General features: G+C 61.1%; 104 protein-coding genes, 1 tRNA gene and 1 pseudogene (2 of these 106 running past the window's edge). 42 read left to right on the top strand and 64 right to left on the bottom strand.

Annotated elements, in window-relative coordinates; translation table 11 throughout:
- Positions 1–214: the end of an alpha/beta fold hydrolase gene (locus AAIL67_RS15990; protein ID WP_343484359.1), read on the top strand. It extends 647 nt beyond the left edge of the window; only the last 214 of its 861 coding nucleotides appear in the window; its start codon lies off the left edge, out of view; its stop codon occupies positions 212–214.
- A 319-nt stretch (positions 215–533) separates the two neighbouring features.
- Here AAIL67_RS15990 and AAIL67_RS15985 read toward each other — a convergent pair whose 3' ends face one another.
- The gene (locus AAIL67_RS15985) at positions 534–1502 is read right to left on the bottom strand and encodes a LysR family transcriptional regulator (RefSeq protein WP_343484358.1); all 969 of its coding nucleotides are present in this window, start codon (positions 1500–1502) and stop codon (positions 534–536) included.
- A 127-nt stretch (positions 1503–1629) separates the two neighbouring features.
- Between AAIL67_RS15985 and AAIL67_RS15980 the strand changes: the two genes are divergently transcribed.
- Complete coding sequence (locus tag AAIL67_RS15980) at positions 1630–3204, top strand: MFS transporter (RefSeq protein ID WP_063665263.1); 1575 nt, start codon at positions 1630–1632, stop codon at positions 3202–3204.
- 19 nt (positions 3205–3223) lie between these two features.
- Here AAIL67_RS15980 and AAIL67_RS15975 read toward each other — a convergent pair.
- Positions 3224–3496, bottom strand: a pseudogene (locus AAIL67_RS15975) (IS5/IS1182 family transposase); the annotation flags it as partial.
- Between the two features lie 327 nt (positions 3497–3823).
- Between AAIL67_RS15975 and AAIL67_RS15970 the strand changes: the two are divergent.
- Together AAIL67_RS15970 and AAIL67_RS15965 are read left to right on the top strand one after the other, a co-directional pair.
- A complete protein-coding gene (locus tag AAIL67_RS15970; protein WP_231905962.1) occupies positions 3824–4729 on the top strand; it encodes a 3-hydroxyacyl-CoA dehydrogenase NAD-binding domain-containing protein in 906 nt (301 codons plus the stop codon).
- A 12-nt stretch (positions 4730–4741) separates the two neighbouring features.
- Entirely contained in the window at positions 4742–5557 is an 816-nt protein-coding gene (locus AAIL67_RS15965; protein WP_082877454.1) for a 3-keto-5-aminohexanoate cleavage protein, read from the top strand.
- 8 nt (positions 5558–5565) lie between these two features.
- Here the strand turns inward: AAIL67_RS15965 and AAIL67_RS15960 are convergent, their stop codons facing one another.
- Entirely contained in the window at positions 5566–6252 is a 687-nt protein-coding gene (locus tag AAIL67_RS15960) for a GntR family transcriptional regulator (RefSeq protein ID WP_063665266.1), read from the bottom strand.
- A 6-nt stretch (positions 6253–6258) separates the two neighbouring features.
- Positions 6259–8016 carry an IlvD/Edd family dehydratase gene (locus AAIL67_RS15955; RefSeq protein WP_063665267.1) on the bottom strand — a complete coding sequence of 586 codons (1758 nt, stop codon included), beginning with the start codon at positions 8014–8016 and terminating at the stop codon, positions 6259–6261.
- A 111-nt stretch (positions 8017–8127) separates the two neighbouring features.
- Here AAIL67_RS15955 and AAIL67_RS15950 point away from each other — a divergent pair, with 111 nt between their 5' ends.
- The 11 genes from AAIL67_RS15950 (at position 8128) to AAIL67_RS15900 (ending at position 19646) form a co-directional block, all read left to right on the top strand.
- Positions 8128–9141 (top strand): tripartite tricarboxylate transporter substrate binding protein, encoded by a 1014-nt coding sequence (locus tag AAIL67_RS15950; RefSeq protein WP_063665268.1) that lies wholly within the window; start codon positions 8128–8130, stop codon positions 9139–9141.
- A 53-nt stretch (positions 9142–9194) separates the two neighbouring features.
- Positions 9195–10112, top strand: a complete 918-nt coding sequence (locus tag AAIL67_RS15945; protein WP_224648814.1) for a LysR family transcriptional regulator — start codon at positions 9195–9197, stop codon at positions 10110–10112.
- 176 nt (positions 10113–10288) lie between these two features.
- The gene (gene rpoH / locus AAIL67_RS15940; protein WP_034404796.1) at positions 10289–11233 is read left to right on the top strand and encodes an RNA polymerase sigma factor RpoH; all 945 of its coding nucleotides are present in this window, start codon (positions 10289–10291) and stop codon (positions 11231–11233) included.
- 141 nt (positions 11234–11374) lie between these two features.
- The gene (locus tag AAIL67_RS15935) at positions 11375–12373 is read left to right on the top strand and encodes a tripartite tricarboxylate transporter substrate binding protein (RefSeq protein ID WP_034353799.1); all 999 of its coding nucleotides are present in this window, start codon (positions 11375–11377) and stop codon (positions 12371–12373) included.
- 248 nt (positions 12374–12621) lie between these two features.
- Positions 12622–13365, top strand: coding sequence for a sterol desaturase family protein (locus tag AAIL67_RS15930; RefSeq protein ID WP_034353802.1), 744 nt, complete (start codon positions 12622–12624; stop codon positions 13363–13365).
- Positions 13366–14298, top strand: a complete 933-nt coding sequence (locus AAIL67_RS15925; protein ID WP_063665271.1) for a fatty acid desaturase — start codon at positions 13366–13368, stop codon at positions 14296–14298.
- A gap of 17 nt (positions 14299–14315) precedes the next feature.
- On the top strand, positions 14316–16250 hold the full coding sequence (locus tag AAIL67_RS15920) for a StlD/DarB family beta-ketosynthase (protein ID WP_063665272.1): 1935 nt from the start codon (positions 14316–14318) through the stop codon (positions 16248–16250).
- 31 nt (positions 16251–16281) lie between these two features.
- The gene (locus AAIL67_RS15915) at positions 16282–17220 is read left to right on the top strand and encodes a hypothetical protein (protein WP_034353812.1); all 939 of its coding nucleotides are present in this window, start codon (positions 16282–16284) and stop codon (positions 17218–17220) included.
- Positions 17221–17223: 3 nt separating this feature from the next.
- Complete coding sequence (locus tag AAIL67_RS15910) at positions 17224–17865, top strand: DUF4375 domain-containing protein (RefSeq protein WP_034353815.1); 642 nt, start codon at positions 17224–17226, stop codon at positions 17863–17865.
- Positions 17862–18452 carry an immunity 22 family protein gene (locus AAIL67_RS15905; protein WP_253232907.1) on the top strand — a complete coding sequence of 197 codons (591 nt, stop codon included), beginning with the start codon at positions 17862–17864 and terminating at the stop codon, positions 18450–18452. Before AAIL67_RS15910 ends, AAIL67_RS15905 begins: the two co-directional genes overlap by 4 nt.
- A 30-nt stretch (positions 18453–18482) precedes the next feature.
- Positions 18483–19646: a hypothetical protein gene (locus AAIL67_RS15900; RefSeq protein WP_253232906.1), complete on the top strand. Its 1164-nt coding sequence runs from the start codon at positions 18483–18485 to the stop codon at positions 19644–19646.
- Positions 19647–19651: 5 nt separating this feature from the next.
- On the opposite strand, the gene AAIL67_RS15895 is transcribed toward AAIL67_RS15900, so the two are convergent.
- From AAIL67_RS15895 to AAIL67_RS15875, 5 genes are all read right to left on the bottom strand, one after another.
- Positions 19652–21427 carry an EAL domain-containing protein gene (locus tag AAIL67_RS15895; RefSeq protein WP_034378111.1) on the bottom strand — a complete coding sequence of 592 codons (1776 nt, stop codon included), beginning with the start codon at positions 21425–21427 and terminating at the stop codon, positions 19652–19654.
- Between the two features lie 226 nt (positions 21428–21653).
- Positions 21654–22268, bottom strand: coding sequence for an SCO family protein (locus AAIL67_RS15890; protein WP_034353824.1), 615 nt, complete (start codon positions 22266–22268; stop codon positions 21654–21656).
- A 6-nt stretch (positions 22269–22274) separates the two neighbouring features.
- Positions 22275–23198 carry a heme o synthase gene (cyoE, locus tag AAIL67_RS15885; RefSeq protein WP_034396402.1) on the bottom strand — a complete coding sequence of 308 codons (924 nt, stop codon included), beginning with the start codon at positions 23196–23198 and terminating at the stop codon, positions 22275–22277.
- Positions 23199–23272: 74 nt separating this feature from the next.
- The gene (locus AAIL67_RS15880) at positions 23273–24019 is read right to left on the bottom strand and encodes a hypothetical protein (RefSeq protein WP_080745852.1); all 747 of its coding nucleotides are present in this window, start codon (positions 24017–24019) and stop codon (positions 23273–23275) included.
- Positions 23955–24767, bottom strand: coding sequence for an SURF1 family protein (locus AAIL67_RS15875; protein ID WP_253232903.1), 813 nt, complete (start codon positions 24765–24767; stop codon positions 23955–23957). The genes AAIL67_RS15880 and AAIL67_RS15875 overlap by 65 nt, the downstream gene beginning before the upstream one ends.
- 14 nt (positions 24768–24781) lie before the next feature.
- Between AAIL67_RS15875 and AAIL67_RS15870 the strand changes: the two genes are divergently transcribed.
- Positions 24782–25024: a twin transmembrane helix small protein gene (locus AAIL67_RS15870; protein WP_034378115.1), complete on the top strand. Its 243-nt coding sequence runs from the start codon at positions 24782–24784 to the stop codon at positions 25022–25024.
- A 130-nt stretch (positions 25025–25154) separates the two neighbouring features.
- Here AAIL67_RS15870 and AAIL67_RS15865 read toward each other — a convergent pair whose 3' ends face one another.
- The 7 genes from AAIL67_RS15865 to AAIL67_RS15835 all read right to left on the bottom strand — a co-directional run bounded on the left by AAIL67_RS15865 (position 25155) and on the right by AAIL67_RS15835 (position 31830).
- Positions 25155–26036, bottom strand: coding sequence for a cytochrome c oxidase subunit 3 (locus AAIL67_RS15865; RefSeq protein ID WP_034353834.1), 882 nt, complete (start codon positions 26034–26036; stop codon positions 25155–25157).
- An 88-nt stretch (positions 26037–26124) separates the two neighbouring features.
- Complete coding sequence (locus AAIL67_RS15860; protein WP_003071276.1) at positions 26125–26322, bottom strand: DUF2970 domain-containing protein; 198 nt, start codon at positions 26320–26322, stop codon at positions 26125–26127.
- Positions 26319–26933, bottom strand: a complete 615-nt coding sequence (locus AAIL67_RS15855; RefSeq protein ID WP_034353987.1) for a cytochrome c oxidase assembly protein — start codon at positions 26931–26933, stop codon at positions 26319–26321. Before AAIL67_RS15855 ends, AAIL67_RS15860 begins: the two co-directional genes overlap by 4 nt.
- Before the next feature lie 34 nt (positions 26934–26967).
- The gene (locus tag AAIL67_RS15850; RefSeq protein WP_211267687.1) at positions 26968–27078 is read right to left on the bottom strand and encodes a cytochrome oxidase small assembly protein; all 111 of its coding nucleotides are present in this window, start codon (positions 27076–27078) and stop codon (positions 26968–26970) included.
- 10 nt (positions 27079–27088) lie between these two features.
- Entirely contained in the window at positions 27089–28732 is a 1644-nt protein-coding gene (gene ctaD / locus AAIL67_RS15845) for a cytochrome c oxidase subunit I (RefSeq protein ID WP_034378118.1), read from the bottom strand.
- Positions 28733–28766: 34 nt separating this feature from the next.
- Positions 28767–30341, bottom strand: coding sequence for a cytochrome c oxidase subunit II (gene coxB / locus AAIL67_RS15840; RefSeq protein ID WP_343484357.1), 1575 nt, complete (start codon positions 30339–30341; stop codon positions 28767–28769).
- Positions 30342–30921: 580 nt separating this feature from the next.
- A complete protein-coding gene (locus AAIL67_RS15835) occupies positions 30922–31830 on the bottom strand; it encodes a methyltransferase domain-containing protein (protein ID WP_224648832.1) in 909 nt (302 codons plus the stop codon).
- A gap of 90 nt (positions 31831–31920) precedes the next feature.
- Here AAIL67_RS15835 and AAIL67_RS15830 point away from each other — a divergent pair, with 90 nt between their 5' ends.
- The 3 genes from AAIL67_RS15830 (at position 31921) to AAIL67_RS15820 (ending at position 33687) form a co-directional block, all read left to right on the top strand.
- The gene (locus tag AAIL67_RS15830) at positions 31921–32661 is read left to right on the top strand and encodes a ComF family protein (RefSeq protein WP_224648833.1); all 741 of its coding nucleotides are present in this window, start codon (positions 31921–31923) and stop codon (positions 32659–32661) included.
- A 70-nt stretch (positions 32662–32731) separates the two neighbouring features.
- The gene (trmL, locus tag AAIL67_RS15825) at positions 32732–33226 is read left to right on the top strand and encodes a tRNA (uridine(34)/cytosine(34)/5-carboxymethylaminomethyluridine(34)-2'-O)-methyltransferase TrmL (protein ID WP_224648834.1); all 495 of its coding nucleotides are present in this window, start codon (positions 32732–32734) and stop codon (positions 33224–33226) included.
- Positions 33227–33378: 152 nt separating this feature from the next.
- A complete protein-coding gene (locus AAIL67_RS15820; RefSeq protein ID WP_224648835.1) occupies positions 33379–33687 on the top strand; it encodes a DUF4148 domain-containing protein in 309 nt (102 codons plus the stop codon).
- Positions 33688–33790: 103 nt separating this feature from the next.
- Here the strand turns inward: AAIL67_RS15820 and AAIL67_RS15815 are convergent, their stop codons facing one another.
- Positions 33791–34255 carry a MaoC family dehydratase gene (locus AAIL67_RS15815; RefSeq protein WP_063665282.1) on the bottom strand — a complete coding sequence of 155 codons (465 nt, stop codon included), beginning with the start codon at positions 34253–34255 and terminating at the stop codon, positions 33791–33793.
- A 132-nt stretch (positions 34256–34387) separates the two neighbouring features.
- The gene (locus AAIL67_RS15810; protein ID WP_034353858.1) at positions 34388–35020 is read right to left on the bottom strand and encodes a LysE family transporter; all 633 of its coding nucleotides are present in this window, start codon (positions 35018–35020) and stop codon (positions 34388–34390) included.
- Between the two features lie 204 nt (positions 35021–35224).
- On the opposite strand from AAIL67_RS15810, the gene kefC reads away from it, so the two are divergent.
- A complete protein-coding gene (gene kefC / locus AAIL67_RS15805; protein ID WP_034378124.1) occupies positions 35225–37117 on the top strand; it encodes a glutathione-regulated potassium-efflux system protein KefC in 1893 nt (630 codons plus the stop codon).
- Positions 37118–37133: 16 nt separating this feature from the next.
- Positions 37134–37586 carry a DUF1841 family protein gene (locus tag AAIL67_RS15800; protein ID WP_034353992.1) on the top strand — a complete coding sequence of 151 codons (453 nt, stop codon included), beginning with the start codon at positions 37134–37136 and terminating at the stop codon, positions 37584–37586.
- 158 nt (positions 37587–37744) lie between these two features.
- Here the strand turns inward: AAIL67_RS15800 and AAIL67_RS15795 are convergent, their stop codons facing one another.
- Complete coding sequence (locus AAIL67_RS15795; protein WP_034363567.1) at positions 37745–38407, bottom strand: c-type cytochrome; 663 nt, start codon at positions 38405–38407, stop codon at positions 37745–37747.
- Positions 38408–38523: 116 nt separating this feature from the next.
- Between AAIL67_RS15795 and AAIL67_RS15790 the strand changes: the two genes are divergently transcribed.
- The 7 genes from AAIL67_RS15790 to AAIL67_RS15760 all read left to right on the top strand — a co-directional run bounded on the left by AAIL67_RS15790 (position 38524) and on the right by AAIL67_RS15760 (position 47924).
- Positions 38524–39366, top strand: coding sequence for a MoxR family ATPase (locus tag AAIL67_RS15790; RefSeq protein ID WP_003071243.1), 843 nt, complete (start codon positions 38524–38526; stop codon positions 39364–39366).
- A gap of 30 nt (positions 39367–39396) precedes the next feature.
- On the top strand, positions 39397–39618 hold the full coding sequence (locus AAIL67_RS15785; protein WP_224648838.1) for a hypothetical protein: 222 nt from the start codon (positions 39397–39399) through the stop codon (positions 39616–39618).
- Between the two features lie 11 nt (positions 39619–39629).
- Positions 39630–40232, top strand: a complete 603-nt coding sequence (locus AAIL67_RS15780) for a GNAT family protein (protein WP_045838625.1) — start codon at positions 39630–39632, stop codon at positions 40230–40232.
- Between the two features lie 18 nt (positions 40233–40250).
- Positions 40251–41438 (top strand): VWA domain-containing protein, encoded by a 1188-nt coding sequence (locus AAIL67_RS15775; RefSeq protein WP_003071236.1) that lies wholly within the window; start codon positions 40251–40253, stop codon positions 41436–41438.
- Between the two features lie 121 nt (positions 41439–41559).
- Positions 41560–43350: a BamA/TamA family outer membrane protein gene (locus AAIL67_RS15770; protein ID WP_343484356.1), complete on the top strand. Its 1791-nt coding sequence runs from the start codon at positions 41560–41562 to the stop codon at positions 43348–43350.
- A gap of 2 nt (positions 43351–43352) precedes the next feature.
- On the top strand, positions 43353–47591 hold the full coding sequence (locus AAIL67_RS15765; RefSeq protein ID WP_343484355.1) for a translocation/assembly module TamB domain-containing protein: 4239 nt from the start codon (positions 43353–43355) through the stop codon (positions 47589–47591).
- Between the two features lie 57 nt (positions 47592–47648).
- On the top strand, positions 47649–47924 hold the full coding sequence (locus tag AAIL67_RS15760) for a hypothetical protein (RefSeq protein ID WP_034396429.1): 276 nt from the start codon (positions 47649–47651) through the stop codon (positions 47922–47924).
- A 38-nt stretch (positions 47925–47962) separates the two neighbouring features.
- Here the strand turns inward: AAIL67_RS15760 and AAIL67_RS15755 are convergent, their stop codons facing one another.
- The gene (locus AAIL67_RS15755) at positions 47963–48238 is read right to left on the bottom strand and encodes a metal/formaldehyde-sensitive transcriptional repressor (protein WP_003075449.1); all 276 of its coding nucleotides are present in this window, start codon (positions 48236–48238) and stop codon (positions 47963–47965) included.
- 71 nt (positions 48239–48309) lie between these two features.
- Here AAIL67_RS15755 and dmeF point away from each other — a divergent pair, with 71 nt between their 5' ends.
- Positions 48310–49263, top strand: a complete 954-nt coding sequence (gene dmeF / locus AAIL67_RS15750; protein WP_253232899.1) for a CDF family Co(II)/Ni(II) efflux transporter DmeF — start codon at positions 48310–48312, stop codon at positions 49261–49263.
- Positions 49264–49314: 51 nt separating this feature from the next.
- A tRNA-Arg gene (locus AAIL67_RS15745) sits at positions 49315–49389 on the top strand.
- Positions 49390–49741: 352 nt separating this feature from the next.
- On the opposite strand, the gene AAIL67_RS15740 is transcribed toward AAIL67_RS15745, so the two are convergent.
- The 4 genes from AAIL67_RS15740 to AAIL67_RS15725 form a co-directional block, all read right to left on the bottom strand.
- Positions 49742–50362, bottom strand: a complete 621-nt coding sequence (locus AAIL67_RS15740; RefSeq protein ID WP_343484354.1) for a YdeI/OmpD-associated family protein — start codon at positions 50360–50362, stop codon at positions 49742–49744.
- Positions 50363–50514: 152 nt separating this feature from the next.
- Entirely contained in the window at positions 50515–51870 is a 1356-nt protein-coding gene (gene chrA, locus AAIL67_RS15735) for a chromate efflux transporter (RefSeq protein ID WP_063664742.1), read from the bottom strand.
- A gap of 340 nt (positions 51871–52210) precedes the next feature.
- A complete protein-coding gene (locus AAIL67_RS15730) occupies positions 52211–53494 on the bottom strand; it encodes a hypothetical protein (RefSeq protein ID WP_034378154.1) in 1284 nt (427 codons plus the stop codon).
- 77 nt (positions 53495–53571) lie between these two features.
- Positions 53572–54570 carry a tripartite tricarboxylate transporter substrate binding protein gene (locus tag AAIL67_RS15725; RefSeq protein ID WP_343484353.1) on the bottom strand — a complete coding sequence of 333 codons (999 nt, stop codon included), beginning with the start codon at positions 54568–54570 and terminating at the stop codon, positions 53572–53574.
- Between the two features lie 169 nt (positions 54571–54739).
- On the opposite strand from AAIL67_RS15725, the gene AAIL67_RS15720 reads away from it, so the two are divergent.
- The gene (locus AAIL67_RS15720; RefSeq protein WP_034353889.1) at positions 54740–55630 is read left to right on the top strand and encodes a LysR family transcriptional regulator; all 891 of its coding nucleotides are present in this window, start codon (positions 54740–54742) and stop codon (positions 55628–55630) included.
- Between the two features lie 149 nt (positions 55631–55779).
- Here the strand turns inward: AAIL67_RS15720 and AAIL67_RS15715 are convergent, their stop codons facing one another.
- From AAIL67_RS15715 to arsC, 9 genes are all read right to left on the bottom strand, one after another.
- Complete coding sequence (locus AAIL67_RS15715; RefSeq protein WP_034396439.1) at positions 55780–56085, bottom strand: MliC family protein; 306 nt, start codon at positions 56083–56085, stop codon at positions 55780–55782.
- Positions 56086–56273: 188 nt separating this feature from the next.
- The gene (locus AAIL67_RS15710) at positions 56274–57743 is read right to left on the bottom strand and encodes a GGDEF domain-containing protein (RefSeq protein WP_034378225.1); all 1470 of its coding nucleotides are present in this window, start codon (positions 57741–57743) and stop codon (positions 56274–56276) included.
- 120 nt (positions 57744–57863) lie between these two features.
- Positions 57864–58886 (bottom strand): sensor domain-containing diguanylate cyclase, encoded by a 1023-nt coding sequence (locus tag AAIL67_RS15705; RefSeq protein WP_343484352.1) that lies wholly within the window; start codon positions 58884–58886, stop codon positions 57864–57866.
- Positions 58887–59042: 156 nt separating this feature from the next.
- Positions 59043–60410, bottom strand: coding sequence for an ATP-binding protein (locus AAIL67_RS15700; protein ID WP_343484351.1), 1368 nt, complete (start codon positions 60408–60410; stop codon positions 59043–59045).
- Entirely contained in the window at positions 60407–61066 is a 660-nt protein-coding gene (locus AAIL67_RS15695; protein ID WP_034348534.1) for a response regulator transcription factor, read from the bottom strand. Before AAIL67_RS15695 ends, AAIL67_RS15700 begins: the two co-directional genes overlap by 4 nt.
- Positions 61067–61212: 146 nt before the next feature.
- Complete coding sequence (locus AAIL67_RS15690) at positions 61213–61617, bottom strand: hypothetical protein (RefSeq protein WP_063664748.1); 405 nt, start codon at positions 61615–61617, stop codon at positions 61213–61215.
- 85 nt (positions 61618–61702) lie between these two features.
- A complete protein-coding gene (locus AAIL67_RS15685) occupies positions 61703–63262 on the bottom strand; it encodes an ATP-binding cassette domain-containing protein (RefSeq protein WP_063664750.1) in 1560 nt (519 codons plus the stop codon).
- A gap of 283 nt (positions 63263–63545) precedes the next feature.
- Positions 63546–65087 (bottom strand): Do family serine endopeptidase, encoded by a 1542-nt coding sequence (locus AAIL67_RS15680; protein WP_343484350.1) that lies wholly within the window; start codon positions 65085–65087, stop codon positions 63546–63548.
- Between the two features lie 171 nt (positions 65088–65258).
- Entirely contained in the window at positions 65259–65639 is a 381-nt protein-coding gene (gene arsC, locus AAIL67_RS15675; RefSeq protein ID WP_052088129.1) for an arsenate reductase (glutaredoxin), read from the bottom strand.
- Between the two features lie 133 nt (positions 65640–65772).
- Here arsC and AAIL67_RS15670 point away from each other — a divergent pair, with 133 nt between their 5' ends.
- Positions 65773–66783 (top strand): tripartite tricarboxylate transporter substrate binding protein, encoded by a 1011-nt coding sequence (locus AAIL67_RS15670; RefSeq protein WP_034353912.1) that lies wholly within the window; start codon positions 65773–65775, stop codon positions 66781–66783.
- A gap of 18 nt (positions 66784–66801) precedes the next feature.
- On the opposite strand, the gene AAIL67_RS15665 is transcribed toward AAIL67_RS15670, so the two are convergent.
- From AAIL67_RS15665 to AAIL67_RS15625, 9 genes are all read right to left on the bottom strand, one after another.
- Positions 66802–68157, bottom strand: a complete 1356-nt coding sequence (locus AAIL67_RS15665; protein ID WP_034353916.1) for a nucleobase:cation symporter-2 family protein — start codon at positions 68155–68157, stop codon at positions 66802–66804.
- A gap of 286 nt (positions 68158–68443) precedes the next feature.
- Entirely contained in the window at positions 68444–69832 is a 1389-nt protein-coding gene (locus AAIL67_RS15660; RefSeq protein ID WP_343484349.1) for an 8-oxoguanine deaminase, read from the bottom strand.
- 103 nt (positions 69833–69935) lie between these two features.
- On the bottom strand, positions 69936–70844 hold the full coding sequence (locus AAIL67_RS15655) for a LysR family transcriptional regulator (protein ID WP_343484348.1): 909 nt from the start codon (positions 70842–70844) through the stop codon (positions 69936–69938).
- A gap of 56 nt (positions 70845–70900) precedes the next feature.
- Positions 70901–71662, bottom strand: a complete 762-nt coding sequence (locus AAIL67_RS15650) for a lysophospholipid acyltransferase family protein (protein ID WP_045838636.1) — start codon at positions 71660–71662, stop codon at positions 70901–70903.
- A gap of 187 nt (positions 71663–71849) precedes the next feature.
- Positions 71850–73142 carry a dihydroorotase gene (locus AAIL67_RS15645; protein ID WP_343484347.1) on the bottom strand — a complete coding sequence of 431 codons (1293 nt, stop codon included), beginning with the start codon at positions 73140–73142 and terminating at the stop codon, positions 71850–71852.
- A gap of 207 nt (positions 73143–73349) precedes the next feature.
- The gene (locus AAIL67_RS15640; protein ID WP_343484346.1) at positions 73350–74312 is read right to left on the bottom strand and encodes an aspartate carbamoyltransferase catalytic subunit; all 963 of its coding nucleotides are present in this window, start codon (positions 74310–74312) and stop codon (positions 73350–73352) included.
- 2 nt (positions 74313–74314) lie between these two features.
- On the bottom strand, positions 74315–74845 hold the full coding sequence (gene pyrR, locus AAIL67_RS15635) for a bifunctional pyr operon transcriptional regulator/uracil phosphoribosyltransferase PyrR (RefSeq protein ID WP_003051528.1): 531 nt from the start codon (positions 74843–74845) through the stop codon (positions 74315–74317).
- Complete coding sequence (gene ruvX / locus AAIL67_RS15630) at positions 74842–75354, bottom strand: Holliday junction resolvase RuvX (protein ID WP_343484345.1); 513 nt, start codon at positions 75352–75354, stop codon at positions 74842–74844. The genes pyrR and ruvX overlap by 4 nt, the downstream gene beginning before the upstream one ends.
- The gene (locus AAIL67_RS15625; protein WP_003051525.1) at positions 75351–75950 is read right to left on the bottom strand and encodes a YqgE/AlgH family protein; all 600 of its coding nucleotides are present in this window, start codon (positions 75948–75950) and stop codon (positions 75351–75353) included. The genes ruvX and AAIL67_RS15625 overlap by 4 nt, the downstream gene beginning before the upstream one ends.
- Positions 75951–75972: 22 nt before the next feature.
- Here AAIL67_RS15625 and AAIL67_RS15620 point away from each other — a divergent pair, with 22 nt between their 5' ends.
- Positions 75973–77463 (top strand): deoxyribodipyrimidine photo-lyase, encoded by a 1491-nt coding sequence (locus tag AAIL67_RS15620; RefSeq protein WP_343484344.1) that lies wholly within the window; start codon positions 75973–75975, stop codon positions 77461–77463.
- Positions 77464–77644: 181 nt separating this feature from the next.
- Here the strand turns inward: AAIL67_RS15620 and AAIL67_RS15615 are convergent, their stop codons facing one another.
- The 6 genes from AAIL67_RS15615 to AAIL67_RS15590 are packed head-to-tail and all read right to left on the bottom strand — an operon-like array spanning position 77645 to position 88058.
- On the bottom strand, positions 77645–84223 hold the full coding sequence (locus AAIL67_RS15615; protein ID WP_063664756.1) for an Hpt domain-containing protein: 6579 nt from the start codon (positions 84221–84223) through the stop codon (positions 77645–77647).
- A 59-nt stretch (positions 84224–84282) separates the two neighbouring features.
- Positions 84283–86526, bottom strand: a complete 2244-nt coding sequence (locus AAIL67_RS15610; protein WP_034353939.1) for a methyl-accepting chemotaxis protein — start codon at positions 86524–86526, stop codon at positions 84283–84285.
- 19 nt (positions 86527–86545) lie between these two features.
- Positions 86546–87073 carry a chemotaxis protein CheW gene (locus AAIL67_RS15605; RefSeq protein ID WP_003071161.1) on the bottom strand — a complete coding sequence of 176 codons (528 nt, stop codon included), beginning with the start codon at positions 87071–87073 and terminating at the stop codon, positions 86546–86548.
- 15 nt (positions 87074–87088) lie between these two features.
- On the bottom strand, positions 87089–87451 hold the full coding sequence (locus AAIL67_RS15600) for a response regulator (protein WP_003071159.1): 363 nt from the start codon (positions 87449–87451) through the stop codon (positions 87089–87091).
- Positions 87451–87855, bottom strand: a complete 405-nt coding sequence (locus AAIL67_RS15595) for a response regulator (protein ID WP_003071158.1) — start codon at positions 87853–87855, stop codon at positions 87451–87453. Before AAIL67_RS15595 ends, AAIL67_RS15600 begins: the two co-directional genes overlap by 1 nt.
- A 50-nt stretch (positions 87856–87905) precedes the next feature.
- Positions 87906–88058 (bottom strand): rubredoxin, encoded by a 153-nt coding sequence (locus AAIL67_RS15590; RefSeq protein ID WP_034399566.1) that lies wholly within the window; start codon positions 88056–88058, stop codon positions 87906–87908.
- A gap of 115 nt (positions 88059–88173) precedes the next feature.
- Here AAIL67_RS15590 and AAIL67_RS15585 point away from each other — a divergent pair, with 115 nt between their 5' ends.
- From AAIL67_RS15585 to AAIL67_RS15575, 3 genes are all read left to right on the top strand, one after another.
- Positions 88174–89142, top strand: a complete 969-nt coding sequence (locus tag AAIL67_RS15585) for a bifunctional hydroxymethylpyrimidine kinase/phosphomethylpyrimidine kinase (RefSeq protein ID WP_063664758.1) — start codon at positions 88174–88176, stop codon at positions 89140–89142.
- Positions 89126–90430, top strand: coding sequence for a glutamate-1-semialdehyde 2,1-aminomutase (gene hemL / locus AAIL67_RS15580; RefSeq protein ID WP_063664761.1), 1305 nt, complete (start codon positions 89126–89128; stop codon positions 90428–90430). Before AAIL67_RS15585 ends, hemL begins: the two co-directional genes overlap by 17 nt.
- Before the next feature lie 162 nt (positions 90431–90592).
- Positions 90593–92365, top strand: coding sequence for an alkaline phosphatase D family protein (locus AAIL67_RS15575; RefSeq protein WP_224648851.1), 1773 nt, complete (start codon positions 90593–90595; stop codon positions 92363–92365).
- 33 nt (positions 92366–92398) lie between these two features.
- On the opposite strand, the gene AAIL67_RS15570 is transcribed toward AAIL67_RS15575, so the two are convergent.
- From AAIL67_RS15570 to AAIL67_RS15535, 8 genes are all read right to left on the bottom strand, one after another.
- Complete coding sequence (locus AAIL67_RS15570; RefSeq protein WP_034354014.1) at positions 92399–93034, bottom strand: DNA-3-methyladenine glycosylase I; 636 nt, start codon at positions 93032–93034, stop codon at positions 92399–92401.
- 138 nt (positions 93035–93172) lie between these two features.
- Complete coding sequence (locus AAIL67_RS15565; RefSeq protein WP_343484343.1) at positions 93173–94657, bottom strand: amino acid permease; 1485 nt, start codon at positions 94655–94657, stop codon at positions 93173–93175.
- A gap of 311 nt (positions 94658–94968) precedes the next feature.
- Complete coding sequence (locus AAIL67_RS15560; RefSeq protein WP_034396527.1) at positions 94969–95664, bottom strand: hypothetical protein; 696 nt, start codon at positions 95662–95664, stop codon at positions 94969–94971.
- A 113-nt stretch (positions 95665–95777) separates the two neighbouring features.
- Positions 95778–96230, bottom strand: coding sequence for a c-type cytochrome (locus AAIL67_RS15555; RefSeq protein ID WP_034353951.1), 453 nt, complete (start codon positions 96228–96230; stop codon positions 95778–95780).
- Between the two features lie 179 nt (positions 96231–96409).
- On the bottom strand, positions 96410–98008 hold the full coding sequence (gene purH, locus AAIL67_RS15550; protein WP_034353954.1) for a bifunctional phosphoribosylaminoimidazolecarboxamide formyltransferase/IMP cyclohydrolase: 1599 nt from the start codon (positions 98006–98008) through the stop codon (positions 96410–96412).
- 87 nt (positions 98009–98095) lie between these two features.
- The gene (locus AAIL67_RS15545; protein WP_003071135.1) at positions 98096–98329 is read right to left on the bottom strand and encodes a Fis family transcriptional regulator; all 234 of its coding nucleotides are present in this window, start codon (positions 98327–98329) and stop codon (positions 98096–98098) included.
- Complete coding sequence (dusB, locus tag AAIL67_RS15540; protein WP_343484342.1) at positions 98326–99390, bottom strand: tRNA dihydrouridine synthase DusB; 1065 nt, start codon at positions 99388–99390, stop codon at positions 98326–98328. The genes AAIL67_RS15545 and dusB overlap by 4 nt, the downstream gene beginning before the upstream one ends.
- A 154-nt stretch (positions 99391–99544) precedes the next feature.
- The gene (locus AAIL67_RS15535) at positions 99545–100198 is read right to left on the bottom strand and encodes a M15 family metallopeptidase (protein WP_343484341.1); all 654 of its coding nucleotides are present in this window, start codon (positions 100196–100198) and stop codon (positions 99545–99547) included.
- 290 nt (positions 100199–100488) lie between these two features.
- Between AAIL67_RS15535 and AAIL67_RS15530 the strand changes: the two genes are divergently transcribed.
- Complete coding sequence (locus AAIL67_RS15530; protein ID WP_045838644.1) at positions 100489–101010, top strand: YqaA family protein; 522 nt, start codon at positions 100489–100491, stop codon at positions 101008–101010.
- A gap of 7 nt (positions 101011–101017) precedes the next feature.
- On the opposite strand, the gene AAIL67_RS15525 is transcribed toward AAIL67_RS15530, so the two are convergent.
- The 7 genes from AAIL67_RS15525 to AAIL67_RS15495 form a co-directional block, all read right to left on the bottom strand.
- Complete coding sequence (locus tag AAIL67_RS15525; protein WP_343484340.1) at positions 101018–101710, bottom strand: hypothetical protein; 693 nt, start codon at positions 101708–101710, stop codon at positions 101018–101020.
- Between the two features lie 260 nt (positions 101711–101970).
- Complete coding sequence (locus AAIL67_RS15520; RefSeq protein ID WP_343484339.1) at positions 101971–102960, bottom strand: tripartite tricarboxylate transporter substrate binding protein; 990 nt, start codon at positions 102958–102960, stop codon at positions 101971–101973.
- A gap of 112 nt (positions 102961–103072) precedes the next feature.
- Positions 103073–103942 (bottom strand): carboxylating nicotinate-nucleotide diphosphorylase, encoded by an 870-nt coding sequence (gene nadC, locus AAIL67_RS15515; protein WP_343484338.1) that lies wholly within the window; start codon positions 103940–103942, stop codon positions 103073–103075.
- 150 nt (positions 103943–104092) lie between these two features.
- A complete protein-coding gene (locus AAIL67_RS15510) occupies positions 104093–105031 on the bottom strand; it encodes a hypothetical protein (RefSeq protein WP_343484337.1) in 939 nt (312 codons plus the stop codon).
- Positions 105032–105077: 46 nt separating this feature from the next.
- Positions 105078–106466, bottom strand: coding sequence for a diguanylate cyclase (locus tag AAIL67_RS15505; RefSeq protein ID WP_034396484.1), 1389 nt, complete (start codon positions 106464–106466; stop codon positions 105078–105080).
- Positions 106467–107180: 714 nt separating this feature from the next.
- Complete coding sequence (locus AAIL67_RS15500) at positions 107181–107735, bottom strand: DUF3455 domain-containing protein (protein ID WP_063664798.1); 555 nt, start codon at positions 107733–107735, stop codon at positions 107181–107183.
- Positions 107736–107803: 68 nt separating this feature from the next.
- Positions 107804–108397: a ferritin-like domain-containing protein gene (locus AAIL67_RS15495; RefSeq protein WP_034353973.1), complete on the bottom strand. Its 594-nt coding sequence runs from the start codon at positions 108395–108397 to the stop codon at positions 107804–107806.
- Positions 108398–108635: 238 nt separating this feature from the next.
- On the opposite strand from AAIL67_RS15495, the gene AAIL67_RS15490 reads away from it, so the two are divergent.
- From AAIL67_RS15490 to AAIL67_RS15470, 5 genes are all read left to right on the top strand, one after another.
- Complete coding sequence (locus AAIL67_RS15490) at positions 108636–109211, top strand: sigma-70 family RNA polymerase sigma factor (protein ID WP_034384920.1); 576 nt, start codon at positions 108636–108638, stop codon at positions 109209–109211.
- A gap of 18 nt (positions 109212–109229) precedes the next feature.
- The gene (locus AAIL67_RS15485) at positions 109230–110033 is read left to right on the top strand and encodes an anti-sigma factor (RefSeq protein WP_063664801.1); all 804 of its coding nucleotides are present in this window, start codon (positions 109230–109232) and stop codon (positions 110031–110033) included.
- Between the two features lie 1261 nt (positions 110034–111294).
- Positions 111295–111678, top strand: coding sequence for a hypothetical protein (locus tag AAIL67_RS15480; RefSeq protein WP_343484336.1), 384 nt, complete (start codon positions 111295–111297; stop codon positions 111676–111678).
- A 79-nt stretch (positions 111679–111757) separates the two neighbouring features.
- On the top strand, positions 111758–112717 hold the full coding sequence (locus AAIL67_RS15475) for a catalase family peroxidase (RefSeq protein ID WP_343484335.1): 960 nt from the start codon (positions 111758–111760) through the stop codon (positions 112715–112717).
- Positions 112718–112921: 204 nt separating this feature from the next.
- On the top strand, positions 112922–113515 hold the full coding sequence (locus AAIL67_RS15470; RefSeq protein WP_063664805.1) for an HD domain-containing protein: 594 nt from the start codon (positions 112922–112924) through the stop codon (positions 113513–113515).
- 499 nt (positions 113516–114014) lie between these two features.
- On the opposite strand, the gene AAIL67_RS15465 is transcribed toward AAIL67_RS15470, so the two are convergent.
- Positions 114015–114471, bottom strand: partial view of a nitroreductase gene (locus AAIL67_RS15465; protein ID WP_343484334.1) — the 3' portion only. The gene runs 461 nt beyond the window's last position; only the last 457 of its 918 coding nucleotides appear in the window; its start codon lies off the right edge, out of view; the stop codon is at positions 114015–114017.

Below are 114471 nucleotides of genomic sequence, written 5' to 3'. Positions count from 1 at the left end.
CAGCGACTACGGCCTGCGCCTGCCGGAGGTCAAGGCCAAGACCTTGATCATCTGGGGCCGTGACGACCGCTTTGTACCCCTGGACATCGGCCTTCGCCTGCTATGGGGCATTCCCAACTCCGAGTTCCACGTGTTCAGCCAGTGCGGCCATTGGGCACAGTGGGAGCACGCCGAGGTCTTCAACAAAATGGTTCAGGACTTTCTTGCACGCTGACCGGCCAGTGAGCCAGCAAGAGGTGGGTGCAAGCCATTGAGATGAATGCCATGCAAGGACAACAGCTTAATGGCTTGTTTGGGATAAAGAGCAGGAATTCAGGTCGGCGGCCCAACCATCCCAGCCTCCAACAGGCTCCGCCGCAGACTGAGCGCAACTGGATGCGACAGCCTGATTGTCAAACGGATATTGACACCCATCAAACGAAATTCCGCGTCTCGTCGCGAGGACCACTTCGAAGCATTTCACTCACTGTGATCCTTCCGCGACTCAAACACATCCGCGTGGGTCATGCTCCGCTAGTGGGAAAACGCGGCCCTTACCGAGAACGGGTTGAATTGTCATTTTTTGCCACCGCATCATCCTCAGGATTCAGCAAAGCCGGAATCTCAGCCACCAGCGCGTCGATGGCCACCCGCAACTTGCAACGTAATTGCCGTGCCTGTGGCCAGAGTGCATGGATCTCGTAAGAGCGGGCTCGATAGGCGGGCAAGATGTGTACCAGTTCGCCACGCTTGGCATAGCTGCTCAGCAGCCAGCAAGGGACCCAGGCAATGCCATAGCCCGCCACAGCAGCAGCGGCAATGGCCTGTATATCGTCCATGCTGATCTGGGAGCGCACCTGCAGGCGGTAGTCCGAGCTGCCACCTCGCCCAGCAACTGGCGCAACATTCCACGGGGCGACGACACCCGAGTGCGAGTAACTGATGACCGCATGACCATCGAGCTCTTCCAGTTTGCCGGGCGTGCCGTGGCGTGCCAGATAGGCCGGGGAAGCGCCGATGCTGATGTGCTGTGTGCCCAGCAGGCGCGCAGACAAGGTGCCGCTGTCTTGCAGCGGGCCTATGCGTATGGCCAGGTCAAACCCCTCTTCGATCAGATCCACTGTACGGTCGCCAAACGACAGATCGATGCTCAGCTGCGGATACAGACGCGTCAGATTCAGCAGTATTGGCGCCACGCACAGCTGCCCAAAGCCTTCTGGCACGCTGACCCGCAGGCGGCCGATGGGCTCCATGCGGCCGCTGTCCAGATCCGCCTCGGCTGCATCCAGCTCCTTGAGTGCACGGGTGCAGCGCTCGTAGTAGATCTGCCCTTCCGCAGTCAGGGTCTGGGTACGCGTATTGCGCTGCAGTAGCCGCGAGCCCAGACGTGCCTCCAGCCTGGCAACGGCCTTTCCCACGGCAGAGCGCGTCACGCCAAGCCGCTTGGCAGCAGCAGTGAAGCCGCCCGCTTCCACCACCTGCACAAAGGTGGAGACTCCTTCCAGAGGGTCTTGCACAGTCATGTCGATTGGATCCTTCAGCTCCCCAATGATGGGAAATCAACGCGTAAATTTAAGAATTTTATTCCCATAGACTCGCGTTGAACGTTCTGCGCCAGAACGCAGTTTCCCTTTTCTGGAGTGCGCAACCATGTCCTCGAATGATGTTGATCTCTTGAACACCAGCAGCCTGGAGCCGGCACCGACCCGGCGCAATCGCATTGCGCTGCTATCGGTCTGTCTGGCCTCACTGATGTTCAGCCTTGAAATCTCCAGCGTGCCTGTCATCTTGCCCACGCTGGAGTCCGTTCTGCACAGTGACTTCAAAGACATTCAGTGGATCATGAATGCCTACACCATCGCCTGCGTCTCGGTGCTCATGGCCACCGGGACACTGGCAGACCGGTTTGGCCGCAAGCGGGTCTTTCTGATCTCCATAGCCCTCTTTGCGTTTTCATCGCTGCTGTGCGGCCTGGCATGGAACACACCGATGCTGATTGCCAGCCGCGTGCTTCAGGGGGCCAGCGGCGGCGCCATGGTGATCTGCCTGGTAGCCGTCCTCTCGCATCAATTTCCACAAGGCGCCGAGCGCAGCCGCGCCTTCAGCACCTGGGGAGTCATGCTCGGCATAGGCTTGGGCTTTGGCCCCCTGATTGGCGGCATGATCGTCGCCCTCTCGGACTGGCGCTGGGTGTTCTGGGTACACGTGCTGATTGCCACGCTGACTTTCTTTCTGGCCACCATCGCCGTGCACGAATCGCATGACCCCAAAGCCGGCGCGCTGGATATTGCGGGCATCGTCACGCTGTCCCTCGCAGTATTCGGCCTGACCTTCTTTGTGACGCAGGGCTCCGACACCGGTTTTGGCAGCATGTCTGCGCTGGCCGCCATGGCTGTGGGTCTGCTGAGTTTTGCGGCCTTTATGTGGGTGGAACTGCGTGCCCAGCATCCCATGTTCGACTTCTCCGTCTTTCGGGTGCGCAATTTCTCCGGTGCGCTGCTGGGCTCCATGGGCATGAACTTCAGCTTCTGGGCGTTCATCATCTACCTGCCCATCTATTTTCAGAGTGCGCTAGGTCAGGATGTCACGGCCGCCAGCGTCTCGCTGCTAGCCTACACCCTTCCCACGCTGGTGTTCCCGGTGGTTGGAGAACGCATCGCCATGCGCTATGGCCCGCGTATCGCCATTCCACTGGGGCTATTCGCCATCGGCCTTGGATTCATGCTGATGCTCGCTGGCAGCCAGTTCGCCCACAGTCACTGGCTTTACGTGCTGCCGGGCTGCATGATTGCCGGTGCAGGGCTGGGTATCACCAACACCCCGGTGACCAATACCACCACGGCAGCAGTCTCCAGCGCACGCGCCGGCATGGCGTCCGGCATCGACATGAGTGCCCGCATGATTACGCTGTCGATCAATATCGCGCTGATGGGTTTCCTGCTGGTGCACGGCGTGCAGCAGCACCTGCAAACCGCATTGCATGAACCCGTAGATGCTGCAGCGCTGCGCGAGATGGCCAACGACATTGCCTCTGGCAACCTGCAAGCCCTGTACACCCTGCAGGCAGGCGCTGACGCCGCCACTTCGCCGCAGGCACTGACAGACATTGCCCGCGAAGCGCTGGTACACAGCTTTGGCGGCGTAATGCTCTATGCCGCCATCGCCGTGTGGCTGCTGGCACTGGGCAGCTTTGTGATCTTTTCGGGTCGCAGGCCAGCCCGGTGACTTTTATGACGCTCCATGCCGATGGGCAAGAATCTGCTCGCTGATCTGCAGCTTGGTTGCCTGCATTGCCATGGACATCGATTTCCTTGCTCTATAGCCAACTGCAGGCCTCGACAAGCTCGCCGACATTGGCGGCCGTGCCACGTACTGTGTGCACCAGGCCAGGATCAGCATCCATGCCGAAGTACCACTGGTTGCCTCTCCCGCTCTGGTGCATCTCTTCACCATGCACCTTGTTTCCATTCTTGGTGAATGTCAGTGCAGCACTCCAGGTAGCGTCCACAGTGGTGCCAGTGAGCGGCATGGCTGCCCAATGCGTTGCCGCGGCAAATTCATAGCACGCTCCAAGTCGATCAAAGACTGCCGTACTTTGGCACCGCCTGCGATTGGCTGAATCGTGTCGACGGCTCCTCACGGATAGAAGAGGCACATCGCAATATATTTAAAAATCAGGATATTTATCCCAATAAATTTGTTTAACAAATTTATTGAAACCATCCAGACTTCCTCCAAGACTCATAGAACTTGGAGACATCCGTTGGAGCAAAAGATTTTCAGTGCGCCTGGGCACTTTTTCCGTCCCTCGCGTTCACATGCTGTGGTTATTGGCGGCGGAACCATGGGAGCCGATGTCGCGGTCGTTCTTTGCCGCGGAGCATGCAAAACGACTGTTGTCGAGCCCGATGCTGACCGGGCTGCCAAAGTCCCTGAACTTGTCCATCACGGCTTGACCCAACTGGATGCCGCTCCGCAGCTTGCCAAACTGTCCGTCGTATCGTCCTTGGACGATCTGGACTGGAGCTCGGTGGACCTGGTGATCGAATGCATCCCGGAGCGCCTGGACATCAAGCAGACGCTTTTCAAGCAACTCGAGCAGCGCGCCCGCAAAGATGCATTGCTGGCCAGCAATAGCTCTAGCTTCCCCATTACGGCAATTGCAGAAGGCCTAGCAACGCAGGAACGTATGCTGGGTCTGCACTTTTTCATGCCTGCGCACCTGACGCCTCTTGTCGAAGTGGTGTGCGGCGAGGCATCTCACATGGAATGTGCAGAGAACCTTCATGCTTTCATGCGCCAGTGCGGCATGGTGCCGGTGCTGGTCAAGAAGGATTTGCCAGGCTTTTTGGCGAACCGTCTTCAGCACGCGCTGGCTCGCGAAGCTTTTGCACTGATTGAAGCTGGCATTGCATCAGCCGAAGACGTGGATGCAGCCGTGCGCTTTGGCTTCGGCTTTCGCTTTCTTGCAGCGGGCCCCGTGCTTCAGCGCGACCATGCAGGTCTGGAAGTCCACTGCGCCGCTGGAGCAACGATGTATCCATCGCTCGCGGCCAACAAGGAGCCAAGCCCATGTCTTTCGCAAAGAGTGGCTGAGGGCAAATTCGGCATGAAGTCCGGAGAAGGTTTTTTCAAGTGGACTCCAGAGAGCATCGCGCAAGAGAAACAGCGCTACCAGAAGACGCTGCTGGCAGGTCTCGAACTTCTCAAGAGCGAATTGCCTTCCGTGGGCGACGCTGCCGAGCAATAAGAGGAGCGCATGATGAATACACCTCTGATCATCACCGTTGCCCCCAACGGAGCCTACAAGACCAGGGAGCAGCACCCTGAGGTTCCTCTGACTGCTGCCGATCTGGCACAGACCGCCAAGGAATGCCTGGACTCCGGTGCGTCCATGATTCATATGCATGTACGCAAGCCTGACGGCAAGCATTTGCTCGATGCCAGCGCCTACATTGAAGCCACTGCTGCAGTGCGCAAAGCAGTGGGCCAGGAACTGGTGGTTCAGGTCACCACCGAAGCAGCACAGGTCTACCAGCCATACGAGCAGATGCGGGTCGCACGCGAAACGGCTCCGGAAGCGATCTCTGTCGGCTTGCGCGAAATACTCAAACCTGAAGTTCCCGAAGCGGATATCCGGTCCTTCTTCACATGGCTCAAGCAGAGCAATGTGATGACCCAGGTCATCCTGTATGACGTGGCGGACGTGCAGGCCTGGCAGCGCCTGCTTGCAAGCGGCGTCATCCCGCAAAACAAATGGTTTCTGCTTTTTGTGCTGGGCCGCTACTCGGCGGGTCAGACCTCTTCGCCCATCGATCTGCTGCCGTTCCTGGAGGCTCACGACGATGTCTATCCATGGGCGATGTGCGCCTTCGGCCCTCAGGAAAATGCATGCGCGATGGCTGCTGCAAGCCTTGGAGGGCATGCACGCGTCGGCTTCGAGAACAACCTGTTCCTGAAGAACGGCGAGCCGGCGGCAAGCAATGCCGCCCTGGTCGCCCAGGTCTGCCAGGGGGCAGCAGCGCTGGGCCGTCCGCTAGCCACGGCTCACGATATTCGACGCCTGTTCCTGAACTGATCAGTACTTCAAGGCAGCAGCGCCTCTTGTGTCTTCAGGTAATGGTCTCTTGGAGGCACAAGATGCTCTGCCGTCAGACGGATCAGGCGCTCCCTCGACCCCTCCCCCTGCGCCAGTACCGCCAGCAACTCGTGATGCTCCTGTTGGGATTGCAGCTGACGCTCTCTGGACATCAGCGTTCCAAATCGAATCGCATGCGTTTGGCGGGCGAAATCTTCGATGGATTGCGACAAGAAAACATTGCCGCATTGAGCAAACAAAAGCCGATGAAACTCCTGGTTGGTCCGAAAAATGCCGCGCGGGTCCTGTTGCTGGATCGCTGCGTCATGCCCGGTCTGAATGCGCCTGAGCTGCTCCAGGGCATCACGGTCCAGAGGCAGCGCAATTCTGCGCATCGCCTCCAGCTCGAGCAGCTCTCTCATTTCGTAGAGATGAATGACTTCATCTCTGCTGAAAGCCTTCACCATGGAGCCAATGTTGCGCCTGCGCTCAAGCAGGCCAGCACTTTCCAGCTGAGCCAATGCGTCTCGCACCACATGGCGTTTGGCTGCAAACCGTTCCATCAGATCATCTTCGACAAGACGCACTCTGGGAGCCAAGAGGCCCAGAACAATGTCTTCCTCCAATGTCGCGGCAATCACGGATGCACCGTCCTCGGATGGACGGCGCTCCTTGGCATAAGCGCCCGTCGGCATATGAACTTAACTCCTTGGAATCGAACCCTTGCGCTGCGTCGCGGTCAAGAAATCAAAGTCTGCGCCACGATCAGCCTGCAAAACAGTTTTCTTGAACAGATGCGCGTAACCACGCTCTGCCACAGGAACTTGAACAGGCTTGGCATTCTGACGCATAGCCAGCTCTTCATCGCTGACCAGCCATTCAATACAGCGCTCGCGCACCGACAGGCGAATTCTGTCTCCGGTTTGCACCCAGGCCAAGGGGCCGCCAATCGCTGCCTCTGGCGTCACATGCAGGACGATGGTGCCGAAAGCGGTGCCGCTCATACGACCATCGGAGACACGCACCATGTCTTTCACGCCTTGAGCGGCGAGTTTCTTGGGAATGGGCAGGTAACCCGCTTCCGGCATCGCCGCTGCTTTGGGGCCGATATTTTTGAGCACCAGCACATCCTCGGCCCGCACATCAAGCTCGGGCGAGTCGATACGCGCAGCCAGATCCTCCGCATTTTCGAAGACAACGGCACGGCCCTCATGCTCCATCAGCTCGGGGTTCGCTGCGGACTGCTTGATGATGGCGCCTGCCGGGGCAAGATTGCCGTGCAGTACGGCAATGCCTCCCTGTGGATACAAGGGGGCATCCAAAGTCTTGACCACATGCTGCTTGAAGCCTGGGCCAGCCGCCTCCAGCTCCTCGCCCAGGGTGCGCCCCGTCGCGGTCAGAGCATCCAGATGCAGCAGGGGCTTGAGCTCTCGAAGCAGGGTATGCATGCCGCCGGCTGCATGAAAGTCCTCCATGTAGTGGTCGCCGGACGGCTTGAGGTCGAGCAACACGGGAGTATTGCGGCTCATGACGTCCAAAGCCTTGAGATCCAGCTCGTAGCCCAGACGACCCGCGATCGCGGCCAGATGCACGATGGCATTGGTCGAGCCGCCCATGGCCAACAACACGCGCATGGCATTTTCGAAGGCAGCAGGCGTGAGAATCTTGTCAATGCTCAGTCCTGCACGCGCCATGTGCACGGCCACCTCACCGGATCGCTCTGCAATTCGAATGCGGTCGGCAGTAACCGCTGGAGGAGTTGCACTGCCAGGAATGCCAATCCCCAGAGCCTCTGCAATGCAGGCCATCGTGCTGGCAGTGCCCGCCACCGAGCAGGTCCCGACGCTGGCGACGAGCTGATTGTTGACGTCGGAAATTTCCTCAGCATCAATTTCTTCGGCACGAAATTTTCCCCAGTAACGACGGCAATCGGTGCACGCACCCACTCTTTCGCTTCGATGCGATCCCGTGAGCATGGAGCCGGTGACCAGTTGCACTGCCGGCAGTCCGACCGAAGCAGCTCCCATCAGCTGAGCCGGCACTGTCTTGTCACACCCCCCGATCAGCACGACCGCATCCATGGGTTGCGCTCGCAGCATCTCCTCCGTATCCATGGACATGAGATTGCGCAGGTACATGCTGGTCGGCTGGGAAAAGCTCTCGTGCAGCGAGATGGTCGGGAAGTCCATGGGCAGGCCGCCTGCCATCAGGATGCCGCGCTTCACCGCCTCAATCAATTGCGGCATGTTTCCGTGACAAGGGTTGTAGGAGCTGCCTGTGTTCGAGATACCGATCACAGGTCTGTCCAGCGCCTTGTCGGTATAGCCCGCCCCCTTGATGAAGGCCTTGCGCAAAAAGAGAGAGAAACCGCGATCACCGTAGTTGGTGAGTCCTTTGGAGATGCCGCTCGATGCGGCTTCCGGATGAATCGTGGCTTGCTGGTCTGGCTTGTTCGTCATGGAAGGGTTAACCATTGTTGATGCACTGATTATTAATAATATTATTGATTAAAAGAAAAATCGAGCGCTCAAGCAAGAAAGCGCATACCTGAAAACCCTAAAGGAGACTTCATGAAACCCACAGAACCCGTCAATCCGGGCATGCGCCGCCGCAAGCTCGTTACCCTGCTTGCAACCGCCCTCGTCGCAGCCGGCGCATCGGGAGCAGCCTGTGCGCAAACTGACTACCCCACCAAACCCGTGAGGCTGGTGGTTCCCTATGCGCCGGGCGGAGCGACAGATGTCATCGGCCGCGTTCTTGCCAAGCAGCTTTCAGACGCACTCGGGCAGCAGTTCGTCGTCGACAATCGCGCCGGAGCAGGCGGTAGCCTTGGTGCAGGTCAAGTCGCCAAATCACCTGCCGATGGCTACACCTTGCTGATGGGTGCATTCACAAGCCACACCATCAATGCAGCGCTAACCCCTGCTGCGACTCCTTTTGACATCCATAAGAGCTTCTCTCATATCTCCGTCGTAGGTACCGTTCCGCTGGTATTTGTGGTCAACCCCAATGTTCAGGCGAAGTCCGTCAAGGAACTGGTAGCGCTTGCCAAGGCCAGCCCCGGCAGCGTCACGTTTGCATCCGCAGGCAATGGCTCGCCTCAGCATCTCTCGATCGAGATGTTCAAGCGTCAGACACAGGTTGAAGTCGTTCATGTGCCCTACAAAGGCAGCGGACCCGCTCTTTCCGATCTGCTCGGCGGTCAGGTCAACGCCATGATTGACACCGTTCCTGCCGCACAAAGCCAGATCAAGGCAGGCAAGCTCCGGGCCCTGGCCACAACGACCAAAGAACGCGTTGCCTCGATTCCGGACATCGCTACTGCCGTGGAAGCTGGATTTCCAGACATGCAGGTCAGCTCCATGTTTGCACTTTCGGCACCTGCAGGAACTCCAGGTGCAGTCATTCAGAAGATCAATTCAGCGCTGAAAGTGATTCTGTCCAAGCAGGATGTCAAGGACTCCATGCTCGCCCAGGGCACTATTGCTACCTACAGCACGCCGGACGAGTCGGCCAAGATCATCAACGCCGAGTACGCCAAGTGGGCCCGATTGATCAAAGACAGCGACATCAAGGCTGAATAAGCGAAGATAGCGGAGCTCCAGGACGCTGCAGCTCCGCTACCTATACTGCTGTGGTGGAAGCCAATCTATCAACCAAAGACCTGAGAGCGGTAGTAGCCCTGAGCCAGACCAAGAGCTTTGGTCAAGCCGCCCTCCTGGTTCACCTCTCCCAATCTGCGCTGTCGGCCCTGATTGCGCGTGTGGAAGCTCAGATCGGAGCAAGACTGTTTGAGCGCACCACTCGCGCTGTCGAGCTGACCGATGCGGGGCATGTTTTTATTGCCCATGCCCAGGAGATCTTGCGAGATACGCAGCGAGCCCTACGGGCCGTGACGGACACCGTCCAGCTCAGAACGGGATCGGTGACTGTTGCAGCACTTCCTTCTTTGGCCGCCTCGCTGCTGCCAAAGGTCTTTGCCGAATTCACGCGGATTCATCCCGGGGTACGCTTGTCCTTGCTTGATACCTTATCGGGCCCTGCGTTTGATCTCGTTCGTGATGGCAAGGTCGACTTTGCACTCACTGCAGCAGATCCCAAGCAAGAAGACCTCGCATATGAGCAATTGATGGAGGACCAGTTCTTTCTCATCTGTCCCGATGACCATCCTCTATCCAAGCAGGCAGGTCCCGTCGCGATCGAGAACACCTTGGACTATCCGCATGTCTCCATGCCCAGTTCTGCCAGCGTCCGCCAGTACATTGATGCGGATCTGCACTCAAAAGGGCTCTATTTCGCTCCCGTCTTTGAAGTTGACCATATTGCAACCATAGGAGCTCTGGTCAGTGCGGGCCTGGGCATCAGCGCACTGCCTGAAACAGCCGTATCGCTGTTGCAAGCTGGCCGCCTTTTGCAGATTCCTTTGTCGTCCCCCGGAATTCAACGTCCTTTGGGCATGGTGATGCGCCGCCACGCACCTCGAAGCTCGGCGGCCAAGGCATTGGAGGCGTTAATCAGAGCGAGCCTGCACAACCTGGCCTCTCATTCAAGCTAGTGCACTACAGCAGATGCCGGGAAAGAGAGAGGTCGAAGGGAATGTAAAAAATTCTCCACGAATCGACACGAGCCGCCTGCGCCGTCAAAAACCAACAAAAGCTGTGGGAACTTTGTCTTTAGCACTCTCTCTAACGGAGTGCTAATATGAAGATCATGGAAGAAAGGAAACCTGCAATGAAAACTGCCTCCGGCTCCATTGCTACTGCCTTGGCGCCCGCGAACCCCTGGGCGCTGGTACCTCCGCTGGGCAACCTGGATGCCTATATCTCGGCGGTCAATCGTATGCCAATGCTCACCCTTGAGGAAGAGCAGGATTACGCTCGCAAGCTCAAAGAACACAATGATCTGGACGCCGCCGGGCGTCTGGTGATGTCTCACCTGCGTCTGGTCGTCTCCATCTCGCGCCAGTACCTGGGTTATGGCCTGCCTCACGGCGACCTGATTCAGGAAGGCAATGTGGGACTGATGAAGGCTGTCAAACGCTTCGACCCCGATCAGGGCGTGCGTCTGGTCAGCTACGCCATGCACTGGATCAAGGCGGAAATCCACGAATACATTCTGAAGAACTGGCGCATGGTCAAGGTCGCCACGACCAAGGCCCAGCGCAAGCTGTTCTTCAATCTGCGCTCGATGAAGCATGACCTGAAGTCCGATGCCGCGATGGCCGACGATGAACTGGCCCTGCGCGAAACCCTGACCTCGAACGAAATTGACGCGGTTGCTGCAAAGCTCAACGTCAAGCGTGAGGAAGTCATCGAGATGGAAACCCGTCTGGCCGGTGGCGATGTGCTGCTGGATCCTTCTCCCAGTGATGATGGAGAACAGGCCTTCGGCCCCATCGCCTACCTGGCTGATGCCAGCCACGAGCCTACAGCCATGCTTGAATCGCGTCAGCGCGATCATCTGGCGACCGATGGTCTGGTCATGGCCCTGGAGGGCCTGGATGACCGCAGCCGCCGCATCGTTGAAGAGCGCTGGCTCAAGGTCAATGACGACGGCTCTGGCGGCATGACGCTGCATGAGCTGGCTGCCGAATACGGTGTGAGCGCCGAGCGCATTCGCCAAATCGAGGTAGCCGCCATGAAAAAGATGAAAAAAGCGCTGGCCGAGTTTGCGTAAACGCCAACTTGCGCAGCAAGGCTTAAAAAGGCTGAAATGCTGAACCTCAAACCCGGATAATTTCCGGGTTTTTTATTTGTCGAAAGACATGCTGCACTCATGGGCAGCCATCAACCATCAAGAATTCACAAGAGACCTGCCATGCCTATTCGCACTTCGCGCCTCCTGAAGAACCTGTCCCGCCGCAGCCTGGTTGCAGCAGGAGTCGCCATGGTGGCGACAGCAATGGCTCCGGCCACCATGGCAGCCGACAACTGGCCCGACAAGCCCCTGCATCTGATCGTGGGCTTCCCCGCAGGCTCCTCGCCCGATCTGACGGCCCGCGCATTGGCCGAGCCATTGGAGAAGAAGCTGGGTCAGACCATCATCGTGGAGAACCGCGTGGGGGCCGGCGGCAATATCGCCGGCGAATATGTCGCCAAGGCTGATGGCTACACCTTCAGCGTGATGATCAACGGCAATATGACCATTGCCAAGATGCTCAACCCTGCCGTGCGCTATGACCCCATCAAGGACCTGCAGCCCGTGAGCCTGATCGGCGTGGCTCCGCTGGTGCTGGTAGCCCCCGCGTCGGCCCCACAAGGCAAAGCCTTCATGGAAGCGGCCGCCAAGGCTGGCGACAAATGGAGCTATGGCTCGCCCGGTGTCGGTACCGTGGGCCATCTGGGCATGGAACTGCTCAAGAGCCGCTCGGCCATCAAGGCCGTGCACGTGCCCTATACCGGCTACCCCCAAGTGTTCAACGGCATTCAGGGCGGCGATTTGAAGCTGTCCATGCTCCCTCCGGCACTGGCAATGGCACAGATTCAGGCCGGCAAGCTGCACGGCATTGGAGTGACCTCTGCGGCACGCAGCCCGCTGGCTCCCGGCCTTCCCAGCCTCAAAGAGCTCGGCGTCAACAACTTTGATCTGGAAATCTGGAACGCCGTGGCTGCTCCCAGATCCATGCCCAAGGCCCATGTGGACAAGCTGGCAGCCGCCGTCAGCGAGATCGTGCGTACGCCCGAGATGCGCCAGAAGCTGTCCATGCAAGGCTGGCAAGCCGTGGGCAGCTCGCCCGAGGGCCTGAGCAACCGCATCCAGCAGGATGTGAAGGCGCTGGGCACCATCATTCGCGAGCAGGGAATCACGGCGCAGTAAACACGCCCCCTGAGCCGCTTTGCGGCTTCCCCCGGGGGGGACGACGGCCTCGCTGCGCGGCGGCGCTTGCTCGCTGTCACGCAGATGAAGTGCACCTGTTTCCCTCCATCCCACACGCTGAAGCGACTCCGGGTATCAACGAGAGCTACTGCGGCGTCCTTTATCATGCGCCCGACAGGCATGGGTTTACGCTATGCCGTCGGGCGCATTGTTGTATCTAGGGCAGCGCCACCGCTTTTGGAGCCTTCATGGACGCTGGTACCTGGTTCACGCAGCTCAATGCCTGGCAAGTCATGGCATTGGGCCTGGTTTTTTTCGGGGGTATTTATCTGCTGGGCGGCCTGCTCATGGCAGCACTGACAGCGGCCCTCGCGCGCGCGGGTATAGGCAGGCCGCTCGATACGCGCCCGCTCAAGCCCGATCAGCTAAAGCGTGAATGGCGCCAGTCCTTTCATTCCATACTGATCTTCGGCACAGGCATGATCGTTCCATGGGGCTTTCTGCAACTAGGCTGGGCCCAGCTCTCGCCCACCGCCAGCGCCGGGCGCATCGCTGTGGAGATCTTTGCGCTGCTGATCTGGAACGATGTGCACTTCTGGATCAACCACCGCCTGCTGCACACGCGCCGCCTGGTGCGCTATCACGGCGATCATCACCGCTCCGTGGTGACAACCCCCTGGTCCACCTACAGCTTCCACCCCATCGAGGCGCTGATGCTGGGCAACATCATCTTGCTGCCCATGCTGGTGCATGACTTTTATTTCTGGTCGCTGGCCTCGGTGCCGGTGTTGAGCCTGATCCTGAATCTGATCGGCCATTCCAACTACGATTTTTTCCCCTCAGTCCCCGACACCCATCCACTGGCCGCCAGCCGCCGTCACCATCTGCACCACGCGCGCCCGGCAGGCAACTATGGCTTTGCGCTGGCCTTCATGGACCAGCTCATGCGCACGCGGGTCGCAGACAACACCCCCAAAAGCTCCAGTCACTGAATGAGCAGGCACCCAGGCCAGCGCCGATATCCAGTCCTGCGCCACTGGCGGGACTGGCAATCCGTCTTCTACATGCTCCTGCTGCCGCTGCTCGTGTGGTGGCAATGGAGGCATGGCTTCAGCTTCATTCTCTACGTCATCGAGCTGTTTCTGACATTGGGAATAGGCGTGATTCACCACAACCACACCCATGTGCGCATGTGGTGGGGACGCTGGACCAACCGCTTCACCGATTACTGGCTGACCCTGCTTCAAGGCCACCCCACCTTTGTGTTCTGGCCCGCCCATGTGGCCAATCACCATCGATTTCGCCATGGACCGCGCGATCTGGCACGCACCTACCGGCCAGAATGGGGCGGCGATACCAATCATCTGTGGGGCTATCTGATTCACCCGGTGCAGGCGGCTTTTGTGCTGTATCCGCTGTTCTTTCGCTGGCTGAACAATCTGCACCGTCACTGGCCTGGCGCCTTTCGCTACTGCATGGGGCAATACGCGCTGTGGCTGGGAAGCTGGGGCTTCTTTCTCTGGCTGGACTGGCAAAAGGCGTTGATCTTCATCATCGTTCCCCAGTTGCACGGCCTGCACTGGCTGCTGGCTACCAACTACCTGCAGCATGCCCACGCCGATGGAAGGCCGCTGAGCAGAGCACAGCGCAATACTCCAGGTATCGAGCTGAACTACGCGCGCAACTTTGAAGGCCTGGTCAACCCCCTGCTTTTTAATATTGGCCTGCACACCGCGCACCATGAATGTCCGCATGCCCACTGGTCCGAACTGAGCGGACTGCATGAGCGAATTTACCGTCAACGGGTCACACCTGCATTGAACGAAGGTGGCCTGCTGCCTTATATGGGACGCGTGTTTGTATTGGGTCTGGTCTGGCCCGCGGCAAGAACCCAGCCGCAGATGCCGCCCGACGCTGTGAAGTAAAAACCTGTTGAGGATCTATGCCTGTTGCCTATTCCAACGTCTATCTGCAATCTGCCGGCATGTTTCTGCCTGGTGCCCCGGTGGACAATGCTGGCATGGATGCGTTTGTCGCGCCGCTGAACCGCATCTCCGAGCGCATCAAGCGCCGCATCCTGGCCGAAAACGGCATCCAGACCCGTCATTACGCCATCGATGGTGAAGGCCAGACGGTATTCAGCAACGCCCAGATGGCAGCCGGAGCCATCGAGGAGACTCTGGCCCTGGCTGGCAAAAAGCTCGGCGATATCGGCTTTCTGTCCAGCGGTTCCTCGGGGGGGGACGCGCTGATGCCCGGCTTTGCCAGCATGATTCAGGGCGAAATGGCCGCCCCGCCCATGGAAACTCTTTCTGTGCATGGGGTCTGCGCCGCCAGTGTGGGGGCCATGCAAGCCGCAGCCATGGCCGTGGAGAGCGGCGCCCATGCGCTGGCCCTGTCGGTGGCCAGCGAAATGCCCTCGCGCCTTTTCAAGCGCTCGCGCTTTGCAGCCCAGGGCTATGACACCGATTTCGACGCCCACTTTCTGCGCTGGATGCTATCCGACGGCGCGGGCGCCGTGTTGCTGGGCGGCCCCAAGGCCCTGCCCCAGGCCAACGGACTGCGCCTCAAGCTCAAGTGGACACACCAGCGCAGCTTTGCCGGCGACTACCCCGTGTGCATGCAACTGGGCATGACAGCCGATCGCGGCAAAAGCCATCTGGACTTCCCTGCCTGGAGCGATGCCGAGGCCGCAGGCGCTCTGGCACTGCGCCAGGACATTCGCCTGCTTCCGCATCTGTTCGATGTCTGCATTCACGAATATGCAGCCCTGGCCCACCAGGGCTGGGTGCCCGAGCGCGGCATTGACCACTTTCTCTGCCACTACTCGTCGGAGCGCTTCATCCCCGTTGTCGACGAGCTGCTGGGCAAGGCCCAGCTCAGCATTCCGCGCGAGCGCTGGTGGAGCAATCTGGCCTGGCGCGGCAACACGGGTGCAGCCTCCATCTTCATCATGCTGTCGGAGTTTCTGCAAAAGCAGGGCCAGAGCCTGAAAGCCGGCGACACCGTGCTCTGCTTCATCCCTGAGTCGGGCCGCTTCACCGCAGGCTATATGCTATGGGAAGTAGAGCTTGACACGCAGACACACAAAGCGATTGAGGCCAATTTCCCTCAGGAATCCGTGCACACTACGGAGCAAGCGGATGACGCGCTTCCCGATGTTTCGACCATCGCCGCGCCCCATGACCCGGCCGCTGCGCCATCGCAGCTGGCGCCGCTGCTGACAGAGCTCGCCAGCATCTGGCAGGACTACCGCAGCAATGTCTGGCGCACTCCCCTGCTCCAGCGCATGCGCACACGCCAGTTGCAGATCACCGACTATCTGCGCTGGATGAGCCACTGGATTCCCCAGGTGCGCGAAGGCAGTCTGTGGATGCGCGAAGGCGCCGCCTCGCTGACCGGTGACTACGCCACGCTGGCTTCACTGATCGACCTGCATGCAGGCGAGGAGCAGAACGACTTCAAGATTCTGCACAGCGACTATCTGAAGGCTGGCGGCACCGAGACCGACATCAACCGCCTGCGCCGCAACCCCGGCGGCGAAGCGCTCAATGCCTATCTGCACAGCCTGGCTGCCACGCCCAACCCGATCGGCCTGCTGGGCGCAATCTACATCATCGAAGGCACGGGCCAGCGCATCGTTCCCAGCCTGCTGCCCCTGCTGCGCCAGAGCCTGCCGCTGCCGCCCGATGCCTTCCGCTTTCTCGAATACCACGGTGCCAATGACGAGAACCACCTGGAGCGCTGGCTGCTGGCCGTGCAGATGGCGCTGGAGCTGGACAGCGAAGGCACGGCCCAGCAGGCCATACTGCAGACCGCACGCAACACCGCAGCCATGTACCTGATGCAGTTTCAGCATGTGCTGACCGAGCGCTAACCAGAAACAGCAAGAAGCACCGGGAGGATTCATGAAGAACGAATTCAACGACCATGTCTGGGACGAGCGCGACCCCAGTCCCTGGCTGGCGCTCTACCTCGACCAGAGCACGCCTTTGCCCGATGACGTCAAGGCCGCCTGGCTGCGCGACTGCAGCAGCAGCTCGCGCCAGTTCTTTCTGCCGGCCATGCGGCCGCTGGCGCGGCTGTCCATGATCATCATTCAGGCGCTGAAGATCTTTCTGCCCAAGCGCTGGTCGCACTCCATGCTGCTGCACCGCCTGCTGGCCTTCGGCATGAAGAAGTTTCTCTCGCCAGAGGCCAACTGGCTCATCATGCGCCACTTTCATCTGGGCTCCCAGGTACTGGCCTTCGTCGCCGCCAATGCCCCGACCAAGGTCAGCACCGCGCCATTGATGCCCATGGAAATCGACGATGTAAAGGACGAGCTGTTTCTCAAGCACGACCTCAACCTCTTCAACTTCGTGATTCGCCTGAACAAGGCACTGCGCGAGAACGGGCAGGAACTGGTACCCGTGGCCGAACCCGATTTCTCCATGATCCGCGAGCCCGATCTCAGGCTCGAAGACATGCCGCGCGGACGCTTCAACGTCATCGACCTGCAAAGCGCCATCGAGCTGTACACGCCCATCTACCAGTTGCTGCTGACCGACAACGACTTCTGGCGCGCTAGCAACTCGCTGCAGCTCGACGAAACCGTTGCCATCTACTGCGCCAAGATCCTGGCCTCGCCCGAGCATCTGGTGCTGCTCAACAACAAGCACCCCATGGTGCCGCTGTCCACCCTGTATGCCGCCTACCGTCTGGTGCTGCACGGCCTGTCCACCGAGATGCTGCACTCGCTGCTGACACGCATGGCCAACGGCGAGCACCCTGTCCCCGCGCGCGAGCTGGCCAAGATGCACCGGGCCGCCGAGACGGTGATGGATCAGACCGCCGCACAAAGCTGAACCATGAACCCACAAAGCAACCGCATCACAGGCGTTCGCATCGACGAGCAGACCATCTGGCTTGCACTAGCGGATGGACGTGAACTGGCCGAGCCCATCAAACGGCATATCCGCCTGGAAAGCGCCGCGCCCGATCAAAGGCTGCACTGGGTTCTGACCGACGAGGATCACGGCCTGAACTGGCCGGCGCTGTGGCAGCCATCTCCCGCAGGCATGGTCAGCATCTGGGACCTGGATCAGGACAGTCTCTACAACCAGGCTATGGGCGCGCTGCTCGCCGCCCAATGGGACATCACCCGGATATCTCCGGTCCAGCGTGAACTGGTGGCTCTATGGCGCATGGAAGCCGATATCAACAACGGCGGCTTTCTGCAGTTCCTGGGCAACTGGGGGCTGGCCAACCATCAGCTCACCCTGCAGGCTCTGCAGGCCATAGGCGCGCCCATCACGCGCCAGTGTCTGCAGGACATGTTTGCGGTGCTCAAGCGCTTCGAAGAGGGCCCAGAAAATGTGGACTACTCCGATCTGCCAGCACTGCTGACGGATGCCGAGCATGAGCAGTTGCAGGAGCTCGAAGAAGCCTTCTGGGACTACCCGGAGCCCCTGAACAAGCTGGTGGTCATGCACTACGGACCCGTCCAATGAAATCTGAAAACAAATCCGGCAAGACCTATTCGCTGGCATTTCGCAAGGCTCTGGTGGACGAAGCGCTGAACCGCACACCCGGCGGCGGCTTTCCGGAACTGGAAAAGCGCCACCGCCTCAAGTCCGGAACCCTGTTCGACTGGGTCGAGGAGCTGGGTCCGACACCGCCGCCCGCGCCTTTTTCCGCATTGCATTTCTGGATCGGCAATACGCCGCTGGGCGAGGCGGAGTTTGGCCGCTACTTCGACCATGCAGACAGCTACTGGGAGCTGGAAGTCGAAGATATCGAAAGCAGCAGCGAAGATGTCACGGGCTGCGGCTTCTGCCGGGATCTGGGCAGGAAGTTTCTGTTCGACGAAGACCTGCTGCTGATGATCTGGCTTCCCGAGCCTGTTCCTGTCTCTGCCTTGGTGAGCCACAGCGCTCTGGACTCCGACACATCGCTCGCGCTCATCGTGCAGGCCTGCGAGGCCCAGGGCATTCACACGGCCAACGCCATGTTTGTCTATGCCGACCCCACCGAGCCAATCACCGATCCGGACAAGCTCTACAACGGACTGAGCTACATCGGTCTTTTTGACGACTGACGCAGCTCAGACTCTTTTTTCATCTTCTTCATGCAAGACTTGATTGCCCAGATTTCGCAGCAATGGCTGCAGCTGCCGGATTGCCAGGCCGAACACAAGGACGCTGCCAGAACACGCATTACCAGCAACGTGGCAGCCGGCTTCATGGATGTCGAATTCTTTGTGCACCACGGTGGCAACGGCGCTTTCTCGGCCACCCGCTATGAGGAGGCCATGCAGTTGGACGCGGAGCATCGGCTTCATGCCTGGATCACGCTGCGCGATGCGGCCAGTGAAGTCATACACCATGAAGTCAGCTGCAACCCCGAGCGCTTTGCACAGCTGCTGCATGAATGGCGTGCAGCGCCTGATGCAGCACCGGCACAGGTCACCATCCAGGCCATGGCCCGCAGTCCATATACCGACGAGACCGAAGCCCGTGTACCTGCGATGGATCAGGATCTGAACCTCGGCATGCTGGACACGCTTGCCGATGCCGGGCCGGCGCTCGAACAGCTGCAGGCCGATGTGGCGGCCATCGACCCCGTGCGCCTGCTTCAATCCTGGCCGCGCGATGATCGCGGACGACCTGCAGCGCGCACCACCGCCATACTCGCGGCTTATGGCCCTGCCACTCGCAAGCGCCAGCCCTGCCTGATGGTTCGATCGGTCATGCAGTCGAAGATGCCCGGCTGGCAATTGCTTCTGTCGTCCGAGTTTCTCTACAACTGCCGCCATCAATGGAGCGATGCCCGCTGGCTGTGGTCGTCAGCAGAGGCCCCCAAGGATTCGGCTCTGGAGCGCAAGGCACGCAATCTGATGGCACAAGGCAAGGTCAGCGAGGCCTGCGCCCTGTATGGCATCGAGCTGCACGAACGCGTGCGAAGACTAGCAGCAGGTCAGTCATTCCAGCGCTTCTCGCCCGCGCCAGAGGCCTGGGCGCAAGAGCTGCGAGCCGCTCTTCTGCAACTGGCTCCGTGGCGTCTCACGGCAGGCCTGCAACGCATACAGGAGCACCTGATTCAGGCCAACCGCAAGCCGCCCAAGCCCGGCAGTTGGGAGCGCAAGCTGTTCTGGTTCTCGGGCCAGCGCCAACAGGCGCGTTGGGGCCCCGGAGTGCGCTTCGACGAAGATGGCAAGCCGGTGCTGGACCTGATCGTCACCGCATCCAACGAGCATTTTCCCGAGCCTGACTGGAAGCAGCAGCCACGCTAATCCCGTCAAACCACTGCCAGCCAGTCCCGCACCTGCTCGGCGGGCATGGCGCGCGAATGCAGCCAGCCCTGGAAAAACTCGCAGCCGATGTCGCGCAGCAGCTGCAGCTGATCGAGTTCTTCGACACCTTCGGCCACGACCTCCAGATCCAGCGCATGGGCCATATGCACAATGCCGCCCATCAGCCGGTCCCGACAAGGCGAGGGAAACAGAAACTCCCGCCCCAGCTTGACGCGCTGCAGCGGCAGATATTGCAGATAGGCCAATGACGAATGGCCGGTGCCGAAATCATCCAGCGCAATCGTTACTCCCAGCCGCGCTAGAGCCTGCAGCACTTCGCTCCCCTGAGCGGGATTGATCATGGCCTGGGATTCGGTTACCTCCAGCTCCAGCCATTGCGGCGGGACCTGATAGCGCTGCAGACAGCTGCTGACCTGCTCGACCAGATTCACCTGCCGCAGTTGATAGGCAGAAAGATTGACCGCTACCCGCAACGGCGTACCCGCCTTGAGCCACAAAGCGATCTGCTTGCAGGCTGCGTCGAGCACATAGTTGCCCAGAGCCACAATCTGGCCCGAGGCCTCGGCCACCGGAATAAAGCGCGCCGGACTGACATTGCCCAGCAAGGGATCATGCCAGCGCAGCAAGGCCTCCACAGCCACCACTGCGGCACTCTCGACCTTGACCTGAGGCTGGTAGTGCAGTTGCAAGCCACCATAGCTGAGCGCCATGCGCAAGCGCTCGGCCAGTTGCACGCGTTCGGCCATTTCCTTGCCCATGGCGGGTTCGAAAAACACCGCATGGCCGCGCCCCTGGCCCTTGGCGCTGTACATGGCCATATCGGCGAAGCGCATCAGGTCGTCGCCGGTCTGCGCATCGTCGGGATAAAGGGCAATGCCCACGCTGGCACCAAAATCCAGCGCCAGCCCGTCATGCTTGAAGGGGATGGAGAGCGCCGCCAGTATCTGCTCGCTCCAGAAGCGGGCCCGGGCCGCATTCTCACCCACCAGCAGCACCATGAATTCGTCGCCACCCAGGCGTGCCAGCACGCCCTCGCTGCGCAGCTGGGACTTCAGCCGCCTGGCGACCTCCCGCAGCAGCTGATCGCCTGCGGCATGGCCGTAGCCGTCATTGATGGCCTTGAAGTTGTCGAGATCAAGTTGCAGCAGGGCCAGTGCTTCGCCGTCGGCCTGCGCCAGCTTGAGTTGCTCCTGCAGCTCCTGGCCGAATTGCCAGCGATTGTTGAGGCCGGTCAAGGTGTCCTTGGTAGCCTGGAACTTCAGGCGTTGCTGCATCTGATGCAGCTCCGTCACATCGCGCACAAAGGCTATGGCCAGACCTTTGTCGTCATCGCCAAAATAGCCAAGAGCAATGTCCACCGGCACGGCATTGCCCTGCTTGCGCTGCAGCCACAGCACGCCGCCCAGCCCCATGGGCCGGCGCGATGGCTGGGCGAAGTAGCTGCGCAGGTAATGGCCATGCCCGGCCTGAAACTCGGGCGGCAGCAGCATGTCCAGCGCCTGCCCTTCGAGCTCGCCGCGCCCGTAGCCTGAAATGGCCTGCATGGCGGCATTGGCCGTCACGATGTTACCGTTGCGGTCCACCAGCAAAATGCCGTCCGGAGCGGCATCCAGCGCCTGCTGCTCACGCCGGCTCAGCATGACGGAAAGACTCACCCCCTCCTGCCAGGCCGACATGGCCAGCCGCAGCCGGCGCTGGCAATCCGCCAGCGCTGGTTCAGACACCGGTTTGAGCATTGAAGAAAAAGGGCACTCGGCCATACACGGACTCCAGATATCCACTCTGGCGTCCCTGCGTGCAGCCACTTCCCATGCTGCATCAACGGCCTACATGCCCAACTCTAGACGAGTCGGATCGAGCCTTGCCAAGTGTTTGAAGTCGCTCACTATGCGCGCGACATCGCATGCTCTCCTTGCGCTATATCAAACACCAACATGTAACAATAAATTTCAAAACCCGAGGCCAATGCCGCCGATGGCGACCGCTTCAGCCCAGCAGTGCCTTCACGTCCTGAGTCAGCAACTGCGGCCCCGCGCCGTAGCGCTCGTACACGCGCAAGCGGCCCTGGGGATCGAAAAGATAGGTACCGGCCGAATGATCGAGGGTGTAAGTTCCGTCAACCTTGCCTGGCACCTTCTTGAAGAAAATCTTGAAATCCTTGGCCACGGCAGCAATCTCCTCTACCGTACCGCTGAGCCCCACAAAGCTCTCATCGAAGTTGGCCAGATAGGCCTTGAGCACCTCAGGCGTATCACGCTCGGGGTCCAGCGACACAAACACGGCCTGCAGCTTGTCGCCATCGGCTCCCAGCGCCTGCTTGACTTCAAGCAACTCCTGCAGCGTGGTGGGGCAGACATCGGGGCACTGGGTGTAGCCGAAGAACACGGCAACCACCTTGCCCGAGAAGTCCTTGAGACTGCGTTTTTTTCCGTGGACATCGGTGAGCGGAATGTCCTTGGCGTAGTCTGCACCCGTCACATCCACGCCCTGAAACTTGGGCTTGCTATCGTCCTTGCAGCCAGTCAATGTCAATGTGGCCGCACCGGCCAGTGTTGCGGCGCCTAAAGCGCCGAGTACGCGCAGCGCACCTCGTTTATCCATGATCGGTCAGGCCAGGTAATGATCCACCAGCAGCGCGGCAAACAGCAGGCTCAGATGGATCAGGGAAAAGCGGAAGGTCTTGCGTGCCAGCGCATCCGAGTAGTTGCGCAGCAGTGCCCAACCATAACCGCAAAAGCCCAACCCCAGAATCACTGCGGCAAAAAGGTAGAGATAGCCGCTCATGCCCACCACAAAAGGCAGCAGACAGCCGGCGAACAGCACCAGGGTATAGAGAAACACCTGCAGCCGCGTGAAGGCATTGCCATGCGTGACCGGCAGCATGGGCAGACCGGCGCGGCGGTAATCCTCCACTCGGTACAGCGCCAGCGCCCAGAAATGCGGCGGCGTCCAGAGAAAGATGATGAGAAAAAGCAGCAGGGCTTCATGCCCTACCTGTCCCGTCATCGCCGCCCAGCCCAGAACGGGCGGCATGGCACCCGATGCCCCGCCGATGACAATGTTCTGCGGCGTCAGAGGTTTGAGCACCAGGGTATAGATCACTGCGTAAGCAATGAAGGTGGCCAGTGTCAGCCACAGCGTGAGAGCATTCACGGCCAGCAGCAAGATGGCGGAACCTGCGGCGCACAGCAAGGCCGAAAACAGCAGGGCCTGGGAATGCGAGAGCTCGCCGCGTGCCGTGGGCCGCCAGGCCGTGCGCTTCATGCGCGCATCGATGCTGCGCTCGACCAGGCAGTTGAAGGCCGCTGCCGCTGCCGCAACCAGCCAGATGCCTGTGCAGGCCGCCAGCATGCGCCCCCAGTCCTGCCAGCCGGGAACGCCCGGCACTGCCAGCACCATGCCGATGAAGGCGCAGAAGACGATGAGCTGCACCACCTTGGGCTTGGTCAGCGCGTGGTACTGCGCCCAGCGCGAAGCAGCAGTTCCCGCCGCCGAAGCAGCGCCTTTCAACTCCGAGATTTCTACCTGCATGCGGCCCTCCTCGCTGACCATGATTCAGATCGCAGATAGCGCTTGCGAGAGCCGGCTACCGCGGGTTTCAACAGCTATTTCTGCGCCGTTTCGGCCGTGGCTCGCCCGGCCTCATCCCATGAGGCAGAGGCGCGCAGCAGCCGCTCCAGATCGCGCTTGGCCTTGCCGGCCGTGGCTTTGTCCATGTTTGCAGGAAAGCGCATCATCCAGTGACCCTGCGGATCGACCACATACAGATGCTCGTCCAGCGCATGTCCCGCCTCGGGCTTGAGCCAGTTGCCGATGACTGCAGCGGGCACACGCAGCGTTGTGGCTTGCTCGGCAGCAGGCAGGATTTTTTCAGGCACGGGCTGCTGGTCGCTGATGAGCCAGACCCAGTCCAGCCGGTCTTTTTCACGGCCCAGGGTTTCACGCAGCTGACGCTGCAGATAGAGATGGTCCTGACAGCGCTGCCCGCAGGCTCCGGCACTGGTGCTGAGCAGCAGCCACTGGCCCTTGAGGCTGCTCAGATTCACGCTGCGGCCGTCCAGCGTCTGCCCCTGCACTTCGGGCAGGCCGGGCTGCTCGGCAATCAGCTCGCCATAGCTGCGCTGCTGCGAGGGACGCAACACGTAATAGGTGAAGTAGGAGGCCAGCACCGGCGCCGCACAGACCAGCAGCACGGCCAGCATCTTCCAGCGACCGCTTCGCGCCTGCATCTGCCTTGCCTGGCTCTGTGCGGGATCGGGCAGGCCGTGGACCGCAAAGCTCAGCGGTTCATCCCTCGGGCTGCGCTGCGCGGCGGCCGGGGTAAAAGCGTCGGACGAGTTGAAACCAGACATAGAGCAACACCACCAAGACACTGAGTCCGAACCACTGAAAGGCATAGCCGTAGTGCTTTTGCACACCGGCATTGATCTGCGGCCAGTCGCGCAGCAAACCTTCGCTGGCGCTGCCGCTTTGCACCACGCTCAGAGCCAGCAGCGGCAAGCCACCTTGCTGCGCCCACAGGGCAATGTCTGCATTCTGTCGGATGCGCGACTTTTGCTCATCAGGGTCTGCCCCTCCACGGGCCGCTTCCAGCTCCATCAGTCTGGACGGCGGTGCCTCCAGCCGGCCCTCTATGCTGACCAGGCCTGAAGGCGTCTGCACCTCGGGCAGGAGCGCGCGGTCCATGAAGTTGCGTGGTGCCCAGCCACGCTGCACGACGACGACCCTGTGCCCGTGAGGCGCACTCAGTCTGAAAGGCGTGAGCACATAGAAGCCGGCTCTGCCCTGCATCTGTCGGTTGTCGAGAAAGATGGTCTGCTCGGCCAGCCACTGGCCCTGCAGTTGCACGGGTCGATGCAGCAACGTCGCCTGTTGCGCTTGGCCGATGGATTCGGATGCCAGCGGCACTTCTGCTGCCAGCTGTGCGTTATGCCAGGGCGCCAGCGCCTGCTGGCGTGTGATGGCATCGAAAACAGCCTGCTTCTGCGCTGCCCGGCCCAGTTGCCAAAAGCCCAGCGATGCTGTGACGGCCACGCAGGCCAAGGCCGCCAGGGAGATCAGGAGAAACCGCCAGAGGTCTGGAAATCGGGAAATGCGCACCAGATAATCCGTTCATGAAATTCGTGATCATTCTCGCTTTTCTCGCCATCTTGGCGAGCCTTGGCAGTGCGCTGTTCTTCATGATGCGCAGGGGCGACGGCAGCGAAAGCTCGGCGGCCGACGACGCCGAGCGAAGCCGCAAGATGTTTCGCGCCCTGGCCCTTCGCGTGGCTTTGTCGGTTGCGCTGTTTCTCTGCGTTCTGCTGGCGGCCAAGATGGGGTGGATACAGCCCACGGGCTGGCAGCCCGGGCAATAGCCGGTTTGCCTGAGCGCTTTTGTCGCTCTCAAAATAAAAGCACCTTGCGCTTTCCATTCATTGATTTCAGCACCATTTGATGCTGAAATCAATTCAGGACTTACGCAAGGCGCTTCTGTTTTTGATGGTCTTACATCCAGTACACGAGGATGTAGAGAAAGACCCAGACCACGTCCACAAAGTGCCAGTACCAGGCCGCACCTTCGAAGCCGAAGTGGTGCTTGTCGGTAAAGTCGCCCTTCATCAGGCGGATGGTGATGAAGAACAGCATCAGCATGCCTACCAGCACGTGGAAGCCGTGAAAGCCCGTCAGCATGTAGAAGGTCGAACCGAAAACACCGGAGTTGAGCTTGAGGTTGTAGTCGTTGTAGAGATGGTGGTACTCGTAGCCCTGCACGCAGAGGAAGACAAAGCCCAGAATCACCGTCATCCACATGAAGCTGATGCAGCGCGCGCGGTTGTTGATCTGCAGCGCATGGTGGGCGATGGTCAGCGTCACGCCCGAGCTCAGCAGCAGCGCCGTGTTGATGGTAGGCAGCCAGAACGGGCCCACGGTCTTGAAGGGCTCGACAATATTCGCGGGCGACGCCGTGGCACCGGGGGCCACACTGGGCCACACGGCCTGGAAGTTGGGCCACAGCAGCTCGTTGGCCAGACTGCCCAGTGCCGGCACCGAGTGCGCGCGTGCCCACCACAGCGCAGTGAAGAAGGCTCCGAAAAACATCACCTCAGAGAAGATGAACCAGCTCATGCTCCAGCGGTAGGACAGGTCGATCTTGCGGCTGTTGAGCCCGGCCTCGCTTTCGCGCGCTGCATCGCGGAACCAGACGAACAGCACGGCCAGCCACCAGACCAGACCGACGAACAGGGAATACATTCCCCATTCGTGACCATTGATCCAGGTGCCTGCGCCCAGAATCACAAAGAACAGACCGATGGCCGCCATCACGGGATGGCTGGATTCGGCTGGCACATAGTAGTAAGGGGTTGCGCCCTGCGGGGTTGCACTCATCACTCGGCTCCTGACTCTGTTGATCGTTGTTTTGACCGACGCTCCACTATCACTTGCACTGCATTCGCCACACCTGTTTCAGCCAAGGCTAAACGACCAGGTTGACGATCCATATCAACGCTAATACCAAGGCAAAAATCGCCACCAGCCCCACGGCAATCACATGCAGCGGCGTGATGCTGGCGAAATCCTTTTCGTACTCCTTACCCTTGCGTACGCCCAGCATGGCCCAGGCGACGGCAACAATGCTGCGCCAGAATCCGGTCTTCTTGACGTCCTGAGTCATGAACTGCCTCCGGGCGTGACGACCGCAGCCGTGCTGGCATCGGGCGCTGCCGGGGTCTTGCCGCCGACCTCGAAGAATGTGTAGGACAGCGTGATGGTCTTCACATCCTTGGAGATGCGCGGATCGATGACGAAGGCCACCGGCCATTCACGCTTCTCGCCGGGCTCCAGCGTGTACTGCGAAAAGCAGAAGCACTCCAGCTTGTTGAAGAAGGCCGTGGCCTGGCGCGGTGCATAGCTGGGGATGGCCTGGGCGGCCATGCGCCGGTTCTGCACGTTCTGGAACTCATACATCACCGTGGCCAGCTCGCCGGGGTGAACCTGCACCGAACGCATGGCCGGCTTGAAGTCCCAGGGACCGCGAGCATTGGCATCGAACTCCACGGTGATGGTGCGGCTGGTGTCGATCTGGCTGTTGGGCGGAAGCTTCACGTCGCGGCCCGCCACGCCGGCGCCGGGCACCTGCTTTTCGGACAGCGACAGGATGTTGATGCCCGTCAGCTCGCAGATATGCTTGTAGATGGGTATCAGCACATAGCCAAACGCAAACATGCCCAGGGCAACGATCGCCAGCTTGCCCACCATCTTCGCGTTTTCCTTGGCTATGCTCACCTCAAGCTCCTCCACTCGTTGCCATCGGGCTGCCTCAATGCAGCCAGGCCATCTTCACCACAAAGCCGATAAAGAACACGGCAGCCGTGGAGGCCAGGATCAGCCCCAGCCTCAGGTTGTTCTTGCGTTGCTCCTGGGTCGTCATACGCGCCTCCTCAGGCTATCACCTTGGTCGCGGTTTCATCGAGCTTGGGTGGCGTCTCGAAGGTGTGGAACGGCGCCGGAGAAGGCACTTCCCATTCCAGGCCCTCGGCCGCTTCCCAGGGTTTTTGCGGTGCCTTCTCGCCATGACCGCGCATGGCGGGCCAGACGACGAACAGGAAGAAGTACACCTGCATCAGACCGAAGCCAAAGCCGCCAATGGAGGCAATCATGTTGAAGTCGGCGAACTGCATGGGGTAGTCGGCATAGCGACGCGGCATGCCGGCCAGACCCAGGAAGTGCATGGGAAAGAAGGTGATGTTGAAGAAGATCAGCGAGCCCCAGAAGTGGATGCGGCCGCGCGTCTCGGAATACATCACGCCCGTCCACTTGGGCGACCAGTAGTAATAGCCGGCAAACATGGAGAACAGCGAACCGGCCACCAGCACATAGTGGAAGTGGGCCACCACGTAATAGGTGTCCTGCAGCTGGATGTCGATGGGCGCCATGGACAGGATCAGTCCCGTGAAGCCCCCCATGGTGAACACGAAGATGAAGCCCACAGCGAACAGCATCGGGGTTTCAAAGCTCATGGAGCCGCGCCACATGGTGGCCGTCCAGTTGAACACCTTCACGGCCGTGGGCACGGAGATCAGCATGGTCGCGTACATGAAGAACAGCTGACCCGTGACCGGCATGCCGGTGGTGAACATGTGGTGGGCCCAGACGATGAAGGACAGGATGGCAATCGCCGCCACGGCATAGACCATGGAGGTGTAGCCAAACAGCTTCTTGCGGCTGAAGGCGGGCACGATCTGGCTGACGATGCCGAAGGCCGGCAAGATCATGATGTAGACCTCGGGGTGGCCGAAGAACCAGAAGATGTGCTGGTACATCACCGGATCGCCGCCGCCCGCAGGATTGAAGAAGCTGGTGCCGAAGTGGCGATCGGTCAGCGTCATGGTGATGGCGCCAGCCAGCACCGGCATCACGGCGATCAGCAGGTAGGCGGTAATCAGCCAGGTCCAGGCAAACAGCGGCATCTTCATCAGCGTCATGCCGGGCGCGCGCATGTTCAGGATGGTGACGATGATGTTGATCGCGCCCATGATGGAGCTGGCACCCATGATGTGCATGGCAAAGATGCTGGTGTCCATGGAAGGGCCCATCTGCAGCGTCAGCGGCGCATACAGCGTCCAGCCGGCCGCAGGCGCACCGCCGGGCATGAAGAACGAGCCCACCAGCATGATGCCGGCAGGAATCAGCAGCCAGAAGCTGAAGTTGTTCATGCGCGCAAACGCCATGTCGGACGCACCGATCTGCAGCGGCAGCATCCAGTTCGCGAAGCCCACGAAGGCCGGCATGATGGCGCCGAACACCATGATCAGACCGTGCATGGTGGTGAGCTGGTTGAACAGCTCGGGGTTGACGATCTGCAAACCGGGCTCGAACAGCTCGGCACGGATCAGCATGGCCAGAATGCCTCCCACCATCAGCATGGTGAAGGAGAACAGCAGGTACATCGTGCCGATGTCCTTGTGATTGGTGGCAAACAGCCAGCGGCGCCAGCCAGAGGGCATGGCGTGGTGATGGTCGTCGTGCCCATGGTCGTGACCATGGCCCTCATGGGTGTGGATGGGAGGAACTACGGCGCTCATATTCTTTTCTCCAATCGGTCTCTATACCCGGGGCTTACTTCGCGGCCGTGATGTCAACACGGCGTGCCTGCTGGTCCGCGCCTGCCGCAGCCGTGATGGTCTCGGGCTTGCGCAGCTCGATGCGGTCTCCCGCAATGCCGCTGTCCTCCAGCAGCTTGGCCACGGCCTTGGCTCGCTCCTTGGCCAGCTCCGCGTTCTTGTCGGCGTTGCCGGTGGAGTCCACAAAGCCCGACAGAGCAATCTTGCCGTCCTTGTGGGCACTCCAGTACTCGGCCGCCTTCTTCACCGCAGCCTGAGCCTTGTCGTCCAGAACGCTCTTGCCGGTCTCGAAAAAGACTTGATAAGGGCCGGCGTCGCTGGCGGCAGCGGCTGCACCTTGCGCAGGGGCGGCAGAGTCTACCGCAGGAGCTGCGGGTGCAGCACTGCCTCCGCCTTCAGGGAATTTGCCGCCACGCGCTGCCACGAACTGGGCGGGTTGCACCAGCTGACCGGTCTGGTTGCTCCAGTGGTTCTTGGCAAAGGTCACCACTGCGGCCAGTTCGGTGTCGCTTAGCTGCTTCCAGGCCGGCATGGCACCGTTGGCGCGACCTTCGAGCACGGCGTGCATCATGTCGGCCGTGGGACCCAGCACCACGGGACTGCCGTCCAGCGGCTTGATGGGACCGGCTCCCTTGCCATTGGCCTGGTGGCAGGCGGCGCAGTTGGCGGCATAGACTTTTTCGCCACGTGCCACCAGATCGGCCAGCACCCAGACCTTGTTCGGGTCATCGGCCTTGGCGGCCAGCTTCTTCTTCTCTCCGGCAACCCAGGCGGTATAGGCTTCGGCAGACAGCACCTTCACATGGATGGGCATGTAGGCATGCTCCTTGCCGCACAGCTCGGCACACTGGCCGTAGTAGTCGCCGGTCTTCTCGGCCTTGAACCAGGTATCGCGCACAAAGCCGGGAATCGCGTCCTGCTTGATGCCAAAGGCCGGCACCATGAAGGAGTGGATCACATCGTTGGCCGTGGTGATGATGCGCACCTTCTTGCCCACGGGCACGACCAGCGGGTTGTCGACCCTGAGCAGATAGTCGTTGGGCGCGTTGCTCACATCGCCGCTGTTGGACATCTGGCGCTGGGCGTTATCCAGCGTGGAAACAAAGCCCAGGCCTTCGCCCTCGCCGCTCAGATAGTCATAGCCCCATTTCCACTGATAGCCGGTGGCCTTGATGGTGAGGTCGGCATTGGTCGTGTCCTTCTGCGCCACCAGCACCTTGGTGGCGGGCAGCGCCATCAGAATCACGATGATGAAGGGAGCCACCGTCCAGGCCACTTCCACCTTGACCGATTCATGGAAGTTCGCGGCCTTGGCCCCCTGGGATTTGCGGTGCTTCCAGATGGAGTAGAACATCACCCCGAACACCGCGATAAAGATCACCGTGCAGATGATGAGCATCATCCAGTGCAACCAGTGCTGCTCCACGGCAATGCGTGTCACTGGCGGATGCAGATTGAGCTGGTTGACGGCAGGGCCTCCCGGCAGATCCTGCGCCGCATAGGCCATGGAACTACCCCACGCCGCCAAGGCCAAACTCCAGGGAACCAGCTTGGTGGAAATGTTTTTCATCGTTTTCACTTACCTCTAAGCCTCAGTTGTCCACTCGCTCACACCGCTTCGTGCCGCTGCCGGCCAGAAGGCTGTGACACTCACACTACCTCGCGAACTTCAACGCAGCATGCCCCAGAATTTGATAGCACTGTCTGCGCGCATTCACTAATGCATGTACCGGAAACCCATGCCAATCGACCTTGCGTAGGCAGGCCTGACCGGACTTGAAACTCGTACTGGCAAGCGCATCTCACGGCAAGTGCCGGACATGGCTGAAACTGGCCTGGCAGCCAAGACAGAAGGGAAGAAGATGGAACGCCCCTGCACCGCGACAACCGCCGGGCACAGGGATGCGTCAGCGCAGCAAAAGGCTGGCTTGTGGTGATGATGAAATGCGAAAACCGGCCGCTGTCGAACCCGCTGGCCAGTCCCCTTGGCAAAGCGAAACACCCGATATCTCCCCTGGCGGCTTGGGCCGCACTGTCTGGTTTCCTTCAGGCAGGAGAGAAGCCCGAAGGATTGCTGCTATCCATGAAATAACTTGGGGAAATTGTAGGCAGCTTTGTGTCGAATCAATGACCGGAAAACGACAGATGTGCTATCGCAAACCCGTGTTGCGGGGCTGCTTGAGCATGGCCTTCATGTCTTCCAGCGACACGGCGCTGTTGGCTTCCAGACGCAGCTTGGGCTGCGGTTTGTAGGCATGGCCATAAACGATCTCGAAGGTCAGCGAGAGCTGTCCATCGGGCTGCTTGTCGGCCCAGCGCTCCGCCATTTTCTGCAGCAGCCCGGCCTTCCAGCCACGGCCGCGCAGACCGGCAAAACGCCCTGGGTGCAGATTTCGGCCCAGTTCGCGCAGTTCCTGCAACAGACGCTGCGGCGTGGCAAAGGTCAGGGTGATGCGCTCCATGTCCATCACCGGCTCGGCAAAGCCGGAATGCACCAGCATGTCACCCCAGTCATGCATATCGGTAAACGTATGACCTGCCGGCCCCCAGCCCAGTTCGGCGTAGAGCCGATGCAGCTGCTGCACGGTATCCGGCCCGAGGCAGGAGAACATGACATAGCCATCGACCTTGAGTGCCTTGTGCCAGCGCTCGATCAGAGTCTGCGGATCGGCTGCCGTATGCAGCAGCATATTGGCCCAGAGCATGTCCATGCTGGCATCTGCAGGCGCCCCCATCTGCACGGCAGCCCCCTTCCAGCGCGAGAGCTGCCACCAGCGGCTGCCGAGCTTGTCCTGGGCCACGGCCTCGCGGCGGGCTACGGGTTCATGGATCGTGCATTCCGCTTGCGGATAGCGCTCGCGCAGCAGATGGTGTGCCTGCAGGCCGCCGCGAACCGGCTCCCAGTGGCACCACTTCTCAGGCGGCTTCACGATCCAGTCCAGGCGCTGCTGCATGCGACTGGCCACCTCTTCGTGCAACCAGGGGGATTCGGCCGGAGCGGCCATTTGCCAATGGTTTGCAGCTGCAGAATCAATTGTTGGAGGCAGGACGTGGGACATGGGCAGACAAAAGCAGGCAGAGAGTCGAGCAAGCGAGTCGCTCACCAACTGCCGGAGTGAAGATCAATGCGGCGCGAGTATATTGATTCCATGCCCGACCTTCATGCGACATGGCTTTCACACCTTCGCCGCCAGCAGCAGCGTTGGCTGGATGCCTTGCCCAGCCAGTGCGCAGTCTGCGGACGCTGGCCGGGGCCACGCATCTGCCGCGACTGCCAGACGCGCTGGGCTCGGCACAAGCACCGCTGCCACAGCTGTGCCCTGCCGCTGCCGGCTCTGGTCAGCCTCTGCGGCAACTGCCTCAAACAACCGCCCCGGCTCAAGCGCTGCACCGCCGCGCTGGACTATGCCTACCCCTGGCAAAACCTCATCACACGCTACAAATTTCAGGCCGATCTGGGGTTGGCGCGCAGCCTGGGCAGGCTGATGGCCAGTCACCCTGAAGTCAGGGAGCAGTTGCGGGCCTGCGATGCCTTGCTGCCCATGCCGGCCTCCGCACAGCGCGTGCGCGAGCGCGGCTTTGACCACAGCCTGTTGTTGGCACGCTCCCTCTCGGAGCAATACGACAGGCCTTTGCCCTTGCTGAGCGAAGCTGTGCAACGCCAACATCTGGAGCTGCCCCAACATGCCTCCAGCCGGGAACAAAGGCTGCGCCAGCTGCGCGGCATTTTCAGCCTCGCCCCGGCTCGGCAGGCTCTGGTGAAGGGACGGGAGATCTTGCTGCTTGACGACGTAATGACTACCGGTGCCACGCTGGATGCACTGGCAGGCTGCCTGCTGTCGGCCGGCGCGGCATCGGTCAGCGCCATCGTGCTGGCACGCACGCCTTGACCCATATTCGCCAGTCTGGAACTGCGGAGGCGGCAGCGTGGGTAACAGCCGGGCTGCACAATAGCGCCCCATGTTTCATATCGTTCTTGTGGCGCCCGAGATCCCTCCCAACACGGGCAATGTCATCCGTCTGGCCGCCAATACGGGTTGTAGCCTGCATCTGATCGAACCGCTGGGTTTTTCCATGGAAGACCGGCATATGCGTCGCGCCGGACTGGACTATCACGAGTACGCCAATGTGGCCCGCCACGCCAACTGGGACGTCTTCCTCGAAACCTGCCAGCCGCAGCGCGAGCGCATGTTTGCCATGACCACGCACAGCAGCAGCCCGGCCCATGCCATGCAGTTCAAGGCCGGCGACTGGCTGGTCTTTGGCTCTGAAAGCAAGGGCCTTCCGCCCGAGGTGCGCGCCCAGTTCCCCCACGAGCAGCGACTGCGCCTGCCCATGCTGGCCTCACAGCGCAGCCTGAACCTGTCCAACGCCGTGGCCGTGACGGTGTTCGAAGCCTGGCGCCAGCAGGATTTCGCGGGAGCTGCCCTTGCAGAGCCCAAGACGGCTCTTTAAGTTCCCGCTTATTGTCTCTATTTTCGGAACAATAAGTTGCGCGACAGGGGGTTTTTCCCGCAATTAGATCGTCCTAAAGTACGACTCATGGACTTGCAGCCGACCGACGATATCCGCCAGGACTGCAGGCCCGACGTACCAAAGGACGAATCATGAAATACGCCAACCGCTTTGCCATCGTTGCCACCCTGGCCATGTCCGCCGCCGCTGCACAGGCTGCAAGCTTTGACTTCACCGGCGATCACTACCCTCCCGAAGTTGCAAGTCAATCCACCCTGACCCGTGCCCAGGTCAATGCCCAGGTGCAGGACGCCATGGCCAAGGGCCAGCTGCAACTCGTTGGCGATGCCTATCTGCCCCTGTACCAGCAACAGCAATCCAGCAACCTCAGCCGTGAGCAAGTGCGCCAGGAAACCATTGCCGCAGGCAAGGCCGGTTTGCTGGACAACTATGGCGAATGACAGACTCTGCGCAGCACCCTGCTTTGCGAGGTGCGGCTCAATAACAAAGCCCCAAGGCGCAAGCCAAGGGGCTTTTTTCATGGCTTGAAAATTACACCGCGAATCAGGCCTCCGCACCAAAGCTGCGCGCCAGCGACTCAGCCACGCACACAGGCTTGTCGCTGCCCTCGCGCTCCACCGTCACCAGCCAGGTCATCTGGACGCCGGCCGGCTCGATGCGCTCCGCCGCCTGCAATGTCATGCGGGCCCGCAAGCGGCTGTTGACAGGCACCGGGGCCATGAAGCGCACACGGTTGAGCCCGTAGTTCACTCCCATCTTGGCGCCTTCGATCTTGAAAGTGCCTTCGAAGAACTGAGGCAGCAGGGACAGCGTGAGAAAGCCATGGGCAATCGGCGCGCCGAACGGCCCCTGGGCCGCACGCTCGGGGTCGGTATGGATCCACTGCTGATCGCCCGTGGCATCGGCAAACATTTGAATCTGGGCCTGTGTGATGGTGATCCAGTCGCTGACGGCGACTTCCTGCCCAATCGAGGCCAGCACTTCGGAGTAGGAGCGAAAGGTTTTCATACCCCCAATGTAGAAGCCCCCTGCCCTGTGCCATGTCTGACGCGGGACAAGGGGCTTACCCTAGATTATCCGATCAAATATGCCGCTGGCTCAATCTATTCATACGCTTGCAGCTACGCTTTTTAAAGCGGATCAGGCTTCGCTGGAGCGCTGAACAAAAAACAGGCCTGTGCCTACGGCCATCAGCAGGCCGCCGAACACGCGGTTCTGGTTGCGCATGGCGCGTGCGCTGCGCATCAGGCCGCGCAAGGCGCTGGCACCTGCGGCATAGCCGTGCATCACCGTGGTGTCCACCGCCAGCATGGTCACGGCCAAAATCGCCAGTTGCGGAGCCAGAGGACGGCTGGTGGTCATGAACTGGGGCAGCACGGCCACCATGAAGATGATGCCCTTGGGATTGGTGGCATTGGTCAGAAAGCCCATCAGTACGCGCTTTTTGAGACTGGCCTCGGGCACGGCCTCTTGCGCTGCCAGCGGCGAGCCGCCGGAGCGCCACTGGCTGATGCCCAGATAGATGAGATAGCCGGCACCCACGATCTTGACGGCATTGAAGGCCAACTCGGACGCCATGAGCAGCGAGCCCACACCGGCACCTGCTATCAACAAGATGAGCAGCAGCCCGAGCTGCAGACCCATGATGGTGGCGCTGGTCTTGCGCACACCGTAGGACAGGCCATGACTCATGGACAGCACAGCCCCCGACCCTGGCGAAACCGCGATGATCCAGGAGGCCACAAAAAAAGCAAACCAGGTGTGCAGATCCATACTCACTCCAAACGCCGATCTAAAGCGCCAGTCACAAAGCGCCTATCTTAAAAGTTGCGCTATCAACTTGCAGACGCATGGTTGACCTGACGCTATAAGCACCAGGTAAACATTCGTGCCTTTTTTCTTTCTGTCAAAAATCTGACGCTTGGCTGCGGGTGCCAAAATGGAATCCCTCTAGGGTTAACACCACATAACATTCCCATGGAACACGGCTCTCCCATCTGGCTGACTTACGGCTTCATCTATCTTACGGCGGCGGTTCTGGCCGTCCCCATCGCCAGAGCCCTGGGCCTGGGAGCCATCATCGGCTACCTGGGCGCAGGCATTGCCATGGGTCCCTGGGGTTTTGCCCTCGTGCGCAATGTGGACGACATCCTGCACTTTGCCGAGTTCGGCGTGGTGCTGATGCTGTTCGTGATCGGACTTGAGCTGCAGCCCAAGCGCCTCTGGGAGCTGCGGCGACCGATCTTCGGCTGGGGCATGGCGCAAATGGCGGTCTGCACCGGCATTCTGTTTCTGGCCGCATGGGCCTTTGGTCTGTCGTGGCGCGTCAGCCTGATTGCGGGCATGGGCCTGGCCCTGTCGTCCACCGCTGTCTGCCTGCAGATCATGGCCGAGCGCAATCTGATGCGTACTCCCAGCGGACAGGCCGCCTTCTCCATCCTGCTGTTCCAGGACGTGGCGGCCATCCCCATCCTGGCGCTGATTCCGATTCTGGGTGCTTACAAGGCTGCCCATGCCAGCCACGGCGACAGCCATGTCTGGCTGGCCATTCTCAAGACCGTGGGCACGATTGGCGCCGTCATCATCGGTGGCCGATTGCTGCTGCAACCGCTGCTGCGCTGGATTGCGCGCAGCAAGACTCCCGAGATCTTCACCGCCACTTCCTTGTTGTTGGTCGTGGGCATCGCCATGCTGATGACACAGGTGGGCCTGTCCATGGCGCTGGGCGCCTTCCTGGCCGGCGTGCTGCTGGCCGACAGCGAATACCGCAGCGAGCTGGAAACCAATATCGAGCCGTTCAAAGGGCTGCTGCTGGGCCTGTTCTTCATGGCCGTGGGCATGAGCATCGACTTTGGCGTCATCCTCCAGTCTCCCTGGGCCATGGCCGCCATGGTGACGGGCTTTATTGCACTGAAGGCAGTGATGATCTTCGGCTTGGCCAAATTCATGCAGATTCCCTGGCGCGAACGCCCGGTGTTCACGCTGATGCTGGCGCAAGGCGGCGAATTCGCCTTTGTGGTGTTCCAGACAGCCGCGCAGTACAAGGTGTTTCGCCACAGCGTCTCGTCCATGCTGGTCGCGGCCGTGGCTCTGTCGATGCTGCTGGGCCCGCTGCTGCTGGTGCTTCTGGACAAACTGCTGCTGCGCCGCTTTTCCACCATCAGTGACGAGGAATGCGGCATGGAGAAGGCCCAGGAAATCTCCGAGCCTCAGGACTCGCCCATCATCATTGCCGGCTTCGGCCGCTACGGCCAGATCGTGGCTCGCGTGTTGCTGGCCCAGGGCATACGCCCCACCATCCTGGACCACAGCGTGGAAATGCTGGAGGCCGCGCAGATCTATGGCCACCGGGTGTTTTACGGCGATGCCACTCGCATGGACCTGCTGCGCATTGCGGGCGCAGCCAAGGCTCATGTACTGGTGATTGCCGTCGACACTCCCGAGCAGTCCCTCAAGATAGCCAGCCAGGTACGCAAGCATTTCCCCAATCTGGAGATCGTGGCCCGCACCCGGGATCTCAATCACTGGTTCCAACTTCGCGACCTGGGTGTGGAGCATGCCCAGCGTGAAGTGTTCGAGTCCAGCCTGATCTCGGCCCAGTCGGTGCTGGAACTGTTAGGTCAGAGTCCGGCCGAGGCCAAACGCATCACGGCACGCTTCAGGGAGCACAATCTGGCTCTGGCCGAGCGCATGTACCCGCATTACAAGGACAAGAACCAGCTGATTGCGGTGGCCAAGCAGGGCCGCCAGCAACTGGTGGAGCAAATGGCCAAGGAACGTGCCGATCTCCTGGCTGACAACGCAGAAACACCAGATACCGCCCTGGCCAGCGAGCAAGACCACAGTCCGGCTGATGCCCGGCAGCCGTGATACGCTGCGCGCCATCATGTTCAACCCCAGTCAAGCCGACGTACGGCGATTTTTTTGCGGTGTGCGCGCCAAGATGATCAGCGGCGCGCCCATGGAGGCCATCGAGACGCTGGCCAGCCTGTGGATAGACGAGCACCCCGAGTATTTCGATGAGCTCTCCGACATGGATGCCGCCGTGGCGCGCAACTATGACTCAGAGCCCGAGCGCACCAACCCGTTTCTGCACCTGTCCATGCATCTGTCCATCAGCGAGCAGTGCAGCGTGGACTCGCCACGAGGCATCCGCCAGGCGGTTGAGTTGCTGGCCAAGAAGCGTGATCTGCATGACGCCCATCACGCCGCCATGGAATGCCTGGGCCAGATGCTCTGGGAAAGCCAGCGCTCGGGACGCCCGCCTGATGGCGAAGCCTATGTCGCCGGAGTGCAGCGTCTGGCCACCACCGACGGCAGTTTCAAAAGTACCCCCTGATGCGCTGCACAGCCTCCGGCGGGGAGATGACACAATCGCTGCAGGAGGGCTCCAGCTCTGCATCCTCCAAGCCCCGGGTACCGGGCCCCTGAGCTGCATCCCGTTGAGAAAAAGCAAAAGCCCGTCTTCACGGGCTTTTGCTTTTTCTGAAACAAGGTCTATTTCTGGCCCAGGCGGAAGTGCGGCTGCGCCACTACCTGCATCTCGCTGTCCAGGCTACCGATGTACTTGGCGAGTTGCTGCAGCTCGTCGTTCTTGAACTGCTTGGCAATGCCGGCCATCACGCCATTGCTGCGTCCGATGAGCGGATTGCCATCGGTTTTATATGACTGCAAGGCGCGAAAAACATAGTCCGAATACTGCCCTGCCACCTTGGGATAGGACGGGTCAATCGGCTTTGAAAAGCCTTCACCGTGACAGGAGAAGCAGGCCCCTTTTTGCAGCAGCGCGGTGACAGCAGGGTTCGCCTCCTTGGCCTTGCCGTCCTTGGCCTTGCCATGACCTGCATAGAAGGCCGCCACATCGGCCATGTCCTGCTCGCTCAGTGAGTCGGCAATGCCACGCATGGTGGGGTGTTTTCGTTCGCCTTTTTTATAGGCATTCAGAGCCGAGACGATATAGGCCTCGTTCTGCCCGCCGATCATCGGCACCTTGTAAACCTCAGGAAAGCTGGCCTGATAACCGGTGATGCCATGACAGCCTATGCACATGGCGATCTTGCCTTCGCCAGCCTTTGCATCGCCCTTGACAGCCTGGGCGTTTGCCGCGCCGGTCACTGATGCGACAACTACTGCCAATACCGTGGTCCAAGTTTTTATCATTTTGCGCGCACAATCCTTCAAGAGTTCAGACGGGTGCTCAAATGCCTTGCTGCAGTGCAAACGATTATGGCAGTGAGAATTTCGCACGCTTATCAATACTTACGCTGATACCGCCCATGAAGTTTCAAGGTTCCGACAAATACGTGGCCACGCAAGATCTGATGCTGGCCGTCAACGCTGCCGCTACCCTGCAGCGCCCTCTGCTCATCAAGGGCGAGCCCGGCACGGGCAAGACCATGCTGGCCGAGGAAGTGGCCCAGGCGCTGGACATGCCGCTGTTGCAGTGGCATATCAAGTCCACCACCAAGGCACAGCAAGGCCTGTATGAGTACGACGCCGTGAGCCGCCTGCGCGATTCGCAGTTGGGAGACGAGCGCGTCAAGGACATTCACAACTACATCGTCAAGGGCGTGCTCTGGCAGGCCTTCACGGCGGAGCGCCCCGTGGCCCTGCTGATCGACGAGATCGACAAGGCCGACATCGAGTTCCCCAACGACTTGCTGCGCGAAATCGATCGCATGGAGTTCTATTGCTACGAGACCCACGAGATGATCCGCGCCAAGCACCGCCCCCTGGTGTTCATCACCTCGAACAACGAAAAAGAGCTGCCTGACGCCTTCTTGCGCCGCTGCTTTTTCCACTACATCAAGTTCCCGGATGCCGACACCATGCGCCAGATCGTGAACGTGCATTTCCCAAAGTTGCAGGGTGAGTTGCTGAATGCCGCCATGAAGGTCTTCTACGATGTGCGCAATCTGCCCGGCCTCAAGAAAAAGCCTTCGACCAGCGAGCTGATCGACTGGCTCAAGCTGCTGGTCGCCGAGGAAATTCCTGCATCGGCTCTGCAATCCGAGGAAGGCAAGGTCAGCGTGCCACCCCTTGTTGGCGCGCTGCTCAAGAACGAACAGGATATGAGCCTGTTTGAAAAGCTGGTCTTCATGAACCAGCGCAACCGCTAACCTTCCTTAAGAACCGAGGAGACACAGCCCATGAGCACCGCACAACAACTGCTGCTGGAAGGCGGCTCCGACGCCATCGGCTTTGTGGGCGGAGCCCTGCTGGGCTGGGGCCTGTCCCATGTGCTGGGCCTTGACCTGTTTGCCCATGGCTATGGTGCGGGCAGCATTGCCGCCATTGCCATGGTGGGGCTGGGTGGAGGCCTGGGGCTCAAGCTGGCCCGACTCTGGCGCAGCAAGCGCAATCCACTTTGAGTGAGCAAGCCATGACTTTTGTAGAACCTGTGACCTTGCGCGACCGCGGCGTGCGACTGGAGCCGCTGGATCTGAGCCATGAGCCTGGACTGGCAGCGGCCGCTGCCGATGGAGAGCTGTGGAGGATTCGAGTGACTTCCGTGCCCGAGCCTGGCGAGGTGCGCAGCTATATCGAAACCGCGCTGCTGGGCCGCGACCAGGGCCACCGCTTTGCGTTCGCCGTGCTCGACGATGCCAGCGGCAAAGTGCTGGGCACGACCAGTTATCACGACATCGTGCCAGCCATTCGCCGTGTGGAGATTGGCTACACCTGGTATGCCAAAAGCGTGCAGCGCACCCATGTCAACACTTCGGCCAAGCTGCTGCTGCTGGCCCATGCCTTCGGTACGCTGGGCTGCCATGTGGTGGGCTGGCGCACGGACAACTTCAACTTCGCCAGCCAGCGCGCCATTGAGCGCCTGGGTGCCAAGAAAGATGGCGTGATTCGCGGCCATGCGCTGCGCCGCGACGGCACGATTCGCGATACCGTGATGTACAGCATGCGCAGTGGCGAATGGCCTGAAGCCCGTGCACAACTGCTCTATCTTCTGGAGCAGCATGCACCCGCTGCATAAGCGCTGGAGGCATTTTTCATGCTGATCGATTTCTTCTATACCCTGCGTGCCGCCAAACTGCCTGTGTCGGTCAAGGAGTTTCTGGCCCTGCTGGAGGCACTGGACGCGGGCATCATCGGCCCCAAGAGCGAGGATCGCTGGAGCCTGGACGACTTCTACCACCTGGGCCGAACCATTCTGGTCAAGGACGAGAAGCACTATGACAAGTACGACCGCGCTTTTTCCGCCTATTTCAAGGGCGTGGAGATGCTGGCCGACTTGACCAAGGAAATTCCGCAGGACTGGTTGCAAAAGCTGCTGGAGCGCGAGCTCAGTCCCGAGGACAAGGCCAAGATCGAAGCCATGGGCTGGGACGAGCTGATGGAGACGCTCAAGAAGCGCCTTGAGGAGCAAAAGGAGCGCCACGAGGGCGGCAACAAATGGATTGGTACGGGCGGCACCAGCCCCTTCGGTCATGGTGGCTACAACCCGGCGGGCATACGCATTGGCGGGCCGGGCCGCAACAAGAGCGCCGTCAAGGTCTGGGAGCAGCGAGCCTACCGCGACTATGACGACACCCAGGAACTGGGCACGCGCAACATCAAGGTCGCCCTGCGCCGCCTGCGCAAGTTTGCGCGCCAGGGCAGCGAACTGGAACTGGACCTGCCGGACACCATCCGCTCCACGGCAGCCAATGCGGGTTATCTCGACATCAAGATGATTCCCGAGCGGCATAACAATGTGAAAGTGCTGCTGCTCATGGACGTGGGCGGCACCATGGACGAGCATATACAGCGCGTGGAAGAGCTGTTCTCGGCCGTGAAGAGCGAGCTCAAGCATCTGGAGTTCTATTACTTCCACAACTGTGTCTACGACTTCATGTGGAAGAACAACCGCCGCCGCTTTGCCGAGAAATTCCCGACCTGGGACATCATTCGCAAGTACAACAAGGACTACAAACTGATCTTTGTCGGCGACGCGACCATGAGCCCCTATGAAATCCTGCAGCCCGGCGGCTCGGTCGAGTACATGAACGAGGAACCCGGTGCCGAGTGGCTGCAGCGCCTGACGAACGCCTTCCCGCACTTTGCCTGGATCAATCCGGAGCCACAGGGCGTATGGCAGTACCGCCAGAGCATCAGCATCATCCAGCAATTGATGGGGGACCGCATGTACCCTTTGTCGCTCAAAGGCTTGGAAGACGCCATGCGCATGCTGTCAAAATAGGGGCATGCCCCAGACCTTGCCCTTGAAAAAGCCGGCCTTGAGGCCGGCTTTACTTTTGGGAGCCGCCTTGCTCCTCAGCGGCTGCAGCCTGCTTTCCCCCAAAGACAAAGAAGCCGAAGCCATGGGCATAGACACCAGCGGCCCCCCCGCCTTCACGCTGGAAGTCGATGCCCCAAAACAAGTCCGTGCGCTGCTGGAGCAGCATCTTGAACTCAAGCGTTTTCGCCGCCAGCCCGATCTGCAGCGCCGCGAGCTGACGCGCCTGCTGGGCGCGACCGATGCCAACGTACGCGAGCTGATAGGCACCTTGGGCTATTTCAGCCCCACGGTGACCGTGGAGCTGACCGATACCCCCGAGGAAGAAGCTCCGCGCAAAGTGGTGGTCAAGGTCGATCCGGGCCCGCCCACCATCATTGAGAAATCCGAGGTGCGCTTTACCGGCGTCAATGCCAGCGACGAGCTGGGAACCTCGCAGCGCCTGCAGATCGAGGAAACCTGGCCGCTGCAGGCTGGCGAGCAATTCTCGCAATCGGCCTGGAGCAGCGCCAAGAGCGGTGGTCTCAAGGAGTTGCAAAAGCGCCGTTATCCGCTGGCCCGCATAGATACCAGTCTGGCCGATGTGGATGCCGACACCAACAAGGCCCAGGTCAGCGTGAGTTACGACCCCGGCCCGGCCTATACATTCGGTCCGCTGCAGATCGATGGTGCCGAGCGCTACGACCCGGTGCGCACGGCCCGTATTGCGCGCCTTCCGGAAGGAAGGGAATATGACTTGCAAAGCATGCTCGATGCGCAGCAGCGCCTGGTCAGCAGCGGCTATTACGACTCGGTATTTCTTTCGCTGGCCGATTCGCCGCAACAGGCCGCTACCGAAGCTGAGCGCGACGAGCAGCGCAAGAATCAGGGTGCTGCCATCACCTCGCCCGTGATTGCCAAGGTGCGCGAGGCCAAGCTGCAGAAATGGGTGTTCGGTGCGGGTCTGAGCACGGACACCGGACCTCGTCTGTCCATCGATCACACTTACAACAAGGTTCCCGGTCTGAACTGGCGCGCCGTCAGCAAGCTGCAGCTGGACAGTAAGAACCCGCTGATCTCCACTCAGTTGGTCGGCCTGCCCGGTGAAGACCTCTGGCGCTGGTTTGCCAGCGGCAAGCTAGAGCGTGCGCCAGCAGGTGACTTCAACACCAATAGTGCGCAGATGCGCTTTGGTCGCTCCAAGGCAGAAGACCGCATAGAGCGCAATTTGTACCTGCAGTACGACTACGCCAAGACCCAGGGAGCAGGTGCTCCGCCCGGCGCCTCCTCGCTGCTGGCCAACTATGGCTGGACGGCCCGCTATTTCGACAACAACCTGCTGCCTACCTCGGGCTTCGGTCTGGCCCTGGAAGCCGGTGCCGGCACCACGCTGACGCCGCAGCGCTCGCCGTTCGGGCGCCTCACGGGCCGCTGGCTCAGCCTGATCCCGCTGGGTGAGCGCGATGAGGAAACCAGGCGTCACAGCCGCCTGCAGCTCAAGGCAGGAATCAGTGCCGTGATGGCCAAGAAAGATGTGGATCTGCCCACCACCATCATGTTTCTGACGGGTGGCGACAACACGGTGCGCGGCTATGGCTATCAGTCGATTGGCGCACGCACCGACAACGGCCGCGTGATTGCCGGCCGCTATCTGGCCATGGGCAGCGTGGAATGGCAGCGGCCCATCACCATCAAGGGAAATACCCAGGACTTCGAACACGCCGTCTTCATCGATGCAGGTACGGTCGGCGACGATATCAACCGCCTCTACACCCGCGTCGGTTTTGGCACCGGCATTCGCTGGAAAAGCCCGGTTGGTCCAATTCAAGCAGATCTCGCCTGGGGCGCACAGGAGCAACAGTTGCGCCTGCACCTGCGTCTGGGCTTCACGTTTTAAGCATGGCAGAACAAGACACACACCCTATCGCCAAGACCTTACTCCCCAAGCGCCGCCGCTGGCTACGCGCGCTGGGCTGGACTATTGCAGCGACCCTGCTCGCCCTGGTGCTGGCGCTTTGCAGCCTGCTATGGTGGATTGGCAAGGATGACTCCCTCAACCAGACGCTGCAGCGCGTGGCCAGCTGGCTGCCCGCAGACCAGTCCCTGGTCGCCAAAGAGGTTACGGGCAGTGTCAAGAACGGTGGCCACATCGGCTGGCTGCAATGGCAAAGCCCGACCATGAAGGTCGAAGTCAGGGAAGCTCAGATCGGCTGGCAGTTCAGGCCTTTGCTGCTGTCGCGCACACTCAAGCTGGGTGAGGTTCATATTACCGAGTTGCGCATTGCCAGCACCCCAGACCCCGAAAAACCCGCCAGCGAACCGCTGCAGTCGCTGACCCTTCCAGTGAAGATAGAGCTGCCCTTCAAGGTCGATCAGATCATCTGGCAAGGCTCGCCTGAAGCCGTGGTGCAGGACCTTCGCGGTCGCTATGAATACACGGGCACACATCACGAACTCAAAGTCAGCAGTCTGCGCTTTGCCCAGGGCGCCTACCAGGCACAGCTGAAATTGCAGGGCGCCGCCCCCATGTCCTTGCAGGCCGAGGCAACAGGCGATGTGCAAGTGCCCAACCCGCTGGACAAAAGCGATGATGCTGCCAACACCATTGCCGTGCAAGCCAGGGTGACCGCCGAAGGCACGCTGGCCACCGAAGCGGCCAGGCTGGAGATCAAGGCCAATGCCAGCGCAGAGACCTCCGGCTCAGGCGCAGACACTCAAGCAAAAACAGCTCTCGACCCCAAACTCAAAGACAACCCGCGGCCCTCAGTCTCGGCGTCCGGGCCAGCAGCAGATACCGCCCCCATGCAGGCGGATGTGGAGGCCAGCATCATGCCCTGGCGCAGCCAGCCGCTGCTGGCAGCCAAGGCCAGACTCCGCAATCTCGATATCTCGGCCTTCTGGCCTCAAGGACCTCGCACCCTTTTGACCGGCCAATTGCAGGCTGGCCCCGACGAAACAGTAGCTCCAGCTACGAACCTGGAGGCTCAGCCCTGGAACCTGAACACCAGTTTCAGCAACGCGCTGCCCGGCCCCTGGGACCGGCAGCGCCTGCCCGTGGCCGAGCTGATGGGCCAAGTCCGTTTCGACGGCCAGCAATGGCAGGTCGACGACTCTCGTATCCAGATCGGCAAGGGCAATATCGCTCTCGGCGGTCAGTTCACTCCGAGCACCCGGTTGTTTGAAGGCCTGGCTGTTGTGGAAAAGCTCAACCCGGCCGATCTCTACAGCACGCTGGAAGCAGCCCCGCTGGAAGGCGAGATCAGCGCCAAGGCTGTGCAAGTCGAACCTGGCAGCGGCGATGCCGCTGCCAGCAAGATTGTGTTTGCCGCCAATCTGCACGCAGCGGGCGGCAAGCGCGACAGCAAGGCGCTGCGCATTCAGACACTGGCTGCCAAAGGCCAGTGGCAGGCCCCGCTGCTGCAGCTGGAAAAGCTGCAGATGGAAGCCCTGCAGGCCAGTGTCGATGCCCGGTCCGTGGAGTTCAATACCGAAACCCAGCAGGCCAAGGCTCGACTCAAGGCTACGGCGCCCGGTGCGCAACTGAGCATCGAAGGGCAGATGGGCCCCGCCAGCGGCGCTGTCCAAAGCCAGCTGCAGCTCGGCTCCATGAGCACGCTCACGCAATGGCTGCGCAAGCTGCCGGGCGTCAAGGACCCACTGAGCGGTGCGCAGCTTGATGGCAGCGCAGATTTGCAACTGGCCCTGAAGGGCGGTTGGGAAAACCTGCTCAAGCGCCTGAGTGCCGCCCATGGCGCGGCCATTCCCGCCAGTGGCTTGCAGATTCAGGCCAAGCTACGCGCCGAGAAAATTCGCTATCTGCCTGCCGGCACCGCAGCCGAGCAGAGCGCCAACCTGCCTGCGCTGGCATTGAGCATTGACGGCAGCCCCGAAAATGCCAGGGTCGGTCTGACCGCGCAGGCCCAGCAGGCTGGCAAGAGCATACAGATCGACACTACTTTGCAGGCCGGCCTTACAGGCGGCAAGGCCATGGCACCGCTGGACTGGCAGGCCAGTCTGGAAAAGCTGCAGGCCCAGTTCACACCCGACAAGAACAAGCCCGGCCCCTGGGTCGTGCAGCTTCAGCCCGGTGCCCCCGTCCAGATCCAACAGCGCACCAGCGGCAGCACGGTGCTGAGCACCGCCTATCAGTTCAGCGCCGGCAAGCTGCAGATCACGCCTCCCAAACTGAGCCTCAGGCGTACCAGCAGCGAGCCACTGCCTCCCGCCCAGCTGACATGGGAGGCGAGTTCCGTCACCCGTACCGGCAGCGGCCAATGGGGGCTGCGCAGCGCAGGTCAGGCCCTTGGAGTTCCGCTGGCATGGGTCGATGCATTCAGCCTGGGCGATGACGAGCCACCGCTGGAAGCAGCCGGCATTTCCGGCGACCTGAGCTTCAACGCGCGCTGGAACCTGGACACATTGGGCAAGGATCTCAAGGCCGATCTCACGGTCGAGCGCGCCGCAGGCGATCTGCGTCTGGCAGTGGACGATGGCTCCAGCACTACCGTCATCCAGACTACCGGCCCCACCGCCAAACGCGCCGGCGGGACACGTACGCGCCAGATCGGCGGCGCAGGCATGCGCTCGCGCATCAAGGACGTACGCCTCAACGTACAGGCACAGGGTAGTCAGGTCAACGCCAAGCTACTCTGGGAGAGCGAGCGTGCAGGCAAGCTCAGCGCCGACCTGCGCACCCAGCTCAGCTATCAGCAAGACGGCTGGACGCTGCCCGCCACGGCGCCTCTGTCCGGTCAGTTGCACGCCAATATGCCAGATATGGGGCTGTGGGCCCTTTTTGCGCCACCGGGCTGGCGCATTCAGGGCACGCTGGCGGCGGACGCCAGCATTAGCGGCACCTTGCAGGACCCCAAGTGGCAGGGCGATATCAAGGCCGATGGGCTCAATATCGTGTCTCTGCTCGATGGCGTGGACCTGCGTGACGGCATTCTGCGCGCCAAGCTGCAAGGCACCAGGCTGGACATCACCGAACTGCGCCTCAAGGGCGGAAAGGGTAGTCAGGCGCGCATTCTGGGATATAGCGGCAATCTGACCCGTGCACCCGAAGACGGCGGCCAGCTCACCGGCACGGGATATGCCCAGTTCACACCGCCGGGTACAGGGAGCGAATCAGGCCTGAGCATGAATCTGCAGGCCAAGGCCAGCAAGCTGCAGGTGCTTGTGCGCGCCGACCGTCAGGTCAGCGTCTCCGGCGATCTGCAGGCTAGGCTGGAGCAAGGCCAGTTCACGCTGCGCGGCGACCTGGCGGTCGACAGAGCCTCCATCATCCTGCCCGAGGAGTCCGCGCCATCGCTGGACAAGGATGTGGTGGTGCGCTCGGCGGCATCGCGCAAAGCCGAAGAGGAAGAGCGCCAGCGCGCCGAGCAACAGGCCCGCAAGGATCAGGCCCGCGCCACGCCGCGCAAGGTGCCCGACATTCTCGTCAAGCTCGACATGGGCCGTGACTTTGCGCTGCAAGGCTTTGGCATCACCACGCGACTGCTGGGCAAGCTTGAAGTGCGAGGAGCCAGCTACATCGGCGGCCCGCCCAGCGTGACCGGAGAAATCCGTACCGAGCAAGGCCGCTACCGCGCCTGGGGACAGTCGCTGAATGTGGAAACCGGGCTGATCCGCTTCAATGGCCCCTACAACAACCCCTCGCTGGACATACTGGCGCTGCGCCCGAATATTGCCGTCAAGGCCGGTGTGCAGGTGCTGGGCACGGCCAGTGCGCCACGCGTGCTGCTGTACTCTGATCCGGCCCTGCCCGACGCGGAAAAGCTCTCCTGGGTAGTCATGGGCCGCGATCCCGCCTCCGGCGGGGCCAGCAGCGCCCTGCTTCAGCAGGCCGCCATGGCCTTGCTGGCTGGTGGCAACAGCTCCAGCGGCAAGATTGCTGGCAGCCTGGGGCTCGATGAAGTCGGCTTCAAGGGCGGCGGGGACGGCACGGATGCAGCGGGCGCTGCGCTGACCATGGGCAAGCGCATCTCGGACAAGCTCTATCTGACCTACGAGCAGAGCCTGTCGGGAGCCATGGGCATCATCTACATCTTCTACGACCTGTCGCGCAGCGTCACCTTGCGCGCCCAGACCGGCATGACCAGCGCCATGGACATCGTCTATACCGTTCGCAAGGACTAAGCATGAAAACTGCCTTCATCCCCTTGCTGGCATGCGACAGAAGCCATTAATCCTGCCATGCCACGCAACCGCACTGCGCTTGAGCAAGCAGCGGGCAAGCTCATACTCCGCATCCAGCAGGAATGGATGCAGGAACTGGGTGGGCCTGCGGCCGCAGACAGCGAGCAAGTCATGAACCGCGCTCATGACTTGCTTGTGGCCGCGTCGGCCAGTCGGTTCGACCAGGGGCTGCTGCAGCAGTCGATTGAAGAATTTCTGGGCAGGGAATGGCTACGCAGGCATCCTGGCGTGCAGCCATTCGTCAATGCTCTGGCCGAGCAACTGCAGTCCTGATCCATCTATACAGGCCCTCAGCGGCCTGCTGCCACGCCCTATTTGACGTAGGAACGCAGCACCTTCACGACCAGCTCCAGGTCCTGCTCACGCTGCTCTGCCGTCGCGGCCTCGGCGCCCAGATGCTCGCGCACATGGCCTTCGAGCAGCTCCAGCATCAAGCCGTTGACGGCCCCACGCACAGCCGCCAGCTGCTGCAGCACCACGGCACAGTCCTGCCCCTCTTCCAGAGCTCGCTCAAGGGCCTGTGTCTGCCCCTTGATGCGGCGAATGCGCGCGAGCAGTGGCTTTTGATTCGAAACGGTATGCGACATAAGCAGGAATTGTAGTCCTCATGCCGGCATGGAAAATATACTGGGATAGAGTATATTGAAACACGCCAACCATGACCTCATACACCGCCTCCCCCCTTACCCGGCAACACTCCCACAACTTTGACCAAGGCAATCCGTTGGGCGAAAAAAACGCCAAGCTGGCCATGTTGCTGACGCTGGCCATGATGGTGCTGGAAATCACTGCAGGCTACTACTTCAACTCCATGGCCCTGCTGGCCGATGGCTGGCATATGAGTTCACACGCGCTGGCGCTGGGCCTGTCCGTCAGCGCCTATGCTGCTGCGCGCAAGCTGGCCAATGACAGACGTTTCAGCTTCGGTACCTGGAAGATAGAAATCCTGGCGGGCTACACCAGCGCCATCTGCCTGCTGCTGGTTGCCGGCCTGATGGCCTTTGAATCCGTACAACGCCTGCTCTCGCCTGCCGCCATTCACTATCAGCAAGCCATAGGCGTGGCAACTCTTGGCCTGCTGGTCAACCTGGCCTGCGCCTGGCTGCTCAAGGACGGGCACCACCATCACCACGGCCATGAGCACCACCACGACCATCACCATGGACACGACCATGCACATGGCGACCTGAACCTGCGCTCCGCCTATCTGCACGTAATTGCAGACGCAGCCACATCAGTCATGGCCATCGCAGCGTTGCTGGGCGGCATGCTCCTGGGCTTTGCCTGGTTGGATTCGGTCATGGGCCTGGTCGGCTCCGTGATGGTGGCAATGTGGGCCTTAGGCTTGCTGCGCGATAGCAGCCGCGTGCTGCTTGATGCCGAAATGGATGCTCCCGTCGTGGAAGAAGTACGTGAAGCCATTGCACAAGGTCCGCAACCCGTCAACATCACCGACCTGCATGTCTGGCGCGTGGGCAAGAACCACTATGCCTGCATCATCGCAGTCGAGGGCGCAGCCACGGTCACACCCGACTACATTCGCCAGTTGCTGTCGGTACATGAAGAACTCACCCACGTCTCTGTCGAAGTCAACAGTACAGAGCTGACATAAATAAGTCGGTTGGAATCCACAGGCTGGCAACACGGGTAGAATCCAGCGTCCCTCCCCGTAGTTCAATGGATAGAACGGTCGCCTCCTAAGCGACAGATACAGGTTCGATTCCTGTCGGGGGGACCAAATTCAAGGCCGCGAAGGTGCATAACCTTCCGGCCTTTTTCTTTTTCCCCTCTGCAGACCTCAATTCGAAGTGCGCCGAAGTCCATGGAAGTGTGCCGCAATCCGGGGGCATCTGGGGGCACATTTGGGGGCACATTTTTAAAAATTGGGGGCACATTTCAGATGCCCCCAGTTTTGCCTCCTGGCTTCATCTTCCCCTCGCCACCCAGCCCTTGCCCTCATCGACGTGAATATCGAGCAGCCCTTCTCTGGCGCTGGTATATGAGTCATGCTTTTCGCCGCAGGCAACCAGACAGCAACAGGAACGCGGGCCGCTCAATGCAAAATGCCCATACGCATGCGTACTTCGCAATCAAGCCTTGGCACGCGGCTTGAAGAGATGGATGGTTTCGCCACGGGCAAGCATCTCCACCAGCTGAGCGATGCGTCTGGCGCGCGTCTCGGCTCTCGCGGCAGTCTGGATACGCCATAGTATCGCGTAGCGATTAGAGGCATTGATGCTTGCAAAGAAGGCCTTGGCGGCCGGCTCGGCATTCAGTGCAGCCTGCAGATCCTCGGGCACCGTGGACGTACGCGCACCGTCGTAGGCCCGCGCCCAGCGCCCGTCAGCCTTGGCCGCCTCTATCTGAGCCTGACCCGGGGCCTGCATGCGGCCCGCTTCAATGAGTGCCTGTACCTTGTTGACATTGATTCTCGACCAGACACTTCGCGCGCGCCTCGGCGTGAAGCGCTGGAGATAGTGTTGATCGTCAAGACTTTTCTTCTGTCCATCGATCCAGCCCCAACACAGCGCAATCTCCACCGCTTCGGGGTAGGTGACACTGGGCTCGTTGGAGCCTCGTTTGGCGATCTTGAGCCAGAGGCCTTCGGAAGTAGCGTGATTCTTCTTCAGCCAGGCCTCGAAGACTTTGGCGCTCTTGAACAGGGTTGGAGCAAGCTCAAGCGGGATGATGGATTTGACAGTAGGCATCATCTGGACCTATGCGGCATTAACATCAGCGCGATTCGTGGCATAGAGGCAGGAACCTGGTTGATGGTGGGGTAAGACAAGTTTAACCAGAGCTCCCAGCCTATGGCAGTCGCAAAATGCCCCACGACTCGCCCCCAGACCAGGGGCTTGAGCGATCACAACAATTGCGCAAGCAATCCTGTCAGCCCTGCCGCCACAATGACGTAGATAACATTGATCTTGAAGCGGAGCAACGCGATGCCTGCTGCCAGACCAATGGCAATCGACGGCCACTCTATGTGTCCTGCGAAGCCTTGGGGCCAAACTACATGGTATGCAAAGAAGACCGCCAAATTCAGGATGACACCCACGACCGCAGCGGTGATTCCGACCAATGGCGCAGTGAATTTCAGATTGCCGTGGGTGGACTCGATAAAGGGACCACCCAGGAAAATGAAAAAGAACGACGGCAGAAAAGTGAAGAAGGTCACGATCACTGCAGCGACGACTCCAGCGAGCAGCAGCGAATCCACACCGAAGATCGCTTTTGTCCAGCCGCCCACAAAAGCCACAAAGGACACCACCATGATGAGAGGGCCCGGAGTAGTCTCCCCCAAAGCCAGGCCATCGATCATTTGTGTTGCAGTCAACCAATGGAAGTTCTCCACCGCGCCCTGGTAAACATAGGGAAGCACCGCATATGCGCCACCAAAAGTCATCAGCGCAGCCTTGGTAAAGAACCATCCCATTTGTACCAGCGGTGATTCCAGACCAAACGCCGTGGCGAGCACGCCCATTGCGATGCCCCACAGCGTCAGGCAGACCAGCGACACCCTCCAGAATCCTCGCCAGGAAAATTGTGCATGCGGCGGAGTTGGAGTGTCGTCATCGATCAATGCGGCCCCGACTGGCTGACGCGCATCGCTTTTTTCATGGCTGTAGCCACCAAAGACCTCAGGTCGCAATTTGCCACCGATGAAACCGATGGCTGCAGCCGCAATGACGATAAGCGGAAACGGAACATTGAGCGCGAAAATGGCGACAAACGCAGCAGCCGCAATGCCCCAATGCCAGCTGCTCTTGAGCGACCTGGAGCCCACTCGGTAGGCTGCCTGTGCCACAAGCGCTGTCACAGCGGGCTTGATGCCATAGAAAATGCCCGCAATGACCGGCATGTCCCCGTGGGCCATATACAGCCAGGCCAGAGCAATGATGATGAACAGCGATGGCAGGACAAAAAGAACCCCTGCCAAAATGCCACCCCATGTCCGGTGCAGCAGCCATCCCAGATACGTTGCAAGCTGTTGAGCCTCGGGCCCCGGCAGCAACATGCAGTAGTTAAGGGCGTGGAGAAATCGCTTCTCGGAAATCCATCGACGGCGGTCTACCAGCTCCTCATGCATGAGTGCTATTTGACCTGCGGGGCCGCCAAAGCTGATGAATCCAAGCTTCAACCAGAAACGCAGCGCTTCTGAAAGCGAAAGAGAGGCTGGCGCAACCGGATCGGTGGGCCTGGGCAAAGCGGTGTCCATAAAAGCTCCATAGGGAATATCCAGCTCTTGGACGAGACACCGTCTACCCTTGCGGGACGGGAGGCTGCTTTCCCGATACAGGAATTCTAGCCCAGTCGCCTGAGCTCTCATGCACGCCGAAGACAAAGTCTGCAGCTACCGAGAGCAGCGCCAGCACATGGAGCAGAGCCGTACTTGCTGTGCGCCACAAGGACAGGCATCTCAGCCCTCAACGCCCAGAGCTCCTTCGCGGCAGCTCACTCGCGCAGACGAAGACATCGAGCTCCGGAATTTTCCCTCTTGAAGCACACCGCAGCTCGGATCACCAGAACCATCATCACCGATAGCGCTGCTTTCAATATCAGGCCGCCTCCACGATCGACGAGACATCCAGCACATACATCTGGCGCTGGCTCTCATGCACCGAGTCAATGCACACCTGCTTGCCATCACGACTCCAACGTGGATGCAGGTCACAGCGGTTTTCCTTGCTCAGCTCCGGAGTGGCATAGAAACTGCCCAGATTGCGACGCTCGCCGGTCTGCATGTCGAAAAGGAACAGAAAGCGCTCGTGTGTCCTGTCATCTGGATAGGTGTCACTCAGCATCCAGCGGGTACTCACCGGCGAGAACGTCATATGGCCGTTTTCCACCAGCACATCGCGACCAATCACTTTCACCTCTCCTCCTTCAACATCGTGATAGAGGTGGTAGTGAATCTCGCCGGCATGTGGCCCCCAGACAATGATGTGCTCATTGTCCTGCCACAAGGGATGAGAGATCTGGTACTCCGACTTTTCATAGTCAAACGTGCCTGCGGCACTGGGGTCGAAGTCGTCAGCCAGCTGCGGCAGCGGATGATCGGAGCACTCCAGCAAGCGCATGTCCGAACCGTCCGGGTTCATGGTGATCAGGCGATGCAGGAAGCAGGTCTCATCCTTCACACGTTCTGTCCATCGATGCAAAAACAGGATGCGTGAAGAAGCCGGGTTGATCTCGATATGACTGACCCAGTGGATGGCCTTGTCCATCGACGACACATGATGGAATGCCTTGAGTTGCTCATAGCTGACCAGCAACCGGGAATCACCTGTCGCCAGCTCCATGCACCAGATGCCGTCATCTGCGGGCGCCAGAGGCAATTCAAAAGGCTGTCCCGGCTCGCTGTAACCAATGGTCTCGTGCGTGATGTACAGGCGCCGGTAGTTGACCGACAGCGCCCAGGCACTGCTGGGTGCAACCACATACACGGGCATGGGCAGAACTCGGCGCTCTTGCGTATCCACATCCACCACTACGGCGCCAAAGCCCGGGTAACGGGCTGACATATCGCCCGTGCGATCGTTATAGATCAGCTTGCGACCCGGTGCGCCATCTAACCACTGCAGCTGGCTGCCCATCTGGAAGTTCCAGGCACCGGTCTCGCCCACTGCGTGAAAGCGGTCACCGTCCTGAGTGTCGAAATAGCCAATCGTGGCCTTGACCTCTGGCGTCAGGTAAATGTCCATCCAGGGCGTTTGCTGGGCTGCCAGCAGGCGATTGCCTTTGTCCCAGTTGGACTTGTTGTAGTAGCCGAAGAAATGATGAAGGCTGCCGTCACCCACGCGTCGGCAGGGAGCAAAAGAAGAATGAGAAGAGGTCGTCATTGGATATCAAGCAGTAGCGTCGCAGCGACTGGCTGCGACTCGAAAGCGATGCAGGGCATGAAGAAGCCCGGCTCTGGTTAATTCGCCGTAATCTTTCCGGCAGCGATCACCTGGTCCCAACGCTGCTTTTCCTTGGCCACAAAGCTTTGCGCTTCTGCCAGGGTATTGGCCACGGCACTCATCCCTTGATCCTGCAGCCCCTTGCGGAACTCGGGTGTATTGACCACCTTGCGGATGTCTTCACTGAGCTTGTGCACGAGGGCCTGAGGCACCTTGGAGGACACGGCAACCGTGGTCCATGATGTGGCTACATAGTCCTTCATTCCTGCCTCACCGGTCGTCTGCACATCCGGCAGCGCCGCCAGGCGCTCATTGCCGGTCACCGCCAGCGCCTTGAGCTTGCCGCCCTTGACATGAGCCAGCACTGTCGGAGGGTTCTCGAACATCAACTGGATCTGGCCACCGAGCAAATCATTGAGCGCTGCCGAGCTTCCACGATAGGGAACATGAACAATGGGAGCGCCGGACTGGAGCTTGTACAGCTCTCCCATCATGTGAACCGACGAGCCCACGCCAGCAGAGCCAAAATTGATGCTGCCTGGATCCTTCTTGGCCAGCTCGGTCAGCTCCTGCAGATTCTTGACCGGCAGGTTGGGGGTTGCAACCACGACATGAGGCATCTCCGCCAGCACGGTGACAACGCGCAACTCCTTGGCAGGGTCGTAAGGCAGTTTCTTGTAAACCCCGTAAGCAGCATGCAATCCGATGGATCCCACCATCAGCGTGTAGCCGTCCGCCGGCTGATCGGACACGTATTTCCCACCCAGATGGCCGCCTGCACCTGGCTTGTTCTCGACCACCACGGCTTGATTCCACATACGGCCGAGCCTGTCGGCAAGCATACGGGCCTGCACGTCCGAGCTGCCACCCGCAGTGAACGGCACGATGATGCGAATTTGACGAGCAGGATTGGGATATGCGGAGCTGCCTTCAGCCCAGGCCGAGCCGACGCTCACCAACGTTGCGGCAGCCAGCACTCCCAGACACAGAGAGCGACGAGCGCTAATGCAAACCATCTAATGACTCCTTGGATTGATTGATGCGCCCTCAACTCCTGAAAACGCATGCACTTATTCGTATGGAAGTCAGTGTAGAAAGCCTAACCTACTCGGAAAAATTCATTTTTCAAACTCATCTATACGTGGTTGGTATACCCTTCATCCTCAGCATCAAACCGATTGCGCCATGCCACGCCCTTTGAGTTTTAAAGAAATTGAAGCATTTCGTGCCGTGATGCAAACCGGCACCACGACCGCCGCTGCGCAGCTGCTGCACACCACGCAGCCGTCCATCAGCCGTCTGCTGGCTCAGATGCAGACCGGCGCGGACCTGAAGCTGTTTGATATGCATAAAGGGCGGCTGCGCCCGACTGCAGAGGCACGGGAGCTCTTTTCGACGGTGCAGCAACATTTCGTAGGTCTGGACCGCATTGAGCGCGACCTTCAGGGGCTGCGGCAGTTCGGTGCAGGCACTCTGCGCATAGGCTGCACCCCGGCACTGGGACTGTCTATCGTTCCCGCGGCCCTGCACAATTTTCTGCTGCACTACCCGGGTACACACATCAGCCTGCAGACGCTAGGTACTACACATCTTCGGGAAGGACTGCTGCACGGCCAGTTTGACCTGGTCGTCAGTACCATGGCCATTGGCTCCCCTGAACTCAACGCAAGCGTTCTGCATCAGACCCAGGCCGTCTGCGTCATGCATCCAGGCCATCCGCTGGCACAGCACAGCAGCCTGCATGTCCAGGACCTGGAAAACCAGCTGCTGCTGACCTTGAATTCCGACGACAACATCTACCTGCAGCTGCAGCGAACCATGCTCGAGCATGATGTCCGCCCCAGCTCAACTGTCGAAACCACCTACTCCTCCACCATCTGCTGCCTTGCCGCGCAGGGTACAGGCTTGGGCGTAGTGAACCCCTACGTGGCGGCAACATTTGCGTCAAGCCTCTGCATCAAACCGTTCCTGCCCGAGTGCTCAGTAGAGGTGGTGCTGGCACTGCCCAGTCATTCGGCACCTTCGGAACGCACGCAATGCTTTGTCGAGGAGCTGCAAAAACAGCTGGCAACATAAGCAACCCAGCCCTGCAGCAAAAGCCAACCACTCAAGAAAACTCCACTGTCAGATGACAGCGAACGCCAAATGCGCCTCAAAGGTCTGCGCCGGCAACCGAGTACATGCGCATGGATGCGGTGGAATTCCGGCGATAGTCAGAGGGCCCCTTACCGGGCCTTGCATTGGATCGGCACCATGCGGCCGACCTCGACCGTCAGGTCCTGGCCTTTTCCTCGGATGGTATTGGGCCCGTTGCTGTAAACAAATCCGGAACCGCTTGGCTGCTGTGGAAGCTCTATGCCTTGACCGCCGCGTATCAAGACTGCTTTGCTGTTGGCAGGCGAGAAACGCACCGAAATGGATTCTCCGTTTGCACAGGTGAATGCAACTTCACGGTCTGCATCTTGAGACGGCACAGAACTACAGGCACTGACGGCGATTGCGGCGAACATGGCAAGCCCGATGACTTTCATAGACTTCTCCCGTGATATTTCATGGCAAGACTCAAGCAGTCATGAAGAACTCTTGTGTCTGGTGGCACTTCCAACACTTGGCAGATCACCTTTGTCTCGACAGGCTGGGAGGTCCCAACCTGCCACAAGCTCCTGCCAGCGAGTCAGACCGCAACGCGAAGTGGAACTTGATTGACGCATATCTGAGCTCAGGCTGAACTCACACGCCTGTCGCGTTCCTTGTCCCGGTAAAGGCGTGCTTTTTCAGCATACATGGCCTTGTCCGCCCCTTGAACAATGCTTTCTATCGGCGTGCCTTCCAGGCCACAGGCATGGCCCATGGAAACCTGGATGCTGTGACCCGGATAGAACTGATTGTTCAACTCCAGCAAGGACAGGATGCGCTCCTGCAATGCCACGGCACCGCGTTCATCGGTTCCCGGCAATAGCACGACAAACTCATCGCCACCAATGCGGGCGGCGCAGGCCGGCGCATCCACTGCCTTGGAGAGAACTTCGCCCATACGCCTGAGCATGGCATCGCCTGCAGTATGCCCATGCTCGTCGTTGACGACCTTGAGTCCATTCATATCTATGGCAAGCATGGACAAGGGCCAGGGCCCTTTGCGCGACAGCCTGTTGAGCTCTTCGGTATAGAAAGCGCGGTTGCGCAACTGGGTCAACACATCATGCTTGCCCAGATATTCAAGATAAGCCTCAGCCTTCTTGCGAGCGGTGATATCCACGAGCGACAGCAGAACCAAACCCCACTTCTCCGCGTGGCTGCTCATGATGGCGAACTCCATATGAATATGGAGCACATCGCCAGCCAGCCCGTAGTTCACCACTTCCCGCTGCTGCACCAGCTTACCCTCCCAAAGGTCTATCAGTTGCTCGGCAAACGAATCGTACATTTCGCCCCTGAAAACCTTGGACAGATTCTGCAGCAGTTGCTGCTTGCTCTCGGCACCGAACATTTGCAGCGTCTGGCGATTGACATCGAGCACCTGGATTTCCTGCATGCAGCGGGTCACGAATTCCGGATGCACTTTCAGGAAAGTCCGGAAATCGGTGATTCCGCGCGCTCGCACATCGTCCATCAGGCGCTTGACCACGCTGAAATCCTCGACCCACAGCGACACCGGGGAGTACTCGAACAGGTCTCTGGCGTATTGCTCGCTGCGCTGCAGCTTCACCGTGCTCTGCACCTCCGCCGTCACATCCTCCAGAGAGACCAGCACCCGACTCCAGCTTTGCTCGTAGCCCGGCAGTACACGCGCCCTCACCTGCACATCGAGCCGCCGTCCATCCAGGGCATAGTTGACCGAACGGGTCTCGAAACTGAGCACCCCCTCCCAGAGAGCGACCAGTTCATTCATGATGCTGTCGAGCATGTCGCCGCGAAAGACCTCGCTGAGCCGGCTCTTCAGGGTTTCCTCATCTTCGGCCTTGAACAGGTCCAGCGTGTACTGATTGACCCGCAGCACCTTGTAGGACTGACTGCAAAGCCTGAGCCGTTCCGGATCCTCTTTGAGAAAGCTGAGCAGATCGCTCACCCCCTGCGCCCGCCATTGATCGAAAATCTGTTTCAGGCCGCTGTAATCCTCCATCCAGAGCGATACCGGTGCCAGGTTGAACATATCCTCGAAATCCAGACCTTCTGCGAGCGAATTTTTCACAAACGATACCTCCGCCAACGATTATTACCGAGACTTCAAGCCTGCACTCAGCCCTCTTTTGCAAGAGTCGAGCAACTATCTCGCCGCAATGAAAAAGACTCCCTGCGGAGTCTTTTCAGGTCAGATCACCTCATGCAGTCTCTGCCTTGCGGCTTTCACCTTGTACATTGCGGCATCGGCTTTCTGCAAAGCATCATCCACATCGGTGTCATCGGGCATCAAGCAGACCATTCCCACGCTGGCTCCTGCGTACTCGATCTCACGCCCGTCGGCCAATTGCAAGCGGGCAACAGAGGCTTTGCTCAATCGCAGCTGCATCTCCCTGATCACGGCCTCAGCGTCTTCATCCAGCAATGGCCCTGCACCGACCATGACGAATTCATCGCCACCGAAACGAGCCAGCATGTCACTGCTGCGCAGTCCTGATCGCAGTTGTTCGGCCATGGCACGCAGCAATGCATCCCCTGCCTCATGACCGAACTGGTCATTGATCTGCTTGAAGCGGTCAAGATCCACAAAGCCCACCAGCACCCATTCACGGGTGCGGCGGCAATGAGCAATGAGTCGGTTGAGTTCCTCGGTCACGCAGCGGCGATTGGGCAATCCAGTCAGGGAATCGAGCATGGCCAACGAGGCCAGCTCCTCGTTGGCATGCTGCAGCGATCTCACCAGTTGCTCGCGCTCGGCAAAGCCTGCAATGATCTTGGCAAACAGGCGCAGCAGATCCTCGGCCTCCGCTGCCAGCGCGACTGAATGGTCGCTGGCTGCACACAAAGTGCCGAACAGCGCACCATTGGAAAAACGCACGGGCGTGCTCACATAAGTCTGGATACCCAGTTGACGCGCTGCATCCGAGTCGCCCCAGCACTCGCCAACGTTGTCAGTAAAGGTACGCCCTTCGTCGAGCGACCGTTTGCACAAGGTGTCGTGCCAGGGCACCTCCAGCCCTTCGGGGATCTTCATCCCTCCCGTATTGAGGGAATACAGAACATTCTGAATACCGCGCGCCTCATCCACGGTGGTGAGATAGGCCGACTCCAGATCAGTCACTTCCACCATGATTTCCAGAAGAGGTCGCGTGAAGCTGGGCAGATTCTGAGATGCGGAGACGGTCTGGGAAAGGCGTTGAATAATTGATGGCATGGTGCAATTTGGGGGTACGGCCGCACGACCAGTGCGGCAGCTCAAGCAAAGCCTAAAGCCTAGGCATCATCACTTTCATTCGACTGAGACTATCGTTCAATCATGCAATGAAAGCCAGATCCCAACGTCTGTATTTTCAAGCAATCGATTGTCAGACTAGGACTGAGGCCACAGGACCCTGACACGCAGACCGCCCAGTTGCGGCGACTCGTCAAGCCACAGCTGGGCACCGCTGCTTTGCGCAATGCTTTGCGCAATGGCCAGCCCCAGGCCACTGCCGCCGGCCATGCCACCAGCCCCCTGACCGCGAACAAAGCGCTGCAAGACGCGTTGGCGCTCGGCCGGTGCAATGCCTGGACCCGAATCTTCCACCACCAGCGCACGTCCGTGCTCGTCCTGCAACCAGCCCACATCAACCCGCCCCCCGGCGGGCACGTATTTGATGGCGTTGTCCAGCAGATTGCGCAGCAGCACCGCCAATGCCTCTGCGTCTGCGGCCACGCTGAATGCGGACTGCTGCCGCGGGTCTTCACTAAGACCCATGTCCAGCCCCTTGGCCTGGGCAGCAGGCGCGGCATCAGCCAGAGCCTGCTCGACCAGCACGCGCAAGTCAGCCAGCGGCGCATCTTCAGTCTGCGGCCTGGCTTCCTGCCTGGCCAATGCAAGCAACTGCTCCACCAGTCGCCCGGCGCGCTCGATTCCTTGCGCCAGACGGGCCTGCGCTGACTCGCGCTCGGAGCTGTCCGTCGCTTTGCGCAGCAGTTGCAATTGCAGCTGCAACGCGGCCAGCGGCGAGCGCAGCTCATGCGCAGCATCTGCCACGAAATTCTGCTGTGCCTCAAAAGCCTGCCGTACGCGCTGCAGCAGGCTGTTGAGCTCCTCTACCAGCGGGCGCATCTCATCCGGCAGATCATGCTCCGCAACAGGTGCCAGATCCTGAGGCTGACGCATGGCCAGCTCCCTGCGCACCCGCTGCACGGGAGTCAATGAAAGGCGAATCACCCACCACACGGCCAGCGCCAGCAGCGGCAACAGCAGCACCACAGGCAGCAAGCTGCGCCAGGCGGCTTCACGCGCGAGGATCTGACGCACGCGCATGTCCTGTGCAATCTGAATCACCTGAGAGCGTGTCTGCAGTGAAAACACACGGTAGGTCGTGCCACGCGCAGGCACATCGGCAAAGCCCAGCACCGCCATCTGGGGCAAGGCATCACCCAGAGCCGACTCGAAGATTCTCAGTCCCTCATTGGTCCAGACCTGGACGATGAACTCGTTGTTTTCATCTTCGGGAGGCGTTCCCTGCGGTCTGCCTTTGGCATCGACCGGCAGACCCACCCGCAGTGCAAACGCCGTCTGCTGCATCTGGTAGTCGAACAGGGTATCTGTCTGCGCCAGTGCATTGCGATAGGCAAACACCCCTTGCAGCACGGCCACCAGCAAAATCGCCATGCCGATGAAAAGCAACAAACGCCCGCCCAGCGAGCCGGGCAGCTTCAACCGCTGCAATGCTTGGTTTTCGCTCATGGCCTGGGCACCATATAACCAAGACCGCGCACATTGAGCACTGCGGCAGCGCCGAGCTTTTTACGCAACCCGTGGATATAGACCTCCACGGCATTGCTGCTGACCTCGTCGCCCCAGCCGTAGAGTTTGTCTTCGATTTGCTGACGTGACAGCGTGGCCCCAGGCCTTGTCAGCAATGCCTGCAGCACTGCCCATTCACGGCCTGACAGGGTGACCGGCTGACCATTCACGCTGGCCTCGCGAGTATTGGGGTTGAGCATGATTCCCTCATGCTCGTACACCGCATCCAGATGCCCTGCCGCACGCCGCGTTAGCGCGCGAATGCGGGCCAGCAGCTCATCCATGTCATAGGGTTTGATGACATAGTCATCGGCCCCGGCGTCCAGCCCCGCAATGCGGTCACGCACGGCATCCCTGGCGGTCGCCACCAGCACCGGCGTGGCATCCTTGCGCGCACGCAACTGGCGCAGCACCTGCAAGCCATCAAGCTTGGGCAAGCCCAAGTCGAGCAGCACCAGATCGTACTGGTGGCCATGCAAGGCTGTATCGGCCTGGGCGCCATCCTGAACCCAGTCCACCACATAGCCTTCACCGCGCAGCAGCGCCAGCACGGCCTGGCCGATCATGGTGTCATCTTCAACGAGCAGTAAACGCATGGAGCAAGGATAGCGCCGCTACAGCGGGAATGCCCAGCACCAGAAACAAAGGATGCATCGCACGCAGCCTGCATGCCCGCAAGGCGGCAAGCGAGGCAGCTCCACCCCAAGCGGGCAAGCCGCCACCTTACATGAAGGGCTGCCGATTACACCGCAGCTTCGATGCCCGGCATCGCCATACGTGCCTTGGTCAATGCCATGCCCAGGTTGACGGTACGGCGGCAGACAAAGACTGCCACATAGTCGGGCACTGCCTTGCTACGCAGAAAGACGTGAATCAGGTTGTCACTGTTGACGATGATTTCCTGAAAATAGTGGTGACCATCATCGCTGAGGCCGCGCGAACGCTTGAACATGGTCTCGATCATGGAGACATTGGGGCCGTTGAACAGGTCGGCCGTAGCAGCCGCCACCAGATCAATCACCTCACGCGGATGGGAATCCACGGTACGGATCGACAGCAACATGCCCGAAGCAGCATCCACATAACCAGCGGCCAGGCACTCGGGGACCGAAGCCACGGCCTGCGTCAACACGGTATCCAAACTCATTACGCTCTCACTTTCCTATTGCTAATCTTTCGCGTCATGGCCGTTTGCAGTCCGCAGCGCCCATGCTTTGGTGGTCTTGAAAACATCACGCCATCTTTTGCAGCAATGCGTTTTCGAATTGATAAAGAAGCGCTTCCTGTGCCTCGGATTGCACATACTGAGCGTCAATCAATCGCACACGGCGCAGCGCCTCTCCGGCAGTCAGGCCCTCGCGTACCAGCCAGGCGGCAAGCACGGTTCCGGTACGGCCCAATCCTGCAAGGCAGTGCACGGCAAGCACCTCTCCACGGCGCAGGGCGACCGACATGCGTGCCAGCAGCATCTGCATCTGTGCCACTGTCGGTGGCTCGTGGTCATAGACCGGCAGGTGAAAGTTCTTGAGCCCATTGCGGGCCAAGGCATCCTGCGGGAAGTCCTTTTCCGTCAACGTGATCAGCATGGTGATACCGCAACGATTCAGAGCCTTGAGGTCAGCGTCCATGTCATGGACCACGCCCGGCCAGGGCGTACCTGCCAGCCTCCCAGGCACCAGCCAGGAAAACCCGTTCGGGCCGCGGCTGGCTGGCATGGCATTTTCAGCTGCCAGCAATGGCTGCATTTCCATCAACACAGCCGCATTTACAGTGCGAGGCTGGTAGCGGGCTGTGGCGGACAGGCCAGATGACGCAACCGCTGCCGGTTGCGACAGAGCAGGCTCAGGTGCAGAGGCCGACGTTGACGCAGGCAGCACGGGTTCCGATTTGAAGGGAGCCACGACCTCACTCACTGCGGCCGAAGATGCAGGCAGGTCGGAAAATTCGGCAATGGCCGCCAAGGCGGCGTCAGGCAAGGGAGGTGGCGGCAGCACATCGTCAGCCAGCTCACTCAAAGGCGTACCCGGCATGGGGACAGCGCAGCTGCCGGTACGCAGGAATTGCTGACCGGCGGCACTGAGCGGCCGCTGAGTGAACGCAGCCATTGCTGCGGCTTCCTGGATCCGCCCGCCTGCGAGCAACAGCATCTGCTGCGCAGCAGCCTGGGCATGCTGCTGCTGGTGCGTGATCAGCAGCACACTGCGCTGCTGACCGATCTGCTTGATCACGTCCAGCAGCAAAAATGCCTCATAGCCTTCCAGATCAGCCGTGGGCTCATCGATCATCAACACCGCCGGCTTGGCCCAGGCCTCGCGCAAAATGGCCACGGCGCGTTGCTGCACCGCGCTCAACAGCATGGTGGACTTGTCCAGAGCCTGGGCCAGCTTGGCAAAGCCATAGTGCTGCAGCTGTTCAGTCACCCACTGACGCCACTCCAGTGGCGCACGTGACTCGCTCTGGCGCGCCCTCTCGATCAGTGCATCCAGGGTGTTGGCGCGCATGAGCCGGGCATGCTGCTGTACCAGGCGCGGCAAGACCTGCACGCCATCGGCGCTCAAAGGCATACGCAATGGATGAGCGCAATAGACCACCTGCCCCCAGCTGCGAAAACGCGGATTGACCGCATTTAGTCCGGCCAGCGTGCGCAGCAGCGTGGATTTTCCTGTACCCGCAGGGCCCAGCAATGCGGTTACGCCTGATTGCGGAAGTGTGAAATCCACTTCGGCCAAAACCACGCGTGGACCATATGAAGCGCCCAGGCCTTGCACCTGCAGACTGTGTTGCTGATCCAAAAAATCTTCCCCTCGCAGCGCCTGCTCCGAGGGCCGTCACGATGTATTTGCGGTCACGCCAAATCGCCACCAAACGGCGTCAAAAAGACGAATGAATGCTTTGGCCCGGCAGTCTATGGCATTACTCCTCCTGAAACTCGTCACTTCTTGAAATATGACAACATTATGTTGAAATTCATAGAATATTCGTTCATTCAGATATTTTTGTTTTAAATCAATGAAAGCAGATAAAGAAAAACCGCAACCCGGAAGGGTGCGGTTTTCTACGTAGTCAGGGCGTCAGTCAGCCCAGGCGCACCGGCACAAAGATTTTGTTGCCATCGCGCCAGATCAGCACGGCCACGGTCTTGTCCGCCTTGGCGACTGCGGCCCGCACCTCATCGATATTTCCGGCAGGTGCGCCATTGATGGACAGCAGCACGTCTCCCTGGCTGATACCTGCTGCTGCTGCCGGACCGCTGGCCTGAGCCACCAGTAGGCCAGAGTCCACGCCAATCTGCTTTTTTTCCTCAGGCTGCAGGGGGCGCAAAGCCAGCCCCAGCTTTCCCTTGTCAGCGTCCGGAGAGGACTTGGCCACCTTCGCAGCCTTGTCACTGGCATCGCCAAGGGTCGCACTCAGAGTCTTGGATTCACCCTTGCGCCAGACTTCCAGCGTCACTTTCTGCCCCGGCAAGGCCTGGCCGATAAAGGCCGGCAGATCGCCCGAACCAACAACGGGTTTGCCATCCACCTTGCGCACCACATCGCCCGGTTCCAGTCCGGCCTTGGCGGCAGGGCCATTCTTTTCGACACTGGCCACCAATGCACCTTCGGGCTTATCCAGCTTGAAGGAATCGGCAAAGGCCTGATTGACCTCCTGCACACTCACGCCCAGCTTGGCATGCTGGGCCTTGCCCGTTGCCTGAATCTGCTGTTGCACACGGGTTGCCAGCTCAATGGGAATCGCAAACGACACCCCTTGATACCCGCCCGAGCGGGTGTAGATCTGGCTGTTGATGCCCACGACCTCGCCCTGTGCGTTGAACAGCGGGCCACCGGAGTTGCCGGGGTTGATCGCCACATCCGTCTGCAGGAAGGGAACAAAGGAATCATCGGGCAGAGAACGTCCCTTGGCGCTCACCACACCCGCCGTCACGCTGTTCTCAAAGCCGAAGGGCGAGCCGATCGCCAGCACCCAGTCGCCCACACGCAGCTGGCTGGTCTGGCCCAGCTTGACCGTGGGCAGCCCGGCAGCGTCAATCTTGAGTACCGCCACATCGGTCTTGGGGTCGGCTCCCAGCACCTTGGCCCTGAGCTCGCGACGGTCGTTGAGCTTGACCGTCACTTCCTTTGCGCCATGCACCACATGGGCATTGGTCAGAATCACGCCGTCGCTGGAGACGATAAAGCCCGAGCCCTGGCCGCGCATGGGTGTATCAGGCTGCTGCGCACCTGGCCCCATGCCCTGCCCGCCCGGCATTCCAGGAAAGCCGAACTGGCGGAAGAACTCAAGGAAGGGGTCATCGGGGCTGATGCCCTGACCCTGTGGCTGACGTTCGCTGGTCTGGTCGCCTTCATCGTCGCTCATGGTGCGAGAGGAACCCACCACGCTGATATTGACCACGGCCGCTCCGTTGCGCGCCGTGATATCTGCGAAATTGGGAGCATTCACCGCTGGCAGGTTAAGGGCTGCAGGTTGCGCGACCACCGCAGATTGCGTCACCTGCGCCTGGGCAGCACTGCGGGTTCCCACCAGGCCGGCGCCGGTGGCGCCCAGTGCGCCGATCGCACCAGCGGCCACCAGGGCCATGACCAATCGGCGGGGTGTGGAGAGAATTGTGTTCATGGTCATCCTTTCAGAAAAGCACCGGATCGGTGTCGTTGAAGGGAAGTTTGAACGTCCACACTTAGGCGAGACTTAGGTGCTTGCGGTATTCACCAATGCACCTGAACCAGAAGCTGCTTGCATCTGCAGCTCAAGGAGTTCAGGCCATTTTCAATCTGCAACCCACCTCGCTCAGATGAGCTCCAGCACCAGCTCCGGCGGGCGACAAAGCTTGGCCCCCTTGGGGGTGACCACAATGGGTCGATTGAGCAGCACCGGATTCGCAGCCACGGCCTGAATCAGCTGGACATCGCTGACCGCTGCGTTGTCCAGACCCAGTTCCTTGAACTGAGCTTCCTTGGTACGCAGCAAGTCACGCACCGGAACGCCCAGGTGTGCCACCAGCTCTGCCAACTCTGGCGCCGTCAGCGGCGTGGCGATGTAATCGACGATATTTGGCTCGATGCCATGCTCGCGCAGCAGCGCCAGCGCGCCGCGCGAATTGCTGCAGCGGCTGTTGTGAAAAATGGTGATGTCAGGGCGATTCACGGGGGTGTCTGTACTTGTAGTCATGACTGCAGTGTAGCGAGCCTGTGCCTGTCCAAGGCTTGGCAGGCAGTCACTGCATAGCAGCTATGCCGGCTGCGCCAGAGCCAGGCAGAGCGCCATCTCATAGACTGCCTGCAAAACATCATGAGGAGACAATATGCCCGCTTTCACCGCATGCGATCCCTTCACTCTGAACCGCCGCCAATGGAGCCAATGGGCTGCGGCCACCGCCTTGGGCGGTCTGACCGGCACAGCTCTGGCACAGGACTCGAGGTACCCCAGCAAGGCCATACGCATGGTCATTCCGTTCACGCCCGGCGGCTCCGCCGACATTCTGGGTCGCGCCATAGGTCATGAGCTGACGACCGCCTGGGGCCAGAGCGTGGTGCCGGAAAACGTTGCCGGCGCAGGCGGCAGCATCGGCGCGGACCGCGTGGCAAAGGCCAGTGCCGATGGCTACACCCTGCTCATGGGTCATGTGGGCACGCTGGCCGTTACACCCACGCTCTACCCCAAGCTGCCTTACGACCCTATCAAGAGCTTTACGCCTCTGGCCTGGGTGGCGCGTGTGCCCAACGTGCTGGTCGTGCATCCATCGCTGCCGGTCAATGATCTGGCATCGTTCATCAGCTACGCCAAGGCCAACCCGGGCGCAGTGAACTTCAGTTCGGGCGGCAACGGCAGCGCCGCGCATATGACCATGGCCTATCTGAGCCTGCAAGCAGGGCTGAAGATGCAGCATGTGCCCTACAAGGGCACGGCCCCGGCCGTCAATGATCTGGTGGCCGGTCAGGTTCAGGCCCTGTTCACCGGCATTCCCGCCGTGCTTGCGCAGATCCGCGCAGGCCAGATCAAGGCCATCGCCGTTTCATCACCTCAGCGCATCCCTGCACTACCCAATGTGCCTACCGTGGCCGAAGCAGGCTTGCCCGGCTTTGAGGCCGACCAATGGTATGGCGTGGTCGGCCCTGCCAATATGCCCGCCGACGTGGTCGCCAGGATCAATCAGCAGATCAATGCCTCGCTGCGAAGCCCCGCCATCCTCGAGCGTCTGCAAAGCGAAGGCGCCCAGCCCATGCCCAGCACGCCCAAGGTCTTTGCCGATCTCATCGTCAAGGACCTCGCGCGCTGGCGCAAGGTCATCATCGACAGCAAGATGACGCTTTAAGCGCCCAGGGCCTGCGCTTCAGGCTGCGGCGGAACTGGTTGCAACCGGGGCTGCCGTTGCGGACTCCAGTTCTTCCTCGTGGGCATCGAACTCGCGCCCCGGCAGCAGCAGATTCAGGCCCACGGCCACCAGCGCACCCACGGTAATACCCGAGCCGAACACTTCGCGCACAAAGGCAGGCATCTTGGAGAGCAGATCGGGGCGCACCGTCACGGCCAGGCCGCAGCCCAGCGAGACTGCAATGATCAGGCCGCTGCGACGCGTCTGCTCTGCACCGCTGAGCATGCGGATGCCCGCCAGGATGATCATGGCAAACATCATCAGGCCCGCACCGCCGAGCACTGGCTGGGGAATCGTCACTACCAGCGCGCCAAGCACCGGAAACAGTCCGGCCAGCAGCAGCATCACGCCGGTCAGCATCACCACATGGCGGCTGGCCACGCCCGTGAGCGAGACCACGCCCACGTTCTGCGCGAAGGTGGAAACCGGCGGGCTCGACATCACGGCGGCAAAGGCCGAACCCACGCCGTCGCACAGCATGCCGCTGGCCAGGCGCTTGCCGCGGATCGGCGTCCGCGTTGCCGCCCCCAGGGCCATGAAAGTGCCCGTGGTCTCGACAATGGTTACGAGAAAGGCGATGGACATGGCGACGATGCCCGATACCGGAAAGCTCATGCCGAAATGCAGTGGCTGCGGAATCGCGAAGATCGGCGCCTCGCGCACCTGGGTGAAGTCGATCAGACCCAGGGCCAGGCACAGCAGATAGCCGCAGGCAATGCCCAGCACCACGGCCGATGCCGAGATCACGCCCTTGCCCCATTGCACAAAGCCGATCACCAGCGCCAGCACAAAGCCCGCAATCGCCAGATTGCCCACGGCGCCGTAGCTGCCGCTGCCCACGCCGCCGGCGGCCCAGTCCACGGCGACGGGCGTGAGCGACAGCCCGATCATGGTCACAACCACGCTGGTCACGGTATGCGGAAAGAAGCGACGGATCACCGGCATGAAAAAGCTGCCGACGATCATCACCAGCGAGCCCACGAGCGAAGAGCCCAGGATGCCGGGCACACCATGCTCCAGTCCCACGCTGATGCCCGCGCCGACAAAGGCGAAGCTGGTACCCATCACGCAAGGCAGGCGTATGCCGACAGGTCCCACGCCACGGCACTGGATGATGGTGACGACGCCCGAGCCCAGCAAAGCCGCATTGACCAGGGCCACGATCTGGTCGGCCGGCAGCTTGAGCGCGCCGCCGAACACCAGCGGCACGGCGATGATGCCGCCCAGCGCGGCGAGCAGATGCTGCAGCGAAAGCAGCGTGGTGGTGATGAGGCTGGGCGGACGGTCTTCCACCCCGTAAAGCAGCTTTTCCATGGTCTTGTCTCCTGTTTTTTAGGTATGCAATCGCCGGGGAATAGGCTTCCCCGCGAAGGCCACAAGACTAAGCACGCAACCGGGAGCTCTCATATGCCGTTGCCGATACAGCCCATGCGCGGCGCCGTATAGCTTGTCCAGCATCGAGAAAGAATTTCTGGCACTCCAAGTCACCTGACACCAGTCCCGAGCCCACTTTTCTTCCAGTGCCACAAAGGCTTGGAATCTCTCTCACACCGATGTCCGGCCATCGCAATGGACCAGCGATGACCGTCACCGAAAAGTCTCAATGTCCTGCTGCGGCTCGCTCGAACAGGCTGCGCGCGAGATTGCGGTGCTGGCCCAGCACCACGGGCAGGTCAGCGGTCAGCAGACGCCCGTCCTCGACAACCACACGCCCGTTGATGACGCTGCTGGACACATTGGCCGGCGTGCAGAACACCAGTGCTGCCACGGGGTCGTGGCCAGCACCCGCATAGCCAACGTCTTCCATGTCGAAGGCCACGAAGTCGGCAGACATGCCGGGAGCCAGTGCGCCGATGTCGTCGCGGTTGAGCACGCGCGCACCGCCCAGCGTGGCGATCTCCAGCGCCTCTCGGGCACTCATGGCCGCCGGGCCGTAGCCCACGCGCTGCAGCAGCATGGCCTGGCGCGCCTCGCCCAGCATGTGGGCACCGTCGTTCGATGCACTGCCGTCCACACCCAGGGCCACGGAAACGCCGGCATCACGCATGCTGCGAATGGGTGCGATGCCCGATGCCAGGCGCATGTTGGAGCATGGACAGTGCGCCACACCGGTGCCGGTGCGCGCAAACAGCGCAATGCCTTCGGGATCGAGCTTGACGCAATGCGCATGCCAGACGTCGCGCCCCACCCAGCCCAGGTCCTCGGCGTATTGCGCCGGGGTCAGGCCGAACTTCTCGCGCGAGAAGGCCACGTCGTTGTCGTTCTCGGCCAGATGGGTGTGCAGCGAGACACCGTGCGCACGCGCAAGCACCGCCGATTCGCGCATCAGATCACGCGTCACCGAGAATGGCGAACATGGGGCCAGAACCACGCGCAGCATGGAGTGGCGCGAGCCGTCGTGGTATTGCTGGATCAGGCGCAGGCTGTCGCGCAAGATGGCCTCTTCCTCCTCCACCACCACATCGGGTGGCAGACCGCCCTTGCTGCGGCCCAGGCTCATGGAGCCGCGCGCGGCGTGAAAGCGCATACCCATCTGCTGCGCAGCCGCAATGGAATCGTCCAGGCGCGAGCCATTGGGAAACAGGTACAGATGGTCGCTGGTCGTGGTGCAGCCCGACAGCATGAGCTCGGCCATGGCGGTCTGGGTCGAGACATGGATCATCTCGGGCGTCAGGTGCGACCACAGCATGTAGAGGTTCTGCAGCCACGAGAACAGCTCGGCATCCTGAGCGGCCGGCACGGCACGCGTCAGGCTCTGGTACATGTGATGGTGGGTGTTGACCAGGCCCGGCGTCACGACCTTGCCGCGCATGTCCAGCACGCGCGCCTGGCCCTCGTCGGCCATGCGGCGGTATTGCGCCGGCAACTCGGCCGTTGCGCCCACCCACAGCAGGGCCGGGCCGTCCGCCACCAGCGCACCGTCCTTGATCTCGCGGCGTTGCGCATCCATGGTGACCAGTACGTCGGCATTCAGGGCAATCAGGGTCATGGGTTTCTTCCTCTCTAAACAAGAAGCGCAAGTCTAGAGAGGCACCCAAGCGCGCGATAGCGCTGAATTCAGCCAAGCATGTCCACAAAATGTGGACAGTGAATCAGTGTTTTCTGGCGTAGAGCCGCGCCAGCGCGGATTCGATGCTTGCCGCCATGAGCTCGGCAGCCGCGCTCAGCTCGGCCCCCTTGCGCACGAACAGCATCAGGGTCTGGCGCTGCAGATGTGCGTCGCGCAGAGGCACGAAGCTCAGCGAGCCGCGATCCAGCTCCTCCAGCACATCCAGAGCGTTGAGCAAGGCAATGCCCTCGCCAAGCATGACCAGGCGCTGTATCAAGGCCATGGAGGTGGACTCGGCCACCGGCGTCACCTCGATGGCACTGCGCGCGAAGGCTTCGTTGAGCAGACTGCGTATGGTCAGAGCCGGTGCAGGCAGAATCAGCGGATGACCCACGCATTCGCTGAGCAGCAGCGACGAATGCTGGGCCAGCGGGTGCTTGACCGGCAGGATGGCTCCAATCTGCCATTCGCTGGCCGCCAGCATGCGCAAACCGGGTCTGGGCGTGAGATCGTAGGCAAGGCCCAGGTCCACCTCCCCGGCTTCCACGGCAGACACAATGGCCTGCGTGGGCAGGTCGATGACACGCACGACCATCCCCGGATGGCTGCTTCGAAAGTCATGCACCAGCGATGGAAGCAAGGAGCCCGCCAGGCCGGACGTCGCCGCCACCGTGATCTCGCCACGTCTCATGCCCTTGAAGTCGGCAATGCGCTCGCGCAGCGCTGCATGCTCACGCAAGGTGCTGCGCACATGGGTCAGCACCATTTCGCCCAGAGGCGTCAGGCGCAGACGATTGTGGATGCGGTCGAACAGCGGCGCCCCCAGCTCGGCCTCCAGATCGAGAATCTGCCGATTCACGGCCGTGGGAGCCACATGCAGGTACTCGGCCGCCTTGCGGATGGAGCCGCGGCGAACCACTTCATCGAGATAGCGCAAAACTCTGGCGTGCATGCGCGCAGCCTACAGGGTTTGACCGGCTGCGGAAAGCGCCGGCCAAGGCAGAGCACCTAGTTCTGGCGCAGCCTGTCCACTTCGGTGTGCAAGTCCTTGGCCCAGGCGCGGCGGTCGCGCCCTTGTGCGCTCTGCGCCTCGCCATAGTGCACCACTGCAATCAGTTGCTCCGAACAAAGCACGCGCCAGATGGAGCCAAGCAAGGTCTCGTCCCCTACATAGGTTGCGGCATAGCTGGTGCTGCCTGTCTTGCCATCGACAAAGCGCAGCCCCACGGGCTGTACCGGTGCATCGCATTGCACGGCGGCTTCGAGCAGATTGGAGTGAAACGAGAGCAGGCTGCGTCCATCGCCCGTCGTCCCTTCAGGAAAGACGGCAAGGATTTCGCCGCGCTTGAAGGCCTCTTCCATGGCTCCCACCATGCGCACCGCATCGCGGCGCGAGCTGCGCTGGATGTAGAGCGTGCCTGCAGCCGTCGCCAGCGTGCCGATGATGGGCCAGCCCTTGACGTCGGATTTGGAGATGAAGCGGCAATGGCGCGCCGCATGGAGCAGCGGAATATCGAGCCAGGAGATATGGTTGCTGACCATAAGTACCGGCCCCTGGGCCGGTGGCTGCCCCTTGACCTGCAGTTGCACCCCGGCCCGCAGCAGCAGCGTTGCAGCCCAGGCCTGCACATGTTCGTGCTGCTGCAGGTAGTGCAGCTGCGGAAAGCGAAACGCCACGATCCAGGCGCCCTTGGCCACATGGGCCAGCAGACGCAGTCCGCGCCATACCGCACGCGAGCCGGTTTTGATTTTGTGCAAGCCGTTTGCCATGATTCTCAAACAGTGTAGCGGCTCGTTGTGACTCAGTTGCTGCAACTTGAAACCGGCAAGCGCCTAAGACTGGCGCAATGCAAAGTCAGAGGCACCGAGGAAGCGCCGCCGCGCACCGAGGGTGTCGTCCCCCTCCCGATGCAACGCATCGAGAGAGGGGGAAGCGGCAAAGCCGCTCAGGGGGAGCTCATCGTTGATAAGCGACAGCGCCGTCAACGATAGTCGTTACCACGCGCGCAGGCAGTTCGTAACCGTTGAATGGCGTGCTCTTGCCCTGGCTTTGAAGCGTCTTGGGATCGACCGTCCACTCCGCCTCGGGGTCGACGATGCACAGATCTGCCACACCGCCCACCTTGAGCTGCCCCAGCAGGGACTGCTGCTCGCCCAGGGCGCTACCCAACACGGCAACGGGTGCCGAAGTCACGACAGCCAGTGCGCGGTTCAGCGGCACCTTGTAGTCGCGGCTCCACTTCACGGCAATCGACAGCAGCAGCTCCACGCCGGTCGCACCGGGTTCGGCTTCGGCAAAAGGCAGCACCTTGGCGTCTTCGTCCACCGGGCAGTGGTCGGAAACCAGCGCATCGATGGTGCCGTCAGCCAGCGCGGCAGACAGCGCATCGCGGTCGCGCTGCTGACGCAGCACGGGCACCACACGGGCACTGCTGTCGAAGTAGCCGATGTCGTTCTCGGTCAGCAGCAGCGAGTTGATGGACACGTCGGCCGTCACGTTCAGGCCCTCGGCCTTGGCTCGGCGCACCAGCTCCACGCCGGCGGCGCTGGAGATGCGGCACAGGTGAACCCGGGTCTGCGAGCCACGGATCAGCTCGAAGATGGTGTGCAGCGCAATCGTCTCTGCCGCCACGGACACCCCGGCCAGACCCATGCGGGTGGCCAGCGCGCCGCTGGCGGCCACGCCCCTGCCCAGATCCTTGTCCTGCGGGCGCAGCCACACGGCATAGCCAAAGGTGTTGGCGTAGCTCAGCGCACGGCTCAGCGTGGTGATGCTGGACAGCGGCACATCCGCCTGGCCGAAGGCCACGCAGCCGGACTCGGTCAGCTCGGCCATCTCGGTCAGCGTTTCACCCTTGAGTCCCACGGTCAGCGCGCCCATGGGGAACAGACGCGACTTGTGCTGCTTCTCGGCACGGAACTTGAGCATTTCCAACAGGCCCTGCTCGTCGAGCACGGGCTCGGTATCGGGCGGGCAGACCAGGCTGGTCACGCCACCGGCCACGGCAGCCGCCATCTCGGACTGCAGCATGCCTTCATGCTCGTGACCGGGCTCGCGCAGGCGCACGGCCAGGTCCACCAGACCGGGCAGCACCCACTGGCCGGAGGCGTCGATTTCACGCTCGGCCACAAAACCTTCGGGCACCGTGCCGATCGCGGCGATCACGCTGCCATCGATGGCGATATCGGCCTGCTGGTCAAAACCTCGTACCGGGTCCATCACCCGGCCATTGCGAATCAAAATCTTCATGGTTTGGCACCAAATTGGCTTCCAGCCCTTGCCACACAAGCGCTAGCAGCTATAAAAATATCTCTAAAAACCGTCACCACCAGCAACTGCAGTTTGCTTCGTCAACTTTCGCAAGGGACACCAAGCTAGGGCCGCCCCGACGCGAGGGTGTCGTCCCCCTCCCGCATCGCGAGAGAGGGGGAAGCCGCGCAGTGGCTCAGGGGGTGTTCAAGCCTCATTACCCGCGACGATCGACATGACAGCCATGCGCACGGCGATACCGAAGGTCACCTGAGACAGGATCACGGCCTGCGGGCCGTCCACCACGGCGGAGTCGATCTCCACGCCGCGGTTGATGGGGCCGGGGTGCATGACGATGGCATCGGGCTTGGCCAGCTCCAGGCGCTTTTCGGTCAGACCGAAGCTCTTGAAGTATTCCTGGCTCGAAGGCAGCAGCGCGCCACTCATGCGCTCGTTCTGCAGACGCAGCATGATGATGACGTCGCAGTCCTTGATGCCTTCCTCCAGATAGTGGAAGACGCGCACACCCATGCTGGCCATGTCCGAGGGCACCAGGGTACGCGGGCCGACCACGCGCACCTCGGCAGCGCCGAGTGTGGTCAGGGCGTGGATGTCCGAGCGCGCCACGCGCGAGTGCAGCACGTCGCCCACGATGGCCACGCGCAGATTGGAGAAATCCTGCTTGTAGTGGCGGATGGTGTACATGTCCAGCAGACCCTGGGTGGGGTGGGCATGGCGGCCGTCGCCGGCATTGACCACATGCACATGGGGCGCCACATGTTTGGCGATCAGATAGGGAGCGCCCGACTCGCTGTGGCGCACGACAAAGATGTCGGCCGCCATGGCCGAGAGGTTGTCGATGGTGTCCAGCAGGGTCTCGCCCTTGCTGGCCGAGCTGCGCGCGATGTCCAGGTTGAAGACGTCGGCCGACAGGCGCTTGGCCGCAATCTCGAAGGTGGTGCGGGTGCGCGTGCTGTTCTCGAAGAACAGATTGAACACGCTCTTGCCGCGCAGCAGAGGCACCTTCTTGACTTCACGGTCGTTGACGCTGACGAAGTTGCTGGCCGTGTCGAGAATCTGGGTCAGGATGTCCTTGGACAGGCCTTCGGTGGAGAGCAGGTGGATCAGCTCGCCGTTCTTGTTGAGTTGGGGGTTGCGCTTGTACAGCACGATCAGGCCTCTTGAATGCGGAAGTGGAAAACACCGCTCTCGTCGCGCGCCAGCGCCAGGGAACGGTCGGCCGGCAGCGCCACGCGCGCTGCGGCAAAGTCGGCCTGGATGGGCAGCTCGCGCCCTCCCCGGTCCACCAGAACGGCCAGTCGCACGCTGGCGGGGCGGCCGTAGTCATAGAGTTCGTTGAGCACGGCACGCACGGTGCGGCCGGTGTAGAGCACATCGTCGAGCACCAGCACATCGGCGCCGTTCACATCGAAGGCGATCTGGGTCTGGGCGCTGGAAGCCATGCCGCGCTGGGCAAAATCGTCGCGGTGCAGCGAGGAAGACAGCACGCTGGGCTTGCCCTTGAGGTTCAGATCCTTGTGCAGGCGCTCGACCAGCCAGGCGCCGCCCGAGGTGATGCCCGCCAGACGGGTATTGGGGCCCATGATGCGCTGCACGCCGCGCAGCAGCTCGCTATACAGGGCTTCGGCGTCCAGGATCAGGCTGCCTTGTCCCGGCTGGTTTCCTGCAATGGTTTCACTCATGGGAGACTCCTCAAAAACTGTTCAAGAATGATGCAGGCCGAAGCCGCGTCGGCGTCGCGTGCGCCACCCGCCAGGGCTTCGGTCGTGCTATAGCGTTCGTCCACCTCGTACACCGGCAGCTTGAAGCGACTTCTGAGCTGGCGGCCGAATTTCAGGGCCCGGGCCGTGTTCTCGTGTGCCGCACCATCGGGGTGGTAGGGCACGCCTATCACCAGGGCATTGGGCTGCCACTCGCGGATCAGCTTTTCCACCGCGGCCAGGCGTGCATCCGCCGCTTCGGCCTTGATGGTGGGCAGCGGGTTGGCGCCGCCCAGCACGCGGTTGCCCGAGGCGCAGCCCGTGCGCTTGATGCCGAAGTCAAAGCCCAGGAACTGCTGGAAATGGGCCGGCACCTCGGGCTTTTGCGGTGCGGGCGCCGATGCAGGCCTGGCAGCCGCATTTTCGGCCGAGGAAAAAGTCGAGGAAAAGGCCGCATCGGCGGCCTTGTTGGAAGAGGAAATATCGTTCATGCGCGACCCGACTCTGGGGACAACATCCAGCGCTGCAAACCCAGCAGGCCCAGAGCGCGGTCATAGCGCTCATCCACCGGGGTGCTGAAGATCACCTCGGGGTCGGCTTCCACGGTCAGCCAGGCGTTTTCGCCAATTTCGGATTCGAGCTGGCCTTCATCCCAGGAGGAATAGCCCAGCGTGACCAGCACGCGCTTGGGACCGGCACCGTCAGACAGGGCTTCGAGCACATCCTTGGACGTGGTCATCTCCAGACCGCCTGGAATGGTCATGGTCGAGGCATAGGCCGATTCGTTCTCGGGTGCGCCTTCGATGACCATGGGCTCATGCAGCACAAAGCCGCGATCGGTCTGCACCGGGCCACCGGTAAAGACCTGCTGGTCGCGCAAATCATCGCGCTTGAGACCCAAATCCACTTTTTGCAGCAGGCCTTGCAGGCTGAGCTTGGAGGGCTTGTTGATAATCAGACCGAGCGCGCCACGCTCGCTATGCTCGCACAGGTAGACAACGCTGCGCGAAAACGACTCATCTTCCAGGCCGGGCATGGCAATCAGGAAGTGGTGCGTCAAGTTGATAGGCGCAGATTCTGCAGACATGCAGCGATTTTACTGGCGATCCATGACTCCTTCTTACCCTGTGGGCTTGATCTGGCTGCGGCGCGACCTGCGTCTGGCCGATAACGCGGCCCTTTATCATGCATTGCAGCAATGTGAAAAGCTGTATTGCGTCTTTGTCTTCGACGACAGCATTCTTGCCGCCCTGCCCCGCGCCGACCGCCGCGTGGAGTTCATCTGCCAGAGTCTGACCGAGCTGGCTGCCGCCCTGCGCGAGACCGCAGGACGCCCGCAGACAGGGCTGATCACGCGGCGCGGCCTGCCCCAGGACCTCATCCCTGCCCTGGCCCGGCAGCTGGGCGCGGGCGCCGTCTTCTGCAACGACGACGACGAACCTGCGGCCATCGCCCGCGACGCGCAGGTGGGGCGCAGCCTCAAGACCCAGGGGCAGTTGCTGCTGCGCTTCAAGGACCACCGCATCTTTGCGCGCGACGAGGTACTGACCCAGAGCCTGTCGCCGTTTTCGGTCTTCACGCCCTACAAGAACGCCTGGCTGCGAAAGATCACACCGTTCTATCTCTCGGCCTACCCCAGCGAGCGCGATCTCGCTGCCAAGCTGGCTGATCTGCCGGACACCGAGCGCCGCCCGATTCCCACGGCCGCCGAGTTGGGCTTTGCCCCGGACACGCTGGCCGGCCTGCGCCTGCCCACCGGCGTCAGCGGCGCGCGCCAGCTGCTGGCCGATTTTCTGCCGCGCCTGCCGCAGTACAAGACGGCACGCGACTTCCCGGCCCTCAAGGGGCCCAGCTATCTCAGCGTCCATCTGCGCTTCGGCACCGTGTCGATACGCGAGCTGGCCCGCCTCGCCCATGAGGCGGCCCACAACGAGGACTGGTCTGCCGCTGCACGCGAAGGGGCGGCCACCTGGCTCAGCGAGCTGATCTGGCGCGACTTCTACTTCCAGATCCTGGCCCACCAGCCTTATGTGGTGGAGCGCAGCTTCAAGCCGGCGTATGACGCCATCGAATGGGAGACGGGAGCCGAGGCCGACACCCTCTTCGCCGCCTGGTGCGAAGGCCGCACCGGCTACCCGCTGGTCGATGCCGCCATGCGCCAGCTCAATACCAGCGGCTATATGCACAACCGGCTGCGCATGGTCACGGCCAGCTTTCTGGTCAAGGACCTGGGTCTGGACTGGCGCCGGGGCGAAGCCTATTTCGCCGAAAAGCTCAATGACTTCGATCTGGCGGCCAATAACGGCGGCTGGCAATGGGCGGCCTCCACGGGCTGCGATGCCCAGCCCTGGTTCCGCATCTTCAACCCGGTGACCCAGAGCGAGAAGTTCGATCCGGACGGCAAGTTCATCGTGCGCTACGTCCCCGAGCTGACGCCCTTGCCGGCCAAACTGCGGCATGCCCCCTGGCTGGCCAAGCCGCTGGAACTGGCCGAAGCAGGCATCACACTGGGGCGCGACTATCCCCTGCCCGTCGTGGATCATGCCGCGGCCCGGGAGAAAACCCTGGCGCGCTACGGAATCCTCAAGAAAGAAGCTTGAGCTTTCCTGGCTCCTGACCCTGTGGAGGTCCATATCCCCGTGTGCCCGGCTGCCAACCGTCCAATAGGCTGCCACTCAAAAAAAGAAGCGGCTTGCGTACGTTCTTCATGCATTTCAGATCAATATCAGTCTGAAATGCAATCCAGATCGGCGCAAGCCGCTTTGTTATAAGGAGCAAACCTTATTCGACAGCCACTCCCGGCTCCTCGGCCGCAAGCCCGTTGAGCGGGCTGCGCTCAGGCGCGGGGCCGCTGCGCTGCAAAGCGTAATGCTGGATCAGCCCCAGCAGTTCCTCATCGGAATAAGGCTTGCCCAGATAGTGATTGGCTCCCAGGTCGCGGGCCATTTCGCGATGCTTCTGGGCAATGCGCGAAGTGATCATGACCACCGGCATGCCTTCGAGCGTCTGATCGGCGCGGATATTGCGCAACAGATCAAAGCCGTCCATGCGCGGCATTTCGATGTCCGACAGCACCAGGGTCGGGCGCTCGTCCTGCAGACGCTCCATGGCTTGCAGCCCGTCAGCGGCCAGCGTGACGCGGTAGCCTTCGCGCTGCAGCAGACGCTGGGTGACGCGTCGCACGGTGATGGAGTCATCCACCACCAGCACCAGCGGCACCGTGGTCTGCGAAGCTTCGGCGCCCAGCAGATCGGCACCGCCTGAATGAGCCTGCAGTTCGCCATCGGCTGCGGCCTGCTCGGCCCTGGCCAGCATGGCACGCACCTGCTCGCCATGGACGTTGGCCAGCGCCACCGGGTTGTAGATCTGCACCACGGCCCCCGAGGGCAGCACGGACATGCCGGTAAGGCCTGGCAGACGCGACAACTGCGGGCCCAGGTTCTTGATCACCACTTCCTGGTTGCCCAGCACTTCGTCCACATGCAGCGCCACACGCTGCGAGGCACTGCGCACAATCACCACGGGGCGCGTGCGACCGAGGTTTTCTTCGCTGCGCAGCGAGGTTTGCCACAGCGCGCCGGCCCAATAGAAAGGCATGACTTCGCTGCCGTCCTGGAACTCCTGCTTGCGGTAGCTCTCCTCCAGCACATCGACGGGCACGCGACGCACGATTTCCACCAGGTTGGCGGGCACGCCCATGGACACGGCGCCCATGCGCAGCATCACCACCTGGGTCACGGCCGTGGTCAACGGCACAACCAGACGGAAGGCGCTACCGCGGCCTGGCTCGGTATGGGTTTCGATACGACCGCCCAGGGCGTTGACTTCGGAACGCACCACATCCATGCCGATGCCGCGGCCGGCAACACCTGTCACCTCGGCGGCCGTGCTGAAGCCCGGCTCGAAGATCAGGCGCCCCGCGTCTTCCAGCGTCATATGACGCTCGTCGGTCCACAGCTTGAGGCTGATGGCCTTGGCGCGAATCCGTTCCAGGTTCAGACCGGCCCCGTCGTCTTCCACGGACAGCGCCACGTCGTTGCGCTCCTGACTCAGCACGATCTCGATGGTGCCGACAGCCGGCTTGCCCAGCTCCTGGCGCCGCTCGGGCGACTCGATGCCGTGAGCCACACAGTTGCGCAGCAGATGCTCGAAGGCCGGCATCATGCGCTCCAGCATGCCGCGGTCCATTTCGATGGTGCCGCCCAGGATGTTCAGGCGCACCTGCTTGCCCATTTCCTTGGACGTCTGGCGCACCACGGCGTACAGACGCTCGGCAAAGGAGTCGAACTCCACCATGCGCGTGCGCAGCAGATCTCGCTGCAGATCACGTGCCTGCCGGCCCTGGGCCACCAGATCGTCTTCGGCAGCGGCCAGATCCCGCTGCAGATTGCGCTGCACGGTGGCCACGTCGTTGACCGATTCGGCCATCATGCGCGTGAGTTCCTGCACGCGGGTGAAGCGGTCGAACTCCAGCGGATCGAAACCGGCTGCCGTGTCCTTGGACAGGGCCAGGCGCGACTGCATCTGACTTTCGGCCTGCACCTCGATGTCGCGCAGCTGCATGCGCAGGCGCTCCAGGTTGCCCGTCAAATCATTGAGCGCCGAACGCGCCTGCGACAGCCGCGCATCGACACGCGAGCGGGCAATCAGCACTTCACCGGTCTGGGAAATCAAGCGGTCCAGCAGCTGCGCCCGCACACGCACGGTCTGCTGCGACGCAGGACGCGGCACCACCGGCGCCGGCAGCTCAATGGCCTGCTCAAAATCTGCGGCAGTCTTCTCTCCGGCTGGAGCATCCGCTGCTTGCTCTACAGCAGACTCCGCCGCACTCAGATGCAGAGGCGCCTGAGCAAGAAGATCGTCCAGTTGAGCCAGCGGCTGCTCGGGCTCCTGCTCACCAGCCATGCGCAGCACATCGAAGCTGGCTTGCAAAGCGTCAAAGCTGCTCAGCAGCGGCTCGATCGCTTCGGCTGCGGGACGCTCCTGGTCAATACGCTCCACCGCCGACTCCAGGCGGTGGGCCATCTCGCCCATGCGCATGGCACCCGCCAGGCGGGCACTGCCCTTGATAGTGTGCAAAGCGCGCAGGGCTTCGTTGCGAGCCTCATCCAGCGTCGGGCGCCCATGCCAGCGGCGCAGTGCAGCACCGAGCTTGGGCAGCAGGTCGATGGCCTCTTCCTCGAAAATGGGAAACAGGTCGGCATCGACCTGATCGAGCACATCGATATCGTCTTCGTCGTCACCGGCATGCACCGCCAGCGCGATGGCTTCATCGATGCGGCGCTGCAGTTCGGCCTCATGCTCCACGCTGCCTGCGGCAGGCACCATGGAATACGGTGCCTGATCTGCGGCTTTTACCACGGCATCCAGCAACGGGTCGGCTGCCGATGCTCCCGCGTCTTCTTCGGCCACATCCTTGAGTCCATCACCCGCAAGCTCGGGCAAGGCCCCATCCTGCGAAAGCTCGGCAGCAAAGTCCAGCGGCAAGTCCTTGGGATCTGCAGGCGGCTGCAGCGCCTGCACCTCGGGCCACTCGGCCTCATCCAGCTCTGCCAGATCGGACAACTCAAGATCGGCAGTTTCAGCTGCTGCACCGGCATCGATCGGAGTATTCAGGATTTCACGCAGCGCGTCTTCGACAGCGGGTAAAGCGTCCTTGAGGAAGCCTGCCGCAAACTGATGCAGCAAGCGGCGCACTTCATCGGATGCGGTCACGCATTGCTGAATCTGCAGCGCGCCGGCATAGCCCTGAGGCTGCAGATGCAGCAGTGCATGCTCGAGCAAACGCGCCAGCTCCGACAAGGCCTTGAAGCCCACAGTGCCGGAGCTGCCTGCCAGGGAATGCGCCAGCGCGATCGCGTCGTCGGGAATGACGGCAGCCGGCTCTTGCGACCACTGCTGCAACACCTCACCCAGTCGCTCTGACCACTCGTCTGCTTCGTTGAGATAGACGTTGTACAGCGCTGCGCTGATGCGCAGCCCGTCTATATTGCGATAGCCGTCGTCCGGCTCACCTGTCTGTTCGGTCTGTTCGAGCACCGGCTCAATCGCCGAGACTTCGGGCTCTTCGGCCATGACTGGCTCGGGCACGCCATCCAGCAAGGCTTCAATGGCCTCCAGCTCGATCGCAGCCTCTGCAGACGGCAGCTCGAGCGCCATCTCCACAGCGGCCGGCACCCCGGTAGCTGCGTCCATGGCGGGGGGCTCCACGGCAGTCTGCATGTCTATGGCAGCCTGCTCGCTTTCACGCATGGCCGCTTCGAAGGCGGCAAAATCCAGCTCCTGCACCTCTTCTGCCGCAGTGATTTCCTGCAGCGAAGGCTGAACCTCCCCGGCGCCCTCTTCTATCCACTCGGGCTCTGCCGCCGATTCCAGAGCTGGCAGCGCGGACACGTCAAGCGCATCGGTCGCTTGAAGCTGATGCAGCAGGTCGTCTGGAATATCCAGTTCCGGCAAGGCAAAGTCGGCTGCTGCCGCCTCCAGCTCAGCCACCGGCTCCTGATCTGGCTGCGCAGACAGCTCTTCTTGCGGGAACTCCAGCTCCGGCATCGCAAATACGGGCTCTGCGGCCACGGTCTGTGGCTCCAGTGGCCACTGCAGCTCGGCGATCGGCTCGGGCGCTACAGGCAGCTCCAGCACGGGGGCATCCGCGGCGGCTGCCGCCTCGGCCGACTCCAGGCCCTGGGCGCGCTCGCCGCGACGCGGAACCAGGGCCACCTCGGCACGCTCGCCCTGCAGACGCATGGCGTCTGCAGCGGCACGGAAGGCCGTGGCCGACCAGTTCTGCGCCTGCTGGTTTTCGATATCCTGTGCCCAGACGGCAAAGGCCTTCAATGCATCCTGAGCCAGCTGCTGCATGGCCTGCGGCATGGGCCGCTGCTCTGCCAGCCATGCATTGAGCATCTGCTCCATGGCCCAGCCGGCTTCACCAAACTCATCCAGCCCCACCATGCGCGAGCTGCCTTTGAGCGTGTGGAACGCACGGCGCAGCGTGGTCTGCTCGCTCAGATTGCCGGGCTCGTCCGCCAAAGCCTTGAGGGCCTGCAAGCCGTTATCCACGACTTCGCGGGCTTCTTCCAGGAAGATGGACAGAAGCTCATCGTCGCCGTCCAGATCTACAGTGTTCAGTTCGGCTGCCGGCACCGTAGCAGCCGCAGGCACGCCCGCAGGAGCTGCGACTGCCGCAGCCAGATCCCGAGCGACATCCGCCTCGTCAGTTGCCTGCTTGCCCGACTGCATGCCCGCAAACACCTGAGCCATGGCATCGGCCAGGGCATCGGAGCCAACGCCGACCGACTCTGCCACGGCTGGTGCGGGTGCTGCCTCAAACTCGGGCAAGGCACCTGGCTCGGTCACTGCCCACGGCGGGGTGTCCTCGTCCTCGATGTGCCTGACTTGCAGCTGCTCTGGCTGCGCCACAGCAACGGGAACTGGTCTCACTTCGACAGGCGGTGGCGGTGCGGCGACCGAGGGCTCCACTGCCGACGCAGCAATCACGGCAGCCGACGCGACCGGAGTCTGTCCAGAAGACGGTACGCCATCCATGGGAATATCCACGGTGGGACGGAAGGCTTCGGGGCCGCGACTGCGGCTATGACCCATGACGATGCGCAGTTCGTCCTTTTCCTCGTCATAGACGAACAGCTTGCGCGCCATATTGCGCTGGTAGCTGAGCATGTCGATGAGAAATCCCATGGCGCCGAGACTGCTGCCCAGCTTCTCGAAGATGCGAGGCTGATTCTCGACCGTCACCTCACCGAGCATCAGGTGCTCGACGGTGTCACGCATGCGCTGCATGGCGGTCGCAGCCTGCTCGAATCCCAGCACCGACAGCACACCACGCATTTGCGCCATCTGGCCCGGTACCGAGGCCAGCACCGAGGTGTCCGCGGGATTGCGAAAGAACAGATCCAGCTGCTTCTCTGCCTCGCCAAGGGTGATGCGCAGCTCGCCAACGACCGAGCCCATGGTCTGCTGGTCGCTGGCCTGACGGTAGAGCTCCTCCATCCAGATTTCCAGCGGCTCGGACTGCGCGCCATGCAAAGCCGCATCCAGACGCTGGACCAGCACGCTGGACTGGGCTGCCTGTATTTCGTCGTCATGCCCGGCCGTCATGAAGCTGGCCTGCAGATACAGCACCGCGGTCGCCACCTCCATGGCCAGCTCGGCCGGTGGTGGCTCGCCGATGCGCTCCACCGTCTCCGCCACACGAATCAGCGCGCGCGCCAGCCCGTGGCTGACAGGCTGCAGCTTGACCAGCGACTCCGACACCAGCCCGAACTGCTCGGCCATGGATCTGATCTTGCTGCGGTCGCCGCCGGCTACCGCTGACCAGGTCTCGGCGGCGGCCGCAATGCGCTTGCGCGCCTGCACCAGCACCGAGGGATCGAAGCGGCCATAGCGCGCCACGTGGTAGTCCACCACCGGCATCTGCTCCATGGCATAGGCCTCGTGTACGGCCTTGAGGCTGTCGCCGGCCTGCTCGCGGGGCCTGGCCTGCGCGCAAAAGAACATCAGGTCCTGCAGCAGGCGTGCGGGTGGCAGGCTGTCGCCCTTGGCCATGCTGGCGTACTGCATGAGCACGCGCGAAGCCATGCGCTTGACGTAGATATCGGCAGTGATGAGTCCACGTGCCAGGCCGTCGAAGAAGGCCGCAGCAATCTTCCAGAAACTGCGCGCCGCCACATCTTCGGACTGAGCTGCCGCAAAGCGCCGGCAAAGCTCGCACATCTGGGCTGCCGCCTCGCGGTCGTCGCTCTTGACCATGCGCAGCACCACACCGTCCAGCATGGCACGTGCATGTGGACCATAGGCCAGCGGCTCCGGCATGGTCCCGGTCCAGCGGGGCTCGCGTGCACGGCGCTCGGCAGGCCATAGGTCAGCCGGGTGGGCCTTGTCATTGCCGGCCAGCACCTGGGTCTCACGGTACTGAGGGAATAGGGCTACGGCCGAGACCTGCTGACCGGCCAGAACGGCCTCCAGGAATTCCATCAGCGCAAAGTGCGTGCGCTCCAGCGTGGTCGCGGCTTCCTGCGTGCAGTATTCGGGACGCTGTACAAAGCGGTTGACCGCAGCTTCCATGCTGCGCAGCACCTGAGCCGGGGCGGTGACCCCCACCATCTCCAGAGCGCCGCAGGCCTGATGCAGCTGCTGGCGTGCAATGCGCAGTGCAGATGTATCCAACTCCTCTAGATCAGACAAACGGGCTGCATCCGCATCGCGCATGAAACGGCTCACAGCCTTGGTCGCTGCCTCCAGCGACTTGCGCACTTCATCGAGCACCCAGGCCAGCGGGCCCAGATCCTGCTCTGCAGTTGCAGACATGGCTGTACGTATTGGCGAGTCGTCAACCACTGACATGCTCTAGTTCCTTAACCCTCAAGGGTTGTGCATTTTTACGAGAGAAAGAGCCAGTCAAATCAGGCAATCTTGAATCGGGAAACAGACTGACGCAGCTCTTCAGCCATGTGGGAGAGCTCTCGCACCTGCTGCGCAGTGGTGCGGGTTCCCTCACCGGTTTGCTCGGTCACTGCAAAAATGTGCTGAATGTTTTCCGCCACGCCGTTGGCCATGTTGGCTTCACGTGATGTGGAGTTGGAAATCTGCTCGATCAGCTCGGCCAGTCGGCGCGACACGCTGTCGATTTCAGACAGTGCAGTACCGGCAGAGTCGGACAGACGAGCCCCTTCCACCACGCCCTGGGTAGAGCGCTCCATGGCGGCCACCGCATCCTGGGTGTCGGTCTGAATGGCCTTCACCAGCGCGGCAATCTGTCGCGTGGCGTCTGCGGAACGTTCGGCAAGGCGCTGCACTTCTTCCGCCACCACCGAGAAGCCGCGACCTGCTTCACCTGCAGACGCAGCCTGAATGGCGGCGTTCAATGCGAGCACGTTGGTCTGCTCGGTAATGTCCGAAATCAGTTCGGTAATTTCACCGATCTCCTGGGACGACTCACCGAGACGCTTGATTCGCTTGGAGGTATCCTGAATCTGATCGCGGATGGAGTTCATGCCGCCGATGGCGTTCTGCACCGCCTTGAGACCCGAGTCCGCAGCCTGCAGCGATTGACGGGCCACCTGGGCCGATTCCTGCGCCTGAGCCGAGACATTGTTGATACGGCCGGCCATGTCCAGAATCGACTTGCCGGTTTCGCGAATTTCATGCAGCTGCTCGTTCGATGCAGCCAGCAGCTCGGTCGAGGTGACGTCCACCTGCTCGGTGGTCTGGGCCACGCGGGTCACGGTGTTCTGCACCGATCCCACCAGAGCGCGCAGCTCTTCCACCGTGTAGTTCACCGAGTCGGCAATCGCGCCCGTGATGTCCTCGGTCACGGTGGCTTCCTGCGTCAGATCGCCCTCGGCCACCGATTGCAACTCGTTCATCAAACGCAAAATAGCCGCCTGGTTGGCGTCGTTGATGCGCTTGGCTTCCTGCTCCTGCAAACGGGCATCGACCTGGTGACGCTCGGCTTCCTGCTGGCGCGCCCGGCTGTCCAGCAGTTGCACGCGCGAGATGCCGATACCGCTCAGAACCGCGGTCAAAATGGCGATGGCCAGCAGCGCCAGCTGCAGCATGCTGGCCCCCCCCAGCCCCTGCAGCGCCGTCTGCAGCTGCTCCAGCTGCTGACGCAGCGGTTCGCTGTCATTGTTGATGCTGGTCTGCGCTTCCCGGGCCGACACCAGCCCTTGCAGATTGCCCAGAATGGCACTGGCCTGGGTACGCGTATCGTCGTACTGCTTGATCAGCGTCTCGAGCTGTTCGCGCACCTGAGGATCACGTGCAGCCGACAGCCGCATTTCAGCGCTGCCGTTGAGCAGACCTTCGGAGATTTCCTTGAAGGAATTCAAGTCCTTGCCCAGCAGGAAAACGGCCTCGGGACTCACGCCCTCCAGGGTCTGGAATTCGTTGGCAGACTTGGCAATACGCTGAGTCAACATCACCAGCTGACCAGCAGCAGAGATCTCGGCTGCGCCAGCGCCTTGCTGCAGCTTCAGCGAAGAAATGGTTTCCGCGGTTTCCAGCAGATCGGAGGACTGACGGTTGATGGTGCGCAGCGCGTCGCCCACTTGAGTCAGAGTCTTTTGCTGTCCGAGAATCAGCCCGGCGCTCTTTTCCGCTCGCTCCATCAGGGTGCTGATGGAGCTGAGCTCGTCCTGCAAACCACCACCCAGCGCGTTCACGCCCAGATCGGAATCGCCGGCAGCCAGCGCTCGCACGTTGCGCGCCAAAACACCGGCGCTGTCCTTGACGTCGGCAAACGCAGGAGCGGCTCCCGTCATGGCAATGGAGACCGACTTGGCCAGACGTTGCGACTGCATCAATGCCTGGCCGGTCGCCGCCAGTTGCTGGTTGGAGTTGCCTGCTTCGCGCAGCATCCATGCCGACAGCACCACCAGCACCAACACCGAGCCACCCAGCAAGGTAAACAAGGTGCGCTGATGCTTGGCAGTCGTGGCCGTACCAAGAATAGGCAGGCTCACCAGTTCGTCCGCGCGACTGGCCTCCTCGACGCCGAAGACGGAAGGTGCCCCCTGCACGCTATTGAGCGATCCGTCGTACATATCCTGTACGACCGTGTCTCCCATCATGCCGCTATCACCACTGACGGCAGCCGCGATGGGCTTGCGTCGGAACAACTGATTTATTTTCTGTGCAAAGGACATAGCGCTGTATCCAGGAACCTCAAGCACGAATGCTCAAAAATTTGGCGGTTTGAGACAGGGACTGCAATTTCAGCTCCTGCCAGCGGCGGCCGCTCGCATCGATATGGACGGCTCCGAAGAAACTCGGGGAACGCTCAGGCGCAGGCTCGGCCTTGGAAAACGCGTCTGCGGCACGCAGGCCCAGCAGACGATCGGCCAGCAGGGCCGCGTTGACCTCCAAGGCAGGGTTGAAGGCCAGCAGGCTGCAGTCCATCAGTTCCTGCTCATTGCGGACACTTCCATGCCCCAGCAATTGAGCCAGGTCCACCACCCCCATCAAAGCACCGCGCAGATTGGCGATGCCCAGAAACCAGGCCTGTGTGTATGGGACGGGCTGAACGCCGGTCCAGGGAAAGATTTCTCCTGCCTGATTCAGCGGCAGCAAATAATCCCGCCCGCCAGCCTGCACTGCCAGCCAGGCAGCAACGCTGACGCCTTCGCTGCGTGCTGCCTGCAGGCGCCCGGCCAGACGGGATTGAAGATCTCGGAGGGCTTCACGGTTCGCCATAAGCAGCGCGGCTCGTTATAGCGCTGCGATCTTGGCTTGGAGCTCGGCGGCATCCACGGGCTTGGTGATATAGCCACGTGCACCCTGACGCATGCCCCAGACCCGGTCGGTTTCCTGATTCTTGCTGGTGCACATGATGATGGGCACATCGGCATACAGGGGATCGCGAGAAATGGCGCGGGTCAGCTGAAAGCCGTTCTGTCCAGGCATGACCACATCCATCAGGATCAGGTCGGGTTTGTCTTCGGCCAGGCGCTTCATGGCTTCCTCGCCATTTTCCGCGGTACGCACCTGCATGCCCTGCTTTTGCAAAATATCGCTCAGAGCCATCAGCTCCGTCTTGGAATCGTCAACGACCAGAACTTTTTGAATTGTCATCATGCAGCTCCCACATCTGCAGCTTGCAGCGCGAATTGTTGTACGGCTTGCAGCAATTGATCTTTGGTAAACGGTTTGGTCAGATAGTCCTGGCAGCCCACCATGCGACCGCGAGCCTTGTCGAATACACCGTCCTTGGATGACAGCATCACGACGGGCGTATTGGCAAAGCGAGCATTGCGCTTGATGATGGCGCAGGTCTGATAGCCATCGAGTTTGGGCATCAGAATGTCGCAGAAGATGAGCTGGGGCTGGTAGTCATTGACCTTGGACAGGGCATCGAAGCCATCGTCGGCAAGAAGAACTTCGTGACCACCTTGCTTGAGGAAAATTTCAGCGCTGCGGCGGATGGTATTGCTGTCATCCACGACCAGAACGCGCAAAGGCGCACCAGATGCTGTCACGGTGAAATTCCTCCCAATTCGGTCGTTGATGGAGTGAGCGACTCTTGCACTCAGATTTCCACCATTTCAAAATCTTCTTTGCGTGCACCGCATTCCGGGCATGTCCAGTTCATGGGCACATCTTCCCAGCGGGTGTTTGGAGCAATTCCATGTTCGGGGCAGCCTTGGGCTTCGTCATAAAGCCAGCCACAGGTCAAACACATCCAGGTTTTAGGGTCAGTCACAGCTTAAAGGGGCTTCACATAGAATGCAACGATTGTATCTAGTCACAACCCCGGCTCCCACCCTTGCATTCCCGGGTGCAAACTGGGGTGCGCCATGGCATTGAACCCCATCTCCTCCACTCCCCCTCGCCGCACCCGCCAGGAAGAAGCGACAGAATCAGCACCCGTCTGCGTGCTGTCTTTCAACAGCAGTGACCCCAGCGGAGCCAGCGGGCTCTCGGCCGACATCGCCACCATCTCCTCCATCGGCGGTCACGCACTGCCCGTGGCCTGCGGCGCCTACGCCAGAGACACGGCTCGCATCTACGAGCACTTTGCACTCGACGATGACGCGGTGACCGAGCAGGCGCGCATGGTGCTGGAGGACATTGCCGTCACCGCCATCAAGGTCGGCTTTGTAGGCAGCCCTGCCAACCTGGCCGCCATTGCCACTATCTCATCGGACTACCCCGACATTCCCATCATCAGCTACATGCCGGACCTGTCCTGGTGGGAGGACGACAAGCAGGATCAGTACCTCGACGCGTTCAAGGAGCTTGTCCTGCCTCAAACCTCGGTGTTGGTTGGAAACCACAACACGCTGTGGCGCTGGTTGCTGCCTGAATGGGAAAACAGCCGTGCGCCCACGGCGCGGGACATTGCCATGGCCGCCGAGGCACTGGAAGTGCCTTATGTGCTGGTGACCGGCATCCCCCTGCCCGACCAGTTCGTGGACAACGTGCTGACCACCGCCCAGTCCGTATTGGGCAACAGCAAGTACGAGATGTTTGACGCCACGTTCACAGGTGCCGGTGATACGCTGTCCGCTGCGATTACGGCCCTGCTGGCCACCGGCAACGATCTGGGCGCCGCGACGCTGGAGGCACTGGAATACCTGGACCACAGCCTGGATGCAGGTTTTCGCCCCGGCATGGGCCACTATCTGCCCGATCGCCTGTTTTGGGCCCAGCCCACCGAGGACGAGGAGTCCGAAGACGAGCAGGCCGAAGATGCCACCAATGACGAACCCGACTCCAAGCCGATTGAAGGCTTTGTGATTCCCTCTCATGACACAAAACACTGATCTGAATACTGCATTGTTCGAGCGCGCCAAGGGCGTGATCCCCGGCGGCGTGAACTCGCCGGTGCGCGCTTTCGCCGCCGTGGGCGGCACACCCCGCTTCGTGAAACGTGCGCAAGGCGCTTATTTCTGGGACCAGAACGATCAGCAGTTCACCGACTACATCGGCAGCTGGGGCCCCATGATCCTGGGCCACGGCCACCCCGAAGTGGTCGAGGCCGTGCAGGCCGCCGTGCTCGAAGGCTTCAGCTTCGGCGCCCCCACCGAACGTGAAGTGGTGCTGGCCGAGAAGATCCGCGCCCTCATGCCCAGCATGGACATGGTGCGTCTGGTCAGCTCCGGCACCGAAGCCGGCATGAGCGCGCTGCGCCTGGCGCGCGGCTACACGGGCCGCAACAAGATCATCAAGTTCAACGGCTGCTACCACGGCCATGCGGATGCCCTGCTGGTCAAGGCCGGCTCGGGCCTGGCCACCTTCGGCGCCTCTTCCTCGGCAGGCGTGCCTGCCGATGTGGCCAAGGACACCATCGTGCTGGAGTACAACGACGTTACTCAGCTCGAAGAGGCCTTTGCCAAGATGGGCAGCGACATTGCCTGCGTAATCATGGAGCCGATTGCCGGCAATATGAACTTTGTGCGCGCCTCGGTGGACTTCACCCGTCGCATCTCCGAGCTGACCCGCGAGCATGGCGCGCTGCTGATCTATGACGAAGTCATGACGGGCTTCCGCGTCGCCCTGGGCAGCGCACAAAGCCTGTATGCCAAGGAAATCGAAGGCTTTGCGCCCGACATCACCGTGATGGGCAAGGTCATCGGCGGCGGCATGCCCATGGCTGCCTTCGGTGCCCGCCGCGAGATCATGGAAAAGCTCTCGCCGCTGGGCCCCGTCTACCAGGCCGGCACGCTGTCGGGCAACCCGATTGCCACGGCCTGCGGTCTGAAGACGCTGGAGCTGATCAGCCGCCCCGGCTTCCACGCCGAGCTGCACCTCAAGACCGGCCACCTGATGCAGGGCCTGAAGGCCGAAGCCAATGCCGCCGGCATTCCCTTCAGCGTGGACTGGCAAGGCGGACTGTTCGGCTTCTATTTCCTGCCCGAGCTGCCCACGCACTACGCCCAGGTCATGAAGACCGACGGCAAGGTCTTCAACAAGTTCTACCACGGCATGCTGGAGCGCGGTCATTACTTTGCCCCGGCGCTGTATGAAGCAGGCTTTGTCAGCGCGGCGCACAGCGACGAAGATATCGACCGCACCATCGAAGCGGCCCGCGAAGTGTTCAAGACACTGTAAATCCCTGCCCGTCCAACAGGCCCTGCAGACCATGTCTGCAGGGCTTTTTCATTGGTAGCGGCGGACTGCGCCTGCACCGGCTTCAGCCGCAGCGGCTCGGCGTTTCACAGCCACGTCATGGACGCTTGCCACGCTCGCGTTTTTGTCAGCAATGAAAGCACCATGACCGACGAATCCAGCAAGCCGACGCTGCACAACCTGCTCAAAGACACTGCCGCCGAAGCCAGTGACCTGAACCGCCGCCGCTTTGTGCGCCAGATGGCCTGGAGCGCCGGCGCTATGACCGTGCTGCCGCTCGCGGCCTGCGGCGGCGGCGATGGCAGCCAGACAGAGGCCAAGCCGGCCGCCCCCGAAGTCCGCTTCGTCCATGGCCTGGCCAGCGGCGATCCGCTGTCCGACCGCGTGATGCTCTGGACCCGCGTCACCCCGCCCGCCGGCCACCAGGCAGACATTCCCGTGCAATGGGAGCTGGCCAGCGACGCGGCGTTCGCCTCCATCGTGGCGCGTGGCGAGAGCAGCGCCACCGCCGCCAGGGACTTCACGGTCAAGATCGATGCAGCCGGCCTCAAGCCAGCCACGGCCTACCACTTCCGTTTCCGCGCCCATGGCGTGACTTCGGCGGCAGCACGCACGCGCACCTTGCCCACCGGCTCGGTGGCCCAGGTCAGACTGGCTGTCTTCTCCTGCGCCAACTACCCGGCCGGCTACTTCAATGTATACGCCGATGCCGCCAGGCGCAGCGACCTGGACGCCACGGTGCACCTGGGCGACTACATCTATGAATACGCGCGCGGCGGCTATGCCTCGACCCAGGCCGAGGCCATGGGCCGCCTGGTCAATCCTGCCGGAGAAATTCTCTCGCTGGCCGACTACCGCGAGCGCCATGCCCAGTACAAGAGCGATGCCGACCTGCAGGCCCTGCATGCCGCCGCGCCCATGATTGCCATCTGGGACGACCACGAATTTGCCAACGACACCTGGAGTGCGGGAGCCGAGAATCACCAGCCCGGCGAGGGCGACTTCGCCATGCGCAAGGCCGCCGCCATGCAGGCCTACCACGAGTGGATGCCCACGCGCACCGCGAGCGCCGAGCGGATCTACCGCAGCTTCGACTTTGGCGATCTGGTCTCGCTGCACATGCTGGACACCCGCGTGATAGGCCGCGACAAGCAGCTGGACTATGCGGATTTCATGACCTCTGACGGCATCGACTCGGCGGGCTTCGCCACGGCCATGGCCAACCCGGCGCGCCAGCTGCTGGGGCAGACCCAGACACAGTGGCTGCAGCAGCAGATGGCGGCCTCCCGTGCCACCTGGCAGGTACTGGGCCAGCAGGTGCTGATGGGACGCATGAACATTCCCGCGCCCATACTCATGGAGACCATTCAAGCCGGTGCAGGCGTATCGGTCTCGCAGTACGCAGCGCTGGTTGCCAAGGCGCAGACCGCGCCGGCCACACTCACGCCTCAGGAGCAGGCCATCCTGGCCCAGCCCTCGATTCCCTACAACCTGGACGCCTGGGACGGATACCAGGCCGCGCGCGAGACCGTTCTGGGCTCCGCGCGTCAGCTCGGCAAGAAGCTGGTGGTGCTGGCCGGCGACACGCACAACGCCTGGGCCAGCGAGCTGCAGGACATGAACGGCAAGGCCGTGGGCGTGGAGTTTGCGACCTCCTCGGTCAGCTCGCCGGGCTTCGAGGAATACCTGCCGGGCGAAGACCCCGCCACGCTGGCCGCTGCGCTGCAGCAGCTCATCAAGCCGCTCAAATACTGCGACACCTCGCGCCGCGGCTATATGCTGGTGACGGCCACGGCAGATGCCTGCCGCGCCGACTGGATATATGTGAACACCATCAGCAACCGCCAGTTCACCGCCAGCACCGAAGCCTCCATGAAAGTTCTGGCCAGCGCGCCGGGGCTGCTGGTCAAGGCCTGACCCCTAGGCCGGCAAGGCGGAACAAGCCCGCCCTCAGGGCCGCTGAAAAGCGGCTCTGGCGCGTTCCACTTCAGCTCTGGTGATGCAGCCCGGTGCATGGTCGTTGACCATGCCCATGGCCTGCATCAGCGCATACATGGTGGTCGGCCCGACAAACTTCCAGCCGCGCTTCTTGAGCTCCTTGGACAGTGTTTGCGACTCCGGCGTCTGGGCCTGAATGGTCGTGCCTGTCGATGGCACAGCAGGCTGATAGCGCCAGAAGAACGCGGCCAGAGAGCCTTCGGCCTGGACCATTTCGATGGCCCGCTGGGCGTTGTTGATCACGGCTTCGATCTTGCCGCGGTGGCGCACGATACCCGCGTCCTGCAACAGGCGCTGCACATCGGCCTCGCCGAACTGCGCCACGCGATGAAAATCGAAACCCGCAAAGGCCGCGCGAAAGTTCTCGCGCTTGTTGAGAATGGTCAGCCAGCTCAGGCCGGACTGAAAGCCTTCCAGACAGAGTTTCTCGAACAGGCGCTGATCGCTGCCCACCGGAAATCCCCATTCGCGGTCGTGATAGTGCACATAGCCCGGCGTGGCCAGACACCAGCGGCAGCGCTGCTGGCCGTCTTCGGCGGACTGGGTGGGGGAGCGGGTCGGCGTGGTCTCGGTGGGTTCGGTACTCATGCCCAGCACTCTAACCAATGCAAAAGCCCTGCAGAGCGTTCCCTCCAGGGCTTTTTTTTTGATAGCTTCTTGCGCTTGATATCAAATGATTTCAGATATTAAACATATTGAAATCAATGAATATCAAGCGCTAACAGCTCACTTTTTATGTGCCTGGGCCAGGCGTGAATGGCGCATGCCATAGGCCATGTAGATCACCGCACCAAGCGCCATCCAGCCCACAAAGCGCAACCAGGTCAGCGTGGTCAGATTCAGCATCAGATAAAAGCACAGCAGGGCCGAGAGCACTGGCAGCACAGGCACAAAAGGCACGCGGTAGCCGGCTCCGGCGTCGGGACGCTTTTTGCGCAGCACCAGCACGCCGATGCTGACCAGCACAAAGGCCGACAGCGTGCCGATGTTGATCATCTCCTCCAGCAGCTCCACCTTGGTAAAGCCTGCCAGCAGCGCCACGATCACGCCCACAGCCAGTTGCAGGCGAACCGGCGTCTTGCGCCTGGCCGATGTCACACCCCAGCTGCGCGGCAGCAGGCCGTCGCGGCACAAGGCCAGCAAGACGCGCGAGCTGCCCATCAGCAGCACCATGACCACGGTGGTCATGCCGATCAGCACGCCGACCGAGATGACCTGCGCCGCCCAGCCGGCGCCCACGGCAATGAATGCAGTGGCCAGCGACGGGTTCTCGGCCCTGGCCAGTGCCGTATAGGGCACCATGCCGGTCAGCGCCAGCGTGACCAGGATGTAGAGTACCGTCACCAGCACCAGCCCGCCGAGAATGCCGCGTGGCAGCGTGCGCTGCGGGTCCTTGACCTCTTCGGCCGAGGTTGCCACCACATCAAAGCCCAGGAAGGCGAAGAACACCAGCGATGCGCCCGAGATCACACCCAGCCAGCCATACTGGCTGGGCTCGGCACCGAACAAACAGGCCAGCATGGGCTGCCCCCACAGGTCACCGCTCACGCCATGAGCCACCACGGGCGGCTGTGCACTGGGTACAAAAGGCCTGAAGTTGTCGGTGTTCATATAGGTGAAGCCGACGACGATCACAAACACGGTGATCGCCAGCTTGATGACGGTGAACAGGTTGTTGACCTTGGCCGAGACCTGGGTGCCTGCAATCAGCAGGGCCGTGAACACGGCCACGATGAAGAACGGCCCCCAGTTCAGCGAGAAGCCGCCGACCTCGACACTCTGCGCGATCTCCAGCCCTGCCGTGGAGAACACGGCCGACAGATAGATACCCCAGTACTTGGCCAGCACGGCAGCGGCCGAGATCATCTCCAGCAGCAGATTCCAGCCAATGATCCAGGCCAGGCCCTCGCCCAGCGTCAGATAGGTATAGGTATAGGCGCTGCCCGTGACGGGCACGGTGGAGGCGAACTCCGCATAGCACATGATGGCCAGCGCGCAGGTCGCGGCCGCCAGAATGAAGGAAAAGATCACGGCCGGCCCGGCAAAGCTGCCGGCTGCGCGAGCCCCCACCGAGAAGATCCCCGCGCCCACGGCCACGGCCAGGCCCAGAATCATCAGATCGAAAACACCCAGCGTGCGCTGGAGCTGCCGGCCCGGCTCGTCGGAATCGGCCAGCGCCTGTTCAATGGTTTTGGTTTTCAGCCACTGCATGCATATCCCCGGGCTTTGAGAACGTAAACACGTTCTTAGCCACGCTTTTGGCGCGGCGCTTTCGGCCCGGTCCTTTTTGTCAAAAAGGCATCCTAGGGATTTCACCAATGATGCGCAGATTCCCTGCAGCATCACCAGTCCATCTGCATGTTTTGTGCAGGCCCGGCTGCACACCCATCTCAAAACAGACTAGTCAGGCCCGCGCTTCACGAAGCCTGCATCGCGCACAAAAATCGCGCTGCAGTCCTGCATGCAAGCGAGCACTGACGCAGGATTCAAAAAAGGCCCGAGGCAGAGCAATCCTGCCCGGCTCAGATGCGCGGAGGCTGCGGCGGCACATCGGCCGGGCGAATCAGCAGGCAGAGCACTGGCACCAGCAGCAGCGCAGTGACCACATCCAGCACATGGTGCTGATGCACCAGCATGGTTGAGGCACATATTGCCGCGCTCCATAGCGCAATCAGCAGACACAGCCCCCAGCGACCACGCTGCCATTGCGCCTGGCAGATGGCCAGACAGGTCAGCGCCGTGTAGACGATGTGCAGCGAGGGCAGCAGGTTGTGCGGCTTGTCCACCAAGAACATGGTCGCAAAAATGCTGCGATAGGGCTCGAATTCGGGAATCGCGCGCTCGAAGGCCAAATTTGCCGGAAACAGCACGAAGATCAGACCGCAGATCAGCGTACCCAACACCTGGCGCTTGCCCAGCGCCGCCGTGCCGGGCTGCCCCACCAGCCAGAACGGCAGGGCCAGAAACGGGAAAAACGAGAAATAGACAAAGATGAATTCCGGCACCAGCGGAATCATGGCGTCCCAGCGCGTGATGAAGTCATAGCGCTGGTCGCGCAGGCTGGCCAGCCAGTTGGCCGTGGGATAGATCGCGTAGGTGGCGATGTTCACCCATATGGCCCAGAAGACAAAGCCACGCTGGCGGGCCGGGGCATGCACAGGCCCGTGCAGGGCTTGATCGGCTTGGCTCAGCACAGGAGTGGGCGCGGGTTTTCTCATGTGACGATTATGAAAGCAAGGCCTGCCACCCTGCGCAGGCTGCAAAGCAAAAAAGGCTGCCAGCGCAAAGCGCTGGCAGCCTTGGAATTCACGCTGGATCTCAGCAACCGTGCTTATCGAGCCGCAGCCGATGGCGCCTGAGCCGACAGCACCCAACGGGCCATCTGCAGAGAATCGGCCTCGCTGATTTGCGGGTGACGCGGCATGATCACATTGCCCCAGACACCCACGCTGCCGCTGCGAATCTTGTCTGCCAGATAGCTCTGGGCATCGGCTTGCGAGCCGTACTTCTGTGCGATCTCCGTAAATCCCGGGCCCACAAATTTGCGGTCCAGACCATGGCAGCGCATGCAATCTGCGCCCTCCACCAGCTTTCGGGCCGCCGCCAGCTCGGGCTTGGCAGCCACCAGCGCATCCGCCGCCTTCTCGGCCGTGCTGACCCGCATGATGCGCCAGCCGATATTGGCCACGCCCAGGGCCGACGCCAGCATGACCAGCCCGATCAGCCAGCCAATCCAGCGCGGCCTGGGCGGATAGTTTTCTTCGTCGTCGATGGGATCTGTCATACCAAGCACCAGATTCAAAAAAGAATGGCCAGCAAATGCCGGCCACAGAGCACAAAGCACAAAACTGGCGCGCCCTAAAACCAGAGACACCAAGGAAGCGCCGTCGCGCACCGAGGGTGTCGTCCCCCTCCCGCAAAGCGAGAGAGGGGGAAGGCGCGATAGCGCCTCAGGGGGAGCAATTAGTGCCTGAAATGGCGCACGCCGGTGAAGACCATGGCCACGCCACGCTCGTTGGCAGCATCAATCACTTCCTGATCGCGCATGGAGCCGCCAGGCTGGGCCACGCAGGTGGCACCGGCATCGACCACCACGTCCAGACCGTCGCGGAAGGGGAAGAAGGCGTCCGACGCCACGACGGTGTTCTGCAGCGACAGCTTGGCGGCTTCGGCCTTGATGGAGGCGATGCGGGCCGAATCCAGGCGCGACATCTGGCCGGCACCCACGCCCATGGTCATGCCGTTCTTGCAGAAGACGATGGCATTGGACTTGACGAACTTGGCCACATTCCAGGCGAACAGCAGGTCCTGAAGCTCTTCGGGCGTAGGCTGCTTGACGGTCACAACCTTGAGGTCGGCCAGCTTGAGTTCGTGGTTGTCGGAGGTCTGCAGCAGCAGGCCCGAGCCGATGCGCTTGGACTCGATGGCGTTGCGGCCGTTGTCCCAGTCGGTTGCGCCGCCGGCGGGCAGAGCGATCTTCATCAGGCGCACATTGACCTTGGCCTTGAAGATTTCCAGGGCTTCGGCGCTGAACTCGGGAGCCATCAGCACTTCGACGAACTGCTTGGACACGGCTTCGGCAGCGGCCTTGTCCACAGCGCGGTTGAAGGCGATGATGCCGCCGAAGGCGCTGGTGGGGTCGGTCTGGAAGGCCTTGGAATAGGCTTCGAAGGCATTCGCGCCCACGGCCACACCGCAGGGGTTGGCATGCTTGACGATCACGCAGGCAGGGGTGTCAAAGCTCTTGACGCACTCCCAGGCCGCATCGGCGTCGGCGATATTGTTGTAGCTCAGCTCCTTGCCCTGCAGCTGCACGCCCGTGGCCAGCGAGCCGGGAGCGGGGTACAGATCGCGGTACCAGGCGGCTTGCTGGTGGCTGTTTTCACCGTAGCGCAGATCCTGCACCTTGATGAAATGGCCGTTGGACTGGCCGCCGAACAGGGCACGCTCGGGCACATATTCTTCGCTGAGCTTTTCGTCTTCGAACTTGACGCTAGACAGGTAGTCGCTGATCGCTCCGTCGTACTGGGCAATGCGGTTGAAGGCCGCCACGGACAACGCAAAACGCAGCTTGTCGGACAGCTTGCCGTTCGCCTTGAGTTCGGCCAGCACGGCTTCGTACTGGTCGGCGGCGGTCAGAACGCCCACATCCTTCCAGTTCTTGGCGGCGGAGCGCACCATGGCGGGGCCGCCGATGTCGATGTTCTCGATGGCGTCGGCCAGCGTGCAGCCGGCCTTGGCCACGGTGGCTTCAAAGGGGTACAGATTGACCACCAGCAGGTCGATGGTCTCGATGCCATGTTCCTTCAAAGCAGCCATGTGCTCGGGCAGTTCGCGGCGAGCCAGCAGACCACCGTGCACCATGGGGTGCAGGGTCTTGACGCGGCCGTCCAGCATCTCGGGGAACTTGGTGACCTCGGCGACTTCGGTCACGGGCAGGCCCACGCCTGCCAGCAGCTTGGCGGTGCCACCGGTGGACAGCAGTTGCACGCCAAGAGCGTGCAGGGCTTGCGCAAATTCGACGATACCGGTCTTGTCAGAGACGGAGATCAGAGCTTTCATGGGCGTCAATTCAAAGTTTGGATAAAAACAAGCTGCAAGTGCAGATGTATCAAGCGCTTGCAGCTATGGATTCGGTAGCTTCGTCGTTCAGAGCAACTCGTGATCGACCAGCTTTTTGCGCAGGGTGTTGCGATTCAGGCCCAGCCATTCGGCGGCGCGCGACTGGTTGTTGTCGGCCTGGCCCATCACCACCTCCAGCAACGGTTTTTCGACAAGACGAATCACCATGTCATAGACATTGGCCGGTGTTTCGCCCTCGAGATCGCGGAAATAGCCCTCCAGGCTATCGCGGACGACTTGTTCTAAATTCTGATTGCTCATGCAGCCATTTCTGCCGGTTCGTCCAGCTCGCTGCCTGGTTCAGCAGCGGCCGTGGCCGCCGGGATCCGCTCCATCTGCTGCCCCAAGGCATCCAGATAGTCGGCCACGGCCTGCCATTGCACCGCACAGTCCTCAATAGTGTTGATGTGTTTTCTGAACTCTTCCCCGCCCGGCAGAGCTCGCAGATACCACGCAATATGCTTGCGGGCGCTGCGCACGCCGACTCCCTCGCCATACAGGCTGTAGTGATCTTGCAAATGTTCGAGCAGCAGACGACGCAGTTCGGCCACCAGAGGAGGAGCCAGATGCTCGCCGGTGGCCAGAAAGTGCGCGATCTCGCGAAAGATCCACGGCCTGCCCTGGGCTGCACGGCCGACCATGATGGCGTCCGCCCCCGTATAGGCCAGCACATCGCGGGCCTTTTCGGGACTGTTGACATCGCCATTGGCCACCACGGGCACTTTGACGGCCTGCTTGACGGCCGCAATCGTGTCGTACTCGGCAAAGCCCTTGTAGCCCTGCTCGCGCGTGCGGCCATGCACGGTCAGCATCTGGATGCCGACATCTTCAAACTGGCGCGCCAGCAGAACTGCGTTCTTGTGCGTATCGCACCAGCCTGTGCGCATCTTCAGGGTGACGGGCACGTTGTAGGGACGTGCGGCCTCCACCACGGCCTGGGCAATTTCCACGGCCAGCGGCTCGTTCTGCATCAGGGCGGAACCCGCCCATTTGTTGCAGACCTTCTTGGCCGGACAGCCCATGTTGATATCGATGATCTGCGCGCCGCGCTCGATGTTGTAGATGGCAGCCTCGGCCATCATGGGCGCTTCGGTGCCGGCAATCTGGACCGAGATCGGCCCAGGCTCGCCTTCATGGTTGGCACGGCGACTGGTCTTGAGACTGTTCCACAAATCCTTGCGGCTGGTCACCATCTCGCTGACCGCGTAACCGGCCCCCAGTGCCTTGCACAGCTGACGAAACGGCCGGTCCGTCACACCCGCCATGGGAGCGACAAACAGACGATTTGCCAATGGAATATGACCAATGTGCAGGGCGGGCATGGAGAGAATTTGGTTTCTGCGGCAGGCAATGTCTGGCACAGACCGGGCGCTGGAAAAGAGGGGGCAATTATACCTGCTCAAATTTTCAGCAAAACCAAACTCCATGCATCACCCTGCGAGGCGAGTCACTATCGGGCAATGCAGCACCGGCGTCTCAGTTTTTACGCACCGGCATGTCAAAGTACTGCTCGGGATAAGGCTCCCTGACCAGCGTGTAATGCCACCACTCCTCTGGCAGGTTCTTCCATCCGTTGCGCTGCATCAGGCTGCGCAGCCAGCGGCGGTTGTGCTGCACATCCGGCGATTGCTGGGCATTGTCGGTATGCGACTGCTCGTCAAATAGATCGAAGGGCGTTCCCATGTCCACTTCGATACCGTCGGCCAGCGGGCCACGCACCAGCTTTCTGGCGCGCTTGGCATCCACTACCAGCAGCGTCATGTCCACGGTGCTGGCACGGCTGTGACCCGATTTCTCGGCGATGTAGCCACGCTTGAAGAGCTCGCTCTTGGGCACGCGCGGGTAATACATGTCCTTGTTTTTCTGATCGGCCATATCGCGACCCCAGCGCACAAAGTCGTCGACGGCCGCCTGGGGTCGGTAACAGTCATAGACCTTCAGAGCCAGCCCCTGTCCAGCCAGTTCCTCTTGAACAGCTGCCAGAGATTGGGCAGCCACGCGGCTGAGCCAGCAAACCCCGGCTTCATAGCCAACCACGGGGCGGCCCATGAAGTTGTGCTTGGAGACATAGCGCATGTCCTGCTTGATGCCGGGCGCCAGCGTCGCCAGCGGCACCAGATCGGCAGTCACGGTGACCGCTGGTCTGGCATCAGACGGCGCGATGGTCTTTATGTTCGGTGCGCAACCAGCTATCAAAAGCAAAGCGACTGCCAGGGCTGCTGCCTGACTCGATCGCATCATTTTTTTTAGAGGGCTGAAAGCCATTCCTACTCCCATTGATCTGGCGTTACCGGATAACACCTGTGTACGCATTTGGATAAGAAACCATATATCAACAGCCTGCAACTATGGCCGATGACTGAGAAATGACAGGATGCAAAGTTCAGGGAATTGAGCGACCCGCCTAAACTAGCCGCCCTATGGAAGCGTGGATACATCAGTTGCTGCAATGGCTGGCCCTGCCGGAGCTGGGCCTTAGCACCGTGTTTGTCGTGGCCCTGGTCTCGGCCACCCTGCTGCCGCTGGGCTCTGAGCCCGTGGTGGCCGCACTGGTCTCAGCCAACCCCGATCTGTTCTGGCCCGCCATTGTGGTCGCCACGGCGGGCAACACGCTGGGTGGGGCCATCAGCTGGTGGATGGGACTGGCCGCCAACCAGGCCTGGAACAAGGCCAAAAAGCTGCGCCGACATGGAGAGCCGCCGCCCCAGAACATGCACCACAAGTCACGCTGGAACCGCATCGCCCGTTACTGGCTGCGCAAATACGGCGCCAAGGCCTGCCTGCTGAGCTGGCTGCCCGTCGTCGGCGACCCGCTATGCGCGGTCGCCGGCTGGGTGCGCCTGCCTTTCTGGCCCTGCGTCGCCTATATGGCAGTTGGAAAATTCCTGCGCTATACCTTGATGACGGCAGGCCTGCACCAGATCATTCAGCGCTTTGTTTAGATCCATCTCAAGGCAGAAACGAGGGCGTCAGCAGACGCAATCCCAGCGAAAACCAGCGCTGATTGCCTTCGCCAATGCGGTTGCCGTATGTGGCATCAATCTGCACCCTGTCCGGCACGACCCAGTAACGCATGCCCACCTGCACCAAAGGCTTGCCCGAGCCCTGTCCATAAGTCTCGGCAATCAGCCAGGTGCGCTCCCGCAACTGGGTCTCGCTGCCCAAGCCCCAGGTCAGATGATTGCTGCGCGTACCCTGCTCGCGCAGCCAGCCCAAATTGGTGTGCAACACCACTTTGTCATCAGCCAGCGACCAGCTGACGGGCACATAGGCATACATATCGTGACCGCCACCCGCATCGCGACGCGGGTCGCGCGACATGCCTGCAGCCAGCCCCCAACCCCAGCCATTGGTCTCCAGCGTCTTGAACAGTGTCTTGCCCTGAAGCATCTGTGCGCTGCCACGCGTGCTGCCGCTTTCACGGCTCAAAGCCCCTCCCATGGTCAATTCCAGGTTGCCGGTGAAATTGCAGGCCGGCTGCGCCCAGAACTCGGTATGTCCTTTGGGGCTTTTGACCCAGCTCTCAAGCTGGCAGGCTTTGGCATCGACGATGCGCGCATCATCAGTATTCATAGGGCGGGCCGCGTAGGCCGCCGTGGCCAGAGTTGCAACCGCTACCGGCAGCAGCTTGTATAAAAACATGAGTTCCCTCCCTGCTATGTGCTTTATTCAGAGGCGTGGCTCTGCGGCAATCAACCGCTTGGCAGAAGATTAGCGCAGCACTGTGACACAGCTTGGGCAGCCCGACAATCCAAGTGTTTTTCTGACTTAGTCCTTGTACGACAAGTACATGAAGCTATTGATTGATGAGCAACAAAAATAGCCCGCAGCATTCGCGCGCATTCCGATGACCGTTTCCGCGGTCTACTCCACCGGCAGCCCCCTAAGACAGACATGCGGGCTCAATCCACCTTCAGACCAAGACTCCGGGTCACCACGGCATAGCGGTCCATGTCTGCAAGAATCTGTGCCCCGAATTGAGCTGGGGACTGCTGCACCAGCGTATAGCCCTGCTTCTGCAGAGACTCCTGCATCTGGGGATCGGCCTGAATCTGCACCAACACTGCGTGCAACTTTTTCACAATCGGCTCCGGCGTGGCTGCCGGCGCCAGCACTCCATGCCACTGCTCCACGGCAAAAGCCTTGACGCCTTGCTCCGCCACCGTGGGCACATCGGGCAGTTGAGCCACACGCTCCGGCGCAGTGACGGCAATGGCACGCACCCGCCCCGAGCCCATCAAAGCGACGGCACTGCTGGCCGTCACCACACCCAGCGGGACCTGATCGGCAGCCACTGCGGTAATGGCAGGACCGCAGCCCTTGAACGGAATATGCTGCAACCGCACGTGCGCTGCCTGCCCCAGCATCTCACCCGCCATATGCTGGGGCGTGCCATTGCCGCAACTGGCAAAGGCCAGAGGTCGCTCCTCCGATGCCTGCGCCAATGCATCCGCAAGGCTATGAATGCTGCTGTGCTCCGGCACCACAAGCACTGAAGCAATAGTGCCGGCATTGAAAACCGCCTTGAAGTCCTGGCGTGGATCAAAGTCCAGCTGCTGATACACACCGGGGTTGATGGCAAACGAGCTGTTGGCCATGAGCAGCGTGGCGCCGTCGGGTGCTGCCTCGGCCACTGCGCTCGCGCCGATATTGCCGCTGGCGCCGGGCCGGTTCTCCACCACCACGGACTGGCCCAAACGCTGCTGCATGGCTGCGCCCAGACGGCGCGCCAACAGGTCCGTGCCACCGCCTGGCGGAAAGGTCACAACGATGGTGATGGGCTTTTCAAAACGGACTACCGCCGTGCCCGCACGGGCATGCCAAATCCCCGCAGCCGTCACCGCCAGCGCTGCAGCAACCAGTACTGCCCAGCTGCGGCGCCACTTCAGCATGGCCTTCATCAATGCCCCCCTAAAACAAGGGGCCGCAAGCAAGCGCCGCTGCGAAGCGAGGCTGCCCCTCTCCCATGGAGGGAAGCGGCAAAGCCGCTCAGGAGGTAGGCCATCAAGCGTCCAGACCTATATCGAGCACGCGCGCACTGTGCGTGAGCCAGCCCACGGCAATCTGATCCACGCCCGTGGCGGCCACGGCTGCTGCGGTTTCGGGGGTAATACGCCCCGAGGCTTCGGTGATGGCCCGGCCCTTGCACATACCGACCGCAGTGCGCAAATCATCCAGGCCCATATTGTCCAGCAGCACTACATCCACGCCCAGTTGCAGCGCAACATCCAGCTGGGCCAGCGTATCCACTTCCAGCTCGATCTTGACCATATGTCCCACGCCGGCACGAGCACGCCCCACAGCCGTGGCGACATCGCCGGCCAGTGCAATATGGTTGTCCTTGATGAGTACGGCGTCGTCCAGGCCAAAACGGTGGTTGCTGCCGCCACCGACACGCACGGCGTACTTCTGCAAGGCTCGCAGGCCCGGCATGGTCTTGCGCGTACAGGTCACTCGGGTGCCGAAGGGCTTGATGGCCTCGGCAATCGAATGCGTGGCGCTGGCCACGCCGCTGAGATGGCAAAGGTAGTTGAGCGCCGTACGCTCGGCCGTGAGAATGGCTCGGCTTTTGCCACGAATGCAGGCGATCTCCATGCCTGGCTGCAGCAGCGTGCCGTCTGCGCAGCGGACGTCAAACTCCATGCGAGCATCCATCAGCACAAAGGCCAGACGTGCCAGATCAAGGCCGGCCAAGATGCCATCCTGCCTGGCCACCAGACGCAACTCACCCATCGCATCGGCAGGAACAATGGTGTCGGTGGTCAAGTCTGCGGCGCGTCCCAGATCTTCCAGCAAGGCCATGCGTACCAGCGGCTCCAGCATTACATCGGGCAGGGGTGGGACGGACAAGGCTGCAACTTTATTAATGCTCATTTTGAGTATTTTTAGTTCAATAAAAAACGCAAAGACTTCCAGATCGCTTTCAGGCCTTACGCAAACGGACTTATGCTAATTCTGAGCATTATTTAAGTCAAGCCGCTCCCGCAGTTAAAACAGTCCTCCATCTCAAGAGTGGTTCAGGGGCTAATGACTTCTTGCCAGCGGCAGCTTGTTGCCAGCAATGGCGCGCTCCAGCATTACATTGCGTCGGAAGCGGAACAGCTTGGCCGGGCGGCCCGCACCTACGGCCGTCATCTGGCCTGTTTCCTCAACCAGCGCCTGCTGCTCGATCAGGCGCCGGAAGTTCTGCTTGTGCAAGCCGCGCCCCGCCAACGCCTCCACCGTCTGTTGCAACTGCAGCAGCGAGAATTCCTCGGGCATCAGCTCAAACACCACGGGCCGATATTTGATCTTGGCGCGCAAACGGGCCATGCCGGTAGCCAGAATGCGGCGGTGATCATTACTCATGGCGGCACCGGGCAGCAATTCGGCCGCGCGTGCCTCATCATCCTCGCCCCAGGCTTCGGGCACCACACCTGCCTCAAACAGCAGCTCGTAGCGCTGCAGAACCAGCTCCTCGTTCCATTCGTACTCATCCAGGCCAAAAGTCATTGAAGCTCTTTGCCAGCGTGCGCTTCTAGCTACACTATCTGAAGCAGCTTCGCTCCAGGCATGCAGCGCTGGCGCAATGCGCTCGGCAATCACGCCGGGCATCCCGTCGCGCCAGTCCTCCCAGGGAAAGTAGCGGTACCAGTCCTGCCAGCCCGGCTGTGCGGCACCGACCTCATCCAGTTCCTGAGTCAGCGCCAGATAGCTGATGGAGATGACATGCATGCCCAGCTGCTGCGAGCGCTCCCGGTCTGCGAAGGTGTAGAGCTGCTCCACAAAGCCCAGAGGATGGTGGGTTTGCTTCTCCACCCAGGCACGCAAGCTGGCCTGCAGCGAGCGGTGGTTGCTGGTAAAAGGCCCGGCAGGCAAGGCTTGCCCGGACCCGGTGGTCAGGATACGGGGCTGGCCACCCGTGACGGCAACCAGCACTGCCACCAGATCGGCCTGCACGGAATGCAGTTCGGAATTGTTCAAACCACTCAAAAGCTATGAAGACGAGGACAGGGAGGAAGAGCAAATTCTAAGGTGAGGCAGCCCCTGTCCACGGCTTATCCGGACTCTTCCCCGAAAAGGTCAAGGAATCGCCCTGCGAGAGCAACTCGGGCGCTTGCACCAAAGGCATGTTCATCGACCCCGTGGCGATGGCCACCTGATTGCGCCCCCTATGCTTGGCCCTGTAGAGCGCCGCATCTGCGCGCTTGAGCAGATCGTCCTCGGTTTCGCCCGGCTCCCAGAGCCCGACCCCTAGAGAAATGGTGAAACGCCCGACCTCGGGATCAGCGCATTCCGCCACGGCACAACGGATGCGCTCTGCCAGGCCCGCGGCCACACTGAGGCTGGCATCCGAGAGGACGATCAGGAACTCCTCTCCGCCCCAGCGCACTGCATGGTCATAGCGACGAACCTTGCCGGAAAGCACATGTGCCACCATCTTGAGCACGCGATCTCCGGCGACATGACCAAAGCGGTCGTTGACCTGCTTGAAAAGATCGATATCGCCCAATATCACGCCATAAGGTCGCAGCTGGTTCTGAGCCTGGAGCTGGTTGCGCTTGAGCTCGGTCTCGCCTGCATGGCGGTTGAGCAAGCCCGTCAGCTTGTCGCGGTTTGCGCGCTCGCGCAACTCCATCTCTCGCTGCACCATGCGACTGATGTCCTTGGATGCCCCTACATAGTGGCTGATCTGCCCTGACTCGTCGCGCAGAGCTGCAATGCTCTGCTCGGCGTAGTACACGCCGCCGCTTTTGTGACGGTTGATGAAGGTGGCGCGAAAATTGTGGCCAAGACTCAATGCTTCCTGCAACTGGGCATAGAACTCCGGCTCATGCAGGCCCGAGCGCAGCATCTCGGTGGGTTGGCCCAGCAGTTCCGCCGCGCTATAGCCCGTGAGAGCTTCAAAAGCCTGGTTGACAAAGACGATGGTGGAGTCGCGATCCGTGATCAAGATGCCGTCATTGGCCGCATTCAATGCCCTGGCGAGCAGCGCGCGCTCCTGCTCGGCCCGCACACGCTCCGAAATATCGCGCTGCACCGCCACAAAATGCCGAATGACGCCCTTCTCATCACGCACGGGGGAAATATTCCACTCCACGTGGTAGGTGCTGCCGTCCTTGCGGTAGTTCACCACACTGCCCTGAAATGGCAGGCCTTGCTCCAGAGACTCATGCAAACGCAGCAACACCAGTTGATCCGTCAGCGGCCCCTGCAACATGCGCGGCGAGCGGCCCAGAAGCTCTGCTTCGGTGTATCCGGTCATCTCGCACATGGCTGCATTGCAGTACTCGATGACAGCCCCCTCTCCATCTGATCTGGCATCGGTAATCATCACTGCGCAAAAGGACTGAGCCATGGCGATCTCCAGCAACTGGCCGGTGATCGTTCGCTTTGCGATGGCATTGGCACGAATCATGTTTGAACCTCGAGCGCGCTTGCAGTCGTGAAGGCTCATTATTCGTTACTTTGCGTCACTTGCGTATACCAAAAACACAGCATCTCAGCTTGTCCACGCCGAGCTGCCCTCAGCGGTGCAGCCACCAGGTCATAAACCGGAAATTTCCGGGCTTTTCCAGCGGGCTGAGCTGCCCGCGCCCGTCCCCCGCACATCACCCATGGTCAGGGACATCAGTAGCTCAAACTGCAATCAGATGGCAGCTGTCAGCCTCGGGCCGACCGCAATGGGTACACGGGGCTGTCCCTTACCAGCCGGTATTGCATTGCCGAAGCCACCGAGCGGCGAAACCGGAAAGGGCAGCCGCCTCAGTGGCGTGCCGCAGCCATTTCCATGATTCCTAAAAGCAAGCATCAATGGAAAGAAAGCACGGTGGCCGGCTTCAAGGACAAGACCGTTCTGGTGTCCCGCAGTGGCTCCGGCATGGGCCGTGGCACGCATCGTGATTGCCGAAATCAAGCCTAGCAGGCCATTGCCGCCGGCGAGTCCATGCAAAGTGCCGGAATCGAGGCTCTGGTTACCCAGGGCGATTGAGCCACGAGTTCCATGGGCACGCTCGTGCCACCTGGCCTGCGTGGGGATGCCCATCCAAGCAAAAAGCACCTCGTGCACCAGGCTGAAAAAAGGCGCAACGTCCCGGCCTCTGACAGGGAAGGCGCGCCACTGGACTCTCTGTCAGGCTGCTTTCCAGAAAATATAGTCGGCCTGATACTGCACGATCTGCTTGCTGCCTAGATTCGCGGTTCCGCAGGCCATGCTCGGCGCGACGCCCCCCTTGGTTGCCACACGCTGGATATAGGTCACCCCCTGCATGGCTCCCATGCCGGTGGCAGGATTAGCCTTGACCAGTTGCAAAGGGATATTGCCCGCTCCGGCAGGAGCCACGGCAAGCTGCGTGGCAGTGACCTTGGAGCCGTCGTTATTCTCCCAAGTCGCTGGCGGCCCCCAGTATTTGCCGATGACCATACCGCTTCGCGTTTGCAGCTTGGCATCGGGGCCTACAAACACCCATTCGTGCTCGGTTGCCATGTCCTTTTTGGCTCGGCACTCATAGGTGATCTGGCCGATACCCACGGTCTCCATGACCACTTTGTGTCCCGCGGGCACTTGCACGGAAGCCGGAAGTTCGGCTTGCGAATACATGGAGTGCGAGCCCATGGATGAGCAAGCGCTCAGGCCAAGCGCGGATAGGCACAGAGCGGTCAGCGAAAGTGTGTGTCGGTGCGTCATGATAATTCCCTCAAACAAGGTGAGAAATGCACTGGGCGGACTTGCCCGGTACTCGGGGCTGCGGCTTGTCAGCCGCCAAACGTCAAGGCGTTGCCAGGCAGCGGACGACCAAGAGCCGAGTTCAGTGCTGTGTAATGCATGGTTTCATCAGCCGCCAGACGTCCCGCGACCTTGGCCAGATCGCGGCTCTCAAAGGCGGGAATGACGCCCAGGTAGGCGTTGGCCGCCCCAAGCTCCAGTCTTGCGGCGAGAGCCAGTACATCAGCCTGGCTTTTCAGGGTTGCAGCCTTCAGCGATTCGGCATAGGTCTGCATCGAGGCCTCGGCTACCGGTTTGCCCCCCAGTTTCTGAATGCTTGCAATCAAGGCATCACGGTGAGCCTTGTGATGGCTTTGGAACAGCAGGGCGACATCCAGCACGGGCTTTTGCAGCAGACCGCTACCGGCTCCCAGCTGGTATGCATTGATAGCTTCATGCTCCAGCCCCAGGGCCACATTGAGGATGGATACATCCTTGGCTGGGTCATTGCCCATGCCTTGAGCCAGGGCTTCGCGGCCTGCCAGCATGGCGACGGCCACCGCTGACAAAGTGCCGGTAGTACCCAGAAATCCGCGTCGCGATGCCATGAGTGAGGGATGGCCTTCAAACAGATTGATCTTCATGATGACTCCTAGTTGGCTGTGGAGTTGTGTCGAGCAATTTCGATGTCCGACTCTTGGAATACGCAGCCTGTGGATCGGTGGATTCAAGTTTTTGAAAATATTTCTGAGCCAATTCATGCGTTGCCCACATCCGGCAGCCGAGATGCTGCGTATAGGTAAACAGGCAAGGTCGGCAATACGCCTTGGCAGTTATCCAACAGCGCCGCATTAAAGAGGCGCTTCTGTTCACAATGGCTGCATGAGCGCCAAAACATCGGACAACGAATTGATGGATTTACTCGACCGCGTCGCAACCCGGGATGAGCGTGCTCTCAAGCTGCTGTACGACCTGACCGCCTCGCGGCTGTATGGGCTGGCTCTGCGCATCGTCGCCAACAAAGAGTGGGCCGAGGATGTGTTGCAAGAGAGCTTTCTGGGCATCTGGCGCAGTGCGGAGACCTACCGAGACTCGCTCAGCCCGCCTCTGGCCTGGATGGGCATGCTGGTGCGCAGCCGGGCTTTGGACTTTTTGCGCCGGCGCAGGGCCGAGCGCCTGCATCTCAATGTCCCGATCGAGAGCGTGGAAGAGCTGTTGCAGGACAAGGATGCGCATGCGCCCATGCAGCTGATTGAGGCTAGCGAACAGGCCGCGGCATTGCATCAGTGCCTGCAGCAACTGGCGCAGCCCCAGCGCCAAGTGGTGAGCTTGGCCTACCTGAGGGATTTAAGTCATAGCGAGCTGGCCAGCTGCCTGAAGCTGCCGCTGGGCACCGTCAAGACATGGATGCGCCGCAGCCTGGAGCAGCTGCGCAAATGCATGGCCCGCCATGTCTGAGCGTCAGGAGTCCACATCATGAATCTGACTCGAAACCCCGAATTGCTCGACCGCCTGGCTGCCTCCTATTCATTGGGAACCTTGCACGGGGGGGCACGCCGACGCTTTGAGCAACTGGCACGTGAATATCCGCAGGTACGGGCGGCAGCATTGCTGTGGCAAGGTCGCTGGTCGGCCTTCTCCGAGGTTCAGACTCCAATACAGCCCGATGCAGTGGTCTGGACACGCATAGTCAATTTGCTGCAAGCCGAAAATGCCGGCATCAGACTGGCTCGCCAACGCGAGGCTGCTGTATCGAAGCCGCCAGTGCCATCACTCGCTTGGTGGCGTGGGCTGGCCCTGGCAGGCGGATTGGCCACTGTGGCGGCTGTCTCGGTCGGGCTTTGGACTCATCAGGGGCTCGAAGACGCCTCACAGCAACAACTGTCTGCACTGCAAGCTCAGCTCCAGATGACACAGGCTGCATTGCAGGCTGCGCCCCAGATTCAGTATGTGGCGGTGCTGGCCGACGGCAAGGCCGATGCATCCATGCTGGTGACGTTCGATCCTCGACATAGGCAATTGGTGTTGCAGCGTGTGAGCGGCTTTAAAGAAGCGGACAACCAGTCTTTGCAACTGTGGGCCTTGCCCCAGCAAGGCGCTCCGCGTTCTTTGGGCGTCATGGGTGATGGAAAGCTTGAGCAGCTCACTGCTCAGGAGAGCGATGTGAACGCAATCCCGGCCCTCGCCATCAGCCTGGAGCCGAAAGGCGGCGTCCCCAACTCAACGGGGCCGACTGGCCCGGTTCTTTTCAAGGGCGCACTCATTCGCCGAGATCTCTGATTCGCGTCTCCATTGACACTGCAGCGAACTGTGCCCGATTTATCCAGAACCATGGAGGTTCAACAGCTGCCATAAGTGGCAAGTCCTGTCGCTGCTTTCCGCTGCAAAAACGGTGTATCAGCGGGCTCTCCCGAGTGAGCGCTTTTAATTGCTTGGCAAATGCGCAGCCATCATTCAGGCCTCCCGGAGGCGCAACGCAAATTGCGACATCGCTGTATGACCATGGTCAGGTCATGCTGACGTGGCCGCCTGGATGGATGTGCGGCTACACCCCTGATCGCCTGAATCACCAGCAAGAATGCCGGTGATGATTGGCACCTGCTACGGCTAGTACAGATGCCGGCCCTCGAACTTCGGACTCCAGCCCTCCAGCGCATGAACGAGCTGGCTATCTTTCAGGACAGCACGGCTCGTCTTCCGGCCGCGTCGTGACAGCCCAGCCCTGCCAGGGCGGCCCGTCCAGGGTGGCCCGGACTGGGTGGTCCGCGCGTTGTGATTGCAGGAACAAAATGAGCTTGATGCTGTGTCAGCAGCGGACGCAGCACCTGCAGCTCAATCTACAAAAATCGAGCATGGTGGGGCGTCGGGAGCGACAAGACGTCGAGATGGCTATTGCCGCTGCCTTGCTTGCTATTTGCCCATGGCGCCCTTCGACATTCCTTCCTTATCCATGGCGTCCTTGCTCATCTTGTCCTTGCCCATGTGGTCCCTGGAGGATTCTCCATGCTTCAGGGCAGTTGCAGCACAGCCAAGACCAAAGGCTTCCAGCCTGTTTCTCGAGGGTTCACAGTCCCTCTCCTTGAACGACAAGGCTGTCGGCTTCACCGCTGAGCAAAGCTGCAGCTCCCATGCCTGCGAAGACTGACTGGCCGGCCAGCAACTGGACTCGCTTAGACGACGGCATCAGAAACGCCTGGTTGGGCGAGCGTTTCAGGCTTGAGCGGGTAAAGGCGGATTGTTCAGCTTGCCATCTGCTTAGCGATCAATGATTACCCGACAACCGTGGTGCAAACCTGTATCGCTTTTGGGGCGATGCAGCTCTTCCATAAGCCGCTTGACCCGGCTGCGCACTGGTTTTCCTCGACAGCTGCGAGCCGCAGAGATCGGCCCCAGAGGCATGTCTATTGGGTGACGCGGCCTGATCTACGCATGGCCTGCATCATTGACATCAATAGAGATTGAAAACCGCGTAGTTACAGCTCTGCATGGAATAAACCGCTTCGTTGAACTGTTTACAGCAAGTCAACCAAAAGGAGACTCCATGACCCGCTTCGTTTTCCTTGCCGCCCTGAACTCGGTGCTGCTGGCGGCCTGTGCCATGACATCCGGGACCCAGGCACAGATGCCAGCCTCCGCCATCAATGGCGTGCTCGCTGGCCCCAATCAGATGACGCTCTATGTCTTCGACAAGGATGCCGCAGGTTCCGGAAAAAGCGTGTGCAACGGAGTCTGCGCCGCGAACTGGCCTCCGTTGATGGTGGCCGCAGGCAGCGCTGCTAGTGGCGACTGGAGCGTCGTGATCCGCGACAGCGGCGACAAACAATGGGCTTACAAAGGCCGTCCGCTCTACTACTGGTCCAAAGATGCCAAGCCAGGAGACAAGACGGGAGATGGCTTTCTCAACAACGCCTGGCACACAGCCTGACCCTAAGAGTCCAAGGTCCGAGCATTGAAAGGAAGAAACAATGAACCGCAGAAAAATAAAGCTCGCAGCAGCTTGCATCATGGCGCTGCCCCCGGTGTTCCTCCAGGCTGCAGAACCTGAAGTGACGGCACCCGAGGTGGTCCAGGCTCTGGAGGGCACCTTTGGCGTACACCAGGGACAGCGCCGCAATCACATCAAAGGAAGCTGCGCGATCGGCGAATTCGTCGGCACCTCTGAGGCGGCCGGCTACTCGCGCTCCATCTTGTTCACAGGCAAAGTCGTTCCGGTAATCGCCCGCTTCTCTCTGGCAGGCGGCAATCCCAAGGCCCCTGATGCCGCCAGGAGCGCACGTGGCATGGCGCTGCAATTCAAGCTACCGCAGGGGCAGTTGCAGCAGATGTCCATGTTGAACACCCCCATGTTCGGTGCATCCAGCCCCAGGACTTTCCTGGATCTGACTTTGGCCCAGCGCCCGGATCCCGCCACCGGCAAGCCAGATCCGGAATCGCTCAGCGCATTCAAGGCGTCCCATCCCGACAATCATGCCCAGGCGCAATATTTGGCCAGCCACAACCCGCCGGATAGCTACACCCACAGCGCATTCTTTGGAATTCACACCTTCAAGTTCATCAACGCACAAGACAAGGTGACGCCGGTGCGCTGGCGCTTCGTGCCGCAGGAGGGTGAGAAGTCTCTGAGCAACGAAGCATTGAAGACGGCAGATGCCGACTTCCTGGAGAAAGCCTTGATCGACAGCACGGCGCAAAAGCCGGCTCGCTGGGACATGCTGGTGACTATAGGGCAGCCAGGCGATCCACAGGACGACCCTACGCAGCCCTGGCCCGCACAGCGGCCCGAGTTCAAGGCCGGTACATTGACGATCACCAGTGCTTCGCCTCAAAAAGCATCCATGTGCGAGTCGATCAACTTTGACCCGATGGTCATGGCCGACGGCATTGCGCCGACCAATGATCCCGTGCTCCGCTTTCGCTCCCAGGCCTATGCTGTGTCATTTGGCAAGCGCTTGAGCGGTCAATGAATTCCAGGATCACCTCGGACGGATCAAGACATCCGGGCATCCGAGACTGCGGCCGGCAGACCTTGCAGTTCGCGACCGAACCAGCCTGTGTGCTCTGCGCTGAGTACATCCGGCAGAGTGCATAGGGAGAATGCTCGTCCCCTGGCCTCCCTGGCTTTTCAGCATGCGACGACCGAGAACATATGGGTCTTTATAGAATCGGGCATGGATATCGACAAGATCAAGGGCCGTCTGGCCTTTCTGCAAGAAGCGGAAAAGCTCAAGAGCGTGCTCCGAAGCGCGCACACATCGACAGGCAGGACGGAGAGCACCGCCGAACATACTTGGCGTCTGTGTCTGATGGCAATGACATTCGAGGACGAACTGGCCGGCATGGACATGCTCAAGCTGCTGAAAATGTGCCTTGTGCATGATTTGGGCGAAGCGATTCACGGAGACATTCCTGCCATCGAGAAAGACCAGCATCCTGACAAAAGCGAGCAGGAAAAGGCCGATCTGCTGCATCTCACACGCTCGCTCGATAAGTCGCACCAAGCCGGGATCCTTGCGCTTTGGCAGGAGTATGAGGATGCCGCATCGCCCGAAGCCAAAGCCGTGAAGGCACTGGACAAGCTGGAGACCATTCTTCAGCACAACCAGGGAGCCAACCCGGCCGACTTCGACTACGGGTTCAATCTGACCTACGGTCAGAAGCACACCAGCGCCGAACCTCTGTTTTCATTGATGCGCAAAATCCTCGACGAAGGCACACGCCAGAGAATGGCCGAAGCCTCCCGCAATCCTGGCCAGTCGCTCTAGGCCGCCGTCAAGCGACTGCCGGCAAGGCATTTCTTGTCTGAGAGTATGTATTGCAAAGCAACCCTTGCTCGTCGAAATCGAGCTGCTGCATCGTGCCCGGATGAGCAGCAGCGTACGGGAGTCGACGATCACAGAAGTTGGAATGGTTTGGCTGCTCCCCAAAACCTGACTCTTCGATTTTTCATGCGACGTCGGTCGAGCACAGCCGCGGCTTTGGGTCAGAAGCTTGCGGCCGCAAACCTCAGCCTCTGGACAGATATGCAGCGGCACCATCGAATCGAAACGTCAGCAGCACTCCTACCTGGCAAACGCATGATCTTTGGGGGCTTCGAGCCGTCCGTCGAAGTGAAGACCTGAGGCCAGCCTTCGGGCCCCGCTGCCCGTGACTCGCTCAAGCATGCCGGTCATCTCCTTGCTCAAACTTGGCCAGACAAGAGCAGCGCTCGCAGCTTGCCTGCAGAAAGCATGCCGCCTGCGTCTGGTGAAGATGTCGCATAACTTAGCGGGGAACCTGTGATTCGGAGATTGCATTGCTGGCCGCCGAATCAAGGCAGACCTGGCTTTTCGCAGGAGTCTCAGCACTCGGCTCACCGGAATGCCAGAAGGCTCTCACAGTATCGAGCATGGCGGGCTTTCGCTGCGGCGGCGCTGCCGTGATGCTGCCGAGGCTGATGAATCCGGCCAGATACTCGGTGGACTCTATCCCCAGTTCAGCACAAAGCAAAACGTCGAAGCAGCGCTCTCCGCTGAGCATGATGGCACCAAAGCCGAGTTGATGCGCGGCATTCAGCAGGTTGCCCAGCGCTGAGCCGGCTGCCAGCCATTGTTCACGCTCCGGCACCCGCATGCGCAGCTTGGGCGATATGATGAAAGCGAGCAAAGTCGGGCTGCGTGTAGCGTGCTCACGCGCACGCCTGAGGTCCTCTGTGGAGGCTAGAGGGTCGCGGCGCAATTTC

Source organism: Comamonas sp. A7-5 (assembly GCF_039581385.1).
Lineage (GTDB): Bacteria > Pseudomonadota > Gammaproteobacteria > Burkholderiales > Burkholderiaceae_C > Comamonas > Comamonas thiooxydans.
The sequence above is the reverse complement of the archived record's forward strand: the minus strand, read 5'-3'. Positions and strand labels throughout refer to the sequence as shown.

Excerpts from the sequence above, each read along its gene's own strand:
- AAIL67_RS15985 (WP_343484358.1), bottom strand. The coding sequence starts at position 1,502 with ATGACTGTGCAAGACCCTCTGGAAGGAGTCTCCACCTTTGTGCAGGTG.
- AAIL67_RS15980 (WP_063665263.1), top strand. The coding sequence starts at position 1,630 with ATGTCCTCGAATGATGTTGATCTCTTGAACACCAGCAGCCTGGAGCCG.
- AAIL67_RS15970 (WP_231905962.1), top strand. The coding sequence starts at position 3,824 with ATGGGAGCCGATGTCGCGGTCGTTCTTTGCCGCGGAGCATGCAAAACG.
- AAIL67_RS15965 (WP_082877454.1), top strand. The coding sequence starts at position 4,742 with ATGAATACACCTCTGATCATCACCGTTGCCCCCAACGGAGCCTACAAG.
- AAIL67_RS15960 (WP_063665266.1), bottom strand. The coding sequence starts at position 6,252 with ATGCCGACGGGCGCTTATGCCAAGGAGCGCCGTCCATCCGAGGACGGT.
- AAIL67_RS15955 (WP_063665267.1), bottom strand. The coding sequence starts at position 8,016 with ATGACGAACAAGCCAGACCAGCAAGCCACGATTCATCCGGAAGCCGCA.
- AAIL67_RS15950 (WP_063665268.1), top strand. The coding sequence starts at position 8,128 with ATGAAACCCACAGAACCCGTCAATCCGGGCATGCGCCGCCGCAAGCTC.
- rpoH (WP_034404796.1), top strand. The coding sequence starts at position 10,289 with ATGAAAACTGCCTCCGGCTCCATTGCTACTGCCTTGGCGCCCGCGAAC.
- AAIL67_RS15935 (WP_034353799.1), top strand. The coding sequence starts at position 11,375 with ATGCCTATTCGCACTTCGCGCCTCCTGAAGAACCTGTCCCGCCGCAGC.
- AAIL67_RS15930 (WP_034353802.1), top strand. The coding sequence starts at position 12,622 with ATGGACGCTGGTACCTGGTTCACGCAGCTCAATGCCTGGCAAGTCATG.
- AAIL67_RS15925 (WP_063665271.1), top strand. The coding sequence starts at position 13,366 with ATGAGCAGGCACCCAGGCCAGCGCCGATATCCAGTCCTGCGCCACTGG.
- AAIL67_RS15920 (WP_063665272.1), top strand. The coding sequence starts at position 14,316 with ATGCCTGTTGCCTATTCCAACGTCTATCTGCAATCTGCCGGCATGTTT.
- AAIL67_RS15915 (WP_034353812.1), top strand. The coding sequence starts at position 16,282 with ATGAAGAACGAATTCAACGACCATGTCTGGGACGAGCGCGACCCCAGT.
- AAIL67_RS15910 (WP_034353815.1), top strand. The coding sequence starts at position 17,224 with ATGAACCCACAAAGCAACCGCATCACAGGCGTTCGCATCGACGAGCAG.
- AAIL67_RS15905 (WP_253232907.1), top strand. The coding sequence starts at position 17,862 with ATGAAATCTGAAAACAAATCCGGCAAGACCTATTCGCTGGCATTTCGC.
- AAIL67_RS15900 (WP_253232906.1), top strand. The coding sequence starts at position 18,483 with ATGCAAGACTTGATTGCCCAGATTTCGCAGCAATGGCTGCAGCTGCCG.
- AAIL67_RS15895 (WP_034378111.1), bottom strand. The coding sequence starts at position 21,427 with ATGGCCGAGTGCCCTTTTTCTTCAATGCTCAAACCGGTGTCTGAACCA.
- AAIL67_RS15890 (WP_034353824.1), bottom strand. The coding sequence starts at position 22,268 with ATGGATAAACGAGGTGCGCTGCGCGTACTCGGCGCTTTAGGCGCCGCA.
- cyoE (WP_034396402.1), bottom strand. The coding sequence starts at position 23,198 with ATGCAGGTAGAAATCTCGGAGTTGAAAGGCGCTGCTTCGGCGGCGGGA.
- AAIL67_RS15880 (WP_080745852.1), bottom strand. The coding sequence starts at position 24,019 with ATGTCTGGTTTCAACTCGTCCGACGCTTTTACCCCGGCCGCCGCGCAG.
- AAIL67_RS15870 (WP_034378115.1), top strand. The coding sequence starts at position 24,782 with ATGAAATTCGTGATCATTCTCGCTTTTCTCGCCATCTTGGCGAGCCTT.
- AAIL67_RS15865 (WP_034353834.1), bottom strand. The coding sequence starts at position 26,036 with ATGAGTGCAACCCCGCAGGGCGCAACCCCTTACTACTATGTGCCAGCC.
- AAIL67_RS15860 (WP_003071276.1), bottom strand. The coding sequence starts at position 26,322 with ATGACTCAGGACGTCAAGAAGACCGGATTCTGGCGCAGCATTGTTGCC.
- AAIL67_RS15850 (WP_211267687.1), bottom strand. The coding sequence starts at position 27,078 with ATGACGACCCAGGAGCAACGCAAGAACAACCTGAGGCTGGGGCTGATC.
- ctaD (WP_034378118.1), bottom strand. The coding sequence starts at position 28,732 with ATGAGCGCCGTAGTTCCTCCCATCCACACCCATGAGGGCCATGGTCAC.
- coxB (WP_343484357.1), bottom strand. The coding sequence starts at position 30,341 with ATGAAAAACATTTCCACCAAGCTGGTTCCCTGGAGTTTGGCCTTGGCG.
- AAIL67_RS15835 (WP_224648832.1), bottom strand. The coding sequence starts at position 31,830 with ATGTCCCACGTCCTGCCTCCAACAATTGATTCTGCAGCTGCAAACCAT.
- AAIL67_RS15830 (WP_224648833.1), top strand. The coding sequence starts at position 31,921 with ATGCCCGACCTTCATGCGACATGGCTTTCACACCTTCGCCGCCAGCAG.
- trmL (WP_224648834.1), top strand. The coding sequence starts at position 32,732 with ATGTTTCATATCGTTCTTGTGGCGCCCGAGATCCCTCCCAACACGGGC.
- AAIL67_RS15820 (WP_224648835.1), top strand. The coding sequence starts at position 33,379 with ATGAAATACGCCAACCGCTTTGCCATCGTTGCCACCCTGGCCATGTCC.
- AAIL67_RS15815 (WP_063665282.1), bottom strand. The coding sequence starts at position 34,255 with ATGAAAACCTTTCGCTCCTACTCCGAAGTGCTGGCCTCGATTGGGCAG.
- AAIL67_RS15810 (WP_034353858.1), bottom strand. The coding sequence starts at position 35,020 with ATGGATCTGCACACCTGGTTTGCTTTTTTTGTGGCCTCCTGGATCATC.
- kefC (WP_034378124.1), top strand. The coding sequence starts at position 35,225 with ATGGAACACGGCTCTCCCATCTGGCTGACTTACGGCTTCATCTATCTT.
- AAIL67_RS15800 (WP_034353992.1), top strand. The coding sequence starts at position 37,134 with ATGTTCAACCCCAGTCAAGCCGACGTACGGCGATTTTTTTGCGGTGTG.
- AAIL67_RS15795 (WP_034363567.1), bottom strand. The coding sequence starts at position 38,407 with ATGATAAAAACTTGGACCACGGTATTGGCAGTAGTTGTCGCATCAGTG.
- AAIL67_RS15790 (WP_003071243.1), top strand. The coding sequence starts at position 38,524 with ATGAAGTTTCAAGGTTCCGACAAATACGTGGCCACGCAAGATCTGATG.
- AAIL67_RS15785 (WP_224648838.1), top strand. The coding sequence starts at position 39,397 with ATGAGCACCGCACAACAACTGCTGCTGGAAGGCGGCTCCGACGCCATC.
- AAIL67_RS15780 (WP_045838625.1), top strand. The coding sequence starts at position 39,630 with ATGACTTTTGTAGAACCTGTGACCTTGCGCGACCGCGGCGTGCGACTG.
- AAIL67_RS15775 (WP_003071236.1), top strand. The coding sequence starts at position 40,251 with ATGCTGATCGATTTCTTCTATACCCTGCGTGCCGCCAAACTGCCTGTG.
- AAIL67_RS15770 (WP_343484356.1), top strand. The coding sequence starts at position 41,560 with ATGGGCATAGACACCAGCGGCCCCCCCGCCTTCACGCTGGAAGTCGAT.
- AAIL67_RS15765 (WP_343484355.1), top strand. The coding sequence starts at position 43,353 with ATGGCAGAACAAGACACACACCCTATCGCCAAGACCTTACTCCCCAAG.
- AAIL67_RS15760 (WP_034396429.1), top strand. The coding sequence starts at position 47,649 with ATGCCACGCAACCGCACTGCGCTTGAGCAAGCAGCGGGCAAGCTCATA.
- AAIL67_RS15755 (WP_003075449.1), bottom strand. The coding sequence starts at position 48,238 with ATGTCGCATACCGTTTCGAATCAAAAGCCACTGCTCGCGCGCATTCGC.
- dmeF (WP_253232899.1), top strand. The coding sequence starts at position 48,310 with ATGACCTCATACACCGCCTCCCCCCTTACCCGGCAACACTCCCACAAC.
- AAIL67_RS15740 (WP_343484354.1), bottom strand. The coding sequence starts at position 50,362 with ATGATGCCTACTGTCAAATCCATCATCCCGCTTGAGCTTGCTCCAACC.
- chrA (WP_063664742.1), bottom strand. The coding sequence starts at position 51,870 with ATGGACACCGCTTTGCCCAGGCCCACCGATCCGGTTGCGCCAGCCTCT.
- AAIL67_RS15730 (WP_034378154.1), bottom strand. The coding sequence starts at position 53,494 with ATGACGACCTCTTCTCATTCTTCTTTTGCTCCCTGCCGACGCGTGGGT.
- AAIL67_RS15725 (WP_343484353.1), bottom strand. The coding sequence starts at position 54,570 with ATGGTTTGCATTAGCGCTCGTCGCTCTCTGTGTCTGGGAGTGCTGGCT.
- AAIL67_RS15720 (WP_034353889.1), top strand. The coding sequence starts at position 54,740 with ATGCCACGCCCTTTGAGTTTTAAAGAAATTGAAGCATTTCGTGCCGTG.
- AAIL67_RS15715 (WP_034396439.1), bottom strand. The coding sequence starts at position 56,085 with ATGAAAGTCATCGGGCTTGCCATGTTCGCCGCAATCGCCGTCAGTGCC.
- AAIL67_RS15705 (WP_343484352.1), bottom strand. The coding sequence starts at position 58,886 with ATGCCATCAATTATTCAACGCCTTTCCCAGACCGTCTCCGCATCTCAG.
- AAIL67_RS15700 (WP_343484351.1), bottom strand. The coding sequence starts at position 60,410 with ATGAGCGAAAACCAAGCATTGCAGCGGTTGAAGCTGCCCGGCTCGCTG.
- AAIL67_RS15695 (WP_034348534.1), bottom strand. The coding sequence starts at position 61,066 with ATGCGTTTACTGCTCGTTGAAGATGACACCATGATCGGCCAGGCCGTG.
- AAIL67_RS15690 (WP_063664748.1), bottom strand. The coding sequence starts at position 61,617 with ATGAGTTTGGATACCGTGTTGACGCAGGCCGTGGCTTCGGTCCCCGAG.
- AAIL67_RS15680 (WP_343484350.1), bottom strand. The coding sequence starts at position 65,087 with ATGAACACAATTCTCTCCACACCCCGCCGATTGGTCATGGCCCTGGTG.
- arsC (WP_052088129.1), bottom strand. The coding sequence starts at position 65,639 with ATGACTACAAGTACAGACACCCCCGTGAATCGCCCTGACATCACCATT.
- AAIL67_RS15670 (WP_034353912.1), top strand. The coding sequence starts at position 65,773 with ATGCCCGCTTTCACCGCATGCGATCCCTTCACTCTGAACCGCCGCCAA.
- AAIL67_RS15665 (WP_034353916.1), bottom strand. The coding sequence starts at position 68,157 with ATGGAAAAGCTGCTTTACGGGGTGGAAGACCGTCCGCCCAGCCTCATC.
- AAIL67_RS15660 (WP_343484349.1), bottom strand. The coding sequence starts at position 69,832 with ATGACCCTGATTGCCCTGAATGCCGACGTACTGGTCACCATGGATGCG.
- AAIL67_RS15655 (WP_343484348.1), bottom strand. The coding sequence starts at position 70,844 with ATGCACGCCAGAGTTTTGCGCTATCTCGATGAAGTGGTTCGCCGCGGC.
- AAIL67_RS15650 (WP_045838636.1), bottom strand. The coding sequence starts at position 71,662 with ATGGCAAACGGCTTGCACAAAATCAAAACCGGCTCGCGTGCGGTATGG.
- AAIL67_RS15645 (WP_343484347.1), bottom strand. The coding sequence starts at position 73,142 with ATGAAGATTTTGATTCGCAATGGCCGGGTGATGGACCCGGTACGAGGT.
- pyrR (WP_003051528.1), bottom strand. The coding sequence starts at position 74,845 with ATGAGTGAAACCATTGCAGGAAACCAGCCGGGACAAGGCAGCCTGATC.
- ruvX (WP_343484345.1), bottom strand. The coding sequence starts at position 75,354 with ATGAACGATATTTCCTCTTCCAACAAGGCCGCCGATGCGGCCTTTTCC.
- AAIL67_RS15625 (WP_003051525.1), bottom strand. The coding sequence starts at position 75,950 with ATGTCTGCAGAATCTGCGCCTATCAACTTGACGCACCACTTCCTGATT.
- AAIL67_RS15620 (WP_343484344.1), top strand. The coding sequence starts at position 75,973 with ATGACTCCTTCTTACCCTGTGGGCTTGATCTGGCTGCGGCGCGACCTG.
- AAIL67_RS15615 (WP_063664756.1), bottom strand. The coding sequence starts at position 84,223 with ATGTCAGTGGTTGACGACTCGCCAATACGTACAGCCATGTCTGCAACT.
- AAIL67_RS15610 (WP_034353939.1), bottom strand. The coding sequence starts at position 86,526 with ATGTCCTTTGCACAGAAAATAAATCAGTTGTTCCGACGCAAGCCCATC.
- AAIL67_RS15605 (WP_003071161.1), bottom strand. The coding sequence starts at position 87,073 with ATGGCGAACCGTGAAGCCCTCCGAGATCTTCAATCCCGTCTGGCCGGG.
- AAIL67_RS15600 (WP_003071159.1), bottom strand. The coding sequence starts at position 87,451 with ATGACAATTCAAAAAGTTCTGGTCGTTGACGATTCCAAGACGGAGCTG.
- AAIL67_RS15590 (WP_034399566.1), bottom strand. The coding sequence starts at position 88,058 with ATGTGTTTGACCTGTGGCTGGCTTTATGACGAAGCCCAAGGCTGCCCC.
- AAIL67_RS15585 (WP_063664758.1), top strand. The coding sequence starts at position 88,174 with ATGGCATTGAACCCCATCTCCTCCACTCCCCCTCGCCGCACCCGCCAG.
- hemL (WP_063664761.1), top strand. The coding sequence starts at position 89,126 with ATGACACAAAACACTGATCTGAATACTGCATTGTTCGAGCGCGCCAAG.
- AAIL67_RS15575 (WP_224648851.1), top strand. The coding sequence starts at position 90,593 with ATGACCGACGAATCCAGCAAGCCGACGCTGCACAACCTGCTCAAAGAC.
- AAIL67_RS15570 (WP_034354014.1), bottom strand. The coding sequence starts at position 93,034 with ATGAGTACCGAACCCACCGAGACCACGCCGACCCGCTCCCCCACCCAG.
- AAIL67_RS15565 (WP_343484343.1), bottom strand. The coding sequence starts at position 94,657 with ATGCAGTGGCTGAAAACCAAAACCATTGAACAGGCGCTGGCCGATTCC.
- AAIL67_RS15560 (WP_034396527.1), bottom strand. The coding sequence starts at position 95,664 with ATGAGAAAACCCGCGCCCACTCCTGTGCTGAGCCAAGCCGATCAAGCC.
- AAIL67_RS15555 (WP_034353951.1), bottom strand. The coding sequence starts at position 96,230 with ATGACAGATCCCATCGACGACGAAGAAAACTATCCGCCCAGGCCGCGC.
- purH (WP_034353954.1), bottom strand. The coding sequence starts at position 98,008 with ATGAAAGCTCTGATCTCCGTCTCTGACAAGACCGGTATCGTCGAATTT.
- AAIL67_RS15545 (WP_003071135.1), bottom strand. The coding sequence starts at position 98,329 with ATGAGCAATCAGAATTTAGAACAAGTCGTCCGCGATAGCCTGGAGGGC.
- dusB (WP_343484342.1), bottom strand. The coding sequence starts at position 99,390 with ATGCCCGCCCTGCACATTGGTCATATTCCATTGGCAAATCGTCTGTTT.
- AAIL67_RS15530 (WP_045838644.1), top strand. The coding sequence starts at position 100,489 with ATGGAAGCGTGGATACATCAGTTGCTGCAATGGCTGGCCCTGCCGGAG.
- AAIL67_RS15525 (WP_343484340.1), bottom strand. The coding sequence starts at position 101,710 with ATGTTTTTATACAAGCTGCTGCCGGTAGCGGTTGCAACTCTGGCCACG.
- AAIL67_RS15520 (WP_343484339.1), bottom strand. The coding sequence starts at position 102,960 with ATGCTGAAGTGGCGCCGCAGCTGGGCAGTACTGGTTGCTGCAGCGCTG.
- nadC (WP_343484338.1), bottom strand. The coding sequence starts at position 103,942 with ATGAGCATTAATAAAGTTGCAGCCTTGTCCGTCCCACCCCTGCCCGAT.
- AAIL67_RS15505 (WP_034396484.1), bottom strand. The coding sequence starts at position 106,466 with ATGATTCGTGCCAATGCCATCGCAAAGCGAACGATCACCGGCCAGTTG.
- AAIL67_RS15500 (WP_063664798.1), bottom strand. The coding sequence starts at position 107,735 with ATGACGCACCGACACACACTTTCGCTGACCGCTCTGTGCCTATCCGCG.
- AAIL67_RS15495 (WP_034353973.1), bottom strand. The coding sequence starts at position 108,397 with ATGAAGATCAATCTGTTTGAAGGCCATCCCTCACTCATGGCATCGCGA.
- AAIL67_RS15490 (WP_034384920.1), top strand. The coding sequence starts at position 108,636 with ATGAGCGCCAAAACATCGGACAACGAATTGATGGATTTACTCGACCGC.
- AAIL67_RS15485 (WP_063664801.1), top strand. The coding sequence starts at position 109,230 with ATGAATCTGACTCGAAACCCCGAATTGCTCGACCGCCTGGCTGCCTCC.
- AAIL67_RS15480 (WP_343484336.1), top strand. The coding sequence starts at position 111,295 with ATGACCCGCTTCGTTTTCCTTGCCGCCCTGAACTCGGTGCTGCTGGCG.
- AAIL67_RS15475 (WP_343484335.1), top strand. The coding sequence starts at position 111,758 with ATGGCGCTGCCCCCGGTGTTCCTCCAGGCTGCAGAACCTGAAGTGACG.
- AAIL67_RS15470 (WP_063664805.1), top strand. The coding sequence starts at position 112,922 with ATGGATATCGACAAGATCAAGGGCCGTCTGGCCTTTCTGCAAGAAGCG.